Source organism: Mesorhizobium sp., from assembly GCF_965229135.1.
Taxonomy (GTDB): Bacteria; Pseudomonadota; Alphaproteobacteria; order Rhizobiales; family Rhizobiaceae; genus Mesorhizobium.
The window spans coordinates 1,518,874-1,631,938 of the sequence record NZ_OZ245860.1 but is presented as its reverse complement, the minus strand read 5'-3'; the positions used below and the strand labels follow the sequence as shown (position 1 = coordinate 1,631,938).

The window sequence follows — 113,065 nt, the reverse complement described above, 5'->3', positions numbered from 1 at the left end:
CCGCAGTAACTCGCCAGCGCACCTCGCATTGTCGGCTGGTGCGCCTTCAATGCCACCCTGATGCCGCATGCCAACCATAGAGCCAATCGAGATCCGCGCTGAGCTTTTCAGGCGAGCGCATGTTCAGGAACAGGTTGCGAGCGATCGCCACTGGGCCCGCCGCATGCCAGGCGAGGCGGTTGAGCGCGCCGCGACGGGCGACCTTGGCGACACGCGGCCGCCGCGAGTTTTCCCAGACACGGAGGCCCGTTGCAGGATCTGTGGGGAAGGTAGCGACGCACTCGGCGAGCATCGCGGCATCCTCTATCGCCATGGCCGCGCCCTGCGCCGCGAACGGCGTCATGGCATGTGCGGCGTCACCGATCAGCGCGATGCCGTGCGGCGTCGTCCAAGGCTGTTGCGGGTCGACAGTGTGGATGGGCCAGGCGGTCCACACGCCGGCATCCTCCACAAGCTGGATCAGCCCAGGCGCCGTGCCGCGCATGGCTTTGGCCAGGATCGCCGGGTCGGCGGCACCAGACCAGCCTTCAGCGATGCGCTCGCCCTTGGTGAAGGCCACCAGATTGAACGCAGTGCCCTTGCTGACGGGATAGGCGACCATGTGGAAGCCGCGGTGCAGGAAGGTTGTCACGCAATTGGCGGTGCCGACAGCAGCGTATGCTCTGCCAGCGACGCTGTCCGCGCCGACTGTGGCACGCCATGCCAACTCGCCCGAGAACCGGCTTTTGCCGGAAGCCCTCTTCGAAACCCGTTCCCTAATCGATGACCAGACGCCATCGGCGCCGACCAACAGGAGGCCTCCGGCGTGGAGGGTTTGGGATGTCTCGATCGTCGCTTCAATTCCGTCACTAGTCCTTGCGACCCCGGTGACGCGCGCGCCTGTGATGATCTCAATGCCCGCCGCCTCTGCGGCGCATGCCATCAGGGCATCCTGCAGATCGGCGCGGTGGGCGACGAGATAAGGCGCCTGCCAGCGCGCTTCGGCTGCCTGTCCAAGCGGCACGCGCGCCAGCTCGCGCAGTGTCGCGGCATCCTTGAGCACGACGGCTTCTGGCTGAACGGCTCTCGGCAGCAACCTTTCGAGCACACCGAACTGGCAAAGGATCCGCGTTGCATTGGGCGAAAGCTGGATGCCGGCGCCTGCCGCTTCCAGGCGCTGCGCCTGTTCGAAAACCTGCACGGAATAGCCGCGCTTGGCGAAGGCGATGGCCGCTGTCAGCCCCGCGATGCCTGCCCCGGCGATGACGATCTGCCGGGACTTCGAATCGTCCATTGGATCAGCCGTGCCGAATCAGGCAGCCTGATCGATATAAAGGCACCCTGCGGGGGACGTCTCCGTTGCCTTCAGCTTTGGTGAGTAGCGATAGAGCGTCGAGCAATAGGGGCAGACTTTTTCGTTGTCGTCGCCCATGTCGAGAAACACATGCGGATGGTCGAATGGCGGGTTGGCGCCCGTGCACATGAATTCCTTGACGCCGATGTCGATCGCCGGATGGCCCGCATCGTTCTGGAAATGGGGAATGGAACCGCCTGCCATCATCGTCTCCTTGGCCTTCGATCGCTTGCATCTGGATCATAACCCATCTCTTTGCAAGATCGATGAAATGAAACTGTCGCAAAACCCTGTCAGAGGATAAGTTAAGCCGGTTAACCGGTGGACGCGCGGGAAGAGCAGGAATCATGAACGAACTGAAGCCGGTGCAGAGCGAGTTCATCAATGCGGAGGTGGCGAGCCCTGAAGGCAATCCGGACCGTTTCGTCAACCGCGAGTTTTCCTGGCTGCAGTTCAACCGGCGCGTTCTCGAAGAATCGCTGAACACTCATCATCCGCTGCTGGAGCGCGTCCGCTTCCTGTCGATCTCGGCCGCCAATCTCGACGAGTTCTTCATGGTGCGCGTCGCCGGGCTTGCCGGGCAGGTGCGCGAGGGCATCGCGCTGAAGAGCCCGGATGGCCGTACGCCGGAGCAGCAGCTCGAACAGCTCCTGCGCGAGGTCGAACGCCTGCAGGAAGACCAGCAAAAGAGCCTGTCGGCGCTCATCGTGCTGCTCAACAAGGAAGGCATAGAGAGCATCACCCGCGACGCGCTGACCAAGGATGAGAAGGTCTGGCTGGAGGACCATTTCCAGGAGCAGGTGTTCCCGGTGCTCACCCCGTTGTCGATCGACCCGGCGCACCCGTTCCCGTTCATCCCCAATCTCGGCTTCTCGATGGCGTTGCAACTGCGCCACCGCAAGAATGGCGAGGAGATGAGCGCGCTGCTGCGCCTGCCGGTGGCGCTGAAGCGTTTCATCCGCCTGCCGGACCGCAAGCACCACGTCCGCTTCATTCCGCTGGAGGAGGCTGTCGGCCTCTATATCGGCAAGCTGTTTCCCGGTTATGAGGTCAAGGGCTCGGGCACGTTCCGCATCATCCGCGACAGTGATATCGAGGTCGAGGAGGAGTCCGAGGATCTCGTGCGGTTGTTCGAGACGGCGCTCAAGCGGCGCCGCCGCGGTTCGGTCATCCGCATCGAATTCGACAAGCTGATGCCGTCGGAACTGCGCGACTTCGTCGCCGGCGAGCTTGGCGTCTCGTCAAGCCGCATCAGCGTGCTCACCGGACCTTTGGCGCTCAGCCAGATTTCGGAAATCGTCGCCGTTCCCCGCGACGACCTCAAGTTCACGCCTTACAATCCGCGCTTTCCCGAACGCATCCGCGAGCATGGCGGCGACTGTTTTGCCGCCATCCGCGAGAAGGATATCGTCGTCCATCATCCCTATGAGTCGTTCGACGTGGTGGTGCAGTTCCTGCGCCAGGCGATGGCCGATCCTGAAGTGGTGGCGATCAAGCAGACGCTTTACCGCACATCCAACGACAGCCCGATCGTGCGCGCGCTGGTCGACGCTGCCGAGGCGGGCAAGTCGGTGACGGCACTGGTCGAGCTCAAGGCGCGCTTCGACGAAGAAGCCAACATCCGCTGGGCGCGCGATCTCGAGCGCGCTGGCGTTCAGGTCGTGTTCGGTTTCCTCGAGCTCAAGACCCACGCCAAGATGTCGCTGGTGGTGCGGCGCGAGGACGGCAAGCTGCGCAACTATGTGCATCTGGGCACCGGCAACTACCATCCGGTTACAGCCCGCATCTACACCGACCTGTCCTTCTTCACCACCGATCCGACGATCGCTCGCGACGTCGCCCAGCTGTTCAATTTCATCACCGGCTATGCCGAGCCGACCGACGAAATGCGGATCGCGATCTCGCCATTCACGCTGAGAAGCCGCATCCTCAAGCATATAGCCGACGAGGTGACCCACGCGCATGAAGGCCGGCCGGCGCGCATCTGGATGAAGATGAACGCGCTCGTTGATCCCATCATCATCGACGCGCTCTATGACGCCAGCCGTGTAGGCGTCGAGATCGATCTGGTCGTGCGCGGCATCTGCTGCCTGCGGCCGCAGGTGCCTGGCCTTTCGGAAAACATAAGGGTGAAATCGATCGTCGGGCGTTTCCTCGAACACAGCCGCATCTATTGCTTCGGCAATGGCCATGGCCTGCCGTCCGACGATGCGATCGTCTACATCTCATCGGCCGACCTGATGCCGCGTAACCTAGACCGCCGTGTCGAGACGATGGTGCCGATCACCAACCCAACTGTGCATGAGCAGATACTGGGTCAGATCATGCTGGGCAACATCATGGACAATCAGCAAAGTTTCGACGTATTGGCGGATGGAACCTCCCGGCGCGTCGTGCTGGAGGAGGGCGAAGAACCGTTCAACGCACAGGAATATTTCATGACCAATCCGAGCCTGTCGGGACGGGGTGACGCGCTGAAGTCGCATGCGCCAAAGCGCATCGCGCAGTTCAAGCGCCGCAAGAAGAACGCGGCAGCGTCCACCTGATGATGTCAGCATCCCAGGGGCGGCTTCAGGACCGCCGGCCGCTGTCGATCATCGACATCGGTTCAAACTCGATCCGCCTTGTCGTGTATGAAGGGCTGGCGCGCTCGCCCACCATGCTTTTCAACGAAAAGATGCTGGCCGGCCTCGGTCGCGGCATCGTTTCGACCGGAAAGCTCGACCCGGAGGCGGTGACGCGCTCGATGGAGGAGTTTCGTCGCTTCCGCGCGCTTTCCGACCAGGCTGGTGCCGAACATATGTATGTGCTGGCAACCGCTGCCGCTCGTGAGGCGGTCAACGGCCCCGATTTCATTCATCGTGCGGAGGACGTGCTTAAGACCGAGATCCGCGTCTTGAGCGGGCGCCAGGAAGCACATTATTCCGCGCTTGGCGTCATTTCCGGCTTCCATCCAGCCAACGGCATCGCCGGCGACCTTGGCGGCGGCAGCCTCGAACTGGTCGATGTCGCCGGCGAGGAGATCGGCGACGGCATCACGCTGCCGCTCGGGGGGCTACGCCTGCAGGATATGGCGAAGAACTCGCTGGCTCAGGCTGCCAAGATCGCACGCGATGAGTTGGCGAGGGCAAAACTGTTGAAAGGCGGGCAGGGCCGGCCATTCTATGCGGTTGGCGGCACCTGGCGAAATCTCGCCCGGTTGCACATGGAGATGACCAACTATCCGCTCGGTGTCATGCACCACTACGAGATCGGCATCGAAAGCGCGGGGAATTTCCTCAAGCAAGTGGCGAAGGGCGAGATCGAAAAGGTCAAGGGCATTGAAGGCGTGTCCAAGAACCGCCGTTCGTTGCTGCCCTATGGCGCCGTCGTGCTGCAGGAGATCATGGCGGCGATGCAGCCGTCCAAGATCATCGTCTCGGCTTTGGGCGTTCGCGAGGGGTTTCTCTATTCGCTTCTCGACGAGGCCGAGCAGAAGGCAGACCCGTTGATCTCGGCCTCGGAAGAACTCGCCCGGCTGCGCTCGCGCTCGGTTACCCATGCGCATGAACTCGTCGAATGGACGGGCAGGACTTTCGCCGCCTTCGGCATTGACGAGACCGAAGACGAGGCCCGTTATCGGCAGGCGGCGGCGTTGCTGGCCGATATTGGTTGGCGCGCGCACCCCGAATATCGCGGCAGGCAGTCGCTCAACATCATCGCGCATGCGTCTTTCTATGGCGTCGACCATCCCGGCCGCGCCTTCCTGGCGCTGACCAATGCTTATCGCCACGATGGCATCTTCAACGAGGCCATTGCCCCGGAAATCAAGGCGCTGGCGACACCGCGCTATCTCGAACGTGCGCGGCTCCTGGCGGCAATGATGCGCGTCGTCTACCTGCTGACGGCATCCATGCCAGGCATCATGCCCCGGCTGAAATGGGAAAACCGTGGCAATGGCGTGCTGGCACTGGTGCTGCCGGCGTCGCTGGCCGATCTCTATGGCGAGCGGCCCGCTGGCCGGCTGGCGCAACTCGCAAGGATCACCGGCCGCAGGCTGGTGCTGGCTGTTGAGGGCGGGCCGAGCCTTTCGGTGAAATAACCCGGTGCGGCCAGGAGCTTGGCGGGTCAGGCCGAACCACGCCCGTCCGCCGACCATGAGCCGGCGCCGGCCATGGACAGCGCCAGAAAGCCTCCGGCAATGGCAATGTCCTTCATCAGCATCTGCTGGTGCAGGAAGGCCAGCATCGCGTCGCCACCGCCCTGGCCGTAATGGCCGATAAAGCCGGCGGCTATGCAAAAAGCGGCAAGCAGCAGCGCCGCGATCCGTGTCTGAAGCCCGACGAGAATAAGCAAGCCGGCGATCATCTCGAACAGGCCGGTGCCCCAGGCCGCGAGAGCCGGTAGTGGCAAGCCGAGGCCGGCGAAGTAGCCGGTGGTGGCGGCGATGTTGCCGAGCGCCTGCCAGCCGGACGGAACGAACAGCACGGCAAACAGAAGTCGCGAAACCAGAAGCAATGCGTTGCGGGCCATGGCCATTTTCCCCTGCCGGCACGTTATGAGGCTCGAGCCGCCAGATATCTTACTGTCGCGAGGCAGCGGCCAACGGACAGCTATCCCAAATAACGAAAAAGCGGCGCGGAAAATTCCGCGCCGCTTTGATTCAGCGAGTTGGATGTATGGCTCAGCCGCGCTTGGCGTCGATCGAGTAGGCGCCAGCACCCGAAGAAGCCAGCAGCAGGAAACCGCCCGCGATACCGAGGTTCTTGAGGAACTGGATCATCTGCATCTGATCGGCCCAACCGGTATGCGCAACCAGCCCGGTGGCGACGGTGAAGACCGCGAGTACCCAGGCTGCGGCCCTGGTCTGGAAACCGGTGAGGACAGCGAGGCCACCGAGCAATTCGATCAGGCCAACGACAACCGCTGTTACGGTCGGAAGAGGCAGGCCGAGGCCGCCGAAGTAGGCAGCGGTGCCAGAAATGGCGGTGAGCTTGCCGAAGCCGGAAAGCAGGAAAATGACGGAAAGCAGGATGCGACCCAGCAGGATTGTAAGTGAGCTGTTGGATGCGGTGCCGGTGGAGGCGATAGAAGTGTTCATGGACATGGTGGCGCTCCGAAAGGGTTTGATCACCAACCAGATAAACGATGTCGACTGTTCACCAAAGCCGCCGATACGGCGACACATTGTTCACAGCCTGTCTAGTTCCGCGATCGCCGAGCCAGCGCCAAATTCTTGTCGCATCCCATGATCAGGCAAGGAAATTCTACCCCGAAGAAATGACATGGGGCGCTCGAATGCAGGCAGCGGCCGCCTCTGGTGTTTTTGCGAACATATATCTGGCCTGAACATCGCCGCCGGTTTTCTCGAGATTGCGTTAGCCGGGATGCGTCATGTCCTCCGGCCGTACCAGGCGGTCATAATCGGCTTCGCTGACCAGTCCGGTGGCCAGCGCTTCCTCGCGAAGAGTGGTACCGTTCTTGTGCGCTGTCTTGGCGATCTTGGCTGCATTATCGTAACCGATGGTTGGCGCCAGCGCGGTCACCAGCATCAGCGAGCGGTCGAGCGCTGCCTTGATGTTGTCTTCCCGCGCCTCGATGCCGACGACGCAATTGTCTGTGAAGGAGACAGAAGCGTCGGCGAGCAACTGCACCGATTGCAGGAAATTGTAGGCCATCAGCGGGTTGTAGACATTGAGCTCGAAATGGCCTTGGCTGCCGGCAAAGGTGACGGCGGCGTTGTTGCCGAACACTTGTACGCAGACCTGCGTCATCGCCTCGCACTGTGTGGGGTTGACCTTGCCGGGCATGATCGAGGAGCCCGGTTCGTTTTCGGGCAGCGACAGTTCGCCGAGGCCCGAGCGAGGGCCCGAACCGAGGAAGCGGATGTCGTTTGCGATCTTGAAGAGCGCCGCCGCCGCCGCGTTGATCGCGCCATGCGAGAACACCATGGAATCATGCGCCGCGAGCGCCTCGAACTTGTTCGGCGCGGTGACGAAGGCGATGCCGGTGATATCAGCGATGCGATCCGCGACTCTTTCGGCAAAGCCGACCGGCGCGTTAAGCCCCGTACCGACGGCGGTGCCGCCTTGCGCCAGTTCCTGCAGGCCGGGCAGCGTCATCTCGATGCGCTTGATCGACGAGGCGACCTGCGCCGCATAGCCCGAAAATTCCTGGCCCAGCGTAAGCGGCGTGGCATCCTGCGTGTGGGTGCGGCCGATCTTGATGATGTGGTTGAACTCTCTGCTCTTGGCGGCGAGCGCCTTGTGCAGGTGTTTCAGCGCCGGCAGGAGGTCATGCACGATGCGCTCGGCACAAGCGATGTGCATGGCCGTCGGATAGGTGTCGTTCGACGACTGGCTCATATTGACGTGGTCGTTGGGATGCACCGGCTTCTTCGAGCCCATGACACCGCCCAGCATTTCGATCGCGCGGTTCGAGATTACCTCATTGGCGTTCATGTTGGATTGCGTACCCGAGCCGGTCTGCCAGACGACAAGCGGAAAATGATCGTTGAGCTTGCCGTCTATGACCTCTTGCGCGGCCGCGATGATCGCCTTGCCGATCGCCGGGTCGAGCCGCTTGAGCTCCATATTGGCTTCCGCCGCGGCGCGCTTGACGATGCCCAGCGCGCGCACGATAGAGGCCGGCTGCTTTTCCCAGCCGATCTTGAAATTGCCGAGGGAGCGCTGCGCCTGCGCGCCCCAGTAGCGGTCGGCGGCAACCTCGATGGGGCCGAACGTATCGGTTTCGGTTCTGGTCTTTTCAGCGCTCACGAGGGTTCTCCTGTCGACGTCGGCAAGGGCGTATCGCGTTGCACAAATGGCTTCAAGCGGAGAATACATATGGGAGCGATGCAAATCGGTTGAAGGGCACGCCTCTTCTCTGCCGGCGGTATAGCCACCATCGATTGCGAAGATACCGCCGCTGGTCCAGGCGGCTTCATCGCTGGCGAGATAGACAGCAATGCCGCCCAACTCGCTGGTGCGACAGATACGACCGAGCGCATGGCTGCGCTCGACATAGGCGGCCAGCTCTTGTTGTGCGGTCTCGGGCAGGTTTTCGATCGACCTGCGCCGCGTGGCGGCGTCGATGGTTCCAGGCGCAATGGCATTGACGCGGATGCCGCGCGGATCGAGCTCGAGCGCCAGCGACTTGGTCAAGAATTCAGAGCACCCTTCGACAGCGAATAGAGGCTCGCACCCTGTGGAAACGCTTGCGAAGGCTTGCTGAGGGAGTGCCGAAAAGATAGCAAGCAACAGCGGTCTCTAGACTTTTGAAAGGCCGCCTGCACGTTTCCGACATTGATCTATGAAGAGACTTTTTTTAATGGCGCGCTTAAAAACAAGAATACCGAATCTCCCCATACCAGTCGATATTGTAGAAGTGGATCGCCGCTTCCTGCCTGGCCTCAATCGAAATGAAATGTACTGTCGGTTCCATGGCGGCAAAGTCGAGGCGAGGTTCCGCGCGGCATGGCTTGAAAGACACATACAAACTCTTACTCTGATTGCTGAGGCGCTGGCACTACTCGGCGTTCGCAGCATCCAGCCCTTTTATGTTAATTTGGCCGACACGCCCTCCGCGAGGAGATACAGGCATTTCCGGACCAGATTCGGGACGTCCGCCGCGGACGGTTATGCCGAAATTGCTGCTCCTGATTTTGTGTTCAATGGCTGGCCGGAAGCGCAGTTCGACGACTACGACCAGAAAGCGCGGGCGATGTCGGCGGCGTCGGAGAAGACGCCGCTCGACAATCGGGCTTTTTGGGCCGGCCGCTGCATGAACGAAGCGCGCAAGGCGGCGGTGCGGATTGCGTCAATGCACCCAGATCTTCTGGAGGCTTATGACACCGAGCCGAATTATGACGGCGCGGCGATGCGGTATTCCGGCACGTTCAGGACAATGGAAGAGCAGGTAGCGACCTATAGATACCTGATAGACGTGGAGGGGGCAGGCTATAGCGGTCGATTAAAGTTGCAGCTCCATAGCAAACGGGTCGTTCTGTTGCAGGAGCGGCCATGGCGGGAGTGGTTTTTTGCCGACATTGAGCCGTTCCGTCACTACGTCCCGGTGGCACGGGATCTGTCTGATCTGGTCGAGCGTATCGAATGGCTGCACGACAATCCCAAGAGGGAAGCTGAGATAGCTGAGGAGGCCCAACGGTTTGCACAAACGCACCTTACGCGTTCGGCGGCCGTGGCGACATGGGCTCGGCTGCTCGAAAACCACGCGGCTTCCGGCGGCAACCTGAAGCCCGGCCTCGAGAGGAAAAGGCGCGCGACATAGGCTTTGGCGTCGTGGGCGTGGCTCCTTCCGCTTCTGGGCTCAAGGACGAGCTCGGCGGACCCGCCCAGCTAAAGGCTGGCTGACGCGCAGCGCCCGCCACTAGCGGCCGGAGGCGATCTCGATAAGGAACGTATCAGTTCAGCTTGTGATCTTTGTGGCGTTCAGGATGGTTCTCCTTGTCGAGTGAGGCGACATCCTATCGCGTTGCACAAGCCGCTCTCTAGCGGAGAATGCAGCCGGAGTTGCGATATTGCCGTAGCGTTCTCACATGGCTCTTCCGTTGACTCAACGGCCGCGTCGGCCGAATCCGGTCGGGCCTGTCGAGCGCTTCATGCGCGCGGCCGGAGGTGCCGGGTTCATCCTGTCTGCTTGTTTCGTGGGATTAAACCGATGCGTGCATGGTCAAGGGCGATCTGTTGCCGGATGTCACCTCAAGAGGGATCGCTTTGTCGGCGACAGGCGCAAGGTCTCCGTCGGTTTTGCCAGATATGGCTTGGTCTCCTGGCCAAATGCCTGCCATGCGGGCGAGGCAGCGAGCGTGGCTTCGTGGCTGGCGTAGACCTCGGCGCTGTCAAAATCAGCAACCGCGATGAACACGTTTTCATTGGCCCGCACTGGCAAGCGGGGAAAACTGTTTTTGGCATGTTCAGTCACGAAGGCTGCGAGCAAGCGCCCGCCGGGCGCCGTCAACAAAGGAACGGCGGTGATTTCGAAGTGCCTGGCGAATCTGGCTTCGGTGCCGGATCGCAAGTGATGAATCCAAATGCCAAAGTTGGCGGTCGTTCGATTGCCTTCCCTTGATTTTTCCAGATGTGGTGCGTTGTCCCGTTGCAGTCCGGAAAGGTCGAATGCAGCCCCCGGCCAGGCCGGCTTGAGCAGAAGCACATCGTCGGAATCGATCATCGTCGCATTGGCGGCATCGCGATGCGCGGCCCAAACCGGCCCGTCATAAAAGCCGGTCAGGGCATTTTTTCGCGCCTCCATGCTATCAAAGCCGCGCAGCCAGACGAACATGTCCGGACGGTCAAGGTCGCGGAACTGGCCGATAATGGTCATGCCGGCCTTTTCCTGAGCTTCGATCAGCTTGCTGTCGAACAGGTCGATCAGCACTTCGCGCTTGCCGGGCTTTAACGTGTATTGCCTGAGTTCGACGACCGGCGAGGTGGAGAGGTCGAGTTTCGTGTTCAGCGGCATGTTCATCTCCCAGTTTCAAAACAGGTTGATCCTCCTGTTTAAAACAAACCGGTTGTCCTGTTTTGTCAATCTGCTATCGTGCTAACATGTCAGCAGAGGTTACCGCTCCGCCGGAAAGGCGACCACGAAAACGAATCAACGACCCGCGGGGGATGCGCAAACGCGTGCTCGATGTCGCTGAGGAGTCGTTCCAGGCACGTGGCTACCACGCCTCCAGCCTGGGCGATTTGATGATGGCCGCTGGCATAACCGGCGGCGCATTGCATCATCATTTTCCGACCAAGAAAGCGCTGGCGATGGCGGTGATCGAGGAGCGTGTGGCCGCCGCGGTTGAACAGACCTGGATCGCGCCTTTGCTGGCGGCGGCTTCGGCGCGCGAAGGCGTGCGGAGTGTTTTCGAGGCTGTGGCGGCGGAGCTGGAGCGGCAGGGCTTCGTGCGCGGCTGCCCACTCAACAATCTCGCGCACGAACTGGCGCTTGCCGATCCGGATTTCCGTATTGCGCTGTCCGGCATCTTCTCGACATGGCGCCAGGCGCTTGCCGACAAGATCGCCTCCGACCAGCAGGCGGGCGTGGAGCAAGGCACCGATCCCCAGCGCTTTGCGGCACTCGCTGTGGCCGCCTATTCCGGCGCCATGTCCATGGCCAAGACGGCGCAGGATGCCAGCATTTTGCGGGACTGCCTTGCAGCGTTGAAGCCAGTGTGAACGGTCAGGCTACTCGGTCAGCGCTTTGATGGTCTCGTAGCCAACGACGCTCTCGGCCTTGGTGCCCTGGTCGTAGCGCTTGGCCAGGACCGCCTGGAGGTCGGGCGCGTAGAGCGCGGTGTATTCATCCAGTGTTTCGCCGGCCTCGTTGGTGATCGTCTGCTTGACGTTGAGAACATTGTACTTGCAGTCACCCAGTCGGAACGTTTCCTTGCCCTGGACAGCAATCGCAACCGTCTCGGTACCTTTGGGCTGCTTGTTCGACGCCAGGCGGACAAAAAGCGTCTTGCTTTTTGCTCCTGTCTGCAGAGGAAACAACTTTCGCATGTCCGATAGCGGGATCATCGCCATCTGGCCCGTCTTGCTATCTCTGAACACCTCGATGAGGCCGCCAAAAAGGAACTGCGTCTGCGGCGACTGGGATTCGTATTTGTTGGCGACAGAAATCATTCCACCTGCCGCCGGTCGGAATTCGCTGTGGATGCCAGGCCGCTCCAGAACGAAACCCTCCTTGGCGGATTTGGCGTCGACACACTGAGCGGCGTGCGCGTCGCCAGCCGACAGCACAATCGCCAATACTCCATGTAAAGCTGCAGTCTTCATGGCTCTTCCCACTGGCGCACAAAATGATTGTTCGGGCCTCTAGACATGGCAGAGCTGCGACATGTTGTCGATGCCCGGGGAGCGCGCCCTTCTGATGCTGTGCGCGCGGTCTGGGAACTGGACGGCCGGGTGCCTCTCGTGCTGAATCCGCGGTGATGAATCACCTGTCGCCAAGATTGTTGTCCAGACGTGGTTTCCTGCGGCAGGCAGCAGGGCTTGCGGCCACGAGTCTTGCCGCGCGACCCGCCTTTGCACAGGCCGGCGCGAGGATTCCCAATGTCGACGCCACCTTCCTGTTCGTCTGCGATGTCCATGCCTGCCGCATGGCGAATGGACTGAGCCCGAATTGCTTGCAGGAAGGCAAGACCGACGCCGCTTTGCTCCGCAACATTGCCGCGCTGAACAACATTGGTGAGAAGCAATGGCCGGCCGAGATCAATGGTGCGGCGACGGGCCTGCGCTCGGCCGGCAGCCGCATCGGCACACCGCGCGGTGTCATCGTCGGCGGCGACATGACCGACGACGGCGGCGGTCAGATCACGCAGCCGAGCGAGGGCACGCAGCTTCTCCAGTTTAGCCAGCGCTATCAGGAGGGCGTTGGCCCCGACCGCGTGCATATGCCTGTCTATGTCGGGCTCGGCAATCATGACCTCGACCAGAATGGCCCGCCACCGCACGTCGACTGGTACCGGCGTGAAATGCGAGACTATGTCGAGGTCAATCACCGGGCGGGCGTGTTTTTCAAGCCGCCGGTGCCCGCCACAAGCTACGATGTCGACACCGACTGCTATTCGTGGGATTGGGGCGGCCTTCATCTCGTCCAGACACATCGCTTCGCGGGCGATACCGGACACGGCGCCACAAGCGCTCTGCCCTGGCTCAAGCAGGATCTGGCGACCTATGCCGCGGATGGGCGACCGGTCGTGCTCTTTCAGCATTACGGATGGGACACTTTTTCGACTGAGAGGTGGGATCCCGCCAAAAGCACCTTTGATGATGATGGCGCGGGTGTGCCGCACTGGTGGGGGGAGGCCGACAGGCAGGCGCTGCTGGCGACGCTGAAGGGCTACAACGTGATTGGCATCTTTCATGGCCATCAGCATGAAACGCCGATGGTTTACAGTCGTGATGGACTTGACCTTTTCAAGCCCAAAGCCGCGTATCTGGGGGGCTTCGCGCTGGTGCGGGTTTCAGGAGATGACCTCGAACTTGTGTTGGGCGAGGCGAGCGGCGAGCATGGCGAAGTGAACTTCACAAACGCCTTCCGCAAGAGCTGGCGCACGTGAAAAAGGCGGCATACCTATGCCGCCTTCATATGACCGGCCAGCCGATGTAGCAGGTTCAGAACGCCTTCCTGACCTTGTCTTTCACGTCGCCATAGGCCTTTTGCACCTTGCCTGCGACCTTGTCGGCCATGCCTTCAACCTGTGTTCGCCTGTTGCCGGTGGCCTTGCCTGCCGCCTGTTTGACAGATCCCTTGATCTGCTTGGCCATGCCTGCAACCTGATCCTTGTTCACCACGTCCGCATCTCCTGAAGTTTTTATCCGCGACAACAAACGCAGAGTTCGCGACTTAGGTTCCGCGGGCCAGCCGGTTGCGGGCATAAGGGGCATGGCTTTCGGCCTTTTCGTGTGCCCGCCGCATCGCAGGCTGGACAGGACCATCGGCTTGCCACCATCGAGGCACTGACCGCCGAGGATGTTGCTGCCGCAATCCTCTATGCCGTCAGTCAGCCGGCCCGCGTCAATGTCAACGAGATCGTCATCAGGCCGACGGATCAGGAGCGTTGAACTGGATCTGCGGACGCAGCAAGATTGTTCCCCGCCCAATTGCATTGCCCGGCCGAAAGACAACAACCGACCACACCCACAGGTGGAACGAAACGTTAAAGGCCAGTGTGCTTTTCTATCCCCGTGTCAGGGGTGGCAGAGTGTCATGCGGTCTTGCAAGGAGAAGTCACCGGTTCAAGGCGTTCGGCTTTCCGAACTGGTCAGCGCTCTCAGCTACGCACTCGACATCAGTGAAGGTCATCCAACCGGACATTGCGTCCGGTCCTGCTGGATCGGCTTTCACATCGGCCGTGAGGCGGGGCTCTCATCCGATGAGCTTTCGCACCTCTACTATACGCTTCTCTTGAAGGATGTCGGCTGCAGCAGCAACGCGGCACGCATTTGCCGCCTATATCTAGCCGACGATATCGCACTCAAGCACGATTTCCACCTCGTCAATGACAGCCTGCCGCAGATCCTGCGCTTCGTGCTGTCGCGAACCGGCATGAAGGCGAAGCTGGCCGAGCGCTTCAGGGCGCTGCTCAACATTGCCATGAATGGAGGCACGATCGTCAACGAGCTTTTCCAGACGCGTTGCCAGACCGGCGCGGAAATCGTCCGGCAGATGCGATTTCCGGAACAGGTGGCGCAGGGCGTCATGGATCTGGACGAGCATTGGAATGGTAGCGGTCACCCGGCCGGATTGAAGGGGGAGGCGATTTCCCTTCAGGCACGGATTGCACTGGTCGCCCAGATCGCGGACGTCTTTTACGCCAGCGCCGGTCCGGATGGCGCGCTCGCCGAGCTGCGCGCACGTTCAGGCACATGGTTCGAGCCTCGCCTGGTTGCCGCCTGCGAGCGAGCGGCAACCGCGCCAAATTTCTGGGCCATGCTCGACTCGCCCGAACTCTCGCTGGCGGTGATCGATCTCGCGCCCTCTGAAGAGCATTTGCCGATCGATGATGACTATCTGGACGACGTCGCCGCCGCCTTCGCCAAGGTGGTCGATGCCAAGTCGCCCTTCACCAACGGCCACAGTGAGCGCGTGGCGTTGTTCACCGACATGATCGCCGAGGAGATCGGGCTCGACGAGCAGCACCGCCGTCGCCTGAAGCGTGCAGCGCTGCTGCACGACATCGGCAAGCTCGGTGTTTCCAACCAGATTCTGGACAAGCCCGGCCGTTTGGATGAAGCAGAGTGGGTGGCGGTGCGCCATCATCCCACGCTTGGCGAGATCATCTTGTCTCGCATTGGTGCATTTCGGGAACTCTCCCGAATCGCGGGCTCGCATCATGAAAGGCTGGACGGGAAGGGCTATCCGCGCGGATTGAAAGGTGATGCGATCGACCTCGACACGCGTATCGTCACCACTGCTGACATTTTTGACGCGCTGACGGCGGAGCGGCCCTATCGCGCTGCGATGCCGGTGTCCGAGGCCTTTGAGATCATGGCCGGCGAAGTTGGCTCGGCACTCGATCAATCCTGCTACGAGGCGCTGCGGCGAGCGATTCTCCATCTGGAGAAAATGGCGGCCTAGGTGCAGCACGGGCGACATATCGTGCGCTATGGAACAAGAATTGACATCGAGCCAAAAGGGGTCTACAAATAAATCGTCGATATTTGTTTGACTGACTTTTGTTATCCGCGCATCCAAGCGCGCCTTTGACGAACTTCCCCCATCCAAAATCGAGACAAACGTTGTTGCGTATTCGCGCGACGGCGAACGAATATTTGCCATGGAAAGGGTTCGTTTATGAGCACCGGCACAGTTAAATGGTTCAACGCCACCAAGGGTTTTGGTTTTATTCAGCCTGACGACGGCTCGGCCGACGTTTTTGTCCACATTTCGGCTGTAGAGCGCGCCGGAATGCGCGACATCGTCGAGGGTCAGAAGCTCGGCTACGAGATGGTCCGCGACAACAAGTCCGGCAAGATGTCCGCCGATCAGTTGAAGGCGGCCTGAAAACGGAATTCAGCCTTCCGGTGACCACGGATGTACTGGCACTGGTAACGGCGAATTTCGGGCCGCGCTCCTAGAGACGCGCGGCACTTCGACAGAAGGTCAGGCAATGCCTGGCCTTTTCCATTTTTGCACTCCGACCGCCGAAAGAGCGCTGCGCGTCTGCGCGGACATGCTAAGGACGTTCCAGAAATCTGAAAATTGGCCTGAATCTGAATCGGCCAGCAATTGGGATCGGGACGCGGTATTGCTTTGTGCATGGTCCTGGCCAAAAAGACAGGCCTTGCCATTTTTCGGCGTCAGGCTCCGAACGGGAGAAAGATTTTGACCGCACCTTCGAAGGTATCCGGCGATCGGGCCGAGTCCCTCTTCAGCAAGACCCAGACCCAGTCGATGTCCCTTGGCCGCATCATTTCCGAACGGGATGCCGTCAGTGAGGCTCGGGAGGCGAAGACGGCCAGGCTGCGCGAATTGCGTCTTGAAAAAGAAGCGGAAGAGGTGGCTGCCGCCGCCGCGCTTGCGTCGTTGCCGAAACGGGCGGGCAAACGCTGATGGCCACCAAACGCGTCCCTCAGAAGCCGGTCGCCACCGACTCAACCATTGCCGATGTCGTCGAAACTCTCGACAAGCCGGTCGAATATGTCCGGCGTGTTCTCGAAAAGCTCGAGCGCTGCAAAAGGGCCCATGGCGATGCCCAGGTGCGTCTTGGCGTGCGCGGCCGGGCCGAGTGCCCGAACTATCTGATAGAATATGTCCGCGAGGACCCCAAGACCCACGAGCGCGCTGTCTATCAGGATGCCGCCTATAGCGGCAGCACGCATCGTGAACTGGCGCCCAAGCACATCGAGGATGCCAGGAACTGGTCGCCTGAGGAAATGAACATCACCGCGGTGTCGGCGCTGATCGGGCGCCTTCGCAATCCGCGCGCACCATCATCGCGTTTCGCTGACGAGGATTGACATGGCCATAAAGTTTTCCACCAAGGAGCAACCGGGAGCAACGGTCGCCGCGAAGCCCGCAAAGGCGGCAGGCGACGTTAAGAAGCCGTCCGCCACGCCGAAGCAGGCGGATGGCGCTGGCGACGGCGCGACCGACCTGTTCCTGTCGTCTGAGGCTCCGAAGGGCAAGACAAGGAAAAAGAAATAACCTCCTTGCCGCTTAGCGACCCCACCGCGCCATCGTCGCGGGCCACGGCCGTGTTCGACTGCCAGGCCTGCGGTGCGTGCTGCTCATACTCATCGGAATGGCCTCGCTTTTCCACCGAGGATGACGCTCAGCTTGACCTGATTCCGACAAAATATGTGGCGGCCAATGAATCCGGAATGCGCTGCGACGGCGTGCGCTGTTCGGCATTGACCGGGGAGGTCGGCAAATCAACGGCTTGCGGCATCTACGAAGTCCGCCCCGACGTTTGCCGCGCCTGCATGCCCGGCGACGACGATTGCCTGATGGCACGTCATGCTCACCGGCTGCCAACCCTGTGAACCGCTTTCCTTGACGGTTTGTGCCGCTTGTGCGCGCCTCCTTGGCTAGGTACGTTCTTGCGCGGGTCAGGCCAGTGCTTTGGAGGAGCGTCGTGAGCTTTGAGTTTCTGTTGACATCGCTGATCGTCGTGGCTTCGCCCGGCACCGGCGTTCTCTATACCCTGAGCGCAGGCCTTTCGCGCGGCGCCCGCGCCAGCATCATCGCCGCCTTCGGCTGCACGCTTGGCATCATCCCGCATATGGCGGCAGCCATCACCGGTCTCGCGGCACTGCTGCACACCAGCGCGGTGGCCTTCGAAACGTTGAAGTATCTGGGTGTTGCCTATCTGCTTTACATGGCTTGGAACACGCTGAAGGAAAAGGGCGGCCTGAGCGTCGACCAGGATGTTGCGCCGCGCTCGGCCCGCAAGATGATCACCTCCGGCATCCTGATCAACATCCTCAACCCGAAGCTGTCGATCTTCTTCTTCGCCTTCCTGCCTCAGTTCGTCAGCACGACGCAGCCTGACGCGATTTCAAAGATGCTGGAACTCAGCAGCGTCTTCATGCTTTTAACATTCGTCGTTTTTGTCGGCTACGGCATCTTCGCGGCATCGATCCGCAGCCATGTCGTGTCGAGGCCAATGGTAATGACCTGGATGCGCCGTACCTTCGCCGGCGCGTTCGTCATGCTTGGGGCCAAGCTGGCGCTGACGGAACGGTGAGTTCTTAGGGATTGTTCTTCCAGATATCCTATCGCCTGGACATCAGTACATTCTGTACGCACATCAAACTGAAGCCGGGAACTCAATCGTCGTCAGAGTATATAGACTGGCCTACATAATATGTAGACCGATTGTCATATTATGAGCAAAGCCTATAGTTGCCTCTCCTGACAGAGGTTGACATGGCGAACGATACCCGCACCCGCATGATCGAGACGACGGCGCAGTTGCTGAGGAAGCGCGGCTATCATGGCACCTCGCTCAACGACATCTTGAGTGCCAGCGGCGCGCCGAGAGGGTCGCTCTATTTTCACTTTCCGGGTGGAAAGGATCAACTCGTCGTCGAGGTCACGCGCGACAGCGTTGAAAAGGTGACGCAAGGACTGGACGAGGCGCTTGCAGCCGAGGCCGACCCGGCGGTCGCCGTACATCATATCTATCAGGCCATTGGACGCATGCTGGAGGAGAACGAGTTCACGCTTGGTTGTCCGATCGCTCCTCTGGTGCTCGACGCGCCGGCCGATGTGCCGGAACTGGCCGAGCTCTGCCGATCTGCGTTTCAGCAATGGATCGGCCTCCTGGAGGAATCTTTTGTCAGGGCAGGGGTGCCCGACCGCCGCGCGCACGCGTTGGCGGTGCTCGTCGAATCATCGCTGGAAGGGCTGATGGTGATCGCCCGGGCCACTCGCGACCGTGCGCCGATCCTTGCTGTTGCGGACGAAGTCGCTGCATTGATTGAAAGCGCTGTTCTGGGCACGGGCCGGCTGACGCGAGGCGTTACGACAGATGCGCAGCTTGCCTAGAGTAGGCCCCAAGCCTCGCCCCAATATCCCAGGCAGGTCTACGCGCCCTGGTTCGGAAAGCAGGCCTGTGCGCTCAGGTTGGGGCCATTGGCCAGCGCCGTGATGAAGCCGGGCAGCGCGGTCGAGAATGTGTAGGAAATCTTGACGGTCGAGAAGCCGGAAAGGCCCGAGCAACTGGTGTTGTTGTTGACGGTGATGTTGGTGCCGGCAAGAACGATGCCGTCGGTCGCGGCGATGCCGCTGATGTAGGTGACGGTGCTTGCGGCGTTGTAGACGCCGTTCTGTGTGCATCCGGGCTGCAGAACGCCGACGCAACGGGCACCTGCCGTGGCTGTCTGTTCCAACACGTGCTGCGCCCAGTACATCCGCCCGAACTCGATGGTTCCCATCAACACAATCAAGAGCGGCACTGAAAGCAACGCGAACTCTACAGCGCTGGCGCCCGAGCTGTTGAGCAAGAATGACGTCAGGCGTTTCATTGTGGCTGTACGACGGACTGGACAGTGATGTTGCCACCCTGGACGACACCGAGACCGCCGAAGAGTGGAGAATAGGGTTTGCTTGCGGTGATGGTCACGAACTTTCCGGCTATGCCGCCGCTGCTGCAGACACTGCCGCATGTCATTGGTGAGCCCCAGGCGATGTTGCCCGACGCAACGGTTGGGCAATAGCACTGGTCGGCGTTGGATGCGGTTCCGGTCTGGGTCGTGACGGAGGTGCTGGCGTTCAGGGCCGTCGATGCGCCATTGTTGACGACGACCTGAACGTTGCCGCCGTTGCCCCCAAGCCCGCTCGCGGTCACGGCAACGATGTTGTTTGCCAGCGCACTGCCGCCGGCGGAATTGACGTTGGCGCCGTTGAGCAAGGCATAGTTGGAGCCGGCGGAGACCGCCGTGCTCAGTTCGAATTTTGCTTTCAGCGAGCCGCCGATATCGACCGTTCCCGCAAGAATGAGAAGCAAGATCGGGCTGATCAGCGCGAATTCGACAGCCGAGACGCCGGTTATCTCGCGCGACAGGAAGCGGGCGAAGCAGGATCGCATTAAAGTGCTGGGCAGGCGAGGGCGGAAAGCGGATATCGTCTTCACTGGACCAGGCTCACTTTGCTGCTGGTGGTGGCGCCCGAGGCCGCGATGCACTCCGAGGTGGCGGCGGTCCCGCCTGACAGTGTAATGCTTGAGCCAATGATCTGAAGGCATTTGGTCGTATCATTTGTAGAGCCTATGCTGGCTCCGCCGCTCAAGGTGATTGGACCGTAGGGGAAATAGAACGCACCGGAAATCTGTGCGTTGGACCCGCCCTGGGTGAGGGTTGCGCCGCCCGTGTTGGATGTCGAGGTGGGGCCGATAACGGCCAGTTTTGCCGTCGCACCCGTTTGTGGCGCTGTCAGCACGATGTTGCTGTAACCCGAGGCGATGCAGAAGACGTAGCCATTGCAGGTTCCCGATGTTGCCTTGGTTTTTCCCGACAGCACCAGTGTGACGTTCGTGCCGCTGACGCTGATCGAACTGCCACCACAGTTGGCGCTGCCGCCACCATTGGCGCCCAGCGTGAAATAGCCGTCGACCGTGTAGACGCCGGCGCCCATCAGGACCGCGCCGGAAGCCATGAAGTTTCCGGAAATGTCGTGTTGAGCCGCGGCGCTGATGACGAAGCAACTGCCGCCACCGCCGGCATTCACATTGCCGACGACCTGAAACACACTGTTGGCGCCGGTGGCGTCGGCCATGACGATCGTGCCGCCGCCACCAAGCGTGATCGCATCGCCATTGCTGCCGGGGCCGATCTTGTAGCTGTTGGAGGTACCCGAACCGAAGGTGAGCGTCGAGCCGCCGGTGTTGTTGAAGCCACCCGGCAGTTCGAAGGTGCTTGGTCCGGCAAAGCTCAAACTGCTGGTGTTGCAGATGCTGACGCGTGCCGCCCCGTTGCATGCGTTGGGGCTCATGCCGATCTTGAAGGTCCCCGCGCCGAAAGTGGTGGTGCTGCCACCGCCGGTCGTAAGACCTTTGGCAAAATTGTAGATGCCTGGTCCGAAGTTTGTGGTGCCGCTTGTCGTGACGTTGCTGGCGAAATTGTATGTTGTTGTCGCGGCCCCAGTTGTTGCGAAATTCAGATTGATGCCGCCCTGGATCGTGAGCGCCCCGATGTTGACGGTGGGCGTGCTGCCGCAATTTAGGGTCCAGGTGCTGCCGCTGAATGTGGCGCTACAGCCAAGCGCGGTTGCCTGATTTATCGTGGAACCTTGACTGTAGCCGAAGTCAATATTTGTGCCGGTTGTATTGGTCGGTGGCGTTGTCGCTGAAAGCGCTGACACGGTCGCGATACGGGCAACGGCCGTGGTGATGGCTGTATTGCCAGCCAAGGGGTCGGCTGTCGCTTTCTTGGCGATCACCGCCGCGGTGCCGTTCGGACCGGTGATGCCGCCGCAAGGCTGGCTGGGTGCCGTCGTGGAATTGTAGTTGACGCCGATCGCCGAGACATAAGTACCGCAAGGAACCGTAACCGTGCTGTTGGACGAGACGGTACATTTGGGCGCGGTGATGGTGGTGCCGCCGCTCAAGGTGACGCCGCTCTGGGTACCGTCGAGCGCGAGCACGCAGCCAGGTGTCTGCGGCTGGGCTCCGACCTCGACGACCGAGTTCGACGTGATCTGCAATTGCTGGCGGCTCTGCAGCACGCGCGCCAAAAGCAGGTTCTGCTGAGTGCTGATCGAGACCGTTACAGCGTTGACGCCGGCGGTTTTCGGAGAGGCAATGAGAGCCGCCGTGACGCTTGCCGCCGGAACGCCGTTTAGGGTGGCGACGTTCACCGCGGCCGCCGTCATCTGGTCCGTCGACTTTGTCGTGTTGTAGGCGAGCGCGCCCGCATAGGCCGACAGATCGGCGACCCGCTGGTTCTGCGCCTGCTGGACCAAGGCGCTGCCATATTCGGTCACCAGCGCGGCTATCCCGATCAGCACCGGCATTGCCAATGCGGATATAATCAGGACGTTGCCGTTGCGGCTACCCGCAAACCTGCCGACAATCCGGATGATGTCTGCCTTGATGGACAAAACGATGCACTCCGACGCAACCTTGGCGTGAATATCTCCTTTAGTAATCGTGCATTTGTTAAAAATCGGCTTCGCGACATATTTCGGATCTCGAGGCGAGAGTCCGGTGCCTAACGCCGATTTTGTTTGGTAAAAACCTGAACAGCTGGCCGTCAGCTGATCCTTGACTGCATAAATAGCCTGCGTTGTTCAGCATAACTATAGTCGACTGCCTGCTGGACTTGACGCAGGCAAAAACCGAATTCCGCGATTTATGCTTAATGATATCTTGAAGCTGGGATTTCGCGCTGTGATGGCGGTGGGTTCCACGATGACAAAAAGGGCGGCATCGCTGCCGCCCTTTTCGTAAGCATAGCCAGTTTGGCTGGATTAGAAGTCCATGCCGCCCATGCCGCCCATGCCGCCGCCGCCCATGCCGCCAGGCATGCCGCCGCCAGCCGACTCCTTCTTCGGAGCCTCCGCGATCATGGCTTCGGTGGTGACGAGCAGGCCGGCGACCGATGCCGCATCCTGGAGAGCCGTGCGAACGACCTTGACCGGGTCGACGATGCCCATGGCGATCATGTCGCCATATTCGCCGGTCTGTGCGTTGTAGCCAAAGGTCGCGCCCTTGTTCTCAAGGATCTTGCCTGCGACGATCGAAGCTTCAGCGCCGGCGTTCGATGCGATCTGGCGGGCCGGAGCCTGCAGGGCGCGACGAACGATGTTGATGCCGGCGGCCTGGTCGGCATTGGCGCCGGTAGCCTTGATGTTGGCCGAAGCGCGAAGCAGGGCAACGCCACCGCCAGCAACGATGCCTTCTTCCACGGCCGCGCGGGTCGCGTTGAGGGCGTCATCGACGCGGTCCTTCTTTTCCTTGACTTCGACTTCCGTCGCACCGCCGACGCGGATCACCGCAACGCCGCCGGCGAGCTTCGCCAGACGTTCCTGCAGCTTCTCCTTGTCGTAGTCCGACGTGGTCTCTTCGATCTGCTGCTTGATCTGGGCGACGCGGCCCTGGATCTCGGCCTTCTTGCCGGCGCCGTCGACTATGGTGGTGTTCTCCTTGGAGATCGACACCTTCTTGGCGCGGCCGAGCATGTTCAAGCCAACGTTCTCGAGCTTGATGCCGAGGTCTTCCGAAATGACCTGACCACCGGTGAGGATGGCGATGTCTTCCAGCATGGCCTTACGGCGATCACCGAAGCCCGGCGCCTTGACGGCGGCGATCTTCAGGCCACCACGCAGCTTGTTGACGACCAGCGTGGCCAGAGCCTCGCCTTCGACGTCTTCCGAGATGATGAGCAGAGGCTTGGAGGTCTGCACGACGGCTTCGAGAACCGGCAGCATGGCCTGGAGGTTGGAGAGCTTCTTCTCGTGGAGGAGGATGTAGACGTCCTCGAGTTCGGCGACCATCTTGTCGGCGTTGGTGACGAAATAGGGCGACAGGTAGCCGCGGTCGAACTGCATTCCTTCGACGACTTCCAGCTCGGTCTCGGCGGTCTTGGCTTCCTCAACCGTGATGACGCCTTCGTTGCCGACCTTCTGCATCGCTTCCGCGATCATCTTGCCGACCGACTCGTCGCCATTGGCCGAGATCGTGCCGACCTGGGCAACTTCTTCCGAGGTCTTGATCTTCTTGGCAGCCTTGCCGAGAGCGGCGACGACTTCGGTCACGGCCAGGTCGATGCCGCGCTTCAGGTCCATCGGGTTCATGCCGGCGGCAACCGCCTTGTGGCCTTCCTGGACGATCGACTGTGCCAGAACGGTAGCGGTCGTGGTGCCGTCGCCGGCAATGTCGTTGGTCTTCGAAGCAACTTCGCGGACCATCTGCGCGCCCATGTTCTCGAACTTGTCTTCAAGTTCGATTTCCTTGGCGACGGTGACGCCGTCCTTGGTGATACGCGGTGCGCCGAACGACTTGTCGATGACGACGTTGCGGCCCTTGGGGCCGAGCGTGACCTTCACCGCGTCGGCGAGAATGTTGACACCGCGCAGCATGCGCTCGCGGGCGTCACGGGAGAATTTTACGTCTTTAGCAGCCATTTTCAGCTCCTGGCAGGGGCTTGGGATCAAGCCCGAAATTCAGTTGACGGTGAGGCCGATTATCAGCCGATGATGCCCATGATGTCGGATTCCTTCATGATCAGAAGGTCTTCGCCATTGAGCTTGACTTCGGTGCCCGACCACTTGCCGAACAGGATCCGGTCGCCAGCCTTGACGTCCAGCGGGACAAGCTTGCCAGCTTCGTCACGAGCGCCGGAGCCGACAGCGATGATCTCGCCTTCCTGCGGCTTTTCCTTGGCCGTATCGGGGATGATGATCCCGCCGGCGGTCTTGGACTCGGATTCGACCCGGCGAACGACCACGCGGTCATGAAGCGGGCGGAACTTCGACTTTGCCATTTTTTCTTCCTCGATGAGAACGGTGAGAACAGTTCCTCCGTCCGGCGGCGCCGGACATATTGGTTAGCACTCACCAATGGCGAGTGCTAACGTGGCCGTGAAATAGGCGCGCGGCTTGCCAGAGTCAAGGCGCGCCGGCACCTTGAGAGCAAAGAATAGTTTTCTCCAAATAGGCTTTGCGAGATATCGATCTTCCGGCGGCCTCGGCGAACCGAGGTAATTGTTGGCCGCAGTTCGACATGCTACGACAAGCCGTCGAAAAGAAGCTTGGAGCGGCAAAAGGTAAGCCCGCTCCCTTCCGTCAGGAAGCTCCGTTCCCTCATATCGGTGAACCCGCGGCAAGCTGAAGGCGTGCCTTACGCCCAGCTTGGCGTGCGGAGTTTTCGCCTCGGGCGTCCCTTCGTGTGCCAGGCGCTCACCGAAGGAGAACGTCCATGCCAATCATTCGCGCCAATGCCGGCGTCATCACCCAGATCAATGTCTTCACCGTGCCGGAAGGCGGCCAGCAGGTGCTGATCGACCTCTTGCGAGAGGCGGCTGTAAGCTGCCGCACTGTGCCCGGTTGGATGTCGGCCAGCCTGCACCGAAGCCTCGATGGCGGTCGTGTCGTCAACTACGCCCAGGCGCGAGACGAGGCGGCAATGCGCCGCGTCTTCGAGCATCTTCAGAAAGACGGTTTTCTGGAGCGCAACAAGGCATTGGGGCAGGCACATCCAGGGCTCTATGAGGTCGCCGTCACCGTGGAATGAGTGGCGGCAATGCATTGTGTTTCGGCCATTGCAGCCGAAACACAATCCGACGAAGCCTTACCCTTTGACCGGTATCCAGATTTCCAGCCCACCGTCGCCGCTGCGTGGATCGAATTCCGGGCCATAGCGCTCGAATTCGGGTGCGTCCGCGATCTCGTGCCCCGAGGTCGGTAGCCATCTGTTCCAGATCGTATTGACCGTTCGGCGAATGGTCGAAATGTGGTCGCGATGGGCAAAGACAGCATATCTCTGGGCCGGCACCCGCACGCGCGAAAGCTCCTTGGGCAGGTCGCAAAAGTCGGAGACCTCGACGCCGGCGATGTAGTCGAAATTGCCGGCGTCATCGCCGTTGATGCGGACGCCGTAAGCGATGTCGCCGGTCTCGCCCGGAATGTTGCCGATATAAGGGCCGAAGCGCTGCCATTGCATGGGAATGGCCGCGCTGGTCCCGCAATTGTAGCGCTCGCCAAGACCGGCGATCAGAAAGGGACGGCTGGTCTCGAAGCGCGGCGGTTCGAGAGTGGCGAGGAAGGACTGGTCCATCAGGATCGGCTCCACGAGATCGAGGTTCTTGAGGTTGCCCTGTGCACGAACCAATTCCGGCGTGGTGTCGAACTGGCCACGGAAGGCGCGGGTGAACGCCTCATGCGAGTTGTAGCCGGCATCGAGCGCGATCGAGAGGATGTCGGGAGCCCCGGCAGCGAGTTTGCGCGCGGCCTCCGTCAGCCGGCGTGCGCGCATGTAGCCCATGACCGAGCGGCCCGCGGCAGCACCGAAAGCGCGCGTTACGTAAAAGCGCGATACGCCGCTTTTCTCGGCAACCTCGTCAAGCGTGATCGCTTCCGACAGGTGGCTTTCAACAAACCACAGTGCTCTTTCAGTTGGGTTCATGCATTCCTCGCAATTCGCGCGGCCATCGTGACGCCCGGCTTCGCCACCAGTTTGATCGAAATTGCGTGGAGCGCAAAATCGAAGCCACTTCGCCGTCCGATTCCCCTGTCACCTTGGGTCCGGCGGTGCATCAACCGCGAAGCCGAAGGTTAAATCCGGGAGGCATCCAAGGGTTGACGCGCAAGTGCGATTACCTGTAATAATATTACGTAACAAAAACTTGCAAGACGGCACAAGCCAGAGGTATGGCGAGTTCACCAAAAAAATTCATTGCGATGGGCTCGGGGTAAAACTACGGTGGCTCAGTGATGGTCCCCGAGCCGAAAGGCCAGGGGTGAAAAGGGAACACGGTAGGATCCGTCTGGATCGAGGCCGTGGCTGCCCCCGCAACTGTAAGCGGCGAGCAAAATCCGAAATGCCACTGGCCGGCAAGGCTGGGAAGGCGGGATGGCGCGACGACCCGTAAGCCAGGAGACCTGCCATCAGCATGAGTGGACCGGACGGGGTGTGCCGGGAGGAAACGTGGCATCGGTCTTGTCGACCGATTGCCGGGGCTTCCTTCCGTCGCCAGTTGAGAAAGTGACGGAAAGTTGGGCGCCTGCCAGGCAATCCACCGCATCATGGTATGCACGCTTTGCCGTGATCCCGCGACCGGGGTCAGGACGGGCGAAGATTTGTGTGCCGACTTGCGTTCCCTGCTTTCGGTGCATGAGGAGAAAACTCTCCGGGACTACGAGGTCGAAGGCATTGCCTGCATGGCGGGTTGTGGTCGTCCGCTGACGGTTGCCTTCCATGCGGACGCAAAAGCCTCCTATCTTTTCGGTTCCATTGACCGGCACGCTGATACGGCCGAGCTGGTCGAGTTTGCAAAACTCTATGCGTCGCTGCCCGATGGTTGGTGCAACTCCGGACAACGCCCGGCCGGGCTGGCCGGCAAGACACTGGCCCGCATCCCTGGCCCACCTCGTGCAGCGGGTGGGGTATGACCTTGGCTCTTCTGGAAGCGATCGATCTGACAGCGACGGCGAACGGTCAGCATCTGGTGGACACGGTGAGCCTGTCTGTGGCGGCTGGCGATCGCCTTGCCGTCATCGGCCCGAACGGCGCCGGCAAGACCACATTGCTGCGAATGCTGTCCGGCACGTTGCGGCCAAGTTCGGGAGAGCTGAAGCTGTCCGGGCGTCGACTGGACAGGATTTCGGCGGCCGAGCGCGCACTTCACATGGCTGTCGTCGGCCAGACCGATCAACCCGATCCGCGGCTTGCCGTGATCGACTATGTCGAGCTTGGGCGGATTCCGCATGCCGGCCTGCGGCGAAGGAGCGAGGAACGCGACATCGTCGTCGAGGCGCTGCGCAGGACCGGATTGCTGCCGCTTCTGGGCCGCACGATCGGCTCGCTGTCCGGAGGCGAACGGCAACGCGCCCAGCTCGCGCGCGCCGTCGCGCAAGAGCCGAAAATCCTGTTCCTGGACGAACCGACCAACCACCTCGATCCGCGCGCCCGCGGTGAACTGCTTGAGCTTGTGGCCGGGATGGGCATGACGGTGATCGCTGTGCTGCACGACCTCTCGCTGGTATCGCCGTTCGCCACCAGGGTCGCTGTCATGCACCAGGCCCGGCTGCACGCGCTTGCGGCGCCGCGCGAGGCCCTGACCCAGCAACTGATCCGCGAGATTTTCGGCGTCGATGTGTTTCGCCTGCGCCACCCAACCGAGGACCGCGAACTGACGGTGTTCGAAGTCCCGAATCGCGCCGCGCCGCAATCCTGAGCCCGACCGATCCCGTTTGAAAAAGGAGCAACATCCGTGAAACGTCTCGTCTTGTCCCTTGCCTTCTCGTTGATGGCATCGGGCGCTTTTGCCTTCCCGGTGACTGTCGACAGTTGCGGCAAGCCGCTGACATTCGACGCCGCGCCGAAACGCGCCGTCATCCACGACCTCAACATGACCGAGATGGCCTTCGCGCTCGGGCTGCAGCCATCGATCGTCGGCCTCACCGGCATTACCGGATGGTACAAGGTCGGCCCCGAATTCAAGGCCGAGCAGGGGTCTATTCCTGAGCTTGCGCCAAAGTACCCGACGATGGAAAATCTCGTCGCGGTCGATCCCGATTTCTTTTTCGCCGGCTGGTACTACGGCATGAAGCCGGGCGGCGAGGTAACGCCCGACACGCTCGCCCAGCACGGCATCAAGACGCTGGTGCTGACCGAAAGCTGCGTCCATCTCGACAAGAACCGCCCCGCCGCGTCGATGGACCTGCTTTATGGCGACATCGAAAAGCTGGGCAAGATCTTTGACAAGGAAGCGAAGGCGCGAGAGCTTGTTTCGGGCTGGCAAAAGCAACTGGCGGATATCACGGCAAAGGTCGGCGACAACAAGGGGACGCGGGTGTTCCTCTATGACTCCGGTGAAGACAAGCCTTTCACCGCTGGCAAGTTCGCAATTCCCAGCGCCATGATCTCGGCTGCCGGCGGCGAAAATGTCATGGCCGACATGGAAACCAGCTGGGGCACGACGGACTGGGAAACGGTGGCTTCGCGCAATCCCCAGTTCCTGATCCTGCTCGATTATCAGGATGGCGGCGGGTACCAGAAACTGCTCGATTTCCTGGAAGCCCACCCCGCCATGAAGGAGACCGATGCAGTGAAGAACAAGCGTTTCGTCGCCCTGCGCTATGCGGAGCTGACCCCCGGACCCGCCAACATCGAGGCGATCGAGAAGATCGCCAAGGCGATGCACCCGGAAGCTTTCTGAAATTGCCACACAAGGCATTCGGATTGGCCATGGCGGCGGGAGCGGCGGTAATCGCCGCTCTCGCTTTGTTGTCGATCGCCTATGGTTCGACGCTGATACCGTTGACGGACGTCATTGCATCACTTGGCCATCCGATGGGGTTGGACGGACACGTCGTCTCAGGCCCGATTGGCAAGATCGTCGTCGATCTGCGATTGCCGCGCACCATCATGGCCATCTGCGTCGGGGCGGGGCTTGGCGTTGTCGGTGCGCTGCTGCAGACGGTAACGCGCAACGATCTCGCCGATCCGTTCCTGTTTGGCCTCTCGTCGGGAGCTGCCGCCGGCGCGGTCTCCGTGATTACTGTCTTCGGCGACAGTTTCGGCATCTGGACCTTGCCGGTCGCGGCGTTCACTGGCGGCATACTGGCCACGTCCGTCGTGCTGTTGCTGGTTGCGCGGGTGAGGGGGCAAGGACCCGAACGGCTGATCCTCGCGGGCCTAGCCGTCTCTTTCATGTTCACGGCCTTGACCAACTATCTCGTCTTCGCCGGCGACCAGCGCGCGGCGCATTCGGTGCTGTTCTGGACGATGGGCGGGCTTGGGTTGGCGCGATGGGACAATATTGCGCTTGCCGTGCTGGGGGCGGGTTCCATCCTGGGCTACGCACTGTGGAACCATCGCAAGCTCGACGCTTTCCTGGCCGGGGAGAATGCGGCCGAAAGCCTGGGTGTTCCGGTGGCGCGGATGCGCAGAACGACCTTCCTGGTAGCCGCGTTCTCGACGGCCATTCTCGTGTCGGTCGCTGGCGTCATCGGATTTGTCGGGCTGATGATCCCGCATCTGTGCCGGCCCCTGGCCGGCCAATTGCACCTTCGCCTGGTCGCTGCCTGCGCCGTGTTTGGCGCCATCCTGTTGCTGGCCAGCGATCTCATGGCGCGTACCTTGCTGCCGCCGCAGGAACTGCCGATCGGTATCATCACCAGCTCGATCGGTGCTTTTTTCGTCGTGACGATGCTTGTTCGCAACCGCCTTTGAAAGACCGGTCAGCGGCTGCGAACGTTCCGCGTCAATACCGCGCCGATGCTTATTTGACGAAGGGCCGCAACACGTCGCGGGCCAGGAGGAAGCCGCGCTTTACCAGATCGTCGCTGCCTTCGAACCGGCGGTCCTCGTGCTCGATGATGACCGGCCCGTCATAGCCCACCCGGTAGAGTGCCGAAAAGAATCCATTCCAGTCGACTTCGCCCAGACCCGGCATGCGCGGTATCTGCCAGCCGATTCCGGCCGAGAGAATGCCGCGCTCATAGAGGCCGTCGCGGTCGATCATCAGGTCCTTGGCGTGCGCATGCACGATATGGGCGCCGAACTCACTGATGAATCGGCCCTGGTCGATCATTTGCCAGATCAGGTGCGAGGGGTCGAAATTCATGCCGATATCCCCGCCCCAGGCCTCAAAGATACGTCGCCAGATGAGCGGCGAGTAGGCGATGTTGTGGCCACCCGGCCATTCGTCATAGCTGAAGATCATCGGGCAGTTCTCGAACGCCAGTTTGACGTTGTTGTCCTTTGCGAAGGCGATGATATCCGGCCAGACCTTCAGCGCGTCCTGCCAATTGTCATCCAGTTTCCTGGACGCGTCGCCGCCACAGAAGGTGTTGACCAGGCCGACGCCCATCTTGCCGGCTGCCGAGATGACTTTCTTCAGATGCTCGATGACGGCTTGCCGATGGGCTGCATCGGGATGTAACGGGTTGGGGTAGTAACCGAGCGCCGAGATCGACAGGTTCCTGGCTTCTAGCGAAGCCGCGATATCGCGTGCTTCCGATGCCGAGATTGCCGCGACATCGATATGGGCGGTGCCGGCGTAACGGCGAGCCGCACCGCTCGATTTCGGCCAGCAGGCGATCTCCAGCGCCTCGAAGCCGGTTGAACTGGCCCAGTCCGCGACCGTGGCCAGGGGCAAGTCCGGAAATGGAGCGGTCAGCAATCCAAGTTTCATGTCTTCCTCCCGAATAATCTATCCTCATCGACCGCCATACACGACCGGGAACCGCCACCGCAACCACGGTTGCGGCTTTGTCGAACGGGGCGTCGGCGATCCCATCTCATTGGGCGAGGCACCCCGTCCAATATTGGGTTCACCTGCCTGGAAGAGTGCGCTGCGATATTCACCGATCGCGACCAGCTTGCAGCGCTGCCATGCATATTTATCGGCGTAGGGCGATATGGGTATCTTGAATAGTAAGCACGCTTATTATATGTCTCGCTCATGGTTTCTGATGGCTTAGATAGATTGGGGTTCCTGATCCACGACGTGCAGCGCCTCATGCGCAAGCGCTTCGAGGCGCGGGCGAGTGGTCTTGGCCTTTCTTCCGCGCAATGGCGGCTTCTGGTCCGCGTTGCCAAGGAAGAGGGGATATCGCAGGCGCGCCTTGCCGAATTGCTCGAAATCGAGCCGATCAGCGTTTCGCGTCTTGTCGATCGCATGGAGGAAGGCGGCTGGATTGAGCGCCGTTCCGATGCCACCGACCGGCGCGTGCGCATGATCTTCCCGACGCCCAAGGCGAGCGAAGCCTATGCCAAGATCAAGAGCATGGCCGGCGAAGTCTATGAGGAGTCGCTTTCCGGCGTATCGCCGGAAGACCGCCGCGTGCTGATCAAGGCGCTTGAGGCGATGGTGGAGAATCTCGCTGACGATGACTCAGCGAGCGACAAGAACAAGAGTGCGGAAGGCGCAGCAGCATGAACGCGGTAGCCAAGATAGACGAGAACGCAACCAAGGTGGAAATGGAAGCCCCGGCCCAGCCGGTTGCCGCCCCGATCGCTGTCGCTCCTCCTGTGCAACCAGCCCCGGGCGAGCCGAAGAAGAAGCGCCATTTCGGCCGTTTGCTGCTTATGGTCGCGCTCCCGTTGGCCCTGGTTGCCGGCGGCGGCTATGTCTGGGTCACCGGTGGCCGTTACCAGGAGACGGAAAACGCCAACCTCCAGCAGGCTAAGGTGGCGATCGCTTCGGATACGGCCGGCCGTATCGTTGAGGTCGGCATCGCGGACAATCAGGTGGTCAGGCAAGGCGACGTGCTCTTTGTTGTCGACCCCGCTCCCTATCATATCGCGCTTGCCCAGGCCGACGCCGCGGTTGCTGTCGCGCGTGTTGGCGTCGAACAGCTTCGTGCCGCCTACAGCCAGTCCATGGCTCAGGAAAAGTCGGCCACCAGCGAAATGGACTATGCACAGTCGCAATTCGACCGGGCGTCGGACCTTGCCCAGAAGGGCATCAACACCAAGTCTTCGCTTGATCAGGCCAAGAACGACCTCGACAAGGCCAAGCAGCAACTGGCTGTAGCCCAGCAAGGCATTCTCAGCGCCAAGGCCGCGCTTGCCGGCAATCCCGACATCGAGACAGACAAGCATCCGACCGTGATGGCCGCTCTCGCCGCGCGTGACAAGGCTGCCTACGACCTGGCACAGACCACGGTCAGGGCGCCCGCCGACGGCGTTATCAGCCGGGCCTCGTCGTTCAAGGTTGGTCAGTATGTCGGCTCGGGCACACCGCTGTTTTCACTGGTCGAGACCGGCGACACCTGGATTGACGCCAATTTCAAGGAAACGCAGCTCACCCACATGAAGCCCGGCCAGAAGGCAGAAATCGTCGTGGACACCTATCCGGGCCGGAAATTCGAAGCGACGGTCAAGGCTATTGGCGCTGGCACCGGAGCGGAATTCTCCCTTCTGCCTGCACAGAACGCCACCGGCAACTGGGTCAAGGTCACCCAGCGCATCCCCGTGCGCCTGGAACTGACCGATCCGGAATCCAAGATGATGCTGCGCACGGGCATGAGCGCGAACGTAACCGTCGACACCGGCGTGGCCCGCGGGTTTCCGAGCATATTCGGTCATGCCGCTGCGAGTGAGGCCGAATAATTGGCCGCCCGAATAATTGGCTTCGCTGCGCGCAAACGCGGATTAAGGCAGGATTGGTCCGATGGAGGGTATGGTAGGGGTCGCTGGAATTGGGCGGTGTTGAGCCTGATCTAGCCCTCAGCCATTGAACGCCAGTCCTTTTGGACCTCGGGTTTCCGGGCGGCGAACGCTCTATCTGTGTGCAGCCACTCTGTCGATGTAACCCCCACATCGATGCTCGCGTCCCACCGCGATGAGTGTCGTTCCACGAGGAAGGCCTCGCCGCCCGGAAACCAAGAATACACGTTTTCGTTACCGGTTGGAAGTTCAGCACCATGAGTACGCAAGAACCCTTCAAGGAAGTGCCGCACCGCGGCTTGATCACCGTTGCGCTCATGCTGGCGACGATCATGCAGGCACTCGACACGACGATCGCCAACGTCGCGTTGCCGACGATGACCGGCGATCTCGGCGCTTCCCCCGACAACATCAACTGGGTGCTCACCTCCTACATCGTTGCCGCCGCCATCATGACGCCGGTGACCGGCTGGCTTGCGGACCGCATCGGCCGCAAGGAATTGTTCCTGACGGCGGTGGTCGGTTTCACCATTTTCTCGATGCTGTGCGGCATCGCCTGGAGTCTGGAGACCATGGTGTTCTTCCGGCTGATGCAGGGCGTGTTCGGCGCGGCGATCGTGCCGCTGTCGCAAACCTTCCTGCTCGACATCAACCCGAAGGAACGCCACGGCCAGGCGATGGCCATCTGGGGCGCCGGCATCATGCTGGGGCCCATTCTTGGCCCGACCCTTGGCGGCTGGCTGACCGAGAATTTCAACTGGCGCTGGGTGTTCTTCATAAACCTGCCTGTCGGCATCATCGCCTTCCTCGGCATGGCCGCGTATCTTCCAAGTGTTGCCCGGCGCATCAGGAGTTTCGATTTCTTCGGCTTCGCCATGCTGTCGCTTGGGGTCGGCGCGCTGCAACTGCTGCTCGATCGCGGCGGCGAGGTCGACTGGTTCTCTTCGGTCGAGATCTGGATAGAGCTCGGTCTTTCCGTGACCGGCTTCTGGGTGTTCATCATTCACATGGTCACCGCGGAGCATCCCTTCATCGACCCAAAGATATTCGTCGACCGCAATTTCGTGACCGGATTGGCGTTCATCTTCGTCATGGGCGTGCTCATATTGGCGAGCATGGCGCTGCTGCCGCCAATGCTGTCGGTCATTTTTGGCTATCCAACCATCACCATAGGCCTCGTCATGGGGCCACGCGGTGTCGGCACGATGGTTTCGATGCTCGTCGTCGGGCGGCTCATGACCAAGATCGATGCCAGGATTCTCGTCGTCATCGGCTTTCTGCTGACCGCGCAATCACTCTATACGATGGCTGGCTTCACGCCTCAGATGGACAGCTGGCTGATCATTAGCTCCGGCGTCATCCAGGGCCTTGGGATGGGAATGGTGTTCGTGCCGCTGTCCACCATTGCCTTCGCGACGCTTGACGCGCGCTTCCGCACCGATGCCACGGCTCTGTTCAGCCTGGTTCGCAATCTCGGCTCGTCGATTGGCGTGTCTGTCGTGACGGTCCTGCTGGTGCGCAACACGCAGGTCAATCACACCGAGTTGTCGGCTTTCATCAACCCGTTCAACCCCAATCTGTGGGCGGCCTCGCCGGCCGCCGCCAGCGGTGATCCGACCGCGCTTTCGCAAGTGGATGGCATGGTCAATATCCAGGCGATGATGATTTCCTACGTCAACGACTTCAAACTGCTGATGATGATGACGCTGCTTGCCGTCCCCTTTGTCTTTCTGCTGCGCAAGCCAGCGCGGGCGCCGGCTGGTGGCGGAGCGCCCGCCGTACACATGGACTAGGCATCGTGAGACCGTTGCCAGGGCGTCGTTTTGGAGAGCTCTACTTCCCGAGCACCAGCGCCCAGTAGCGGACTGCGCTGTCGCGGCCGTCGCGGACATAGGCAAGGCCAAAGCGCGTGAAGCGCGGGTCGAGCATGTTGCGCCGGTGGCCCGGCGAATTCATCCAGATTTCGAACAGCTTCTGCTGGTCGAATCGGCCCTCGGCGATGTTCTCGGCGGCGGCACCCACGATCCCGCTGTCCTTGACGCGCGAGGCGAAGTCCTTGCCCCAGCCGGTCGTATGATTCATGCGGCCGCTGCTGGCCATATACTTGGCCTGTTGCAGGGCCGCCTGTTCGAGCTGTGAATCGGGGACCAGCGGCCCAAGGCCGGCGGCGGTCCGGATGCCGGCAAGCGTGGCGGCGGCGGACGACGAGGCGCCAGCGCCTTCGCCAGATGGAAGCGAAACCGTGCCGCAGGCGGCAAGGCCGGCCAATGCGATAAGGCCGGCGGCCTTGATCAGCGTGCGTCTGTCCATGGGAGAGCGGGTGTCATCAGCGTTTTTTGCAATAACCATGGCTGACCCAGATAGCCGCGATCATGGCTTTTGGCGGGCAGGCGACGAAATTCGCGGGAGAAAATGCTGCGAATGGAGATTCCGCCGGCCGCAACGACTAGATTGGCGACACACCCGGCGTCCGCCGGTTGCCCCGAGAGCTCATGCGAACTGAGGAACAGATGCGAACGGCTGCCCGTAGCTTCCCGATCCTGGCCACGGAACGTTTGGCATTGCGAGCGCCTGTGCAGGAGGATGCCGCCGCGTTCGGCCGCATCCTGTCGAACCCCGCTGTCACGCGCTTTTCGAACTGGCCCACCACACCGAACAAGGCACAGCTGGAGCGGGTCATGAAATGGATGGCAAAAGCTTTCGGCAGCGGCAAGGGATGCGCTTGGATGATTGAGGACCGGGAGTCGAAACGGCTGGCCGGCGCGATCCGCTACAACCACTTCGAGGCAAAATGGAAATGCGGCCAGATCGGTTATGAATTGCATCCCGATTTTTGGGGAAAAGGCCTGATGACCGAGGCCACCGTCGCGGTCGCTGATTGCGGTCACCAGTTCTTCGGACTCAACCGCATCGAGGCATGGACGCTGCCGGGAAATACAGGATCTGACCGAGTTTTGGAAAAATCCGGATTTCGCTATGAAGGAACACTGCGGCAAAAAGCCTGGTTCAAGGGAGATTTCCACGATTTTCGGATGTTCGGGCGCCTCGCCAGCGATCACGCTGCCTGAATCAAGCCGCTTAGGTGCCGGTCGAGAGAACCGGCGAAAACCACTCGACCGTGCCGATCAAAGACAAGGGTTTCCGCGACATGCTTCACCACGTCTCTTTTGGGGTTTCGGATGTCGAGCGCTCCGCGGCATTCTATGACGCCGCGCTTGCGCCACTTGGTTATCGTCGCGTCTGGGAGGATCTCAACCCCGGCTTACCGGATCAGGCCGTGGGCTATGGCGTTGCCGGCGGTGGCGACAAGCTGGCGATCAAGCTTCGTCCGCAAGGCCAGCGTCCGCCGGGGCCCGGCTTTCATCTGGCCTTCGCGGCCCCTGATCGCCAGAGCATTGCTCTCTTCCATGCCGCTGCACTCGCCCATGGTGGCCGTGACAATGGTGCACCGGGTCCTCGGCCAGACTATGGTTCGCATTATTACGCGGCCTTCGTCATAGATCCCGACGGTCATCACATTGAGGCAGTCTTCAATTCGCCGGAATGAATTCGACGGCGGCGTTTGACGCGCTGGCGCGGAAAACAGCGTGATGGCGAGGCATTTGGCGACAACCCCGGCCAAATAGGCTATCATCCCTTGTTACGAGCAGTGGCAGCTATCGGCGGCCATCCTGGCGGTGACCGCCCCGACACACGGGAGGAAGGTTATGGCCGGCTTTCATGTCATGGCGGACGCGCGTGGAATGCACGTTCAGCCCACGGTACGACGCATCACTATCGCGGATTTGAGGGATGCCTTGCGTCTCGGCGCGGAGGATTTCTGGGCCAAGCCCTCACACTATGTGTTCCTCTGCCTGATCTATCCGATTGTGGGCCTGATCCTGACGCAGTGGACCTCCGGCGCGAACGCCATCCAGCTCATCTATCCGCTGATGTCGGGTTTCGCACTGGTCGGCCCGTTCGCCGCGATCGGCCTCTACGAGATCAGCCGCCGGCGTGAGCTCGGCATGAACACTTCGTGGCGCCACGCGCTCAATGTCCGGCACTCGCCGGCACTTCCCTCGATCGCCGTGATCGGCATCATGCTGCTGGCGCTGTTCCTGCTCTGGATGTTCACCGCGCAATCGATCTACACAAGCCTGTTTGGCGATCAGCCGCCGGCCTCGATCGGCGGCTTCATCCGCGAGGTGCTGACGACGAGCCGTGGCTGGACCCTGATCCTGCTCGGCAACGCCGCCGGCTTTGTCTTTGCCGTGATCGTGCTGGCCACGACCGTCGTCGCCTTTCCGTTGATGCTCGATCGCGATGTCGGTGCGGTTTCGGCGATCGAGACCTCCGCTCGGGCCGTGATGGCAAATCCGCTGACGATGGCGCTGTGGGGGCTGCTGGTCGCGGTGCTGCTGGTCATCGGTTCGATCCCGCTTTTCGCGGGACTGGCCGTGGTCATGCCGGTGCTTGGCCATGCGACCTGGCATCTCTATCGCAAGGTCGTAGAGCCGGAACGGGCGCAACAGATCAGGCGCCCCATGTAGGGACGTATCTGAACGCGGGTTAACGCTGGGCGTCGGTCGCCATCTTCAGGGCAAGTGCTGTCAGCACCCCGCCCATCATCCAGCGCTGGATGACCAGCCATAGCGGCCGGCCGGCGAGGAAGGTGGCTATCGAGCCGGCCGTCACGGCAATGATGGAATTGACGGTGAGGCTGATCGATATCTGCGTGGCGCCCAGCACCAGAAGTTGCGATAGAACGTGTCCCTTGCCGAGGCTGATGAACTGCGGAAGCAGTGACAGATAAAGCACCGCCACCTTCGGATTGAGCAGATTGGTCAGCAAGCCCATCGCAAACAGTTTGCGCGGCCCGTCCTTCGGCAGTTCGCGAACCTGGAACGGCGAACGACCACCCGGCTTCACCGCTTGCCAGGCCAGCCACAGCAGATAGAGCACGCCGGCAAAGCGCAGCGCGTCATAGGCGAGGGGAACCGTCATCAGAAGCGCGGTGATGCCGAACGCCGCCGACAGGACGTAGAACACAAAGCCAAGCGCCACGCCGCCGAGCGAGATCAGTCCGGCCTTTGGCCCTTGCGACAGCGATCGCGAGATCAGGTAGATCATGTTCGGACCAGGCGTCAGCACCATGCCGAGGCAGACCAGCGCGAAAGCGATATGGTTGGCGGCGTCGGGCATTGCCTTGATCTCCGGCCACGCCGTGTCGGGCGCGTGGCGATGAAGCACGTTGGCGCTCGCCGACGACCAAGGTGCGATCCTGGAATTGTGATCTCACGAGCGCTCGATATCTGCTCCCGCCGACGCCAGAGCGCAAGGGCATCACCGCGTCGGTCATTGCGCCAGAAGGATCTCCTGTCAGCCGACGACGCGAAGGTTCGACAGTTCGTTGCCGATTTCCTTGAAATCGTTCGATAGCGAGGCGCCGGTCGCGTTCCAGAAAAGTTTGGCCGGTTTGGTTGGGTCCGTGGTGTCCTTGCGGAACCGCGATTCGGAGGCGCACGCCTTGAGCGCGTCGATCGCCTTCTTGTCACCGGCATTGGTCATCGACAGGTCGAGCGCCACTGTCATCACCATGATGTTGGCCGCCTTGGCATTGTTGCAAAGTGTGGTCATCTGTTCGTTGAGCGCGGCCGTGTAATTGCTGCTCGAATAGTTGAACTGGCCGATGGCGCTTGATGTGCCGCCAAACAACCTTGTAGCCGAAGTGCCGTTGTAGCCAAGGCCCGTATAGCCGTAGGCGGCATAGGTGGACTTGTTGCCGGCGGGGTCGCTGCCTGGAACCGAATAGGTATTCTCGCCATCGGTCAGCACGATGACAACCTTGTCATTGCCTCGTTCGGTTTCCGGCCGCCCGTCCGGAAAGGGCTCGCCGCTGGACACGGTCCGCCAGCCCCAGGCCATGCCCTCGGGCACATTGGTGTTGCCGTTGGGCGCCATCAGGTCGATGGCCGCCTTGATGGCAGTCAGGCCTTCGGGCTTGCTTACGTCCGTGAGCCGAGTGATCGGAGTTGTCGTGCAGCTGTAGTTCGGCCCGGCTCCCTTGCCGAGCACCGGAGCATCGATCGGACGCGGCATGAAATATTTGGCCATGTCGCGCTGCCGGGCCTTGCCCGTGGTGCTGGACGGGTCGTCGTTCCACCAACTGTTCGAGGCGCCGTAAGTCTGCGGCGCATTCTCGTCGGGATCCTGTGTCACCTTCCAGTGGTTGCCGGGTTCGTCGGGCGCGAACATCGGTACAAACATCGTCGCCGGATCGCCGTTGCCAATGCCGGTATTGTTGGGGCCACCGGAAGCCGGCGTATCGTTGACATTATGGGGGTAGGGGCGCACCTCGACACAGCCCTGCCAACTGGCGAAGGGGCCATAGGTGTCGACGTAGTCATACTCGTCATGGCTGCGCTTGCAGGTGTGGTTAGAGCGATATTCGTCGCAGACGACCCGTTTGCTGCCGGCGACACGCTCGTGGCTGGTGACAACCTTCATGTCGCGATAGAGCGAAAACCGGGTCAGCATCTGGCCTTCTTCCGCGCCCCAGCCCGTCCCCCGCTTGTACCAGATACCGTTGGATTTCTGGGCATACTTGTTGGCCGCGCTCAGCGTCGACCAGTCGAAATTCTCGTGATGCACCGGCGACAATCCATAGGTGTCGATCCACGCCGCATTGTCGTTTCCGGCGCCGACATTGACTGAGGCCGCGAACGGCACGAGGCTGAACTGGACAGGCTTGTCGATCTGCTTCATCAGGGCCGACTGCAAGGCGAGTGTGTCGACCAGTTGCTTGGCCGCGGTCTTGAGGAGATCGATACGCTTTTGTCCCGAACCCGTGCCAGGCGTGGTCATGGAGGTAGAGTTGTCAAGCACGAGGGAGACTTCCAGCGTATTCTTCAGCCGGACCTCCGACGCCACATCGAAGCTGATCTTCTTGTTCCCATCGGCTTGGGATTGACCGACAAGCTGTGCAAGGACGGGGTAGAAATAGGGTTGATAGTCCAGCCGCGCGCTCATCTTCATCAGGCCACCACCCGTTTTGTTGTTGGGCAGCACGACATTGAGCGTGGTGTTGGCCGGACTGACGTTGTTGAGATTGGCGTTGAAGAAATCAAGGGCGTAGGCCCTCAACTGGTCATCGGTCGCGCCTTCGACCAGCCGCCGCGCCGTGGCGATGTTGGCGGCGTCGAGCGCGTTGAGCACGAGCTGCTTCTGCCGGTTCATCTCCGTGAAATCGACCGCCAGCGCCAGGCCACCCGCCAGGGGGATCATGGCCACAACGGTCATGAGAGCATAGTTGCCACGCTTGTCGCGGCTGAACTGGCGCCAGAATTCCCACATGTCCTGAAGCGGCCCCCGCCGTCATAATCGCAATCCGGTCAAACTCGCAGAAAACGCTGAAGGGCAGGTTGGAAAAACCGCTCGATTGGTCGAGCCGAAGTTCACGGAACGCTAACCTTGTGGCCGGCCGATTCATTCGAGACGAAATGTCTCGCCGGAACGCGAGACATTTCCAACGTGATTTGAGATCAGCCTACGATGCGCAAGTTCGACAGTTCGTCGGCGATTTCCTTGAAATTGTCCGACAGCGTCGCCCCGGTGGCGTTCCAGAACAGCTTGGCCGGCTTGCTCGGATTGGTCGGGTCCTTGCGAAAGCGCGAGTCGGAAGCACAGGCGGTAAGTGCCGCGATGGCCTTTTTATCGGCGGTCTTTGTCGTGCTGAGGTCAAGCGAGACCGTCATCACGATGACATTTGCACTCTTGGCATTCGCGCAAAGCGTCTGCATCTGCTCGTCCAGGGCGGTCGTATAGTTGGCGTCCGTATAGGTGGTCTTGCCGACGGCGTTACTGGTGTTCATGAACAAGCGGGTCACGCTTCCTGACCCTGGATACGTCAGACCGGCGTAGCCGTAGGCGGCATAGGTCGACCGGTTTTTGGCATAACTGCCATCGCTGATGGAACTATAGGTGTTGGCGCCATCGGTCAGCACGATGATCACCTTGTCATTGCCTCTTTCGGTCTCCGGCCGGCCTTCGGTGAACGGCTCGGTGCTCGAGACCGTCCGCCAGCCCCAGGCGAGACCTTCCGGCACATTGGTGTTGCCTGTCGGCGCCATGGCATTGATGGCATCGACGATCGCCTTCTTTCCAGCCGTGGTCGTTACGTCTTGCAGTGCCGTGATGGGGGTGGTCGTGCAACCGGAATTAGGGCCATCTCCATCGGGAGCGGCCGCTGCGTTATAGGGCTTCGTGATGAAGTATTTTCGCATGTCGGATTGACGCTTGGCGACCGTCAGGCTGTCGAGAGAATCGACCCACCAGTTGTTGTTGTAGCCCCAGGAACTGGTGCTGGCGTGCGTGTCGTTGTCGGTCCAGAAATTGCCCGCCTCGTCGGGCGCGAACATTGGAACGAACAGGCTCGCCGGTGCGCCGGTTGTCGGCGTCGTGTCATCGTTGTTGTAAGGATACGGCCGCGCCTCGACACAGCCGGCCCACGCTTCATACTGGCCAGTCGTGTCAACGGACGTCGTGCAATTGCCGCGGCTATCCTTCTTTGTGCATGTCCGAGTTGTCGCCATGATGTCGTTGTAGAGCGTGAAGCGAGTCATCGGCTTGTCTTTGTCCGCACCCCAGCCGGAGCCGCGCTGATAGTATACGCTGCCAACTTTCTGGATGTATTTGTTGGCGTTGGCGGCGGCCGTCATCGTCGACCAGTCGAAATTCTCGTGATGGACCGGCGAGAGTCCGGTGAGATCCATCCAGGCATCGTCCTTGTGGCCTGAGCCGACGTTGACCGATGCCGAAAACGGAACCAAGGCGAACTGCACAGGCTTGTCGACCTGTTTCATCTGTTCTGCCTGCTTCGCAAGCGTATTGACGAGTTCCGTTGCAGCGGTTTTGAGAAGGTCTATTCTGGGTTTGCCGGTACCCGAGCCATTGGTGCTCATCGATCCGGAATTGTCGAGCACAAGCGCCACCTCCAGCGTATTCTTGAGGCGGACTTCCGAGCATGCCGAGAACCTGATGTCGGTGGATTTGGCGGATCCGGAAATCAGCATGGCCGCGGCCGGCAGGAGATACGGATGATATGTTAAGTCTGAGCAAAGCTTCAGTGTGCCGCCGCCGGTATTGTTGTTGGGTAAGGTGACGGTAAGCGTTGTGTTGGCGGGATCGATTTGTGCGAGGTTCGTCTCAAAGAAATTCTTGGCATAGGATTTGACATCGCTCTCGCTTGCCCCGGAAGAAATCTGCCGCGCCGTGGCGATACCGGCCGCGTCAAGCGCGTTCAATGTAACCTGGCGCTGGCGCACCAATTCCCCAAAGTCGACTGCAAGTGCCACAGCGCCCATCAGAGGCACTAGGCAGATGGCGGTCACCAACGCATAGTTTCCGCGCCGGTCCCGGCAGAATTTGCCAATCATGATCTTGAGTGCCCTCGGCAAGACCCACTTGCTGTCGCGACAATGTCATTAATCATTAAATTTCAGGTTGCCGAAATGAGTAGAAGATCCGGATTTATTTTCAGTACCCGTTAATCATGGTGCTGTTTCGTCTCCGCCGGTTAAGACGACAGCCCATCGCCGACGAGCCATGTCTTGCGGCGAAAGCTGATGACAGCGTGGACCGGTTCGGCTAATTCGAACCGGCTGTGGCGGACCGTCGGCCGTGGCTTTCGCAACGATCATTGCTCAAGGAAACAACATGGCGGATTCGCCTGAAATCATCGGCTCGCTCGCGCATGTGTCGAAAGGGTATTCGGCAATCCTTTGCGATGTCTGGGGTGTGGTCCACAATGGTGAAAGCCATTTCCCCGTGGCGGCTTCGGCCCTGGCGGAAGCGCGCGAATCAGGGATCCCTGTTGTCTTGATCACCAATTCACCACGCAGAAGTACCGACGTGGTGGCGCAGATGAATGCGATTGGTGTACCGGCCACGGCTTACGACCGGGTGGTTACCTCCGGTGACGTTACGCGTGACCTGATCGCTGAAGGGCCACGAAAGATCTTTCATATCGGCGCCGATCGCGACCTCACGATCTATGATGGTCTCGACATCGAGCTTGTCGAGGAGTTCGAGGCTTCAGGCGTTGTCTGCACCGGCCTCTTCGATGACGAGGTCGAAAAGCCAGAGGACTATGCCGAGCTTTTGCAAAGGCTGCGCGCCAGGAACCTGCCTTTCATTTGCGCCAACCCCGATATCGTGGTGGAGCGTGGCGAACGAATCATATGGTGCGCCGGGGCACTAGCCCGTGACTATGCCCAGCTCGGTGGGCGCACTCTGATCGCAGGCAAGCCCCACGCCCCGATCTACGAGGTTGCGCTAGCGGAGGTTGCCGACATTCTTGGTCGCCCCGTCGAGCGAAAGGAAGTGCTGGCCATCGGCGATGGCATGATGACCGACGTGAAGGGGGCCGCCGACAACGGGCTCGACGTGCTTTATGTGTCGGGTGGCATCCATGCTCGTGACTACGGCGATCCGCAGCGGCCGGATCCCCTTTTGCTGGCTGCTTTTTTGGAAAGGCACGGCTATCGGCCTGTCGCCGTCATTCCGAGACTGCGATAGGGTCGGCCGATGGCGAAGGTCCTCGAACACATTTCGGCCGTTTCCCCGCTGCCGGCCCATTTGCGCGGCGGCGTCGTGGCGATCGGCAATTTCGACGGCGTCCATCGCGGTCATCAGGCTGTGCTCGAGCGTGCGCTGGCCGAGGCGCGCCGGCTCGGTGTGCCGGCTCTGGTGCTGACCTTCGAGCCGCATCCGCGAAAGGTATTCAGGCCCGACATTCCGCTCTGTGTGCTGACACCGCCGCCGATGAAGGCGCGGCTGCTTGCGCAACTGGGTTTTGCCGCACTCGTGGAGCAGCCTTTTGATCGGGCTTTTGCGTCCCTGTCAGCCGAGGCGTTCGTGACCGATGTGCTGGACACAAATCTTGGCGTCACCCATGCGGTGACTGGCTTCGATTTTCACTTCGGCAAGGATCGCCAGGGCGGTCCCGCCTATCTTATGGCGGCGGGCGAGCGTCATGGTTTTGGCGTCACGCTGGTCGACGCTTTCCGCGACGAGGGGGCAGAAGTGGTGTCGTCGAGCCGCATCCGTGCATTGTTGAGCGAGGGGGACGTTGCCGAGGCTGCCGGGTTGCTCGGCTATCGCTTTACTGTTGAAGGCAAGGTGATTGGCGGACAGCAGCTCGGCCGCACGCTCGGTTTTCCGACCGCCAATATGAGGCTTTCTGCGGAAACGACACTGAAGGAAGGCATCTATGCCGTCCGCTTTCGCCGCGCCGACGGCACGATCCAAGACGGTGTCGCCAGCTTCGGCCGCCGACCGACCGTCGACGACAATGGCGCACCGCTTCTGGAAACCTTCGTCTTCGATTTTTCCGGCGACCTTTACGGCGAGATCTGCCGGGTATCTTTCTTCGGTTTCCTGCGATCCGAGGTGAAGTTCGATGGGCTGGACGCTCTGGTTGCGCAGATGAAGAGCGACGAAGCCGAAGCTCGCGCGCTTCTGGCCGGCGTCAAGCCGCTTTCCGAACTCGACGCCGCCATGGCGTTTTGAGTTATCGCTTCGACAGCAGGTCTATTTCTTCAGGGCAAGGCCGACTGCAATGAAGGTCCAGCCCTGGAAGATCAGATCGATCGCCAGGAACAGCCCGAGCACCCAGACGCTGTTAACCGGCCAGCCGATGGCGATGATCAGGCCGGCAAGCGCGCTGATGATGCCGGCCGCCACGACCCAGCCCCAGCCGCTTTCCGGCCGGTGGCTGTAGCCGACCCAGGCCCTGAGCACGCCGGAAGCGACAAGCGCCACCGCTAGCAGGAACGTCAGTACGGTGGAGGCCAGAAGCGGATTGTCGAAAGCGAAGAAACCGGCGACCGCATAGAGAAGCCCGCTCAACAGCCAGTAGAAGAAGCGACCCCAGGTCTTCACGCCGAAGGCATGCACGATCTCGATGACACCCGCCATCAGCATCAGCCAGCCGACCACGTAAACCGAAGCGACCGTGGCGATGAAAAGATTGCCGAAGGCGATGCCGCCGAAGATCAGCAGCAGTACGCCGAGAGCGACAAACCATCCCCATTTCGCTCTTGTCTGGCCGATCGCGGTTTTCAGAGCATCGCTGTTCAGGGTCATCGCCGCCATCTCCATTGAGTGTCGCGTTGCATGTTTCCGATCCGGACGTTAACCTCGAAGGCCTTGCCCGTCCAGCGAGCGTCTGCGGCGGGCACACGCCAAAAAAGCTCAAGGAATCGGTCGAACTTAAATCAAATTTTACCAAACCGACGCAAAGCCTTGCTATCGTGAAGGGCCTTGTGTGTGTACGGAGTAGCAATGCGTTCTGTCCCGACGATTCCGGTGGTTCTGGCCACCTTCATCCTGGGTACGGCTGGCGTCGCCGAGGCTGGTGACGGCGCCTTCGGTTGGGTGTCGGGCGACTGGTATCTGACACTTGGAGCGACCGGCATGGTCGCGCCGAATTTCGAGGGCGGCAAGCGGTACCTGCTCAGTGCTTCGCCGATCATTTCACTAGGCAAGGCTGGCCCGCAGGCCCGTTTCGTGTCCCGTAACGACAACATCTCGCTGGCGCTGATCGACGAGGGCGGGGTGAGGGCTGGCCTGACCGGAAAATTCCTGTTTTCGCGCAGCAGCGACGATGAGCTGAAGGGCCTCGACCCTGTACGCTGGGGCGGCGAGGTTGGTGGCTTCTTCGAATTCTACCCAACGGATTGGCTGCGCGCCCGCGCCGAATTGCGGCACGGCATTCGCGCCCACAACGGCTTTGTCGCCGATATTGCCGCGGACGCCTTCTACGACGTGACGCCGACTGTCAGGATTTCGGGCGGACCGCGCGTCTCGTTCGCCTCGGCCAACTATTTCGATGCCTATTATGGTGTCGACGCGCGGGAAGCCGTGGATTCCGGCCTTAGCGAATACCATCCGGGTGGTGGGTTGAAATCAACGGGTCTCGGCGGCGCCATAACCTGGAAGGTGACCGACCCGATGACGGCCAGCCTGTTTGGCGAATACTCCCGCCTGATGGGACCGGCCGCCGATTCCAGCCTGGTCAGGGAGCGCGGCGATCGCAACCAGTTCACGATCGGCGTATCGACCAGTTACCGCTTCGACTTCACGATGTAATCGAATCCAGCAAGAGACGCTTTATTCTTGCCTCTTTGTCCGCTAAAAGCCCGGTTATGACGAGCTTTTCGCGTCCCATCGCCATTGCGATACGAATTACCGGCCCGGTGTTTCGGGCAGCCTGAGTGCTGCCGGAACCGCCGGGAATCTTGCGCGCGGCCTCTCGCGCTTTTTCCAGATCATCAACGCATATTGCCCAGAAGTGGCTCCGGTTTTGGGAAACGATATGCGTCAAAGCGAAGACTTCAACGCCTCAGGCCGTCTGGCCGGGCATGCACATGGCAGACCAATGACCGACGAAACGCCCAACAATTCGACAATCGACTATTCCAAGACGCTTTACTTGCCGCAGACGGACTTTCCGATGCGTGCCGGCCTGCCGGAGAAGGAGCCGCTTCTGGTCAAGCGCTGGCAGGACATGGACCTGTACCGCAAGCTGCGCGAGAGCGCTGCCGGCCGCACAAAGTATGTGCTGCACGATGGCCCGCCCTACGCCAACGGCAACATCCATATCGGCCATGCGCTGAACAAGATCCTCAAGGACGTCATCACCCGCTCGTTCCAGATGCGCGGCTACGATTCCAACTACGTCCCGGGCTGGGACTGCCACGGACTGCCGATCGAATGGAAGATCGAGGAGCAGTATCGCGCCAAGGGAAAGAACAAGGACGAGGTGCCGGTCAACGAATTCCGCAGGGAATGCCGGGAGTTCGCCGCGCACTGGATCTCCGTGCAGGGTGGCGAGTTCCAGCGCCTCGGCGTCATCGGCGACTTCAAGAATCCTTACACGACGATGGCGTTCCACGCCGAGTCACGCATCGCCGGCGAGTTGTTGAAATTCGCCATGTCCGGCCAGCTCTATCGCGGTTCCAAGCCGGTGATGTGGAGCGTGGTCGAGCGCACCGCGCTGGCCGAGGCCGAGGTCGAATACCAGGATTATGAGAGCGATACGATCTGGGTGAAATTCCCGGTGGCCAATATAGCCATCGCCAGCGTTCCGGATGGCGAATCCGCCAAACTGGTTCCGGGCCTGAGCGAGAAGTCCCTGGACCTGTTGGAGGCTCATGTCGTCATCTGGACGACGACACCTTGGACAATCCCCGGCAATCGTGCCGTCAGTTATTCGCCGCGCATCGGCTACGGCCTTTACGAGGTTACGGCCGCGGAGAATGCTTTCGGTCCGCAGCCCGGTGAAAAGCTGATCTTCGCCGCGGCTCTGGCCGATGCTTCGGCCGACAAGGCCAAGGTCACGTTGAATCACCTTCGCAACGTCAGCGCCGAAGAGCTTGGAAGCCTTGTGCTTTCGCATCCTTTCAAGGGTTTGGGGGGCGGTTACGAATTCTCGGTGCCGATGCTCGCCGGCGACCACGTCACCGACGACGCAGGCACCGGTTTCGTCCACACCGCGCCCGGGCACGGCCGCGAGGACTTTGACGCCTGGATGGATGCGGCATCGGACTTGCGCGCGCGGGGCATCGATGCAGCGATCCCGTTCACGGTCGATGATGGCGGCTTCTTCACCAAGGACGCGCCGGGCTTTGGCCCGGACCGTGAGGGCGGGGCCGCGCGCGTCCTTGATGACAACGGCAAGAAGGGCAACGCCAACCAGGCGGTCATCGACGAACTGATCAAGCGCAACGCGCTGTTCGCGCGCGGCCGGCTGAAGCACTCCTATCCGCATTCCTGGCGCTCCAAGAAGCCGATCATCTTCCGCAACACGCCGCAATGGTTCGTCTACATGGACAAGGACCTCGGCGACGGCTCCACGCTGCGCAGCCGCGCCCTGAAGGCGATCGACGACACGCGTTTCGTGCCGGCCGCCGGCCAGAACCGTATCCGCGCCATGATCGAGGAGCGTCCGGACTGGGTGCTGTCGCGCCAGCGCGCCTGGGGCGTCCCGATCGCCGTCTTCGCCGACGCCGACGGCAATGTGCTGAAGGACGAAGCAGTCAACCAGCGCATCATGGATGCCTTCGAGCAGGAGGGAGCCGACGCCTGGTTCGCCGCCGGCGCCAAGGAGCGTTTCCTTGGCAATCACGATGCGTCCAAATGGAAGCAGGTGATGGACATTCTCGACGTCTGGTTCGATTCGGGCTCGACGCACGCCTTCACGCTGGAAGATCGTCCAGACCTGAAATGGCCGGCCGACGTCTACCTCGAGGGCTCCGACCAGCATCGCGGCTGGTTCCATTCCTCGCTGCTGGAAAGCTGCGGCACCAGGGGCAGGGCGCCTTACGACACCGTCGTCACCCACGGCTTCACCATGGATGAAGACGGGCGAAAAATGTCGAAGTCGCTCGGCAACACGGTGGTCCCGCAGGACGTCATCAAGCAGTCAGGCGCGGATATCCTGCGGCTCTGGGTGGTGACGACCGACTATTGGGAGGACCAGCGGCTCGGAAAGAATGTGCTGCAAACCAATATCGACGCCTATCGAAAGCTGCGGAATACCATCCGCTGGATGCTGGGCACGCTCGCCCATGACGATGGCGAGGAGATGCCGCTGGAAACACTGCCGGAGCTGGAGCGTTTGATGCTGCACCGCCTGGCCGAACTCGATGAGGTCGTGCGTTCGGGCTATGACGCCTTCGAATTCAAGCGCATTACGCGCACGCTGCTAGATTTCATGGTTGTCGAACTGTCGGCGTTCTATTTCGACATTCGCAAGGACGCGCTCTACTGCGACGGGCCTTCCAGCGTTAAGCGCAAGGCTTCGGTGCAGGTGGTGCGGCATTTGTTCGACTGCCTGGTGAAGTGGTTGGCACCGATGCTGCCTTTCACCACAGAGGAAGCGTGGCTCGACCGGCATCCGGACGCCGTCTCGGTGCATCTTGACCAGTTTCCGCAAATCCCGGCGGACTGGAAGAACGAGGCGCTGGCGGAAAAATGGCGCAAAGTCCGCCAGGTGCGCCGTGTTGTCACCGGCGCGCTTGAGATCGCGCGAGCCCAGAAGGTTATCGGTTCGTCGCTGGAAGCGGTGCCGGTTGTCACGCTCGACGATGCGTCGCTCGAGGCGGCGATCGCGGATGTCGACATGGCCGAGATGGCGATCACCAGCGACCTCGTCATTGCTCATGGCAAGGCTCCGGCCGGCGCCTTTACGCTCGACGACGTCAAGGGGGTTGCCGTGGTGGTCGAGAAAGCCGAGGAACGCGGCCTGGTGAAGTGCGCGCGTTCATGGCGCTACACCGCAGATGTCGGGCAGGACGCGGAATTCCCGGATGTCTCGGCGCGCGATGCCGCGGTTCTGCATGAGTTGAAGGCATTGGGCAGGATTTGACGGTCCAAACAGGTGCACAAATGCCACTGCGGGCGACGTCTGGCCGTCCGCGCGTTGCCCTTAACGAGTGGTTGGGATAGATAGGCGAAACTCCGGACGACAAATTGTCGCCGGATTTCCGTTGGAAGAGCATATGCGATGGGGACCGGACTTTGCCCGGTGGCGATCGAGAGGCTGTCTAGAGTGGGACTTTTTGATATGACCGAGAGATATAATGCGCGCCTTGCGCTGCTGGCGCCGCTTGTCGTATCGGGCCTCGCTCTATCGGGCTGCATGGGTTCGCCCACCTACGGTACCGACAAGACCGCGGGCGCCCAGTTGGCGGGTGATATCACCGGTGCGTTTTCGATCGTGCCAAAGACCAAGCCTCAGATCGACTACAAGCCGCGTCCGACTCTGGTAAAGCCCGCCCCCGGGCAGAAGGAAGCGCTGCCCGCACCGCAGGAAAGCATCCAGACGGCCAGCGCTGCCTGGCCCGAATCGCCTGAACAGCGTCGCGCGCGCTTGCGCGCCGATGCTACCGCGCACCAGGATGATCCTGCCTATCAGTCGCAGATAGTCGATGACGTTCAGACCGATCCCGCAGCGGTGAAGAAAGCCCTGGCGGAATCGGGCTCAAGCCATCCGCCTGCATGGACCCCGGCGGACTCCGACAAGGGGCGCGCCGCCGAAATCCAGCGTCGCCTAGCCGCGAGCAAGCAGGGCGATCCCAATACCCGCAAATATCTGAGCGAGCCGCCGCTTGCCTATCGTGTGGCCGCCGACACAGCGCCGAAGGACCAGCTCGGCGAGGACGAGTTCAAGAAGGAACGCCGTCTCAGGAAAGAGGCGGAAGGCAAGAAAAGCAGCGGCTGGTTCGACTGGCTGCCTTCGCTATAAGCTAGGTTGCCTGTCCCGGTCAGGGATCGCGCCGTTCCCGAAAAAAGTCCTTCAGAAGAAGAGCCGCGTCGGTCTCGCCAATGCCCGGATATATTTCTGGCGCATGGTGACACGTTGGCGATGCGAAGAAGCGCGCGCCATTGACCACCGCACCGCCTTTCTCGTCCGAGGCGCCGAAATAGAGGCGGCGCAGTCTGGCGAAGGAAATGGCGCCTGCGCACATGGCGCACGGTTCCAGCGTCACATAGAGATCATGCCCGGTGAGCCGCTCGCTGGATAGCTTGCGGCAGGCATCCCGGATTACCAGCATCTCGGCATGCGCGGTCGGATCGGTAAGTTCGCGGGTGCGGTTCCCGGCGCTGGCAATAACCGTGTCGCGGCTGGCGATGACCGCGCCGACCGGAACTTCGCCGCGCTGGCCGGCGGCTTCGGCCTCTTTCAGCGCCAGTGCCATGAAATCCGGCCGCTTCAAACAGGTTCCATCCCGATTATCTCCTCGCCACCCGGTGGTGATCCTGTTATCTAGCGCACAATCTGAAAATCGGACTCGGTTTTCGGAACGGATCATGCGCAAAATCAATAGTGCTATCGCGTCCCGCGCGCGTCCGAAAGGATGCGCCACGCTGTAGCAGCGCAAACGGACAAAGGCCACATGGACGACAACGACAAGAAGTTCCGCCCCAAAAAGGGTCCGGGTAACGGCACGAAATCCGTAGGGCCGCGTGGCCGCGACGGCGCGGCGGGCAAGGGCGGCAAGCCGTCTTTTGGCGCCAAGAAACCTTATGCGCCGCGTGGCGACCGTCCACTGGCGGCGGATGGCGAGAGGCCGAAGCGGGACTTCAAGGCCGGCGACAAGCCTTTCAGCAAGGGACCGCGCCCCGAGGGCAAGCCTTACGAAAAGCGCGAAGGTCCGCGCAAGCCGTACGCGCCGCGTGGAGATCGCCCGATGGCGGCCGACGGTGATAGGCCCGCGAGGGCTTACAAGCCGCGTACGACGTCGGAAAGCGGCGCTCCACGCGCCGAAAGACCGTTCAGCAAGGGACCGCGCCCCGAAGGCAAGCCTTATGAGAAACGCGAAGGCCCTCGCAAGCCGTATGCTGCGCGTGGCGACCGTCCTGTGGTCGCCGACGGTGAGCGTCCAGCACGCGTCTACAGGCCGCGCGCAACCGCCGAGGGCGACGCGCCACGCGCCGAAAGGCCATTCAGCAGGCCACGGCCGGAAGGCAAGCCGTTTGTGAAGCGCGATGGAGCCGGCAAGCCCTATGCTCCGCGCGGCGACCGGCCGGCCTCGGCCGACGGCGGCGAAAAACGCTTCGACCGTCCCAAGCGCGACTTCAGTGATGCCCCCAGGCGCGATTTCGCCGATCGTCCCAAGCGCGACTTCGGTGGCGACAGGCCCAAGCGCGATTTCAACGATCGTTCGCAGGGAGCAGGCGGCGCTGGTTTCAAGCCACGCTTGCGCCCGGCCGAAGCAACCGAGGAGGCAGGCGAACGCATTGCCAAGCGGTTGGCCCGTGCCGGCCTGGCTTCTCGCCGCGATGCCGAAGAGCTGATCGCGGCAGGCCGCGTAAAGGTGAACGGCAAGGCACTAGCCTCGCCGGCTTTCAATGTCATGCCCGGCGACGTTATCCATCTCGACGGCATGGAGATTCCTCCGATCGAGCGGACGCGGCTTTTCCTGTTCCACAAGCCGGCGGGTGTGGTCACCACCAACCGCGATCCCGAGGGCCGCAAGACCGTTTTCGATGTGTTGCCGACGGACCTGCCACGGTTGATGACGATCGGGCGGCTCGACATCAACACCGAGGGCCTTCTGCTGCTCACCAATGACGGCGGACTGGCGCGTGTGCTCGAACTGCCGGCTACCGGCTGGCTGCGGCGCTACCGCGTGCGGGTCCATGGCAAGGTCGAGGAAAGCGCGCTTGCCGGCTTGCGCGAAGGCATCGCGGTCGACGGCGTCTTCTACGGCGCCATCGAAGCGACGCTTGATCGCGAGCAGGGCACCAATGCCTGGCTGACGCTTGGCCTGCGCGAGGGCAAGAACCGCGAAGTGAGGAACATTCTCGGTGCGCTTGGTCTCGATGTCACGCGCCTGATCCGCATTTCATATGGACCGTTCCAGCTCGAGGATCTGCGCGAAGGCCATGTGCTGGAGATCAAGGGCCGCGTGCTGCGCGACCAGCTCGGTGAGCGGCTGGTTGAGGAATCCGGCGCCAATTTCGACGCCGAGATCACCAAGCCGTTTTCCAACAAGCCGGTGCGGCGCGAGGCTGTGCGCGAAGAAGAGCCCGAGCGGCCGAAATTCACCCGTGATGGCGAGCGTCGTCCGATCGGCGAGGGCGGTCTGATCAAGAACCGCAAGCGCCGCGAGAACAGCCGCGACGAAGCGCTGGGCAAGCTGTCGACAAGTCCCGACAGAAGCGCGGGGCCGGAGAAGAGCTTTGGCGAGCGTAGCCCAAGGCCCGAGCGCGGCGGTTTCGGCGACAAACCGCGTGGCGGCTTTGGCGACAAGCCTCGCGGCGGCTTTGGCGGCAAGCCGGGTGGCAAGAAATCAGAACGCGAGCAGAAGCCGATAGACCCGCCGGGTCAGCGGAAAGCCAATGTCTGGATGGCGCCAGGCGCCCGGCCGATCGGCAAGGGCAGGGCGGAGGCCGATGCGGCCAAGGCTGCCGAGGCGAAGGCGCGCAAGGCATCTTTCAAACCCACCTATGGCAAGCCTGCCGGCGCAAAGCCATTCGGCAAGCCGCGCGGCGAGCGTCCAGGCGATGATCGGCCACGCGGCGGACCCAAGGGTCCGAGAACGAGATGAGGCCCAAGGCGATATGAGGCTCGCAAAAAGATGAGGATTGTCGGCGGCGAGTTTCGAGGGCGCCCGCTGGCAACGCCTCGCACCAACGCCATACGCCCAACGACGGACCGCGCCCGCGAGGCCGTGTTCAATGTGCTGGCTCACCGGTTCGCGGAGAAGCTTCAGGACCGGCGCGTGCTCGACCTGTTTGCCGGCACGGGCGCGCTTGGCCTGGAGGCCTTGTCACGTGGCGCGGCGTACGGCGTCTTCATCGAGGAGTCGGCGGAGGGCCGCGGGCTCATCCGCGACAATGTCGAGGCTTTCGGGCTAACTGGGCGCACCAAGATATTCCGCCGCGACGCCACCGCGCTGGGCGAGGCGGGCACGCTTGCCCCCTTCGATCTCGTCTTCGCCGATCCGCCCTATGGCAAGGGCCTCGGTGAACGCGCCTTGCAGTCGGCGAAGAGCGGCGGCTGGTTGCGCCCTGGCGCTCTCTGCGTCGTCGAGGAGGCGGCAGCCGTGGCCTTTGAGGCCGGCCCCGGCTTCTCCGTCATCGATGAGCGCAACTACGGCGAGACCATCATCCGCTTCATCGAGGCCAACTGAGGTCGGCCTCTTTACGGCCTCCTTTGCGGGCGAATGAGTCACGATCACTTTGCTTGTCGTCAGGACCTTGCCTATCGTCCGTCCATCAAACCGGAGCCATTGATGACATTTCAGACTGAATGGCTACGGGCGGCACTGCTGGCGACGTCGTTGGCTTTCGCTGCGACCAGCCCGGTGCTGGCCGAGACGGCGCCAAGTGAATGGAAGGTGACGGATTTCCTGCTCGACAACGGCATGGAAGTCGTGGTCATCCCCGACCATCGCGCACCGATCGTCACCCATATGGTCTGGTACAAGATCGGCAGTGCCGACGAGCCGCCGGGAAAATCCGGCATAGCGCATTTCTTCGAGCATCTGATGTTCAAGGCTACGACCAATCATGCGGCCGGCGAGTTCGATCGCGCCGTGTCCGATATTGGCGGCTCCAACAACGCCTTCACTTCCTACGACTACACGGCATTCCACGAGACGGTCGCGCCGCAGGCGCTGGAGCAGATGATGAGCTTCGAGGCTGATCGGATGCGCAATCTCATCCTGACCGACGATGTCATCAAGACGGAGCGCGACGTGATCCTTGAGGAGCGCCGCATGCGCATCGACAACAATCCCCAGGCGGTCCTTGATGAAGAGGTTAATGCAACGCTCTGGCAGAACCAGCCCTACCGCATTCCGGTCATCGGCTGGATGCAGGAGATGGAGCAGTTGAACCGCATTGACGCCACCGCCTTCTACGACAAGTATTACAGGCCCAACAATGCCGTACTGATCGTGGCCGGCGACGTCGAACCGGATACGGTCAGGGCGCTGGCCGAGAAGACCTTCGGCAAGGTGGCGCGCGGTCCCGATCTGCCGCCGCGGGTTCGCCCGGTCGAGCCGGAGCAGAACACCAAGCGCACGGTAACGCTCTCCGACGGCCGCGTCAGTGTGCCGAGCTTCTCCACGCAATGGGTGGTTCCGTCCTACCACTCGGGCAAGGAAGGCGAGGCGGAAGCACTTGATCTTCTGGCGGAAATCCTGGGCGGCGGCACGCGCAGCCGGCTTTATCAGCAGCTTGTGGTCAAGCAGGGCATTGCCTCCAGCGCGGGCGCCTACTTCCAGGGCACCATGCTCGACGATACCAATTTCACCGTCTACGGCGCGCCGCGCGGCGATGCCAGATTGGCCGATGTCGAGGGGGCGGTCGATGCCGAGGTGGTGCGCATCGCCAAGGATGGCGTGACGGACGAGGAACTGGAAAAAGCCAAGGATCGATATGTGCGCTCGATGATCTTTGCCCGCGACAAGCAGGATTCCATGGCCAATATCTACGGCTCGACGCTGGCCACCGGTGGCAATGTGCAAGATGTCCAGCAATGGCCGGATCGCATCCGCAAGGTCACTGCCGACGAGGTCAAGGCCGTTGCCGCTCGCTATCTCGTCCTCGACCGATCGACGACCGGCTATCTCTTGCCGCAAACCCAGGCTGGGAACTGATTGATGACGCGGCTCGGCACCATTCGTTTCCGTCTGCACATCGTGGTCCTGTTCCTGTCGGTGTTGTTTCTGATCCTGCCAGCGGTCACCGCGCGCGCCAACGTGGCCATCCAGGATGTCAAGTCATCGAAGGGCGTCGACGCCTGGCTTGTTGAAGACTATTCCGTGCCGATCATTGCCATCCGCTTCGTCTTCGACGGCGGCTCGACGCAGGATCCGCCGGGCAAGGAGGGGCTGGCCAATCTGATGACCGGCCTGTTCGACGAGGGTGCGGGCAATCTCGACAGCGAGGCTTTCCAGATCCGCCTCGACGACGTCGGCGCGGAAATGAGCTTCGACGAGCGGCGTGACGGAACCTATGGGTCAATGCGCATGCTGGCCGAGCGCAGGGACGAGGCGTTCGACCTCTTGCGGCTGGCGATCACGCAACCGCGTTTCGACCAGGAGCCGATCGATCGTGTCCGCGCCCAGGTGCTGTCCGGCATCATCGCCGGCGAGAACGACCCCGATACGATTGCCCAGACCAAATGGGCCGAGGCGCTCTATGGCACCCATCCCTACGCACGGTCCGATCAGGGTACCAGGCAGAGCATTGCCACGATCACGCCAAACGATCTGCGCGCCTTTCACAAGGCGAATTTTGCCCGCAGCGGGCTGCATGTCGCCGTGGTGGGCGCCATCGACGCCGAAACGCTGAAGCTGAAACTCGATCTCCTGTTCGGCGATCTGCCGGACAAGCAGCAGCTTCGGCCGGTTGCCGATGTCGACCCGAAACTGGCCGCGCGTGTCGAGGTCAACTACGCCTTGCCGCAGACCTCGTTGCAACTGGCCTATCCGGGAGTGAAGCGGGATGCTCCGGATTTCTTCGCGGCTGCCTTGATGAACGAGATCCTCGGCGGCGGCACGTTCACGTCGCGCCTGTTCAACGAAGTTCGTGAAAAACGCGGTCTGGCCTACAGCGTCAACTCGTCGCTCATCAACCAGGACCATTCCACCGCGCTGATCATCTCGACCGGCACCCGTTCGGACAGGGCAGCACAGACACTTGGCATCGTCCGTGAAGTTGTGAAGCGCATGGCCGAGGAAGGCCCGACCGAGGCGGAACTGGCAGCGACCAAGAAATACATGATCGGCGCCTACGCCATCAACAATCTGGACTCCTCCAGCTCGATCGCCGCGACCCTTGTTCAGCTGCAAGTCGACAAGCTCGGCATCGATTACATGCAGCGGCGGACGGCCTACATCAACGGCGTGACGCTCGATCAGGTCAAGGCTGCTGCCAGGAAGCTGTTGTCCACCGAACCGACCATCATGGTCGTCGGGCCGAAGCTCGGCGAGGTTGCCAATGGAGGCTAGTTTCGGCATCGCCTTTGGCGGCGGCGGCGCGCGCGGACTGGCGCATATCCACGTCATCGAGGCCTTGGACGAACTGGGCATAAAACCGGTGGCGATAGCCGGCTCGTCGATCGGCGCCATCATGGGCGCAGGCATGGCGTCCGGCATGACCGGCAAGGAGATCCACGATTATGCACGTTCGATCCTCGGCCGGCGCACCGAAGTGGCCAGCCGCATGTGGAGGGCTCGGCCGGAAACTTTCGCGGAGGCGATGCAGGGCGGGTTGAGGGTCAGCCAATTCAATGTCGAGCGCATTCTCAAGGCCTTCCTGCCCGAGGCGGTTCCCGAAACATTCGCCGAGTTGAAAATCCCGCTGAAGGTGACGGCGACTGATTATTTCGGCCACAAGCTCGCCGTGTTCAACGACGGCGACCTGCATTCAGCCCTTGCCGCTTCAGCCGCGATACCTGCGGTGTTTCGCCCGGTGTTGCGCGATGGAAGGCTGCTGATCGACGGCGGCATCTACAACCCCGTGCCCTTCGATCTGATCGAAAACGATGCTGACGTCATCATTGCTGTCGACGTGGTCGGGGCACCTGAGGAGGTGGAGGGCAAGCAGCCGACTTCCGTCGACCTGATGTTTGGCGCAACGCAACTGCTCATGCAGTCGATCATTGCCAACAAGCTGAAGCAGTGTCAGCCGGATATATTGATCCGCCCGGCGGTGTCGAAATACCGTGTGCTGGACTTCATGAAGGTCGACGCCTTGATGAACGAGACGGCGGATATCAAGGACGAACTGAAGCGGCAGATTGAAAAAGTCGTGGAGGCAAGGGCCACCAGGAACAAACGTGGAAAGCGTAGCGCCGTGTCGGACTGACGGGCGTACGCAAGCTCACCGCGTTGGCTGCCGGGCTGCCGGCGGCGACGGTCGCAGGACTTGTCGCGCTGTCGCGGCACTGCCCTGCGGCTCGGTGTCGATCGATTACCGCTCGGCTTCGATGAACGCTTCGAGCTTTTCGGCACTCAACCCGGCCTGTGAGGCGATGCGTCGCGACAGATCGGCGGCTGCCGTGCGCGGACGTCCGATCGGACGGTCGAGCCAGTAGGAAACCGGATTGAGCGCGGTGCGGTCGTCGACGGCGACGATCCGGCCGGATTTCAGTTGATGCCCGGTCAGCGGCGGTCGCGCCAGCGCGATGCCGAGCCCATAGGCGGCGGCGTCGAGCACCAGATTGTAATCCTCGAAGCGACGATCCTGCGGGCGAGGGCGGTAATCCATGCCTTGCGCCGCAAACCAGGCGCGCCATCCCGAGGCATCGGAATCATTGATCAGTGGAAATTTGAGCAGGCGGGCCGGATCGCCGCGTCCGATCTCGCGGGCAAGCTCCGGCGATGCGATCGGAAACACCTGTTCTTCGAACAGTTGCACCGAGACACGCCCCGGAATGCTGCCACGCCCGCAGCGGATCGAGAGATCTATGCCTTCGTCGGCAAGGTCGGCCTGGCGGATGTCGACCTCGAGTACGATGCGCAGCCTGGTCGGATCGTTCTCCAGCGCCGCCATTCGCGGCATGAGCCACAGCCCGCTGATCGAGGGTATGGAGGTCAGCCGCACCACGGCCGTGCCGCGCGGCTCGACCCAGCGGTCGGAATGGCTGGAGATCAGCGCGAACGCCTCGGCCGTGCGCAGATGCAGCCTATTGCCTTCGATTGTCAGCGTTACGCCGCGCGCGCCGCGATCAAACACCTTTAGACCCAGCCAGGCCTCCAGTTTGGCGATCTGCCGGCTGACGGCGCCATGGGTGATGTTGAGCCTGTCGGCCGCCGCCGAAAAGCTGCCGGTTCGCGCCGCCGCATCAAAGGCGCGGAGCGTTTCGAGCGGCACCATCGTATCTGAGCTGTGATCCATGGTCACAGGTGATCCTCGATTTGGTCGTTTGTCAATCGGCAGGAAAAGGCGTTCTGTCCGCTTCAGGTCGAAGCACACGAGGATAGTGAGATGAGCGCAATGACCAGCACGTCGAATCCGACACAGCGCATGGATACGACGGCAGTTGTCGCCGTGGCGCTGACGGTGGTTGGCTGGGCATCCGCCTTTCCGGCGATCCGTGCTGGGCTCGCCGCCTTCGGGCCCCTTCAACTGGGCGCATTGCGCTTTGCCATCGCCGCGGTGCCCGCTGCCCTCTTTCTTGCGGTCAAACGTCCGGCGTTGCCCAGGCTCGACGAACTGTGGCGCCTGGCCTTTGGCGGCGCCATTTTCGTCGCGCTCTACACTGCAATGCTCAATTTCGGCGAATTGACCGTCTCGGCCGGCGCCGCCGGCTTCATCATAAACGTCAGCCCGATCTTCACCGCGATCATGGCGATGGCTCTGCTCGGCGAACGCTTTTCCGGCATGGCGTGGGCCGGAACCATCATTTCTTTCGCCGGCATCGGCCTCATAGCCATGGCCGACGGGCATGGCTTGCATTTCAACGCAGGCGCTTTGCTGGTGCTTGGGTCCGCGCTGTGTTCAGCCGTCAACACCATCGTCCAGAAGCCTCTGTTTGCCCGCCATCATCCGCTGACCATCTCGGCCTCGAACATGGTGCTTGGAGCACTCTGCCTGTCGCCCTTCCTGCCGAGCGCGCTGTCACAGGCCGCCATCGCCAACACCGCGGGCCTCGGCGCCGTCATCTATCTCGGCATCGTGCCCAGCCTCATCGCGTACGCCGCCTGGGCAACCGCCCTGTCGCGCTTGCCGGCGTCGCGTGCCTCGAACTTCCTCTACCTGGTTTCACCCATGTCTGCCCTGATCGGCTTCTTCTGGCTGGGTGAAGTGCCGACGCTGCTGGGCATCGTCGGGGGCGCGTTGGCGCTGGGCGGAGTGATTGTGGTCAATTTGAAGAGGTAGTTCAAAAGCTTGGACGGGGTTCCTGACTCACAACAGCCGGCGCGCGGCTGCTCATTTCGCGCTTTGCGAAACTAGCGCCTGCCAAACAGCCTCTCGATATCCGCAAGCTTGAGCTCGATATAGGTCGGGCGGCCGTGATTGCAGGTGCCGGATCCGGGCGTCGCTTCCATCTGGCGCAGCAGCGCGTTCATCTCCTCGGCCTTGAGCAGACGGCCGGAGCGCACCGAGCCGTGGCAGGCCATGGTCGCGGCGATCTTGTCCAGACGCTCCTTCAGCGTCTCGACCGTGTCGTTGTCGGCGATTTCGTCGGCAAGGTCGCGCACCAGTTGCTGGACGTTGGTCTCGCCGAGCATGGACGGCGTTTCTCGCACCGCCACCGCGCCAGGCCCGAAGCGCTCGATTCCGAGCCCGAAGCGGGCGAGCGTCTCCGAATGCATGGCCAGACGCTCGGCATCCTCTTCCGGCAGGTCGATGATCTCCGGCAGAAGCAGCATCTGCGACGGCACGGCGCGCGAATGCAACGCGTTCTTCAGCGCTTCGTAGACCAGCCGCTCATGCGCCGCGTGCTGGTCGACGATAATCAGGGAGTCCCTGGTCTGCGCGACAATGTAGTTTTCATGCACCTGGGCGCGGGCCGCACCCAGCGCCATGCCGAGCAATGTCTCCGCTGTTTCGGCTTGGCCAGCGCGTGCGTCGGCACTGTGAAGGGAGCCCGGGTCGAACGCGGCTTGCTCATTCTCGCCGAACCCATGGTTTCTGGACGCGGGATCGTCAAAGCGACCGCCTTCAAATCCCATATCGAGGGGACGCTGCGATGAACGGGACGGATCAAAACCGGCCGAACCGGATGCCCTGTAGGCCGCCTCGTAGCTGCGATGGCCGTTTGCCGGACCGCCGTGACCATAGGATGCGGCGCCCGGCCGGAACGCTGCCATCATTCCGGCCGCCCCGGTGGTCGCCGCGCGGATACCGGCATCGGCAAGTGCCTGGCGGATGGCGCCGACGATCAGCCCTCGCACAAGGCCGGGGTCACGGAAGCGCACATCGGCCTTGGCCGGGTGCACGTTGACGTCGACGATGGCCGGATCGAGCGTCAGGAACAGCACGGTAACCGCATGCCGGTCACGCGGCAGCACGTCGGCGAAGGCGCCGCGAATGGCTCCAGCAATCAGCTTGTCGCGCACCGGCCGGCCGTTGACATAGGCATATTGCTGCAAGGCATTGGCGCGGGTGAAGGACGGGATCGAGACATGGCCGGTCAGGCGAACGCCTTCGCGCTCGGCATCGATGGCGATGGAATTGGCGGGAAAGTCGGCCCCCATCACCTGCGCGACGCGGCGCAGGCTGCCTTCCGGGCTATCGTCCGTCGCCGAAAGCTCCAGCGTCGAGCGGTCGGTGCCGGCGAGCGTGAAGCGCACCGAGGGGAAGGCAATGGCGATGCGCTTGACCACATCGCTGATGGCAGAGCTTTCGGCGCGCTCGCCCTTCATGAATTTGAGTCGGGCCGGAGTGGCGAAGAACAGGTCGCGCACCTCCACCGTCGTGCCGAGATTGGCCGCCGCCGGCCTGACCGCGGAGACGCGGCCGCCCTCGATGCCGATCTCGGCGGCGCTGTCGCCGCTCGTCGTGCGCGAGCGGATCGACAGCCGCGACACCGAGCCGATCGACGGCAGGGCTTCACCACGGAAGCCGAGTGAACGGATGTCGTGGATGTTCTCGGAGAGCTTCGATGTGCAATGACGCGCGATGGCCAGCGCCAGTTCCTGCTCGGGGATGCCCGATCCGTCGTCAGTGACGCGGATCAGGTTCAGCCCGCCGCCGGCGGTGACGATCTCGACGCGCGAAGCACCGGCATCAAGTGCGTTCTCTACCAGTTCCTTGACCACGCTGGCCGGACGCTCGATGACTTCGCCAGCGGCGATCTGGTTGATCATCGTTTCGGAAAGCTGGCGAATAGGCATCTTGCCACTATAGGCGGATTCGCCGTCGCTGCGCATAGGCCAATTGTGTCGGGCCCTCTGCCGTCATGGAAATCAGAACGGTTTCACCACCTGCCGCAAATCGACCCCGTCCGGCAGTCGGACGTGCCGGGTCAGTTTCGGAATGTCCTTCCACCCCTTCTTTCCCAGGATTTCAACGTTCTGGGTGAGCAACTGCGTATTGCAATGTGTACAGCCGAGAAGATCCGATGCGATCATGACCGTATCCACCGCGGGTTTGCGGACTTTGGGACTGCCTTTCATCAAGTCCGCGAAAGCCTTGCTGCCGACGGGGTGCTTGAAAAGAGTGTCGTAATATTCCGCGAACTGCCCATGGTCTGCAAACATCTGGGCTGTCCTGCTTATTTTCCGGAGGTACCGGCTGCATTTCCAGCAGCCGGGCGAATTCTGCAGCATGAAGAAGACGAAAAACCCTCCGAGCATAAATCCGATAAAATCTATCACCGCCAGCCAGTAGCCGAAATCGCCGACTTCGCCTGTGTCGATATGGCCGCCATGTCCGGTCCTGATATGCATCGATCGGAGATATCCATCGAGATAGTCCCAAAACCCTATGGCATCGGAAGCCATCGTGCCGTCGTCGAGAACCAGCGAGCGATATTCACCATAGTAGATGACAAATTGCGCCGTAGCGGCTGCAACCACGATTTGAACAAACAGGAACCATGTGGGTCTAGTATGAAAATACAGGCCGCCGAAATAGTAGCCGGATGTTGCAGCCACTCCCGTCAGCAACGCCCCAGCGGGAATGATCACCCATAAGCCGAATAAAAAAATGTTGAAGCCTGTCAGATGGTTGACGGCTATTACGGCTAGCACGACCAAGGAAAAAGAAATCAGGCCAGATATACCAACGCCGAGATGGCCACCGAACTTAGCGATCATAGTTACCCCCGTCCCAGAATCACTCAATAAACCAGGGCGACTACCTCCGGTAGATTGAATTTTCGGGATGCAACCATTTTTCTTTCACGCCTGCGCCGCCAACCAGTCCCGCACTTTGCGGGCGTTGTCGCCGAGCTCCCGGTTCTTCGGCCATACGACATAGAAGGCCTTGCCGGTTCTCAGCACATGATCCGTGACCGGCACCAGCAGGCCCGTTGCCAGCAGCCGTTCGGCGAGATGCCGCCAGCCGAGTGCTATGCCTTGACCTTCCATGACACCCTGGATGACAAGGCCATAGTCGTTGATACGCAGGCCGCGCGCTGTATCGTCTAGGCTGCCGCCGGCGGATTGGAACCATTCGTCCCAGCTCGCCGCCTCGCGGTAGGGTTCTTCCAGATGTATGAGACGGTGGGTGGACAATTCCTTGACTGTCCTGGGCATGCCGAACTTCGCCAGATAGCTCGCCCCCGCGACCGGGAAGATTTCCTCGTCGGCGAGCGGCAACGAATGATAGTCCGCCCAGTCGCGCGGCTCGCCGCCGCGTACGGCGAGCGGAATGCCTTCGGCGATGATGTCGAGGTCGCGATCGGCCGTCTGGATCCGCAGGTCGATGCCCGGCAGTTCGTCTCGGAACTGCTGCAGGCGTGGCATCATCCAGAAGGAGCCGAAAGCGGTTGACGCGGCCAGCGTTACATGGCCGCCGGTCGCTTGCAGGCGCAGATCCTCGGCCGACTTGCGGATATGCGAAAGGCCAAGCGAGACGTCGGCGTGGAAGCGCTCGCCGGCCTCGGTCAGTGTCACCTGGCGATGGCGGCGCTGGAAGAGCGTGGCGCCGAGTTGTTCCTCCAGCCCGCGCACCGCGTAGGAGACGGCCGCCTGGGTCATGCCGAGCTCGCGCCCGGCGGCGGTGAAACTCGACAACCGCCCGGCGGCTTCGAAGACGATGAGGCTGCCAGCCGAAGGCAGCAGGTGGCGCAGGCTTCGCATAAGCTCAGCTTATACAAAAGATCAGGATTTTCCAGCGTCACAGCCAGGTTTCATCTCTCTAACTTGGCTGGGATGGACGCTAGGAGGCCTCATGAACGCACCCGCCGCTGAATTGACCGAACCCACTCATCGCCGGGGCGGTGGTCGTCTTGGACGGAAAGCGCTTCGCGCCGTGCCAATCGCGTCGTTCCCGACTTTGGTGCGCAAGATTCCGGTCTACCAGATGGTTCCGGACGAGGCTGTAGAACTGATCCACGAGGAGTCGCTCTCGATTCTCGAAGAGGTCGGTTGCGAGTTCCGCGACGACGAGGCGATCGCCATGTGGAAGGCGGCCGGAGCAGACGTCTCCGAGACACGCGTCCGCATCGACCGTGCTCTCCTCATGGAGCTTGTCTCTAAGGTCCCATCCGAATTCACGCTCAACGCGCGCAACCCTGAGCGTTCGGTCCGCGTCGGCGGCAACAATTCGATCTTCGTGCCGATGTATGGCGCACCCTACGTGCGCGACCTCGACAACAACAGGCGCTACGGCACGCTGGCCGACCTCAACAACTTCCACAAGCTCGCCTACATGGCGCCGGCGCTGCATTCCTCGAGCTCGATCATCTGCGAGCCGATGGAAATCGCCGTGCCGAAGCGTCACCTCCACATCATCCATTCGGCGCTGAAGCACTCCGACAAGCCATTCATGGGCATCGTGACCTCCAAGGACCGGGCCGAGGACACCATGGCGATGGCAGGCATAGTGTTCGGCGAGGATTTTGTCCGAGACAACCCGGTCCTGGTATCGATCACCAATTGCAATTCGCCTCTTGTGTGGGACGCCACCATGCTGGACGCCATGAAGGTCTATGCGCGTCACAACCAGCCGCTGATCCTAGCTCCTTTCGCACTCTGCGGCGCCTCGACTTCGGCCTCCGCCGTCGGCGCGGTGGCGCAGGTGAACGCGGAGGCGTTGGCCGGCGTGGCATTCACCCAGCTCATTCGTCCCGGCTCGCCGCAGATCTATGGACAGTTCATGGTCACGGTCGACATGAAGACCGGCGCTCCGATGGGCGGTACGCCGGAAGCTGCCCAGATGATGTATCTGATGGGCGCACTGGCGCGAAAGTATCGGCTGCCATGGCGCACCTCCGGCTTCCACGTCGGTTCGAAGCTGAACGACGCCCAAGCGGGTTATGAATCGAACATGCTGATGCACGCCGCCATACTGTCCGGCGCCAATTACATCTGGCATTCCGCCGGATGGCTGGAGGCCGGCCTGACCTGCGGCTACTCGAAATTCGCAACCGACTGCGAACAGCTTGTAGGCTGGTACAAATATGCCGGCGGGCTGCCGTTCGACGATTTCAAGGAAGCGATGGCGGCGATCCGTGAGGTCGGGCCGCAGGGCCATTTCCTGGGCACCCAGCACACGCTCGAGCATTTCGAGTCCGCTTTCTTCATGCCCAGCATCATGGACTTCAACTCGTTCGAACAGTGGAAGGCCGAGGGGGCGAAGGACCACGACACACGCGGCCGCGAGAAAGCGCGCAACATGCTGGCCGATTACGAAGAGCCGAAGCTTGATGAGGGCATTGCCGAGGGTCTCAGGGATCTCATCGCACGGCGTGAGGAGAAGCTGCCGGACACAGTCAGTTGATGCAAAGGGCGAAGACCCAATGGGAACCACAATGGAGCAAGAAATGACGCTTTTCAGAAGCAATGGAGATCGCGTGCCGGAGGCCATCGAGGCGATGGCGAAAGAAGTGCGCGCGGGCCAGATGGATCGACGCGAGTTCCTGGCGCTGGCAAGCGCCTTTGGCGCGTCGACAGCCCTTGCCTACGGCATGATCGGCCTTGCCGCGCCGAGCAAGGCCCTGGCCGACGAGCCGAAGAAGGGCGGAACGCTGCATGTCGCGATGTCGGTCAAGGCGCAGAAGGATCCTCGCACTTACGACTGGACCGAGATGGCGAACGTCACCCGCAGCTGGCTGGAGCCGCTCGTCCGCTATACCCGACAGTTCACATTCGAGCCCGTCCTGCTCGAAAGCTGGGACGTGAATGACGATGCCACCGAGTATACGCTGCATCTTCGCAAGGGCATTGCCTGGAACAATGGCGATACATTCAACGCCGACGACGTGGTCGCCAATCTGAACCGCTGGTGCGAGAAGGGTGCCGCCGGCAATTCCATGGCCGCACGCGTTGGCGCGTTGATCGACGCAAAGACCGGCAAGGCCAAGGACGGTGCGATCACCAAGGTCGACGACCACACGGTCAAGCTGAAGCTTTCCGAGCCCGACATCGCAATCATCCCGGGCTTCACCGACTACCCGGCGCTCGTCGTTCACCGCAATTTCGATGCCGATGGCGCGGATCCGATCAAGAAGCCGATCGGGACCGGGGCTTTCGAACTGGTGTCTTACTCGGTCGGTCAGAAAGCGGTGGTCAAGCGCCGCGAGAACGGGAAGTGGTGGGGTGGCGAAGCACCGCTCGATAGCGTCGAATTCATCGACTACGGCACAGACTTCAACGCGTCGGTAAGTGCCTTCGACTCTGGAGAGATCGACCTCAATTTCGAGACGCCATCCGATTTCATCGACATACTCGACAAGATGGGACTGGTGAAATCAGAAGTCGCGACGGCGACCACACTGGTCGCGAGAACGAACACAACCCACAAGCCCTATGACGACAAGCGCGTGCGCAACGCATTGCAGATGGCGGTCGACAACAATGCGGTGCTGCAGCTCGGCTACAACGGTCGCGGCACGGTAGGCGAAAACCACCATGTCAGCCCGATCCATCCGGAATACTATCCGCTGCCCAAGAAGACGCGGGACGCGGCCGGCGCCAAGAAGCTGATGGCGGACGCCGGACAGGCCGACTTCGAGCATGAACTGATCACAGTCGAGGACGAGTGGCAGAAGAACACGGGCGATGCGATCGCCGGCCAGTTGCGCGATGCTGGCATCAAGGTCAAGCGGACAGTGCTGCCGGGTTCGACCTTCTGGAACGACTGGACGAAATATCCCTATTCGATGACGATCTGGTACATGCGCCCGCTTGGCGTTCAGGTGCTGGCGCTGGGTTATCGCACCGGCGAAGCCTGGAATGAATCGGCCTACTCCAATCCTGAATTTGACGCCAAGCTCCAGCAGGCGCTCTCGCTTGTCGATGTCGCCAAGCGCAAGGAGGTCATGAAGGATGTCGAGCAGATCCTGCAGGATTCAGGCGTCATCATCCAGCCGTTCTGGCAGAAGCTCTACTGCCACATGAACAAGAAGGTAAAGAATTACGGGATTCACCAGACCTACGAAATGGATCTCCAGAACGTCTGGCTGGACAGCTGAAACAAGGAGCGGCAGGCCTTCATGAGCCGTAAAAAAGCCGATATGCAAGATGCGTGGTACTGATTGACACAATCGTCCAGCATCTGGGGAAATGCATGAAACTGCCGCTTCTTGCTGCCATTCTTTCGATCGCCGCGCCTGTCGCGGCCCTTGCCGGACCTGCCTCCGACGCGGTGAAGTTCTTCTATGTGCCGGAGGTCAAGTTCGAGGCTGACGCTCAATACCGGGATCGTTTCACCGAGCCGGTCACCAAATTGTTCGATCTGAATGACCAGGCGACGAAGAAGAACCCTGACCAGGTCGCCTGCATCGATTTCGATCCAGGTCTCGATGCACAGGATTTCGACCAGAAGACCCTGTCGAGGACCCTGAAACTTTCGGAAAAAATTGACGGTGACAACGCCGAGGTGACGGCGAATTTCAAGCTCTTTGCCGAAGGTGACGATGCCGGGCGGGAGATGCATTGGACCCTGAAAAAGATCGATGGCAAGTGGAAGATCGCCGACATCGCCTCTAAGACAAGCGACTGGACACTCAGCAAGCTTGAGTGCGTCGCGGGGCAGGACCCGGAGTGATGCCATGGCCGGTCGCTGTCGGGTTTGGATGACCGTTTGCCTTGTGATGGCGGGTTTGAGCGGCGGTACCTCGGCGGAGGGGCTGCTTGGCGCGCCAGCGGCAAATGCGCCCGCGCCAAGTCCATCCGCGCCATCGGCCCCGGCGGAAAGCACGCCTGCGGCACCCATCCTGCCAGGTTCGCCGACGGCCGTGGTGAAGCCGTTCTACGAGCACCTTGGGCTCGAGATCGATCCGGCCCAGCGCAGTCATTTCGTCGACCCGGCGAAAACAGTGCTCGACAAGAGCGATGCGCTGCGGAAGTCGGGGCAGGGCGAGTGCCTCGATCCCAACATGGCGTTGGACAATGTGGATTATGACAAGGACGCTATCGACAAGAGTTTCAAGACGCTCGAATCCGTCAATGGCGATGAAGCCAAGGTCATCGTCGCCTTCGTGGTGGCCGGCAACCCACATCGCCTGGAATGGAAACTCAAGAAGGTCGGTGGCGACTGGAAGATATCCGACCTGTTGTCGGTGACCGGCGAATGGGCGCTCAGCCAGTACCAATGTGAATGAGTGCGCGACTAGCCACGACCGCGATAGGGCGCGACACCGGTATCGGGCAGCCAGGCGCCTTCGGGAGGTACGCCGGTTTGCCAGAACACGTCGATCGGAATGCCGCCGCGCGGATACCAATAGCCGCCAATGCGCAACCACAAGGGCTTGGTCGCCGCCACAATGCGCCGGCCGATCATCACGGTGCACTCTTCGTGGAAGGCGCCGTGGTTGCGAAACGAGGTCATGAACAGCTTGAGCGACTTGGATTCCACCAGAGCCGTGTCCGGCGCGTAGTCGATGACGATATGGGCGAAGTCCGGCTGGCCGGTGACTGGGCACAGCGAGGTGAACTCCGGGCAGGTAAAGCGCACGATGGCCGGCGGCCCGTCACCGCGCGCGAAGGGTACGATTTCCAGGACCGCTGCTTCTGGGCTCTGTGGCGCCTCGACGCGTGTGCCGAGTTGGGTAAGGTCTTTGGTGATGGTCATGGGCGCTGGCCTCATTGGGGTTGCCGCTCATTAGCACAATTTAAAACAGCAGGAAGATGATGACCAGCAACGATCCGCTCCTACAGCCCTATCAGCTCAAGCATCTGACGCTGAAGAACCGGGTCATGTCGACCAGCCATGAGCCGGCCTATTCCGAGGAAGGCATGCCAAAGCAGCGCTATCGGCTCTATCACGCCGAGAAGGCCAAGGGCGGCATGGCACTGACCATGACCGCTGGCTCCGCGATCGTTTCGCGCGACAGCCCTGCCGCCTTCGGCAATCTGCATGTCTATGACGATCGCATTGTGCCGTGGCTCGCCGAGCTCGCGGATGCCTGCCACGAGCATGACTGCAAGGTCATGATCCAGATCACCCATCTCGGCCGCCGCACCGGATGGAACAAGGCCGACTGGCTGCCGGTGCTGTCGGCCTCGCCGGTGCGCGAGCCGGCGCATCGCGCCTTTCCAAAGACCATTGAGGACTGGGATATCGAGCGCATCGTCGCCGACTATGCCTCGGCCGCCCAGCGCTGCCAGGCGGCCGGTCTGGACGGCATCGAGTTCGAGTCCTATGGGCATCTGATGGACGGCTTCTGGTCGCCGGCCACCAACCACCGCGACGATGAGTTCGGCGGGTCGCTCGACAACCGCTTGCGGTTCACCAACATGGTCCTGGATGCCGTGCGGGCCGCGGTTGGCGAGAAATTCGTCGTCGGCATTCGCATGGTCGCCGACGAGGACTTCGAAAAGGGCCTGTCAAAGGAAGAAGGCGTCGAGATCGCCAAGCGGCTGGCGGATTCCGGCAAGGTCGATTTCCTCAACATCATCCGCGGCTCCATCGAGAGCGATGCGGCGCTCACCAATGTCATCCCGGTGACCGGCATGCGCTCGTCGCCGCATCTCGATTTCGCCGGCGAGGTGAGGGCGGCGACGAAGTTCCCGACGTTCCATGCGGCGCGCATCTCCGATGTGGCCACCGCGCGCCACGCCATCGCCACCGGCAAACTCGACATGGTCGGCATGACCCGCGCCCATATCGCTGATCCGCACATCATCAGGAAAGTGATGGAAGGCCGCGAGCACGAGATTCGCCCATGTGTCGGCGCCACCTATTGCCTCGACCGCATCTACGAAGGTGGTGAGGCGCTTTGCGTCCACAACGCAGCCACCGGACGCGAGGCTGATATTCCGCACATTATCCCGAAGACAGAGGGGCCAAAGCGCAAGGTGGTCGTCATTGGCGCTGGCGCGGGTGGCTTGGAGGCCGCGCGCGTCGCGGCGGAGCGTGGGCATCATGTGACAGTGCTGGAAGCCTCAGGCCAGGCAGGCGGTCAGGTGAGGCTGGCGACGCAGAACCCGCGCCGCAAGGAATTGATCGGGATCATCGACTGGCGGCTGGCCGAGCTCGAACGGTTGGGTGTCGAGATCCGCTATGCTACCTGGGCCGAGAAGGACGATGTCCTGGCGCTGTCGCCCGACGTCGTGGTGGTCGCCACTGGCGGACTGCCGCAAAATCCGCCGCTGGCGTCGGGTGACAACCTCGTCACCTCAAGCTGGGACATCATGGCCGGCAGCGTCAAGCCGGCCGAGAATGTGCTGCTCTACGACGACAATGGTGGCCATCAGGGCATGGGGGCGGCCGAGTTGATCGCCAACAGCGGATCCCGGCTGGAGCTTGTCTCGCCCGAGCGATTCTTTGCTCCGGAAATGGGCGGCATGAACCACGTGCCATACATGCGCGCATTCCACCAAAAGGGCGTCACCGTCACGATCAACACAAGGCTGCGTTCGGTGCGGCGTGAAGGCAATCAACTGGTGGCGGAACTCGCTTCGGACTTCGCCGATGGCTGGCGCGATGAGCGGCGGGTCGATCAGGTCGTGGTCGAGCACGGCACGGCGCCGCTCGACGACCTCTATCTGACGCTCAAGCCGCTGTCGAAGAATGGCGGCGCGGTCGACTACGAACGGCTGGTCAGCGGCGGGGACATCTTTCCGAAACGCAATGCGGACGCTGGCTTCGTGCTGTTGCGCATCGGCGACGCGGTTGCCTCGCGCAACATCCACGCCGCCATCTATGACGGCATCAGGTTTGGCCTGAGGATATGATTGGATGAAAGCAGCCGCTCAGGCCGGTATGTTGAATGGCGTGATGACCTGGATATTGGAGGCTCCCGGAGACGTCGACTTGGGCAACGCGCCCTGCGCCCGCATGATGTGGATGCATGCTATCCGCGTGTCGTGCCTGAGGTCGTGATGCAGGACGGCCGAGATGCGCCGGCGTTGCAGCAATTCGAGCTTTTCCCAGCTCGAAAAGCAGGGTCGAAAGAAGCTAACCTGAGACGAGTCAGTTTACTGAAGTCGTTGTGATGGTGGCGCGCAGCCAGACAGCCTACGAAGGGCCACCTGGGTACAGTGCTTGATCCGCGCGCCACGCACCTGCGGTGTGCTGAAGCAAACGCCCGGCGGTTCAGAACATCCGGGCGACCGCCATGCAAAACACGGTCACGACGAGCAAGCCGGCGGCAATGCGTTCGCCGACGGCCATCCTTGCGCGCACCAGCGCTTCAGTCGCGGCGTCGGCACCGGCAAACCGCCGGCTGGCCGACCCTACCAATGAACCGATCACGCCGGCGGCGGCCAATGCGGCGACAATGCCAGTGGCCGGAGAGGCGATGTTCATCAAATTGCGCACGGCCGCACTCGTCTTCGACAAGCGGCTGCGAAAGGGATTGGCCGATGAAAGGCTGATCGAGTTCGCCGAGGTTCTGGCGGCACTGCGAGCCAACGTCGCAAGTCAGTGCGTACAAGCCACCACAACCGCCTCAGCCATCGTAGCCCGGAAGCGCGCCGAACGTATAGTTCCTCTGTCTCAGCGCATCGATCAGATTGGTCAAATTCGTCTTGCCGTCGAACGCATCCCGGAACATCTCATCATGCATCAGCAGGATCAGCTTTCCAGGCTTTACGAAATGTCCGTAGCTGAACAGGTGATCGATCTCGGCCACCAGATGATCGACGCTCTGAACCGGCTTGCCGCTGTCTTCGTGCACCCACTCATGGTCCCATCCATAGAGGTAGAAGCCGGACGCGGCGACGAATTCGTAGTCGGGGTCCTCGCGTCCGGCCTGCGCCTGCCCGAGTGAATTGTCGTTCTTGGAGATCGAGGGCAACCGAAACACGTCGCGCCCCGGTAGACGCGCGTGCACGAACGGCTTCAAGCCCAGAACGACATTCGCCCTCAGCATATCGGCGACCACGCCTTCGGTATCGCCGTAGAAATGCCGATAGTGATTATAGGCGTGGCTGTAGCTGTGGTTGCCGATCGTCACCAGGGGGAGCTTCTTGGCTCGCTGGACGAGCGCCCTGTTGGATGCGCTCGCCTGCGCATGCATGCCGACCATGAACAGCGCCGCTGGAACCTGCTCCGCCTCCAGAACGTCCAGGATGTTGCTGGTCCCATCAAGCGGCCCGTCATCGAAGGTCAGATAGATGACGCGTTGCGCGGCATGCGCGGGGAGCGTCAGAAGCAGCAATATTGTCAGCGCAAATCGAAGCTGTGCCGCCATGCACGATATCCCGTGTCCGATCATGGCACGCCGCCACTTCCGTGCGCGCTTGTCAAGATCGCCGCCTGGCAGCTCAGGCCAGGCTGCCCTGCAGTACGGTCAACCTGGCTTTCTTCGGGCTCCGCGCGACCAGCCATTCACGCGCCTTTTCCTGCGGCATCGGGAAGGCGATGGAATAGCCCTGGACCTGATCGCAGCCGATCGCCATCAGCGAATCGAGCTCGGCCTCGGTCTCGGCGCCTTCAGCGACGATCGAGATGCCTAGTCCGCGCGCAAGTTCGGTAATGGCGCGCACGATCTTCGAGTTGTCACCGTTTTCATGGATGTTCTGGACAAAGCGGCGGTCGATCTTCAGCCGGTCGATCTCGTTTGGATTGACATGGCTGAGCGATGCATAGCCGGTGCCGAAATCGTCGAGTTCGAGGTGGACGCCAGCCGCGCGTATGTGGCGCAGCTTTGCGGCGATGCCGGTCTTCTCGTCGTCCAGAATGACGGATTCCACGATTTCCAGTGAAAGTTTCTGCGGCGGCAGGCCGGCCTTCTCCAGCGTATCGAACAGGAATCTGTCGAAATCGGGCTCACGCAACTCGGTGCCGGAGACGTTGACGGCCAGCCGGCCGAAGCCAATTCCGGAGCGATTCCACTCCGCGGCTTCGTTGATCGCCTTGGCGATGACGATGCGGCCGATTTCGGGCATGAACCCACATTTCTCGGCGACTGGAATGAATTCGCTGGGCGGGATCATTCCGCGCTCGGCATGGTTCCACCGGATCAGTGCTTCAATGCCGCTGATCGCGCCGTTGGTCAGCGAAACCTGTGGCTGGAAATAGACCTGGAATGCCTTGTCCGCGATGGCGACCCTGATGTCGTGCTCAAGCTGCTTTCGATAGTCGAGCTCACGCCGCAATTCCTCGGAGAAGAACGAGAAGTTGCCGCCGCCCATCTTCTTGGCGGAGTAGAGCGCCAGATCGGCGTGAACCAGCAGATCTCCAGCATTGTCGGCATCGACCGGATAGACCGCGATGCCGGCACTGGCGCCCGGGAGGATCGTCGTGCCTTGGAAGATGATCGGCTCGTTGATGTGGCCCAGGATACGCCTGGCGACCATGTTGATGTCTTCCGTGCCGCCGGCACCATTGAGGATCATCACGAACTCGTCGCCGCCAAGCCGGACGCACAAATCAGAGGCCCTGCAGGAATCGCGCATGCGCTGCGCCGTGACGACCAGCACATAGTCGCCGGCTGCGTGGCCGAGCGTGTCGTTGATCTGCTTGAACCGGTCGAGGTCGAGCTGGACCACGGCGAGCCGCTCGCGCCTCCGATGCGCGCCCTTGATCAGCGTGTCGAAATGATCGGTCAGGAAGCTGCGATTGTGCAGGCCTGTAAGGCCATCATGAACGGCGATGAAGGCCATGGAATTGCGTGCGTCGACCAGTTCATGCGTCTTGCGCAGGATGGCGTTGGACATCGGCCTGAAGATGAAGAGTGCCACCAAGACGATGACACCTATGGTCGCATAAAACAGCGTGCGATGAAGGTCGAGCAGCCGGTCGGACCGTGCGCCGGCATAGGCGCTGATGCGCTGGCCAAGCGCGGCGTAGCCCGACAGTGTGGCGTTGGCGATGGACGCGTTGAGGTTCACGCGCTCGCCACCGCCCTTGTAGTCGCCGCCAGGCATGGCGAGCTGAGATTCAAATGCGGATACAAAGCGCTCACCATTGGCGATGAGCGCGACCGAGAAGTAGTCGAGATGAAATGGCTTGGAGAAGAGCACGCTCTCAATCGATTTCGGATCGAGCCTCGCCGGCGATGCCGGATCGGCGGCGGTGCGCTGTAGCAGAAGGTCATAGTTCGTTTCGAACTCAGCCGTAGCTTGCTTGAGCGCCGCAACCAGCGCTGGTTGCTGGTCTCGCGACGCGGCGCCGGTTGCACCGGCAAGGAACACGATGCGTTGCGACAGCGCCTTTTGCGTGCCGACAATATCGAGCAAGGTGTCGTCGTGCTGCTTGGCGGCCATCATCTGCTGGAGCAGGATGAACGAAGCCATCACCATGGCGGCAATGATCATCAGTGCCAGCCAGTACCCAGCCTTGATAAGCAATATGAGTCTGCTCGAAACGGCTTGCACCGGCTGCTGCGACATTTCTGGGGCGGCCCTTCGCCAACGGATTCCTGTGCAGGGACCATTGGCGTGGAAGTGTTAACAGGTTTGGAAATCAAGGGGACAGTCACAGCGACCGTGTCGTAAAGCTCACGAAATGGTTATCGCGCTGTTTCATGGCACGCTTGCATTTGAACTTCCCTCGATCGTTGCCGCTTGCCTGCGTCGGTATTCGGTTTCGCGTTGCAATGGCCACCGAAGCGGTCGCATTTGCGATGGATTTTTCGTGCGCGCGGGACGACAGTCGATCCAGACATTGAACAAGGCGTGATCATGACCACCGCATTCCTTTCCCACATCGACAATGAGCTTGCCGGACTGAAGGCGGCCGGGCTCTACAAATCCGAGCGCGTCATCACCTCCACGCAGTCAGCGCGCATCGAAGTCGGCGGCGAGAAGGTGCTGAACTTCTGCGCCAACAACTATCTCGGTCTTGCTGACAGCGCCGAGCTGCGCGATGCGGCGAAAAAGGCGCTAGACCGCTATGGTTACGGCATGGCGTCGGTTCGCTTCATCTGCGGTACGCAGGAGGAGCACAAGCAGCTCGAGGCGACGATTTCTTCCTTCCTCGGCCTGGAGGACACAATCCTCTACGGCTCCTGTTTCGACGCCAATGGCGGCCTGTTCGAGACGGTGCTCGGAGAAGAGGACGCGATCATTTCCGACGCGCTCAACCACGCCTCCATCATCGACGGCGTTCGGCTGTCGAAGGCCAAGCGGTTCCGTTACGCCAACAACGACATGGCCGACCTCGAAGCGAGGTTGAAAGAGGCCAGGGATTGCCGGTTCAGGCTGATCGCCACCGATGGCGTATTTTCCATGGACGGCATTATCGCCAACCTGAAGGGCGTCTGCGATCTTGCCGACAAATACGATGCGATGGTGATGGTTGATGACAGCCATGCCGTTGGTTTCGTTGGCAGACACGGCCGCGGCTCAGCCGAGCATTGTGGCGTCGAGGGCAGGGTGGACATCATCACCGGCACGCTCGGCAAGGCACTCGGCGGCGCATCCGGCGGCTATACATCGGGCAAGCGGCAAGTGGTAGACTGGCTGCGCCAGCGTTCGCGGCCCTATCTCTTTTCCAACACACTGATGCCGGCGATTGCCGGTGCCTCAATCACGGTGTTCGACCTGATCCGCAATGGCGATGCCTTGCGCGAGCGCCTATATGCCAACGCGGCGCGGTTCAGGTCGCGGATGGGCAAGCTCGGCTTTACGCTGGCCGGCGCCGACCATCCGATCATTCCGGTGATGCTGGGCGACGCGACACTGGCGCAGGAGATGGCGGCACGAATGCTCAAGCGCGGCATCTATGTCATCGGTTTTTCGTTCCCTGTGGTGCCCAAGGGTCAGGCGCGCATTCGCACGCAGATGTCGGCCGCCCACTCCAGCGCCGACATCGATCGCGCGGTGGAGGCATTCGGCGAGGTCGGCAGGGAATTGGGCGTGATTTCCTGAACAGCGAAAAGCGATTCCGGATCAAGAGATTCAAGGGACAACAGAATGTCGAACATGATGAAGGCGCTGGTGAAGGCCAAGGCCGAACCGGGCATCTGGATGGAAGAAGTGCCTGTGCCGGAAATCGGCCCGAATGACGTCCTGATCAAGATCAGGAAGACGGCGATCTGCGGCACCGATGTCCACATCTACAATTGGGACCAGTGGGCGCAGAAGACGGTGCCGGTGCCGATGGTGACAGGCCATGAATTCGTCGGCACCGTCGCCGATTTCGGCGCGGCTGTAACGGAGTACAAGGTCGGCCAGCGCGTGTCGGGCGAAGGCCATATCGTCTGCGGCCATTGCCGCAACTGTCGTGCCGGTAGGGGGCATCTGTGCCGCAATACGCTCGGCGTCGGCGTCAACCGTCCTGGCGCTTTCGGTGAATATCTGGCCATTCCGCAGCACAATGTCGTGCCGATCCCCGACGATGTGCCGGACGAGATCGCCGCGATCTTCGATCCGCTTGGCAATGCCGTTCACACCGCTCTCTCCTTCGATCTCGTCGGCGAGGACGTGCTGGTCACCGGCGCAGGGCCGATCGGCATCATGGGCGCGCTTGTCGCGCAATGCGTCGGCGCCAGAAAAGTTGTCATCACCGACATCAACCCGGTGCGGCTTGCCCTGGCGAAGAAGCTCGGCGTCCAGCATGTCGTCGACGCCTCGAAGGAAAAACTGCGCGACGTGATGCCGGTGCTCGGCATGACCGAAGGTTTTGACGTCGGCCTCGAAATGTCCGGTGCCGCACCTGCGTTCCGCGACATGATCGACACCATGAACAATGGCGGCAAGATCGCCATTCTCGGCATCGCCCCGACCGGCTTCGAGATCGACTGGAACAAGGTCATCTTCAAGATGCTGCACTTGAAGGGCATCTACGGTCGCGAAATGTTCGAGACCTGGTACAAGATGATCGCGCTGGTGCAGGGTCCGCTGGATGTATCCGGCCTCATCACCCATCGCATCGGCATCGATGATTTCCAGGCCGGCTTCGATGCCATGCGCAGCGGCAGTTCCGGCAAGGTGGTGATGGACTGGTAGGCCGTCGCGCCGGAACCTAGGGTCGCCTGGCTTTAAGCCATCGGACCTGTCGCCAGGCGCGTCGCAGCGCAGTCCCGGCGGCGCCGATCGCGATGATGGCAAGCGCGAGCGTCAAGACTTGGTTGTGGCCATTCCAGAGGAATTCCACTGAAGACACCAGGGCCGCTATGGTCGCAATCGCCATACGATGTGGTTTGGCCATCGGGCCGGAGAAGTCGCTCGGCGCTTCGTTGGCCCGCCCCAGTTCTCGCACATAGGCGGTGAGGACCGAAAAACAGGCCGCTGCCCAGCCAAGGCCAGGCATGGCGATGCCGTAGCCTATTCCAGCCATGATGGCGATGTCGGCGATCCTGTCAGGAAATTCGTTCCAGAACGGCCCATCGGCCGACGCCTTGCCGCCTTCGACCGCGACCATGCCATCGAACAGATTGCATAGCAGGCGCAGCTGGCAAAACAGCGCGGCGCCCAGAAACAGTGGAAAACGGGCCGTGCCGTCGCTCTGCCCGCCAAGCCAGAAGGCACCGCCAGCCAGCGCGCCGGCAAGGATGCTCGCCTGCGAAATCTGGTTGGGGGTGACCGAGAGCTTGGCCAGACGTCTGGCCGTCGCTTGTGCCCAGCGCGTGTCACGGCTTGCAAGCGGTCTGCGATCGCCCGTGTTCACCACTGCCTCATCGCGTTTCGGAACGTCGATTGGTCGCGGGTCGCCGCGAATGGCAACGGGGCTGTAAGAGCGCGCAAAGGGACCGTCACGCCGGCGACCAGAAGTAACGCGTGAGGTGGAAGAAGATCGGAGCGGAGAAAACCACGGAATCCAGCCGATCGATCAGGCCGCCATGGCCGTCGATCAGATGACCCCAATCCTTCACGCCGCGGTCGCGCTTGATCGCGGACATCACAAGGCCGCCGAAAAAACCCATCAGCGTGATCAGGAAGGCCATCGCACCCGCCTGAAGCGGAGAGAAGGGCGTGATCCACCACAGGCCAGCGCCGATGAGACTGGCGCTCGCAATGCCGCCGAGGAAACCTTCAACCGTCTTGGACGGCGAAAGCCTCGGGGCGATCTTCGTACGCCCGATCATCTTCCCCCAGATATATTGCAGCACATCGCTCAACTGAACGACGATGACAAGGAAGGCTATCAGAAGCACATTTCGCCCCTCGTAGCCGGGAATATGCAGTGTCAGAAGAGCCGGCACGTGCGAGGCGCAGAAGACGCAGATCATCAGCGCCCATTGCACCTCGGCGATTCGGACGAGGAAGTGCTGCGTGTCACCCCGGACAGCCGAGATGATAGGCATCAACAGGAAGGCGTAGACCGGGATGAAAACAGAAAAAATTTCGTAGTCCTCGATCCAAAGCAGGACATACTGCAGCGGCAGCACGACGAAAAACGCCGTGGCCAGGGCCCAGTGGTCCGCACGCCGCGTATTGGTCAGCGTCACGAATTCGCGAAGCGCGGCAAAGGAGCAGAAGCCGAAGAGAAGCAGGACGCCGATGCGCCCGGCGATGAAGGCTAGAGCGATGAGGATCGCCATCACCCACCAGGCATTGATACGGGCGTTGAGGTTCTCGATGGCCGGATTCGAGCCGTCTGGCGACAAGCGTCGTTCCAGGATCTGGCCCACGAAATAGGCCACGAGCAGTATGCCGAAGACGCCGAGCACGAGAACCATCATGTCGAATTGGGTCGGGCTCATTCCTCTACCCTTTCGACCGCTGGCTTTTTCGGCGCCAGCGCGAGTAATGCCGCACGTGCCCGCTCGAGGAAAACAAACTTGCCCTCGCCATCAGCCAGGTGAATTGGCTCGCCGAACGTCACCGTGCAGATCAGTGGGATAGGCACGAATTCCCCCTTCGGCATCACCCGGTTGAGGTTGGCGATCCATACCGGCACCAACTCGAAGTCCGGATGCGACGCCGCCAAATGGAACAGGCCGGATTTGAATGGCTGCAAGGATGCGTCGGACAGATTGCGCGTGCCTTCCGGGAAGAGGATGAGCGAAGAGCCTTCCTTCATCGCCTTCCCCATGCTCTCGACAGGATCCATCGTGCGTCCTTCGCGGTTGCGATCGATCAGGACCGCATTGAAAACGTCGCGCCCGATGAAGCCTCGAACCTTGGATTTCAGCCAGTAGTCGGCGCCGGCTACGGGACGGACCCGCCGGCGCAGGCGCGGCGGCAGGACAGCCCAGATAAGGATGAAATCTCCGTGGCTGGAGTGGTTGGCAAAGAAGACCGAGCGACGGCGAGGCAGCTTGCCTTCATGCCAAAACGGCCGAACGGCGGTGATGGCTCGGGCAAACAGCAAAACGATGATAGCCACCGGCCTCGCGATCAGCGACTTCATCCATCCCTCAATTCGTTCATGGACCATCCGATGGCTGACATACAGCGCTGAAAATCCGCTATCGGGCAAGCAAGGATCTAAAATGATTGCGAGACCGTGCCTGCGTCAACGCGCTAGCGCTTCTGAATGAGCGTCTCATATTTTCTTCGGCGACGGCCGTTGTCCCGACCCAACGCGGTTTCCAGTGACACGACGCCTTTGACGATGGAGGCCTGCTCGCTGGCGCTCAACCTGGCCAGCAACGCCCGCTCGAACGTCTTGGCCAATGGCACCATTTCGCGATAGGCGGCAAGACCGGCCTTGGTCAACGTAAGATGCTCGACGCGGCGGTCGTTTTCGTCGAGCGTTCGGGTGAGCCAACGGCGCCGTTCAAGCTCTGCAACGGCACGAGATACTTTGGTCTTGTGCATTGCCGATTGCTCGCCAAGTTCCTTCGCGGTCATCGTGCCGTATTGCCCCAATCCGGAGAGCGTGCGCCATTCCGGCCGGGTTAGTCCGTGACGCTCCCTGTAGATCGTCGAGAATTCCCGGCTGACGGCGTCGGCAAGACGATAGAGCCGATAGGGGAGGAAGGCTTCCAGTTCGAGGATTTCCGGATCCATGGAACAGCCTTTTCTGGGTTGCGCGACAAGCCATGCGGCAATTTTCGTCGCGATTGATAGTTACATTCTCAATGGTTACAAATGAAACCAGTTTGGTCAATCCGGCTGGCGCCTGCCGTCTTCTGGATGCGCAAGGGAGGAAGCGATGGCCTTTTCCTACATGCCGGGTTTCGGCAACGACTTCGAAACCGAAACCTTGCCCGGCTCGCTGCCGCAAGGGCGGAACTCGCCGCAGCGACCGGCCTACGGTCTCTATGCCGAGCAGCTTTCGGGCTCCCCCTTCACCGCGCCGCGCGGCACCAATGAGCGCTCGTGGCTCTATCGCATCAGGCCGAGCGTAAAGCACACCGGACGCTTCAAGCCGGCTAACTATCCGCTGTGGAAGAGCGCCCCAAATGTTGGCGATCATGAACTCGCGCTCGGCCAGTATCGCTGGAACCCGGTGCCGATGCCGAAGGAGCCCACCGATTTCGTCGCCGGTATGCGATCGATCACCACCGCTGGCGATGTGCTGGGGCAGACCGGCATGGCGGCTCATGTCTATGTCGCCAATCGCTCGATGGTCGATGATCATTTCTTCAACGCCGATGGCGAGTTGCTCGTCGTGCCGCAGGTCGGTGCGCTGCGCTTCATCACCGAGATGGGCGTCATAGAGCTCAGGCCCGGCGAGATCGCCGTCCTGCCACGCGGCCTCGTCTTCAAGGTCGAGTTGGTCGACAAGGAAGTGCGCGGCTATGTCTGCGAGAACTATGGCGCCAAGCTGACACTCCCGGATCGCGGCCCGATCGGCGCCAATTGTCTCGCCAATCCGCGCGATTTCAAGACGCCCTGTGCGTGGTTCGAGGAGAAGGAAACGCCGTGCCGGCTGACGGTGAAATGGTGCGGCAATTTCCATGTCACCGAGATCGGCCATTCGCCGCTCGATGTCGTTGCCTGGCACGGCAACTACGCCCCTTACAAATATGATCTGGCGACCTTCTCGCCGGTCGGAGCGCTGCTGTTCGACCATCCCGATCCGTCGATCTTCACCGTGCTGACCGCCCCAAGCGGCGAGGAAGGCACCGCCAACATCGATTTCGTCATCTTTCCGCCGCGCTGGCTGGTGGCCGAGGATACGTTCCGGCCACCTTGGTACCATCGCAACATCATGAGCGAGTTCATGGGCCTGATCCATGGACAGTACGATGCCAAGGAGGAAGGTTTCGTGCCCGGCGGTATGAGCCTGCACAATCTGATGCTGGCCCACGGGCCGGACGCGCCTGGCTTCGAAAAGGCCTCGCGCGCCGATCTGAAACCGGTCAAGCTCGACAACACCATGGCCTTCATGTTCGAGACCCGCTTTCCGCAGATGCTGACCCGCTACGGCGCCGAACTGGAAACCCGGCAGGACAATTACATCGACTGTTGGGCCGAGCTGAAGAAGCGCTTCAACGGCACGCCCGAGGGCGACTGGTCTTGAGCGCCGAGCCAATGCCGGACCGGCTGGTGCTTTTGGGCTCGAAAGGCGGCCCGGCACTGCGGCCGGGCGGACCATGGCCGAGTTCGTCACTGCTGCAATTAGCAGGCCGGGCCATTGTCGTCGACTGCGGGCTTGGCGTGACGCGCGGTCTTGTCGATGCCGGCATCAGCCTGAAGGCCCTCGACCTCATCTTCATCACTCACCTGCATTCCGACCATGTGCTGGAACTCGGACCGCTGATCCACACCGCCTGGACGGCGGGCCTGGCGACGCCGGTCGGCGTGTTCGGGCCGCCAGGTACCGGCCACTACTGGCGGCGCTTTTGCCAGGCAATGGCATTCGACATCGAGATACGCATGGTCGACGAGGGCCGGCCCGATATTCGAGAGCTGGTTTCGATCAATGAATTCGGCGAGGGCCAGGTGGTCGAGCAACGCGGCCTGGAGGTGATGGCGCTACGCGTCGACCATCCGCCGGTGACCGACTGCTTTGCCCTGCGCTTCGAGCATGGCGGCAAGAGCGTGGTGTTCTCCGCCGATACGGCCTTCTTTCCACCACTCGCCGACTTTGCCGATGGTGCGGACATTCTGGTCCACGAGGCCATGCTGGAAGAAGGCATCGAACGTTTGGTTGCCAGGACCGGCAATGGCGCGCGGCTGCAAGAACATCTGCTCGCCAGCCACAGCTTTGCCGAGGAGGCCGGGCGCATTGCCAGCGATGCCGGCGTTGGCAGGTTGGTGCTCAATCACCTCATTCCGGCCGATGATCCTGCGGTCGGTGAGGCCGACTGGACCGCCGCCGTCAGGAAAACATGGGCCGGCGACTTGACGATCGCCCGTGACGGCCTTGTTGTGGAACTAGCATGATCCCGGAAAGTGGGAACCGGCTTTCGGAAAAGATCATGCGCAAGGCAAAAACCTAAGCGGTGCAAAAGCCGCAGGAGGAGAGGAAACCGCATGAAGCTTGCCACATTGAAGGACGGGACGCGCGACGGGAAACTCGTTGTCGTCTCGCGCGACCTGACGCAGTACACCGATGCCTCGTTCCTGGCGCGCACGCTACAGGCGGCACTCGACGACTGGCGCAGGGTCTCGCCGCATTTGGCGACAATAGCGGAATCGCTGGAGAACAATGCGATGCCATCGGTCCGCTTTCACGAGCATGATGCGCACTCGCCGCTGCCGCGCGCCTATCAATGGGCTGACGGATCGGCCTATGTGAACCATGTCGAACTGGTGCGGAAAGCGCGCGGCGTCGAGATGCCGGCGAGTTTCTGGACCGATCCACTGATCTACCAGGGCGGCTCGGACTCCTTCATTGCGCCGCGCGATCCCATCCGCATGGCTGACGAAGCTTTCGGCATCGACATGGAAGCCGAAGTCACCGTGATCGTCGATGACGTGCCGATGGGCGCCAGCCTCGACGACGCGCGCGACGCCATCCGGCTGATCATGCTGGTCAACGATGTCACCCTGCGCGCGCTCACCGGGCCGGAACTCGCCAAGGGCTTTGGCTTCTTCCAGTCAAAACCATCCTCGGCTTTTTCACCTGTCGCGGTAACGCCTGATGAACTCGGTGATGCCTGGGACGGCGGCAAGGTCAGCCTGCCGCTGCTTGCCGATCTCAACGGCAAACCGTTCGGCCGCGCCAATGCCGGCGTCGACATGACCTTCGATTTTCCGACGCTGATCGCTCACGCGGCGAAGACGAGGCCGCTGGTCGCCGGCACCATCATCGGTTCAGGGACAGTATCCAACAAGCTGGACGGCGGTCCGGGGAAGCCGGTGTCGGCAGGCGGCGCCGGTTATTCCTGCATCGCCGAACTGCGCATGATCGAGGCTATCGAGACAGGGGAGCCCAAGACGCCTTTCCTGCGCTTCGGCGACACGGTGCGCATCGAGATGAAGGACAGGGCCGGACATTCAATCTTCGGCGCCATCGAGCAGGCGGTCGAGAAGTACGTCAGATAGGGATAGCAAGCGGGGCTTGAGTGTGAACCTTCTCGATCATCTCCGCCGCATGGCCGGCAACAATCTCTGGTCGAACGACCGGCTCTACCGCGCTGTTCTGTCCCTGCAGCCTGGTGAATTCGAGGCAGAGCGAACCAGCTTCTTCCCGTCGATCAAGGCGACGCTCAACCACATACTGGCGGTGGATCTTCTCTATCTCGATTTTCTCGAGGAGGGCGGCATCGGGGCCGCCGCCCACGATAATTTCGTGCCCTTCGACGAACCCGATGCGCTGTTTGCCGCTCAGGTTGCGGCCGACCGGCGGTTGATCGCCTTCTGTGAAGGTCTCTCTCAAGGGGATCTCGAGCGCCGCGTCATCACCGACCGGCGCGAGGACGGCATGATCCCCGAACGCATCGGCGATATCCTCGGCCATGTCTTCCTGCACGACATCCACCACCGCGGCCAGGTGCATGCCATGCTGTCCGGCACATCGGTCAAGCCGCCGCAACTCGACGAGTTCCTGCTCGATTGTGATGTGAGGCTGAGGAAGGGAGAGGTCGAGCGGCTGGGTTTGTAGGGCCTGTTGTTTTTTCCAGTCACACCAGAGCCACGTTGTAACGAGCGAAATGCGGGTCGGATGTAAGGACTGTCAGGTTCTCCACCTGCGCCTGTGCAATCAGCAGCCTGTCGAACGGATCACCATGGTGGCGCGGTAGACGACCGACGGCGTTCGCATGCTGTAAAGTGATGGCAAGCGGCTGAAATTGCATCCTTGGAAGCAGCGTTGGCAGATCATCTGGCGCGTTGAGTTTTCCAATCGAACGTTTGATGGCAATTTCCCAGACGCTTGCCGCGCTCGCGAACACCACCGCTTCCGAAGCCAGGATAGCGCGGTGGTGCTCGTCGAGACGTGGATCGTCCGAAATCGACCAGAGGATGATATGTGTATCGGCGAGAAACGGGCCGCCCGTCATTTCACGTACTCGTCCCACTCGGGACCGAGTTCGTCAAAATCGTCCGCAATCCAGATCTTGCCCTTCAGTGCGCCGATACGCGGCAGGGGTTCTACCACCGCCGGCGGTACGATGCGCGCGGCCACCTTGCCGTGGCGTGTCAATATTATCTCCTCGCCGGCTTCCGCGCGGCTGACGAGTTCCGACAATTTGGACTTGGCCTCGGCGATGGAAACATTCATGATTTGATCCTTTATGACCAAAATTTAGGTCATAATTGATCTCGTCGCAAGAGGGCTGGTTCGGTCGGCGTTACTCCGCCGCCTGAATCTTGATCACGCCGCGCTTGATCTGGTCCTGCTCGATCGATTCGAACAGGGCGCGGAAATTGCCTTCGCCAAACCCTTCGTCGCCCTTGCGCTGGATGAACTCGAAGAAGATCGGCCCGATCACGGTTTTCGAGAAAATCTGCAACAGAATCTTGGTCATGCCGCCGTCGATCACGCCTTCGCCGTCGATGAGGATGCCATGCTTCTTCATCCGCTCGATCGGCTCGTCATGGCCGTTCACGCGGTCATAGGACATGTCGTAATAGGTCTCGGGCGGGCCGGGCATGAATTTCAGCCCGTTGTCGGCCAGTCGGTCGGTGGCGGCATAAATCTCGTCGGTGCCGACGGCGATGTGCTGGATGCCTTCGCCATTGTACTTCTTCAGATATTCGGCGATCTGGCTGGTCTCGTCCTTGGATTCGTTCAAGGGAACGCGGATCTTGCCGCAGGGCGAGGTGATGGCACGGCTGACCAGTCCGGTGATCTTGCCGTCGATGTCGAAGAAATGGATCTGCTTGAAGCCGAACAGATTGCGGTAGAAATCCCACCATTTGTCCATCTGGCCGCGATAGACATTGTGGGTGAGGTGGTCGAGAAAATAGAAGCCGACGCCTTGCGGCCGTGGGTCGCGCGCGCCCAGCCATTCGAACTCGGCGTCGTAGGCCGAGCCCTTCTTGCCGTATGTCTCGATAAAATAGAGCAGCGAGCCGCCAATACCGACGATGGCCGGCACGTCGAGCGCCTTGTCGGTGCCTTCATAGGGTGTAGCGCCCTTGGCAACGGCATGGTCGAACGCATGCTTGGCATCGACCACCCGCCACGCCATCGAGGCCGCGCACGGTCCATGCTTGCCGACGAATTTCATCGCATGTGAGCCGGGCTCGGCATTGACGACATAGTTGATGTCGCCCTGGCGCCAGACGGTGATGTTCTTCGTGCGGTGCTTCGCCACCGCGACATAGCCCATCCGGGTGAACAATTGGGCCAGTTTCTCCGGTTCCGTGTGCGCGAACTCGACGAACTCGAAACCATCGGTGCCCGCGGGGTTGTCCTTGCTGATCCTTGCGGGCGGGGCGTCGTGCGGGAAGGGACCCATGGCTTTCCTCCAAAACGTGAGGTGGCCGCATCGGACCACACATGGCGCAATCATAGCGCGGACCGGCTGCATGGTGCTTGCATTCAAACGCTTGAAATGATCAGACTATGCGTGAAGCGTGCGTAATGAAGGAGAAATTCATGGATGATACGCGCATTGATCAGTTTGACCGCAAGATAATGTCGCTTCTGCAAGGCGATGCGCGGCTGACCAACAACGATCTTTCAGAGCGCGTGAACCTGTCGGCGTCGCAGTGCTCGCGCCGCCGCCAGCGGCTGGAGGAGGACGGTTATATCAAGGGTTATCGGGCGGTGCTCGACCGCGACAAACTTGGCTTCTCGCTGGTCAACGTCATCTCGGTGACCTTGGCCACCCACAACCGCGACAACGCACGGCGTTTTGGGGAGTTGGTGGCGCGGCTGCCGGAAGTGCAGGAAGCGCACGCGCTGACCGGCGAGATGGACTACATATTGAAGGTGGTGACGCCCGATCTCAAATCATTGTCGGAATTCGTCAACGGCGTGCTTCTGCCGCACGAATCCGTGCAGCATGTGAAGACGGCGATCGTGCTGGAGACGCTGAAGGAAACCGGCGCGCTGCCGATTTAACCCTTTTGCTGCTGTATCGCCACGAACAAATTGGTGCAGCGCGCGCCGGAGCGGCAATACGCGAACACAGGGCCGTCGAGTTCGTCGAGCGCCTCGGCCTGATCCTCGACATTCTCCGCCGTCATCTGGCCGCTGATGACGGGGATGTAGCGGAAGGTGAGCCCGGCGGCGGTGACTGCCGCCTTGATGGTGTCGGCCGATGGCTGGCCGGGTTGCTCGTCATCAGGTCTGTTGCAGATAACGCTCTTGAACCCGGCGGCCTTGATGGCGGCGACGTCTTCTGGCTGGATCTGGCCCGAGACCGAATAGTCCTCGCTGATCTCACGATATTCCATGGTGCGTCCTCGCAAAGTTGAATGCCTTGTGGCTTGCCTGGAGTCTTGCCACTCCCTGACGCGCCCGGCAACTAATTCCTATGCCGCGGCCGGCTGGGCAAGCCACGCCCTGGCGGAACGCGCCACGACGATGCCGGCGATGACCGCCGCGACAAAGACCGGTGTTGCTGAATAGCCGAGACCAAGTGCGGGAATGGCGCCGCCTGGGCAGAAGCCGGCAATGCCCCAACCGATACCGAACACGGCCGCACCGCCCACCAATTGGCTGTCGATGGTTCGTTTGGTGGGCAGCGCGAAGTCGGATTCGAATACCGGCGCCTTGCGCCGGCTGAACACCAGGCGGTAGCCGATGAAGGCGACGGCAAGCCCGCCGCCCATCACGAAGACCAGGCTCGGGTCCCAGGTGCCTGCGATATCGAAGAAATTCAGTACTTTTGCCGGATTGATCATGCCGGAAACGGCGATGCCCAGGCCGAAGATACCACCGATCAGGAATGCCGAGACGAGCTTGTTCATGGCGTCAGCCTCCGATCACGTGACGAATGATGAAGACGGTGGCGAAGGCTGCCGCCATGAAGGTTGCGACGGCGACGATCGAACGCGGCGACAGGCGGGCAATGCCGCAAATGCCGTGCCCGCTCGGGCAGCCACCACCGAAATGCACGCCGATACCAACGAGAAAACCGCCCACGACCAGTGCGAGCGTCGGGACCGGCACGCTGAAGACGATTCGACCGCCAGCGGCGAGATACAGAAGCGGCGCCAGGACGGCGCCGGCAAGAAAGGCGGCTCGCCATCGCCATTCCGGCGAAAGGGGCGGAATGACTCCGGTCAATATGCCGGTCATGCCGGCGATGCGGCCATGCAACGCCATCAGCAGAACCGCCGACAAGCCGATAAGGGCGCCACCAAGCAGCGACTGGAAGGGCGTGAAGTCTGTCATGGCGATGCCGGCTTTCGAACAGCGGTCGATCCGCATCCCTGCGCGGTTCAAACCATAGCGCACATAGACATTTCCGGCGAAGAATCCAACTCATGCCGCCTTGAGCGGAAGCGGCAAAGGCGGAGTCCGGCTCCGCCTTTTCATTGGCGCTGGTCTCAGCTGCCGAGGATGGCGCCTTTGATCTGGGTGATGTTGTTGTGCATCATGTCGATATAGGTCGATGCCGGGCCGTCGGGCTGCGACAGCGCATCCGAATAGAGAGTACCGCCTACCTTGATCCCGGTTTCGCTCGCGATCTGCTCGATCAGGCGCGGGTTGGTGATGTTCTCGACGAAGATCGCCGCAGCCTTGTCCTGTTTTACCTGGGTGACGAGTTTGGCAACGTCGGCGGCTGATGGCTCGGAGTCCGTCGACACGCCTTGCGGGGCGAGGAAGGTGAGGCCGTATGCATGCTCGAAATAGCCGAACGCGTCATGCGAGGTGATGACCACGCGCTTGGCTTCCGGGATCAAGGCGATCGCCGCCTTCACTTCGCCTTCGACCGCGTCGAGTTTCTTGCTGTAGGCCGCCGCATTGGTCTGGTAGCTGATGCAGCCATCGGAATCGGCGGCGCAGAAGGCGTCGGCAATGTTCTTCACATAGATCTTGGCGTTGGCGATCGACTGGAAGGCATGCGGATCGATGACTGTCTTGCCGCCACTCGTGTCGGCGCCCTCGGCTGCATCGGCATCGGCGAATTCCGGTTTGAAATTGATCGGGGTAACCCCGCTGGTCAGCGTTACGATCGACGCCTTGGTGGCGCTGGCGTCGACGAGGCGCTGCAGGAAGCCTTCGAAATGCAGCCCGTTGACCAGCACCACATCCGCCCCGGCCATCGCCACGGCGTCCGCCGGGCTTGGTTCATAGACATGGGCGTCGCCATCGGGCCCGACAATGGTTGTCACCTTGATCCGGTCGCCGCCGACGTTCCTGGCAAAATCCGCGATGACGGTGAAGCTGGCAACCACCTTCAGGGGACCTGCGAACGCCGACGAAGCGCTGATGGCGGTTAATGTTATAACGCTCATCGCCAGGGCTGCGCGGATCGATTTCAGCATGGAAAAGTCTCCTTGTAGAGGGCCGTTGGGGGTCAGGCTGTTCTGTGACGGTGATGAATGATGCGCGCGCGCAGGATGCCGCGCGTACCAAACAGGATCGAGGCGAAGTAGACGACGCCGGCGGACAGGATGATCGCCGGGCCGGAGGGCAGGGATGCGTGATAGGACAGGAGCAGTCCGGCAATGCAGGACGCAAAGCCGATCACAACGGCCAGCACGCACATCGGCTCGACGCGCGTGGTCCAGAAGCGTGCGGCGGCGGCAGGCAGCATCATCAGCCCGACTGAAAGTAGCGTGCCGAGCGCCTGGAAGCCGCCGACAAGGTTAAGCACGACGAGGCCGAGGAAGATGAAATGCACCGGGCTGCCAAGCCGGCTGACCGAGCGCAGGAACAGAGGATCGAGGCATTCGGCGACCAGCGCCCGCCAGAAGATGCCAAGGCTGACCAGGGTGACGATGACGATGCCGCCGATCAACACCAGCGCCTCATTGTTGAGCGCCAGCACCGTGCCGAACAGGACATGCATGAGATCGACGCTGGAGCCGCGGATCGACACCATGAGCACGCCGATAGCGAGTGAAATCAGATAGAAGGCCGCCATCGAGGCGTCCTCGCGCTGGATGGTGAAACGCGAGACCGCACCCGCGCCCAGCGCCACGATGACGCCGGCTATCAGGCCGCCAATGGTCATCGGCAGGATTTCCAATCCGTAGAACAGGAAGCCGGCGGCGGCGCCCGGCAGGATGGCGTGCGCCATGGCATCGCCCGACAGGCTCATGCGCCTCAACATCAGGAAGACGCCGATCGGGCAAGCGCCGAGTGACAGCATCAGGGAGCCGAAAAGCGCCCGCTGCATGAAACCGAAATCGGCGAAGGGCGCGATGAAAAGGCCGTACACGCTGTCCATCACGCCGCTCTCGGACCGGAGCTGTGATTATGGTCATGCCCGTGATCGTGGGCGTGGTCGTGGCTGTGATCGTGGTCTACGGGCTCGCACCAGGGTGCGTTTTCTTCCCAGGCCTCATGAAAACGGCGGGCGCGCAGCAGGTTTTCCGGCCGCAGTGTTTCGCGCGTTTCGCCCCAGGCGACAGGCTGGCGTGCGAGCAGCAGCGTTTCGGGAAAATTCTCGCGCACCAGTTCCAGATCATGGACGACGACCATGATGGTGCGCTCCTCGCCATGCCAGCGCTTGATCAGCGCGATCAGGTCGCCGACCGTCTTGGAATCGACCGCATTGAAGGGCTCGTCGAGCAGGATGAGATCCGCGTCCTGCAAGAGCACGCGGGCAAAGAGCGTGCGCTGCAACTGGCCGCCCGACAGCGTGTCGATCGGGCGTTTTTCAAACCCGCCGAGGCCGACGGCCATAAGCGCCTTGCCGACAGAATCGCGATCCTCGGCGGTATGGCGGCCGAGCAGTCCGCGCTTGGGCCACAGACCGAGCGAAACGAGATCGACGACGCGGGCGGGAAAGGAACGATCGAGTTCGGATTGCTGCGGCAGATAGGCGGCGCGCACGCCGGGTGCTCGCGTCACAGCGCCGGCCATGGGCTTGAGCACGCCGACGATTCCCTTCATCAATGTCGACTTTCCCGAGCCGTTGGCGCCGACGACTGCCGTCAGCGAGCCTTTGCGAATGGTGCCGTCGAGATGATGGATCGCGGGGTGGCTGTTGTAGCCGAGTGTCAGGTCGCGGAAGGTCAGGCAGGTGTTGGTCATTCTGCGATCCGTGAGGGGTAGGGCGGCTACTGGCAGTGTTCGGCTGGATATGTGATGTTATTACATTAGTCAACAAGCCAATCGGGCGGAATTGCGGCGCGACGCTCAATTCACCGTGCCTTGTTTGTCGTGGCTCAAGGGGTTTCTGGCTGTCGGCCTTGCCCGAAATGAACCGCAACACTAAAGAGGCCCCACCGACACAAGAAGGAAACATTCCATGAGCATTCGTCGCATCGATGTTGGCCCGCGCATGAGCCAGATCGTCATCCACGGCAACACCGTCTATCTCGCCGGCCAGGTCGGAACGCCCGGCGCAAGCGTTGGCGAGCAGACCAGGTCGATCCTGGCGTCCATCGACGAATTGCTGGCCAAGGCCGGCACCGACAAGACCAAGATCCTGCAGGCGATCATCTGGCTGGCCGACATGGGCACCTTCGCCGAGATGAACAAGGAATGGGACAAGTGGGTGCCGCAGGGCAACACGCCGGCCCGCGCCACTGGCGAAGCCAAGCTCGCCGGCCCGGAATACACCGTCGAAATCATCATCACCGCCGCGATCTGAGGCGGTTCCGCTCCGCCAGTGCCCTTCAGCGGGCTACGGCAATATCTTGATTAAACCGCAGCCCCCGAAAGCCGGTCCCGGTTTTCGGGGGCTTTCGTTTGGGATGGCTATCCCCGCGAGGGCGTGAACCGCGCCACCAGAGCGTGATTCCCCGCTGCATAAGTGAAGCGGACGTGAGTGACAGGATACTCGGCGCTCCAGGTCCGTCTCTCGACCACAAGACAGGGCGCGCCGGCCAAGATATCGAGTGCCGACGCAACCCGAGCGTCGGCACCGACCGCGCGAATGCGGTGCTCGGCGGCGCTCCACGGTACGCAGCCGATCAGCCAGGGGCCGGGTGAGGTGTTGAGAAACTCCTCTTCGGTGGCTTCGGGGACGGCAGCCAGATTGATCAGTCGCTGTTCATGGGCGAACGGCTGCTTGCCGGCGAAATGCCGGCATTCCAGCGCCAGCACAGGCCCCGCGGCCTTCAGTTCCAGCAATTCGCGATCCTCGGCGGTGCTGCGCCGCTTTTGCCGCGTCAGGCGTTCATAGCGATAGGGCAGGCCAAGCGCCTCGACCTCGATCCTGATGTCGTGAATTTCGAGGATCGCCGCTTGCGATTGCGGCCGCCGCACGAAACTTCCGGAGCGGCGGCGGCGCTCGATCAAACCGGCCTTGGCCAGTTGCGAGAGTGCCTTGTTCACGGTCATGCGCGAGCAATTGTATTGTTCGGTCAGTTCATGCTCGAACGGGATGCGGTGGCCCGGCGCCCAGGCGCCGGACAGGATCTTCTCGCTGATATCGGACAGGATGCGCTGGTGCAGCGAGCCGCCGCCTTCCGCATCGACTGTGCCAATCCCACTCATGCCGAGAGCGCCACCATCACGCCCCGAAAACGTTCGGCAATGGCGTCTCTCTTCAGATGTCTGCCACCGCTGACCTGTTTTCCGCCATGTACCCAGACACAGTCGACCTTGCTGCCATTGGCGAAGACCCAGGCGTCGATGATCGCATCGCCACGCTTGCCGGCAAGCGAGGGATGGTCAGCCTGGAGCGAGACGACATTGGCGGGAGCGCCAACGGCGATCCGCGAGGCGCCTGCCCCGAGCGCGACACTGCCGCCGTCGATCGCTGCGTCGAACAGTGCGCGCCCGGTCGAACCGCCGGCCACTGCCAGAACGTTGCGGGCGCGGTGGGCCAAGCGCTGCGAATATTCCAACTGGCGCAACTCATCGGGCAGGCCGATCAGAACGTTGGAATCCGACCCGACACCAAAGCGGCCGCCATGTTGCATGAACAGGGACGCGGCGAATGTGCCGTCGCCAAGGTTGGCTTCGGTGATCGGGCAAAGGCCGGCAATGGCGCCGCTCTTCGCCATGTCAACGGTTTCGGCTTCGGTCATATGCGTGGCATGGATCAGGCACCAGCGCTGGTCGACGCTGGCATGGCCAAGCAGGAATTCAACCGGCCGCGCGCCCGACCAGGCAAGGCAGTCCTCGACCTCCTTCACTTGTTCGGCCACGTGGATGTGGATCGGTCCATCGGGCGCCACGGCCACGACCTCAACCAGTTCTTCCGGCGTCGCGGCGCGCAAACTGTGCGGGGCGACACCAACGATGGCTTGATTCAACGTGCGAACGGATTCGCGGCTTTTCTCAACGAGGCGCGAGAACCGATTCACATCGTTGATGAATCGCCGCTGGCCGTCATTCGGCGCAGCGCCGCCGAATGACGAATGCGCGTAAAAGACCGGCAGCAGCGTCAGGCCGATGCCGGTATCGCCGGCCGCTGCCGCAATGCGCTCGGCCATCTCCGCGATGTTGCCATAGGGTTTTCCATCGCGGTCATGGTGGAGGTAATGGAATTCGCCGACGCGCGAGAAGCCGGCCTCCAGCATTTCGACATAGAGCTGGGCCGCGACCGCTTCGACCTGGTCCGGCGTCATCGACAGAGCGAAACGGTACATCACCTCGCGCCAGCTCCAGAAACTGTCGGCGGAGGGGCCGCGCAGCTCGGCAAGGCCGGCCATGCCGCGCTGGAACGCGTGGCTGTGCAGGTTCGGCATACCGGGCAGAAGGATCGCATGACGCTCATCGCCGGGCAGGGCGTCCGTCCCGGTTTCTACCGTCGCGATGCTGCCGCCATCGAACACGATCCGCACATCGTCATGCCAGCCATCGGGCAGGAGGGCCTGCTCCGCAAAAATCGACGTCACGCTGTTCTCCCCGGTTCCCTGTGTCTCATGCGATGATAGCGCTTGCAGTGTGTTTCAATATGTATATACATAATCTCGACCGATTGAAACGGAAAAGATCATGGCTGGAGAGAGCAAAAGTCGGGCAAGCGAGGTTCGCGTCTGGCGCAACGCGCGCCTGGCAACCATGGCGGAAAGTGTGCCTGGGCTGGGCATTGTCGAAAGGGGCGCGATCGCGCTGCGCGATGGTCTCATCGTCTATTCCGGCCCTGATGCCGATGTTCCGTCAGCGCTCAGCCAGGGCGCCGAGACCATCGATTGCGAGGGGCGCTGGATCACGCCTGGCCTGATCGATTGCCACACCCATCTTGTCCATGCCGGTAACCGCGCCAACGAATTCGAGATGCGGCTGGCCGGCGCCACTTATGAGGAGGTGGCACGTGCCGGCGGTGGCATCGTCTCGTCGGTCAAGGCGCTGCGCTCTGCCAGTGAGGATGAACTGGTCGCCCAGTCGCTGCCGCGCCTCGATGCCCTGATGGCCGAAGGCGTCACCACCGTTGAAGTCAAGTCGGGCTACGGGCTCGATCTAGAAAACGAGAAGAAGTCTCTGCGCGCCGCGCGCCGGCTGGGCGAGCAACGTCCGGTCACGGTCCGCACGACCTTCCTTGGCGCCCATGCGCTGCCGCCGGAAGCGAAGGGCGACAAGGACTCTTTTATCGATCTGGTCGCCAATACGATTCTGCCGGCGATCGTGGCCGGAAAGCTGGCCGATGCCGTCGACGGGTTTTGCGAAGGCATCGCCTTTTCGCCCGAGCAGATGGCTGTTGTTTTCGACGCCGCGAAGGCGGCGGGCTTGCCCGTCAAGCTTCACGCCGACCAGCTATCCAACCTGCATGGCGCTGAACTTGCCGCCCGCTTTGGCGCCCTTTCGGCCGATCATCTCGAATATACCGATGAGGCGGGTGCCGTGGCGATGGCCAGCGCAGGGACCGTGGCGACGATCCTGCCCGGTGCTTACTATTTCATTCGCGAAACGAAAAAGCCGCCGATCGACCTGTTCCGCCGGCACGGCGTCAGGATGGCAGTCGCAACCGACAACAATCCCGGAACCTCGCCGCTGACCTCGCTGCTTTTGACCATGAACATGGCGGCGACGCTGTTTGGCCTGACAGTCGACGAATGCCTTGCCGGCGTCACGAGGGAGGCTGCTCGGGCGCTGGGCCTGCAGGGGCAAACCGGCACGCTGGAGACCGGCAAATCGGCTGATCTGGCGATCTGGAACATCGAGCGCCCGGCCGAACTCGTTTACCGCATGGGCTTCAACCCGCTGCATGCCCGCATCTGGAGAGGACAATGACCGAACTGACGCTGAAGCCCGGAAACGCCACCCTGGCCGACTGGCGCGCAATCTACCGTGGCGCCGTGCCCAAGCTTGATGATGCCTGCCGGCCAAGGATCAAGGCGAGTGCCGAGGCTGTCGCGAGGATCGTTGCCAAGGGCGAGCCGGTCTACGGCATCAACACCGGCTTCGGCAAACTGGCCAGCGTCCGCATCCCCGCCGAGGATCTCGAGACCCTCCAGCGCAACATCGTGCTTTCGCATGCCGCGGGCGTCGGCGAGCCGATGCCGGTTGCCATCGCCCGTCTGATGATGGCGCTGAAACTCGCCAGCCTGGCGCAGGGCGCCTCTGGCGTCCGCCCGCACACGATCGAATTGCTCGAGGCGATGCTGGCCAATGACGTCATCCCGGTCGTCCCGGCACAGGGCTCCGTCGGCGCCTCCGGCGACCTTGCCCCGCTTTCGCACATGACGGCGGTTATGATCGGTGTCGGCGAATGCTTTACCCCGCATGGCCGGGTGCCGGCCAAGGTCGCCTTTGTCTCGCACGGGCTGGAGCCGGTCACACTTGGCGCCAAGGAAGGCCTTGCACTGCTCAACGGAACGCAGTTCTCGACCGCCTACGCACTTGCCGGCTTGTTCGAGGCTGAAGTGCTATACCAGTCCGCGCTGGTCGCCGGAGCGCTATCGACCGACGCTGCAAAGGGTTCCGACGCGCCTTTCGATCCGCGTATCCATCTCCTGAGAAAGCATCCCGGCCAGATCGAAACCGCGGACGCACTGCGCAATTTGATGGCGGGCAGCGCCATTCGCGAATCGCATCGCGTCGGCGACGAGCGCGTGCAGGATCCCTATTGCCTGCGCTGCCAGCCACAGGTGATGGGCGCGGCACTCACGGTCCTGCGCCAGGCGGCGGATACGCTCGGCACCGAAGCCAATGGCGTAACCGACAATCCCTTGATCTTCGCCGAGGATGATACGGCACTGTCCGGCGGCAATTTCCATGCCGAGCCGGTAGCCTTCGCCGCCGACATGATCGCGCTCGCCGTCTGCGAAATCGGGTCTCTGTCGGAACGTCGCATCGCCATGCTGGTCGACCCCGCGCTGTCGGGCATGCCTGCTTTCCTGACGCCTAAGCCGGGGTTGAATTCCGGCTTCATGATCCCGCAAGTGACGGCGGCGGCGCTTGTGTCAGAGAACAAGCAGAAGGCCTATCCGGCCAGCGTCGATTCCATCCCGACATCCGCCAACCAGGAAGACCACGTCTCGATGGCGGCGCATGGTGCGCGCCGCCTGATCGGCATGATCGAGAATGCGACCGCCGTGATCGGCATCGAACTGCTGGCGGCCGCGCAAGGTTGCGATTTCCATCTGCCACTGGCTTCGAGTGGGGCGCTTGAAGCGGTGCGCAAGCTGGTCCGGGCAGAGGTGCCGCACCTCGACAATGACCGCCATTTCCATCCCGACATGGAAAAAGCCATCGCCATGGTGCGCAGCGGCGCTGCCGTGAAGGCGGCCTCCGCCGTGACGCTGCCATCGATTTCGGGGGCTGCGTGATGACCGGCACGCCCTGGCTTACGGTGAGCCGCGGTACGGCACCCTTGCTGGTGTCGATCCCGCACACCGGGATCGATCTCGCGGGTCTTGAAAACCGGCTGGTTTCGCCGTGGCTAGGCCGCCGCGACTGCGACTGGTGGATCGACCGGCTCTATGATTTCGTTGGCGACCTTGGCGCGACCGTTGTGCACACCGCGATCTCGCGCACCGTCATCGACGTCAACCGGGATCCATCCGGCGCCTCGCTTTATCCGGGGCAGGCGACGACAGGCCTCTGCCCGACCGAGACCTTCGATGGCGATCCGCTCTACCGCGAAGGCGAAGAACCGGGACCGTCTGAGGTCGATGAACGCCGCGAAAAATACTTCATGCCTTATCATGCGGCCCTGCAGGCGGAGATCGACCGGCTGCGCGCCCTGCACCCGGCGATTGTCGTCTACGACTGCCACTCGATCCGCTCGGTTCTGCCGCGTCTGTTCGAAGGCACGCTGCCGGTCTTCAATCTCGGCACCAATGACGGCAAGAGCGCCGATCCCGTCCTGCAGGCAACAGTCGGCCAGATCATGGCCGAAACCGGCGAAACCTTCGTCGTTAACGGCCGCTTCAAGGGCGGCTGGATCACGCGTCATTTCGGGCAGCCGCAAAACGGCATCCATGCGCTGCAAATGGAGTTGTCCAACCGCGGCTACATGCGCGAGCCGGAAGGCAAGGGCGAGCCGGACAACTGGCCGGTCCCCTATGACGCCGAGTTTGCCGCGCCCATCCGCGCCACGCTCGAGAAGATCCTGAAGACCGCAATTGCCTGGGCACAAGGCTGAAGCCCTTTCCTTTCTGGAGATGTCCGCATGAACAACCCTCGTCACAATATCCGTGAAGTCCGCAGTCCGCGCGGCAGCGAAATCAGCGCTCGTTCCTGGCTGACGGAAGCGCCGCTGCGCATGCTGATGAACAATCTCGACCCCGATGTTGCCGAGAACCCCAACGAACTGGTCGTCTATGGCGGCATCGGCCGGGCGGCGCGCACCTGGAACGACTTCGACCGCATCGTTGCATCCTTGAGGACGCTGGCCGATGACGAGACGCTGCTGGTGCAGTCCGGCAAGCCGGTGGGCGTGTTCCGCACCCACACCGATGCGCCGCGCGTGCTCATCGCCAATTCCAATCTGGTGCCGCATTGGGCGAACTGGGAGAAATTCAACGAGCTCGATAAGAAGGGCCTGATGATGTACGGCCAGATGACGGCCGGCTCCTGGATCTACATCGGCACGCAAGGTATCGTGCAGGGCACCTACGAGACGTTCGTCGAAGCCGGCCGCCAGCATTATGGCGGCAATCTCAAGGGCAAGTGGATCCTGACTGGCGGCCTCGGCGGCATGGGCGGCGCGCAGCCGCTCGCGGCGGTCATGGCCGGCGCGTGCTGCCTGGCGATCGAATGCAATCCGGACTCGATCGATTTCCGCCTGCGCACCCGCTATGTTGATGAGAAGGCCGAGACGCTCGACGAGGCGATGGCGATGATCGAGCGCTGGACCAAGGCTGGTGAGGCAAAGTCGGTCGGCCTGCTCGGCAATGCGGCCGAGATCGTCCCGGAGATGTTCAGGCGCGGCATCCGCCCAGACATGGTTACCGACCAGACCTCGGCCCACGATCCCATCAATGGCTATCTGCCAAAGGGTTGGACGATGGCTGAGTGGCGCGAGAAGCGCGTCAGCGACCCCAAGGCGGTCGAGAAGGCGGCCCGCGCGTCGATGCGCGAACATGTCGAGGCCATGGTGGCGTTCTGGAATGCCGGCGTGCCGACACTCGACTATGGCAACAACATCCGTCAGGTCGCCAAGGACGAAGGCTTCGAGAATGCATTTGCCTTCCCGGGCTTCGTGCCGGCCTATATCCGTCCGTTGTTCTGCCGTGGCATCGGCCCCTTCCGCTGGGCAGCGCTCTCGGGCGATCCGGAAGACATTTACAAGACCGACGCCAAGGTGCGCGAACTGACGCCCGGCAACACGCATCTGCACAACTGGCTGGACATGGCGCGCGAACGTATCGCGTTCCAGGGCCTGCCGGCGCGCATCTGCTGGGTCGGGCTAGGCGACCGCCATAGGCTGGGCCTGGCCTTCAACGAGATGGTGGCAAAGGGCGAACTCAAGGCGCCGGTCGTCATCGGTCGCGATCATCTCGATTCCGGTTCGGTCGCGTCGCCGAACCGCGAGACGGAAGCGATGAAGGACGGGTCGGATGCCGTGTCCGATTGGCCGCTGCTCAACGCGCTGCTCAACACCGCGTCCGGCGCCACCTGGGTGTCGCTGCATCATGGCGGTGGTGTCGGTATGGGCTTTTCGCAACATGCGGGAATGGTCATTGTCGCCGACGGTACCCCTGAAGCGGCCAGGCGTCTGGAACGCGTGCTGTGGAACGATCCCGCGACAGGCGTCATGCGCCACGCCGATGCCGGCTATGACATAGCCATCGACTGCGCCAAGGAGCAGCAGCTCAATCTGCCCGGCATTCTCGGGTGATTGGCTAAGGCGATGCACATCCTGCGGGCAGCCGAATACCGGTCGATGCCGTGGAAGAACGGTGGTGGTGTGACGACGGAAATCGTCGTCTCGCCCCCGACCGCAGGCCTCGATGATTTCGACTGGCGCATTTCCATGGCGCGCGTCGAGAATGGCGGACCGTTCTCGCAATTCGCCGGCATCGACCGCACTTTGGCGGTGCTGGAAGGGGAGGGAATTTCCCTCCACATTGCCGGTCGGCCATCCGTCGCGATGACCCGGGCGGCCGCGCCGCTCTTCTTTCCCGCCGATGCGCCGACGACCGCGGCGCTGATTTCCGGTCCAATCACGGACCTCAACGTCATGACAAGACGCAGCCGCACGACCCATGCGGTCGAGCGCCTGGTGATATCGGCTTCGTTGGAAATCCATCCCGAAGCCGATACGACCCTCATCCTGAGCCTCGATGGGGAGATCCAGGTGGCCGGAGCAATGCCCGCCCGCCTGGGCCCTCTCGACGCGCTTTTGGCCGAGCCCAATGACGGCAAGATCCTCATCGAACCGGTGGGGGTGACGACGTTGTTCGTGATCCGCATCGATCGTGTCGTGGGCAACAATTAACGTCTGTCTCCAAACATGATCGTGACGCCGGCGAAATATGGCGTAAGCTCGTCACGGCATCACGAAAAAGCCTGAATCCTCTTCGCGGATCAAATCCGGACGGCAGCGAGGGGCGCTCGTCTGGAGGTTGTCGAAAGATAACGCCCTGTCGTGGTGCGGACACAAACTTTCGGCCAAGTGTTGCGATGCAACCAATTGCATTTGAATCGGTTTTAGGGACATTGCCGTGGCGGTGACGCCGCTGAGTGTCCGCCATACGGAATTTTCAATGAATATTCAGACGAACCCTGCCCAAATCGACAAGACAAGCGCCAGCTTCCCGGCCATCACCGAGGAGCCGATACGCTCCAATTTTCTGCCTGAGGACCGCTTGCGCGCCCTCGGCGAAAGCCTCGCCAGGGGCGATCTCACGGATCTGTTCGGCCTTACGCCTTTCGATTTTCAGGCACGCACCCGCGATAGCGCCAAGAAAATCCTCGAAGTCTACCGGTCGACCAATGCGGCGCAGGCCAAGGGGGAGACCATCACTCCGGCCGCGCAATGGCTGCTGGACAACAATTATCTGGTCGAAGAGACCATTTTCCAGATCAAGCGCGATCTGCCGCGCCGTTTCTACCGTCAGTTGCCGACGCTGAAGCTGCCGGATGGAGCTGCCGTGCCGCGCGCGCTTGCGCTGGCCTGGACCTACGTGGCGCATTCGGACAGTTCTGTCTCGGCCAGTATGTTCAAGGCAATCGTCGAGGGATTTCAGTCGGTCGAACCGCTGAAGATCGGCGAACTCTGGGCACTGCCGTCACTGTTGCGCTTTGTTCTGATTGAAAATCTTCGTCGTCTGGCCGTCAGGGTCAATCGCACCCGGCAGATGCGCCAGATCGCCAATGACGTTGCCGACCGTGTGCTGGCGACGGACGACAGTGCCGACCGCCAGGCGATCCTGTCGAGCTACAGCGCGCATGCGCAGGACACCACCTTCGCCACCCAGTTGCTCTACCGTTTGCGCGATGGATCGCAGAATGCCGGCAAGGCGCTGGAATGGCTGGAAGGGGAACTCGAGAAGACCGGCTCCGACGCCGAGGAAATCATCATCGGCGAGCACCACACGCTCTCCAGCGGCAATGTGACCACCGGCAACATCATCCGCGGCCTTCGCCTCATCAACGACGTCGACTGGACAGTGTGGTTCGAAGGCGTGAGCCGCATCGATACGCTTCTGCGTGAACGCACCGATTTCGCCGCGCTCGATTTCTTCTCGCGCGACCAGTACCGCACCTCGATCGAGGAACTGGCGCGCCGCTCCGACCTATCCGAATTTCGTGTCGCCGAAAAGGCTATCGAACTCGCCGGCCACCTGTCCGCCGGCTCCGAGATCGATCCTGCCAAGGCCCTCACCGATGTCGGCTTCTTCCTCGTCGGCCCGCGCCGGCAAGAGTTGGAAAAGGCAATCGGTTATCGGCAGACCGTCAGCCAGATCGTCAACCGGAGCTTCCGCAAGACCGGGTGGCTGGGCATCGTGCTGCCGGTCTTCGCGCTGACGGTTCTGCTTCTCGTCCTGTCCGGCAACGCCCTTGCCCATCTCGGCCTCTCGGTACCGTCAATCGTCCTGATGCTGGCCCTGTTTGCCGTGCCGGCCAGTGAAGGCGCGCTTGCGTTCTTTAACACCGTGGTGCTGCTGTTCCTGAAGCCGACGCGGCTGGTCGGTTATGACTACAGGCATGGCGTGCCGCCGGAGGCGCGCACGCTAGTGGTGGTGCCGTCGCTCATCGGTTCACGCGACGATGTCGAGGAGAACATCCGCAACATCGAAGTGCATCACCTCGCCAACCTGGCGGGCGAAATTCACTTTGCCTTGCTGTCGGACTGGCCGGACAGCAAGACCGAGATCGACGCCGCGGATATGGAGATCCTCGAATACGCCCGCGCCGAGATCGCCCGGCTGAACGCCCGCTATCCCGTCGAAGCCGGCGCACCCCGCTTTTATCTCTTGCACCGGCACAGGCTCTTCAATGCCGCCCAAGGTGCATGGATGGGCTGGGAGCGCAAGCGCGGCAAGCTGCATGAACTGAACCTGATGCTGCGCGGCGACAGCGACACAACCTTCCTGCCGCTAGACGTTCCACTGCCGGAAAACGTCGTATACGTGATGACGCTCGACGCCGACACGCGCACCACGCGCGATGCTGTCGCCACGCTGGTCGGCAAGCTCGCCCATCCGCTCAACCGGCCGCATTTCGATGCCGTCAAACGGGTGGTCACCGCCGGCTACGCCATCCTGCAGCCACGTATCACCGCGTCGCTGACATCAGGCGACGACGCGTCATTCTTCCAGCGTGTTTTCTCCGCCAATCGTGGTCTGGACCCTTATGTCTTCGCCGTGTCCGATCTCTATCAGGACGTGTTCGGGGACGGCTCCTTCACGGGCAAGGGCCTCTATCACGTTGATGCCTTCGAAGCCGCCTTGCAGGGGCGTATCGAGGAAAACACCATTCTCAGCCACGACCTGCTCGAAGGCGCGCTGGCACGCTCGGCCCTGGTCACCGATGTCGAATTGGTCGAGGATTATCCCACCCGCTACTCCGTGGACGCTTCGCGTCATCATCGCTGGGCACGCGGCGACTGGCAGCTTCTCGGCTTCATCCTCGATCCACGCTCGGGTGTACCTGCGCTGTCGCGCTGGAAGATGGTCGACAATCTGCGCCGATCGCTGACGCCGATCTTCTGGGTGATGGCGGCGATCGCCGGCTGGACCCTGCTGCCCTTCACGCAGGCGGCACAATGGCAGGCGCTGCTGATCCTGAGCTTGTTCATGGCGCCCACCTTCGACATCGTCAACTCGATCCTGCCGAAGAGCGGCGACCAGACGCCGCGTGGCCATTTCTCGGCGCTGGCCCGTGACGTTGCCTTCGGCACCGCCATGGTCGCTCTGAAGATCGTTCTCATGGCGCATCTGGCCTGGATGATGGGCGACGCGATTATCCGCACCTTCTACCGGCTGTTCGTCAGCCGGCAGAACCTGCTGGAATGGCGCACCGCATCGCAGGCGCACAAGAACGGCGACAACGATCTCGGCTCCTACTACGGCATGATGTATGGCGCGGTGATCATCGGCTTTGTCGGCCTCGCCATACCGGTTCTCGCCGATTCCACCGGGGCCTTCGTGGCCTTCTTCTTCGCCCTGTTCTGGATCGGCTCGCCGGCCGTCGCGTCGTGGATCAGCCGTTCGGCCGAAACCGAGGACCGGCTGCGTATTTCCGCCGCCGACAGCCATGCGCTGCGCACGGTGGCGCGGCGAACCTGGCACTACTTCGAAACCTTCGTCACGGCCGAGCATCACTATCTGCCGCCCGACAATTTCCAGGAGAGTCCGGCGCCTGTTGTCGCGCCGCGCACGTCGCCGACCAATGTCGGCGTCTATCTGCTGTCAGTTGTCTCGGCACGCGATTTCGGCTGGATCAGCCTGTCCGATGCCATCACCCGCATCGACGCGACCATGACGACCATCGAGAGCATGCCGCGCAGCCGTGGCCATCTCTTCAACTGGTACGACACCACGACCCTGAAGCCGCTCTATCCCCTCTACATTTCAGCGGTCGACAGCGGCAATCTCGCCGGCCATCTCGTCGCGGTCGCCGCCGCCTGCGCGGAATGGGCGGAAGCGCCCTCTGTCCACCTGCAGGGCGATTTCGAGGGCATTCTCGACACGGTGACGATCCTCTCGGAAAGCCTCGATGATCTGCCGGATGACCGCCGCCAGTTGCGGCCGTTGCGTCAGCGCCTGACGGACCGTCTCGACGGCATGCGGCGCGCGGTCGAGACCATCAAGGCCCAGCCCGAAATGGCGTCTATCCGCACCATCAACCTTGCCGTTTTGGCCGGCGAAATCCGCAAGCTGGCAACCGCCATCGACACCGAGGCCGGGTCGGCGCGGAGCGATGTCATCGCCGATTGGGCGGCAAGGCTCGAGGCGACCTGCGAGGCGCATGTCTCCGACTCGCACAGCGATGACAATGCCGTCGAAGCCTTGCGCGCCAAGCTGTTGAAGCTGCGTGAACGCACGCGCCGCTTTGCCTTCGAGATGGAGTTTGCCTTCCTGATGCGGCCGGAGCGCAAGCTGCTGTCGATCGGCTATCGGGTCGAGGAACATCAGCTCGACGAAAGCTGCTATGACCTGCTCGCTTCCGAGGCGAGGCTGACCAGCCTGTTCGCCATCGCCAAGGGCGACCTGCCGACCGAGCACTGGTTCCGGCTTGGGAGGCCGATCGTCGAGATCGGATTCCAGGGCGCGCTCATGTCCTGGTCGGGCTCGATGTTCGAGTACCTGATGCCGCCGCTGGTGATGAAGGAGCCGCAAGGCAGCATTCTCAACCAGACCAGTAAGCTGATCATCAAGCGGCAGATACAGTACGGCCGCCAGAAGAACGTGCCGTGGGGCATTTCCGAAGCGGCCTACAACGCCCGCGACCGCGAGCTGACCTACCAGTACACCAATTTCGGCGTTCCCGGGCTTGGTCTGAAGCGTGGCCTTGGCCAGAACACCGTGATTGCCCCTTATGCCACGGTGCTTGCGGCACAGTTCAATCCACGCGAGGCGGTCCAGAACCTGGCTCGGTTGCGCGAAATCGGCGCGCTAGGCCGTCATGGCTTCTACGATGCGGTGGACTTCACGCCCCAGCGCGTGCCCGAAGGTACCAACCACGCCGTCGTGCTGAACTACTATGCCCACCATTCGGGCATGTCGATCGCCGCCGTCGCCGATGCGATCTTCGAAGGCCGCTTGCGCGACCGCTTCCACAGCGATCCGGTCATCGAATCCGCCGAATTGCTGCTTCAGGAAAGGGCGCCGCGCGACATTCCGACGGCGACGGTCAGGACCGAGGCCGATGAACGGGCCAAGGATGAGACCGAGGTCGAAAGCCCTGACACGCGCATCGTGCTCAATCCCTTGCAGGCGCTGCGGTCGACCAGCGTCATGTCCAATGGACGCTATTCGGTCATGGTCACGGCAACAGGTTCGGGCTACAGCCGCTGGGGTGAACTTTCCATAACCCGCTGGCAGCCGGATCCGACGGAGGACCGGCTCGGCTCCTACATATTCCTGCGCGACGCCGGCACAGGAGACTGGTGGTCGGCGACAGCTGAACCGAAGCGCGCGCCCGAGGAAAAGGCGCAGACCCTGTTCTCCGACGACAAGGCAAGCTTTGTCAAAACGGTGGGCACTTTGCGCTCCGAGGTGGAATGCATCGTCATTTCCGAAGGCAATGGCGAGGGCCGCCGGGTCACGCTTTATAATGAAGGCAACACCGATCGGCATATTGAAGTGACATCCTTCGCCGAACTGGTGCTCGGCTCGGATGCCTCGGACAATGCGCATCCCGCTTTCTCGAAGATGTTCGTGGAGACCGAGATCGCATCGAACAACGGCGCGATCTTTGCCACACGGCGCAAGCGGGAGACGAGCGAACCGGACATCACGATGGTGCACTTCGTCACCGATCCGTCCGGCCCGTCGCGCGATGCCGAGGCGGAAACCGATCGTCGCGCCTTCATCGGGCGCGGCCGCACCATCGTCGACGCGGCGGCCTTCGATCCCGGGGCAAAGCTTGGCGGTCACTCCGGTTTCACGCTGGACCCGATCGTCTCGCTGCGCCGCCAGGTGCGCGTGCCCGCCAACAAGAAGATTTCGCTGACGTTCTGGACCGCGGTCGGCGCGAACCGCGCCGAATTGGATCAGGCCATCGCGCGGCTTGATCATCAGGAAAGTTTCGCCCGCCAGGCGATGCTCGCCTGGACACGTAGCCAGGTGCAGACCCGTCATCTAGGCTTGAGTCTGACCGACGCCGCCAACGTGCAGAAGCTGGCGCGCTACCTGATCTATCCCGATCCGTTCCTGCGCCTTCCCGCCGAATCCATCGCTTCCGGGCTCGGCAAGCAGTCGAGCCTGTGGCCGACCAGCATTTCCGGCGACTTCCCGATCTTTCTGGTCAGGATCGGCGACGTCGCCGATCTGGAAATCGTCGCTCAGGCGCTGCGCTTCCAGGAATACATGCGTGCCCGCGGCATGATGATCGATTTCGTCGTCGTCAACGAGCAGGCCTCATCCTATGTCCAGGACCTGCAACGCGCGGTCGAGACGTTGTGCGAAAACAGCCGCCTGCGCGGCAAGGAGCTCGGGCCGCGCCAGCATATCTTCGCTGTGCGCCGCGACCTGATGGACGAGACGACCTACAAGACCTTGCTCGCGGTCGCCAGGGTGGTGCTGCATACGCGCAACGGCACCATTTTCGACCAGATCGAGCGGGCCGAGGCCGCGGCGCTGCAGGCGCGTGACGGCCAGCAGCCTGTCGGGCCGGCGAGCACTCGCGAGCCGTCGTCATTGCCTGTGCCGATGGCGCCGGTGATGGCCAGCCATGCTCTGGTGGACAGTCGGGCCGATGGCAGCGGGCTCAGCAACTGGAACGGCTTTGGCGGCTTTGACAGCGACGGGAGGCACTACGTCGTGCGACTGGCCGGCCGGCGCACAACGCCGCAACCATGGATCAATGTCGTTTCCAACGAGTCCTTCGGCTTCCACACATCGGCGGAGGGTGCTGCCTTCACCTGGAGCCGCAACAGCCGCGATTACCAGCTGACGCCGTGGTCGAACGACCCGGTCACCAACCGGCCGGGCGAGGGCGTCTATATCTACGACCAGGCCAGCGGGAAGGCGTTCTCGCCGCTGGCTACCGTCGTGCGCGATCCTACGATGACCTACGAAGCCTGGCATGGGCAGGGTTTTTCGACCTTCCGCTCCAGGCGCGGGCCCCTGTCGATGGATCTCACCCATGTCGTCGATCCGGTGGATCCGGTGAAGGTCTCCCGGCTGCGCATTCAGAATGGCGGCTCGGTGCCGGCGCGGCTGCGCGTCTACGCCTATGCCGAATGGGTGCTTGGCGGTCATCGCTCGCGCACGGCCGCGACGATCGTCTCCTCGAGGGACGCTGCGACCGGAGCTCTGCTGGCGCAGAACCCCTATGGCCTCGATTTCAGCGAGCGCGTGGCCTTCCTCGCCGCGGACACCGACGTGCAGTCGGTCACGGCGGACCGAAGCGAGTTCCTTGGCCGTCACGGCACCAGCGAATTCCCGCATGCCGTCCTCACCGGCAGCAGCCTGTCAGGCCGCATCGAGGCCGGCGACGATCCTTGCGCGGCAATGACGCGTGACATCGAGGTTCCGGCCGGCGGAGATGTGACCCTGCTTTGGCTGCTCGGCGATGCGGGCTCCGTCGAGGAAGCCAGTGCGCTGGTGCAGACCCATCGCTCCAAGGATTTCGATCAGCGGTTGGCCGACAACGAGCGCGAGTGGCGCGGTTTTCTCGACACCATCCAGGTGGAGACGCCCGACAAGACGCTCGATGCCATGGTCAACCACTGGCTGCCCTACCAGAGCCTTGCCTGCCGCATTCGCGCGCGTTCCGCCTTTTATCAGGCGAGCGGCGCCTTCGGCTTCCGTGACCAGCTCCAGGACACGTTGGCCCTGCTTGCCCATGATCCAAACCTTGCGCGCGAACAGATACTCAACGCCGCGCGCAGGCAGTTCCCAGAAGGCGACGTGCAGCACTGGTGGCTGCCGCGCACGGGAGCGGGTGTGCGCACGCTGATCTCCGATGACGTCGTATGGCTCGCCCATGCCACCGCCCGCTACCTGCTGGTGACCGGCGATACAGCGATCCTCAAGGAACAACTGCCCTTCATCGACGGTCAGGCTTTGGCCGAGGGCGAGCATGATGCCTTCTTCACGCCTGAACCCATGAAGAAGACCGCTTCGCTTTATGAGCACTGCGCGCGTGCGCTCGACCTTGCGGTCAAGCGCAGCAGTCCTGCGGGCTTGCCGTTGATCCTGGGTGGCGACTGGAACGACGGCATGAACCGGGTTGGTGACCACGGCAGGGGCGAGAGCGTCTGGCTGGGCTGGTTCCTGTTGAAGACCTTGGGGGACTTTTCCGCCGTGGCCAGGACTGAAGGCGACGCCAAGCACGCTCAGGCATGGACAAAGCATGCCGAGACGCTGAAGCGTGCCCTGGAAACCACAGCCTGGGATGGCGAGTGGTACCGCCGTGGCAGCTTCGACGATGGCACGCCGCTTGGTTCGCGCAGTTCCGAGGAGTGCAAGATCGATTCCATTGCCCAATCCTGGAGCGTGCTTTCGGGGGACGGCGATCCGGCGCGATCCGAGACTGCGATGGACCAGGCTACGAAAATGTTGGTCGATGACGAGCTCCAGATCGTAAAACTGTTCACGCCGCCCTTCTCCAAGACGGACAAGGACCCCGGCTACATCAAGAGCTATCCGCCGGGCGTCCGCGAGAACGGCGGCCAGTACACCCACGCGGCGACATGGTTCGTCATCGCGCTCGCCGAAATGGGGCGCACCGACGATGCCTATCGCTGTTTCTCGATGCTCAATCCGGTCAACCACGCTCGCGATGAGGCGTCGGCCGAGCACTATCGTGTCGAGCCCTATGTGGTCGCCGCCGACATCTACTCCGGTGAAGGCAGGGGCGGCCGTGGTGGTTGGACCTGGTACACAGGCTCCGCGGGTTGGCTTTACCGTGCGGCGGTCGAGAGCATCCTTGGCATAGAAAGGCGAGGCACACGCATCCAGTTCCAGCCGCGTCTGCCCAGCCATTGGGAGGGCTATACCGCAACGCTCAAGATGTTGGGCAGCGAGCTCAAGGTTCGCGTCGTCAGGGACAGCAAGGCCAAAGCTGTCTCGCTTGAAGTAAACGGTTCGAAAACCAAGGGATCATCTTTCGAGCCCAAGGCTGGCGACAATAGCGAAGTTATCGTCAGAATTCCCGCCTAGAGGGCGGCCTAACCTGGCGATGCGCTACCAATAAACCCGAAAATCGTGATCGATTTTCGGGTTTTTTATTTTAAATTCAATGGCTTGGACGCCATGCTCGACCTGACGAGCGCAACGGTTCCTCGCAAAGGTTCCGTGTCTGAATACATCCAGGATATGCTTCCATCCCAGGTAACTGCGGTTTTGGCAGGCATATCGGAAGCCTTTATTGATTAAAATTGTGGCAGCACTATCTGATTGCCATGATTTTGCCGTATGGCTGACATTTCACCTTTTATCTCAGACCGTTAGCTGATCACGGCAGATTTCGGAACGTCGCCATCTTTTGTTCGCGAAATGGGAACGGAAGCTGTAAACGGGCATTGTTTTGCGACGTGTGACCCGATACGAGTCATGAAATGATGCAGTGCACAATAAATAGTTTGGCGGAGTAACTGCGGTGTCCCTTCTGCAAATCTACTGGAGAGCACTCGGTTATCTCGCTGCCGACAAGAAGCGCGTCGCGTTGATCTGCGGCGCGAATGTCGCGCTTGCGGCCGTGGCAATTCTGGAGCCGATCCTGCTGGGCCGGGTGATCGGAGCCATTTCCGAAAAAGGCCAGGTGTTTTCGACGCTCGCCGTCTGGGCAGCTCTCGGTGCCTTCAACGTCATAGCCTACGTCCTGGTGGCGCGCGGAGCCGATCGCTTCGCCCATGCCCGTCGCTCGGAAGTGTTATGCCAGTCCTTCGAGCGCGTCATCACCATGCCGCTTGCCTGGCACCATCAGCGCGGCACTTCCAATTCGCTGCACACGCTGCTGCGAGCTGTAGAGACCCTGTTCAGCCTGTGGCTCGAATTCATGCGCGTGCATCTCGCGACGGCCATCGCGTTGGTTCTTCTGGTGCCGACCGCGATTGCCATGGATATCCGCATGTCGGTCGTGCTGCTTGGCCTCGGCGTGCTTTACGTCGCCATTGGCCGCATCGTCATGCGCCGCACCAAGGCAGGTCAGACTGCTGTCGAACGCCATTACCACACCGTCTTTGCCCACGTGACCGACAGCGTCAGCAACGTCGCCGTGCTGCAGAGCTACAACCGCATCGGCCTCGAGACCGCGGCGTTGAAGCGCTACGTGAAGGATCTGCTCGACGCACAGAACCCGGTACTCGACTGGTGGGCGATCGCCAACGCGCTCAACCGCCTGTCGTCGACCATTTCGATGATGGTTGTACTCTCGATCGGCGCTTATCTTGTCACCCGTGGCCAGCTGCGCGTCGGCGATGTCGTCGCTTTCACTGGCTTTGCCGGAATGCTGATCGCCCGTCTTGACCAGATGTCGGCCTTCACCAGCCAGATCTCCGAGGCTCGCGCCAAGCTCGAGGATTTCTATCGTCTTGAGGATTCGGCAGCGGAAACCGCCGAGCCGGACGGCTTGCGTGAACTCGCCAACGTCACTGGGCATGTCCGGTTCGAGAATGTCGGCTTCGAATTCGCCAATTCAGGGCAGGGCATCGACGACGTGTCTTTCGAGGTGCAGGCTGGCCAGACCGTGGCCATCGTTGGCCCGACTGGCGCCGGCAAGACCACGCTCATCAATCTGTTGCAGCGCGTCTTCACCCCTTCCAACGGCCGCATCCTGATCGATGGAATCGATACGCGCACTGTGACCCGCAAGTCGCTGCGGCATTCGATCGCCACGGTGTTCCAGGACGCTGGGCTGCTCAACCGCTCGATCGAGGACAACATCCGCGTCGGCCGTGCCGACGCAACCTATGATGAGGTTCACGCCGCCGCCAGTGCCGCCGCCGCCCAGGATTTCATCCTGTCGAAAAGTGCTGGCTACGACACGGTTGTCGGTGAGCGCGGCGGGCAGCTTTCGGGTGGCGAGCGCCAGCGCATCGCCATTGCCCGCGCCGTGCTGAAGGATGCGCCGATCCTGGTTCTGGACGAAGCGACCAGCGCGCTCGATGTCGAGACCGAGGACCGCGTAAAGGAGGCGATCGACGAGTTGAGGCGTGATCGCACGACCTTCATCATCGCCCATCGCCTGACTACCGTTCGCGACGCCGATCTGGTTGTGTTCATGGACAAGGGCAAGGTGGTTGAAATGGGTGGCTTCGCCGAGTTGTCGATGCGCAACGGGCGCTTTGCCAGCCTGCTCCGCGCCGGCGGCCTGCTCAACGACGAGGAGGTTCGCCGCCTCAGCCGCTCCGTGCAGGGCGAGGCAGCCTAGGCAGATACGATTTGCTTACCCGTCATTGTGCGGGAGAAGGGTCCAACCCGGCCTGCGACACCGCTGCTCGATTGCCCCAATTGCGTTGCCGGTCTATGTAAAGTCGCATGAGCGACACAACTTCACGCCTGAGTGGCTGGACAGATCTGGCCAACCCGACGCGCTTCGTCGGGCTGGTCGACAGAGTTGTACCGTGGCTGGCGGGCTTCGCCGCGCTTGTCCTTGCTGTCGGTCTCTATATGAGCTTCGCGGCACCTGAGGACTTCCAGCAAGGCATCACGGTGCGCATCATGTACATCCACGTGCCGTTCGCCTGGCTCGCCATGATGTGCTACACGCTGATGGCGGTTTCGGCGCTTGGCACGCTGGTCTGGCGCCATCCCCTGGCAGATGTCGCGCTCAAATCCGCGGCGCCTATTGGTGCTACTTTTACGGCGCTTGCCCTCATCACGGGTTCGATCTGGGGCAAGCCGATGTGGGGCACCTGGTGGGTGTGGGATGCGCGGCTGACTTCGGTCTTCGTGCTGTTCCTGATGTATCTCGGCATCATCGCGCTGACCCGTGCGCTCGATGATGCCGGACGTGCCGCCTGGGCCGCCGCCATCATCACGCTGGTTGGCTTCATCAACATTCCGATCATCAAGTTCTCGGTCGACTGGTGGAACACGCTGCACCAGCCAGCATCGGTATTCCGGCTCGGCGGCCCGACCATCGATCCGAGCCTGCTATGGCCGCTGCTCGTTATGGCGGTCGGCTTCACGTTGCTGTTTTTCGCGCTACACCTGATGGCGATGCGCACCGAAATCCGTCGCCGCCGGGTAATCGCCATGCGTCGCGTGGCAGCGCGTCAGGCTGAGCGGCAACCCGCCTGATATTTTCGAACAGCGCTAAGCTCACGCCATCCGGCCGCGTGCTTCGACCGTTAGTGTTTCCAGCACCCGATCGCCGTCGATCAGATTAACCTCGTTGAATAGGTTGGTGACGACGCAGCAATGGTCGGGCACGACGCGCACGCGATCGCCGATGCGCAGCTTCGCGTCTCCGGAAAGCGTGACGGTGCCGTGTTCTTCGCTGAGCCCAGTGACCCTCGCGCCTGGAGTGCCGAGCAACTCGCCAAAATCCTTGAGCCCCAGCGTGTCGCTGGACAGGGCCTTGCTGCCGGCGTCGAGGATGGCGCGCGCCGGCGTCGGATGGCTGACCACTGTCGACAGCACGGTCAGCGCACAATCGTCGATAGTCCCCACGCCTTTGGTGACCTGAAAGCGATCGAGATAGATGTAGGTGCCCGGGCGATATTCGGTGACTACCGATGTATCGCTGGAGCGCCACATATCCGGTGTGCCGCCGCTGGAGATGCGCTCGCAGGCGAGACCGGAAGCGGCAAGCGCTTGCTTGGCATTCGCCAGCCAGGCCTCGGCCTCCTCCGCGCGGCCGGCCGCCGGATAGGTCATCAGGCCGCCAAAAGCGAGGCCGACAGCCTGGTCGATCCGCCTTGCCAGCGCGACAGCTTCGCTTGCCGACTGGACGCCGCAACGGCCCATGCCGGTATCGCATTCCACCAGGACGGACAGGCGATGACCGCCATCGGTGAAGGTGGCGGCGAGTCCCTCGATCGTGTCCACACTGTCGGCCGTCACCGAGAGGGTCACGCGGCCATGCAGTGCTAGCAAACGTGCAAGCTTCGCCGGGCCGAGAATGTTGTAAGGAAGAAAAATGTCTGTCAGCCCGGCATCGGCCATAACCTCGGCCTCGCCGATCTTCTGGCAGGTGATGCCGACCGCGCCGGCGGCGATCTGTTTCTTCGCCCAGTAGGGTAGCTTGTGGGTCTTGATATGCGGCCTGAGCTTCAATCCCTGGCGGTCGGCATGGGCCTGCGCCCGGGTGATATTGGCTTCAGCGCGCGCGGCGTCGATCAGGATCGACGGCGTATCAAGATCGTGGATGGTCGGCATCATCGGTCCCATGTGGAAAATCCGCAGGGTTTATGATCCTGAATGCGCGTGATGTCACGCGGCCAGTGCCCGGGATTTGTGGTCCATGCGCACGCGGCGCCGGCGGGTCAGGGCGGCAAGATGGATCGACACCGCGGCGACGTTCGGCTATGCGATTTGCCAGACAAATCGTCACGAAGGACCCCGGTCATGAAACGCTCCGCCATCAACGACATCATCCGCGAAGCCGACGCCTTCATTCGCTCGTTCGGCTACATCATGCCGCCCTTCGCATACTGGTCGCCGGAGGAAGCGAAGGCGCGCCAGACCGACTCCGCTGCGGTATTCGCCTCGCGCCTCGGCTGGGACATCACCGATTACGGCCAGGAGAAGTTCAAGGAGCTCGGCCTCTTTCTGTTCACCGTGCGCAACGGCCGCTACGAGGACATGAAGAAGGGCATGGGCATGCTCTACGCCGAGAAGATCATGATCTCGCGCAAGGATCAGCTGTCGCCCATGCACCGCCACAACATCAAGGCGGAGGACATCATCAACCGCGGCGGCGGCAAGCTGGTGCTCGAGCTGTTCATGCATGACCGTGACGGTGGCATCGATCCGAAGGCCGAAGTGTCGGTGCCTGTCGATGGAACCATCCACAGGCTGCCAGCGGGCGGGCTGCTGAAGCTCGATCCCGGCCAGAGCGTCACGCTGCTGCCGGGTGTCTGGCACGCCTTCTGGGCCGAGGGCAAGGACGTGCTGATCGGCGAGGTTTCGACGGTCAATGACGATCTGACCGACAACGTGTTCCGCGAACCGATCGGCCGGTTCTCGAACATCGACGAGGATGTCGCTCCGCTGCACCTGCTGGTGTCCGATTATGAGAAGTGGTTGGGGTAGGCGGTAAGCCTTCTGCTTCTATTTGGCTGGATCGGAAAGTGCGCAAGCCTGCGCACTTCGGCGATCAGCCGAGGGATATTTCGGTGAGCGGCGGCCGTGAAATCTTGGTCCGCAGCTGTCGCGCCGGACATTTCGATGTCTTCGCCGCGCTCCGACCCTTCATCAGTTTGGATGAAATTCGATCCTCCAAGAAAATCTCCACCCTTGATCTGGGATTTACATGGGCCTGGTTGAGCCGCAGCCGCCCGGGCTTCCATTTCCTCAAGCTCAAGATCCGACACTATTTCCTCATTGTAGCGTCGTTCCTGCGGGTTCGCTACCGCGCGAACTTGTCCGCCTTGCGGTTGCCGAGCAGCAGCTTGCGCTCCAGATGCGCCCGCAGGTCGCCATAGTATGCAGTGAGGAAAACTCTTGAATCGGTCGGCTCGATGGTGATGCCGATCTTGTGTCCGATCGTCTCGGCCACCGCTCTTAGCGCGAAATAGTCGTGGCGGCGCAGAACCTCTTCCAGCTTGTGCAGTTCGGCGATCCCATAGGCGTCGAGTTGCGCCTGGCTGAAGCGGAAGGCCTTTGCAACGGGGTCTTGCCTTACCGACAGGTCCTCCAGCAGGCTGCGCTTTGGGGCTTCGACCACCCAGGTTCCGGCCAGCAGGTCGCCGATCCGCAGGCGGTCCCGGTTGAAGAGCGGGAACAGGGCGAATAGCAGCGCCCACGCCAGGCCGAAGACGGTGGTCAACGTGTCGGCGAGCCCGGCGCCGCCGCGTCCTGCCAGGATCGACAGCGGCAGAAACACCTCGATCTCGCGCATCAGGTTGCGGGCGATGATCTGGTCGACCGACAGGCCGGCGCCGCTGCGCGAGGCCACCCGGATGCCCAGGATGCGCTTGCCCGGCGTCGCGGCACGGCGTCCGGCCTCGAAGA

Annotated in this window: 107 protein-coding genes, 1 pseudogene and 1 riboswitch (1 of these 109 cut by a window edge); of the genes and pseudogenes, 58 read left to right on the top strand and 50 right to left on the bottom strand. The window is 61.8% G+C overall.

The window, feature by feature from the left end:
• Positions 1-46: 46 nt before the first annotated feature.
• Both ACO07C_RS08035 and ACO07C_RS08030 read right to left on the bottom strand, forming a co-directional pair.
• Positions 47-1,273: an FAD-dependent monooxygenase gene (locus ACO07C_RS08035; protein WP_421913642.1), complete on the bottom strand. Its 1,227-nt coding sequence runs from the start codon at positions 1,271-1,273 to the stop codon at positions 47-49.
• Positions 1,274-1,291: 18 nt separating this feature from the next.
• Positions 1,292-1,537, bottom strand: coding sequence for a zinc-finger domain-containing protein (locus tag ACO07C_RS08030; RefSeq protein WP_421913641.1), 246 nt, complete (start codon positions 1,535-1,537; stop codon positions 1,292-1,294).
• Between the two features lie 143 nt (positions 1,538-1,680).
• Here ACO07C_RS08030 and ACO07C_RS08025 point away from each other — a divergent pair, with 143 nt between their 5' ends.
• Together ACO07C_RS08025 and ppx are read left to right on the top strand one after the other, a co-directional pair.
• Entirely contained in the window at positions 1,681-3,879 is a 2,199-nt protein-coding gene (locus tag ACO07C_RS08025) for an RNA degradosome polyphosphate kinase (protein ID WP_421913640.1), read from the top strand.
• Entirely contained in the window at positions 3,879-5,414 is a 1,536-nt protein-coding gene (ppx, locus tag ACO07C_RS08020; RefSeq protein WP_421913639.1) for an exopolyphosphatase, read from the top strand. The genes ACO07C_RS08025 and ppx overlap by 1 nt, the downstream gene beginning before the upstream one ends.
• A gap of 26 nt (positions 5,415-5,440) precedes the next feature.
• On the opposite strand, the gene ACO07C_RS08015 is transcribed toward ppx, so the two are convergent.
• The 4 genes and pseudogenes from ACO07C_RS08015 to ACO07C_RS08000 all read right to left on the bottom strand — a co-directional run.
• Positions 5,441-5,845: a DoxX family protein gene (locus ACO07C_RS08015; RefSeq protein WP_421913638.1), complete on the bottom strand. Its 405-nt coding sequence runs from the start codon at positions 5,843-5,845 to the stop codon at positions 5,441-5,443.
• Positions 5,846-5,996: 151 nt separating this feature from the next.
• A complete protein-coding gene (locus tag ACO07C_RS08010; RefSeq protein ID WP_421913637.1) occupies positions 5,997-6,419 on the bottom strand; it encodes a DoxX family protein in 423 nt (140 codons plus the stop codon).
• A 271-nt stretch (positions 6,420-6,690) separates the two neighbouring features.
• Positions 6,691-8,088 carry a class II fumarate hydratase gene (gene fumC / locus ACO07C_RS08005; protein ID WP_421917470.1) on the bottom strand — a complete coding sequence of 466 codons (1,398 nt, stop codon included), beginning with the start codon at positions 8,086-8,088 and terminating at the stop codon, positions 6,691-6,693.
• Positions 8,089-8,217: 129 nt separating this feature from the next.
• Positions 8,218-8,475: pseudogene (locus tag ACO07C_RS08000) on the bottom strand (SDR family oxidoreductase); the annotation flags it as partial.
• Positions 8,476-8,623: 148 nt separating this feature from the next.
• On the opposite strand from ACO07C_RS08000, the gene ACO07C_RS07995 reads away from it, so the two are divergent.
• Positions 8,624-9,601, top strand: coding sequence for a glycosyl transferase family 90 (locus tag ACO07C_RS07995; RefSeq protein WP_421913636.1), 978 nt, complete (start codon positions 8,624-8,626; stop codon positions 9,599-9,601).
• A 426-nt stretch (positions 9,602-10,027) separates the two neighbouring features.
• On the opposite strand, the gene ACO07C_RS07990 is transcribed toward ACO07C_RS07995, so the two are convergent.
• The gene (locus tag ACO07C_RS07990) at positions 10,028-10,801 is read right to left on the bottom strand and encodes an NIPSNAP family protein (RefSeq protein ID WP_421913635.1); all 774 of its coding nucleotides are present in this window, start codon (positions 10,799-10,801) and stop codon (positions 10,028-10,030) included.
• A gap of 146 nt (positions 10,802-10,947) precedes the next feature.
• Here ACO07C_RS07990 and ACO07C_RS07985 point away from each other — a divergent pair, with 146 nt between their 5' ends.
• Complete coding sequence (locus ACO07C_RS07985) at positions 10,948-11,502, top strand: TetR/AcrR family transcriptional regulator (protein WP_421913634.1); 555 nt, start codon at positions 10,948-10,950, stop codon at positions 11,500-11,502.
• 9 nt (positions 11,503-11,511) lie between these two features.
• On the opposite strand, the gene ACO07C_RS07980 is transcribed toward ACO07C_RS07985, so the two are convergent.
• Positions 11,512-12,105, bottom strand: coding sequence for a hypothetical protein (locus ACO07C_RS07980; RefSeq protein ID WP_421913633.1), 594 nt, complete (start codon positions 12,103-12,105; stop codon positions 11,512-11,514).
• Positions 12,106-12,260: 155 nt separating this feature from the next.
• On the opposite strand from ACO07C_RS07980, the gene ACO07C_RS07975 reads away from it, so the two are divergent.
• Entirely contained in the window at positions 12,261-13,391 is a 1,131-nt protein-coding gene (locus ACO07C_RS07975) for a metallophosphoesterase (RefSeq protein ID WP_421913632.1), read from the top strand.
• Between the two features lie 55 nt (positions 13,392-13,446).
• On the opposite strand, the gene ACO07C_RS07970 is transcribed toward ACO07C_RS07975, so the two are convergent.
• Positions 13,447-13,626 carry a CsbD family protein gene (locus ACO07C_RS07970; protein WP_421917469.1) on the bottom strand — a complete coding sequence of 60 codons (180 nt, stop codon included), beginning with the start codon at positions 13,624-13,626 and terminating at the stop codon, positions 13,447-13,449.
• Positions 13,627-13,737: 111 nt separating this feature from the next.
• Between ACO07C_RS07970 and ACO07C_RS07965 the strand changes: the two genes are divergently transcribed.
• The 9 genes from ACO07C_RS07965 (at position 13,738) to ACO07C_RS07925 (ending at position 18,826) form a co-directional block, all read left to right on the top strand.
• Positions 13,738-13,896, top strand: coding sequence for a hypothetical protein (locus ACO07C_RS07965; protein ID WP_421913631.1), 159 nt, complete (start codon positions 13,738-13,740; stop codon positions 13,894-13,896).
• A gap of 145 nt (positions 13,897-14,041) precedes the next feature.
• Entirely contained in the window at positions 14,042-15,412 is a 1,371-nt protein-coding gene (locus ACO07C_RS07960; RefSeq protein WP_421917468.1) for an HD-GYP domain-containing protein, read from the top strand.
• A gap of 216 nt (positions 15,413-15,628) precedes the next feature.
• Positions 15,629-15,838, top strand: a complete 210-nt coding sequence (locus ACO07C_RS07955) for a cold-shock protein (protein ID WP_010915421.1) — start codon at positions 15,629-15,631, stop codon at positions 15,836-15,838.
• Between the two features lie 321 nt (positions 15,839-16,159).
• Positions 16,160-16,387, top strand: coding sequence for a hypothetical protein (locus ACO07C_RS07950; protein WP_421917467.1), 228 nt, complete (start codon positions 16,160-16,162; stop codon positions 16,385-16,387).
• Positions 16,387-16,794: a hypothetical protein gene (locus tag ACO07C_RS07945; RefSeq protein ID WP_421913630.1), complete on the top strand. Its 408-nt coding sequence runs from the start codon at positions 16,387-16,389 to the stop codon at positions 16,792-16,794. The genes ACO07C_RS07950 and ACO07C_RS07945 overlap by 1 nt, the downstream gene beginning before the upstream one ends.
• Position 16,795: 1 nt before the next feature.
• The gene (locus ACO07C_RS07940) at positions 16,796-16,981 is read left to right on the top strand and encodes a hypothetical protein (RefSeq protein ID WP_421913629.1); all 186 of its coding nucleotides are present in this window, start codon (positions 16,796-16,798) and stop codon (positions 16,979-16,981) included.
• 50 nt (positions 16,982-17,031) lie between these two features.
• A complete protein-coding gene (locus ACO07C_RS07935) occupies positions 17,032-17,319 on the top strand; it encodes a YkgJ family cysteine cluster protein (protein ID WP_421917466.1) in 288 nt (95 codons plus the stop codon).
• Positions 17,320-17,411: 92 nt separating this feature from the next.
• On the top strand, positions 17,412-18,023 hold the full coding sequence (locus ACO07C_RS07930) for a LysE family translocator (RefSeq protein ID WP_421913628.1): 612 nt from the start codon (positions 17,412-17,414) through the stop codon (positions 18,021-18,023).
• 182 nt (positions 18,024-18,205) lie between these two features.
• The gene (locus ACO07C_RS07925) at positions 18,206-18,826 is read left to right on the top strand and encodes a TetR/AcrR family transcriptional regulator (protein WP_421913627.1); all 621 of its coding nucleotides are present in this window, start codon (positions 18,206-18,208) and stop codon (positions 18,824-18,826) included.
• A gap of 38 nt (positions 18,827-18,864) precedes the next feature.
• On the opposite strand, the gene ACO07C_RS07920 is transcribed toward ACO07C_RS07925, so the two are convergent.
• From ACO07C_RS07920 to groES, 5 genes are all read right to left on the bottom strand, one after another.
• Positions 18,865-19,305 carry a TadE/TadG family type IV pilus assembly protein gene (locus ACO07C_RS07920; protein WP_421913626.1) on the bottom strand — a complete coding sequence of 147 codons (441 nt, stop codon included), beginning with the start codon at positions 19,303-19,305 and terminating at the stop codon, positions 18,865-18,867.
• Positions 19,302-19,868, bottom strand: a complete 567-nt coding sequence (locus ACO07C_RS07915) for a TadE/TadG family type IV pilus assembly protein (RefSeq protein ID WP_421913625.1) — start codon at positions 19,866-19,868, stop codon at positions 19,302-19,304. The genes ACO07C_RS07920 and ACO07C_RS07915 overlap by 4 nt, the downstream gene beginning before the upstream one ends.
• A gap of 41 nt (positions 19,869-19,909) precedes the next feature.
• Complete coding sequence (locus ACO07C_RS07910; protein ID WP_421913624.1) at positions 19,910-21,877, bottom strand: pilus assembly protein TadG-related protein; 1,968 nt, start codon at positions 21,875-21,877, stop codon at positions 19,910-19,912.
• A 369-nt stretch (positions 21,878-22,246) separates the two neighbouring features.
• Positions 22,247-23,902, bottom strand: coding sequence for a chaperonin GroEL (gene groL, locus ACO07C_RS07905; protein ID WP_091577362.1), 1,656 nt, complete (start codon positions 23,900-23,902; stop codon positions 22,247-22,249).
• A gap of 62 nt (positions 23,903-23,964) precedes the next feature.
• Entirely contained in the window at positions 23,965-24,261 is a 297-nt protein-coding gene (gene groES, locus ACO07C_RS07900) for a co-chaperone GroES (protein ID WP_006203049.1), read from the bottom strand.
• Positions 24,262-24,695: 434 nt separating this feature from the next.
• Between groES and ACO07C_RS07895 the strand changes: the two genes are divergently transcribed.
• Positions 24,696-25,010 (top strand): antibiotic biosynthesis monooxygenase family protein, encoded by a 315-nt coding sequence (locus ACO07C_RS07895; protein WP_421913623.1) that lies wholly within the window; start codon positions 24,696-24,698, stop codon positions 25,008-25,010.
• Between the two features lie 57 nt (positions 25,011-25,067).
• Here the strand turns inward: ACO07C_RS07895 and ACO07C_RS07890 are convergent, their stop codons facing one another.
• Positions 25,068-25,901, bottom strand: coding sequence for a GyrI-like domain-containing protein (locus ACO07C_RS07890; RefSeq protein WP_421913622.1), 834 nt, complete (start codon positions 25,899-25,901; stop codon positions 25,068-25,070).
• Between the two features lie 292 nt (positions 25,902-26,193).
• Positions 26,194-26,399: riboswitch (cobalamin riboswitch) on the top strand.
• A gap of 122 nt (positions 26,400-26,521) precedes the next feature.
• Here ACO07C_RS07890 and ACO07C_RS07885 point away from each other — a divergent pair.
• The 4 genes from ACO07C_RS07885 to ACO07C_RS07870 are packed head-to-tail and all read left to right on the top strand — an operon-like array spanning position 26,522 to position 29,672.
• Positions 26,522-26,887 carry a DUF1636 family protein gene (locus ACO07C_RS07885; protein ID WP_421917465.1) on the top strand — a complete coding sequence of 122 codons (366 nt, stop codon included), beginning with the start codon at positions 26,522-26,524 and terminating at the stop codon, positions 26,885-26,887.
• Positions 26,884-27,672, top strand: coding sequence for an ABC transporter ATP-binding protein (locus ACO07C_RS07880; protein WP_421913621.1), 789 nt, complete (start codon positions 26,884-26,886; stop codon positions 27,670-27,672). The genes ACO07C_RS07885 and ACO07C_RS07880 overlap by 4 nt, the downstream gene beginning before the upstream one ends.
• Before the next feature lie 36 nt (positions 27,673-27,708).
• Positions 27,709-28,656, top strand: coding sequence for an ABC transporter substrate-binding protein (locus ACO07C_RS07875; RefSeq protein WP_421913620.1), 948 nt, complete (start codon positions 27,709-27,711; stop codon positions 28,654-28,656).
• 29 nt (positions 28,657-28,685) lie between these two features.
• Entirely contained in the window at positions 28,686-29,672 is a 987-nt protein-coding gene (locus ACO07C_RS07870; RefSeq protein ID WP_421913619.1) for a FecCD family ABC transporter permease, read from the top strand.
• Positions 29,673-29,721: 49 nt separating this feature from the next.
• Here ACO07C_RS07870 and ACO07C_RS07865 read toward each other — a convergent pair whose 3' ends face one another.
• Positions 29,722-30,636 (bottom strand): sugar phosphate isomerase/epimerase family protein, encoded by a 915-nt coding sequence (locus ACO07C_RS07865; protein WP_421913618.1) that lies wholly within the window; start codon positions 30,634-30,636, stop codon positions 29,722-29,724.
• Between the two features lie 270 nt (positions 30,637-30,906).
• Between ACO07C_RS07865 and ACO07C_RS07860 the strand changes: the two genes are divergently transcribed.
• The 3 genes from ACO07C_RS07860 (at position 30,907) to ACO07C_RS07850 (ending at position 34,408) form a co-directional block, all read left to right on the top strand.
• A complete protein-coding gene (locus tag ACO07C_RS07860) occupies positions 30,907-31,383 on the top strand; it encodes a MarR family winged helix-turn-helix transcriptional regulator (protein ID WP_421913617.1) in 477 nt (158 codons plus the stop codon).
• Positions 31,380-32,558, top strand: coding sequence for an HlyD family secretion protein (locus ACO07C_RS07855; RefSeq protein ID WP_421913616.1), 1,179 nt, complete (start codon positions 31,380-31,382; stop codon positions 32,556-32,558). Before ACO07C_RS07860 ends, ACO07C_RS07855 begins: the two co-directional genes overlap by 4 nt.
• A gap of 314 nt (positions 32,559-32,872) precedes the next feature.
• Positions 32,873-34,408, top strand: coding sequence for a DHA2 family efflux MFS transporter permease subunit (locus ACO07C_RS07850; RefSeq protein WP_421913615.1), 1,536 nt, complete (start codon positions 32,873-32,875; stop codon positions 34,406-34,408).
• A gap of 40 nt (positions 34,409-34,448) precedes the next feature.
• Here the strand turns inward: ACO07C_RS07850 and ACO07C_RS07845 are convergent, their stop codons facing one another.
• On the bottom strand, positions 34,449-34,964 hold the full coding sequence (locus ACO07C_RS07845; RefSeq protein WP_421913614.1) for a CAP domain-containing protein: 516 nt from the start codon (positions 34,962-34,964) through the stop codon (positions 34,449-34,451).
• Positions 34,965-35,107: 143 nt separating this feature from the next.
• On the opposite strand from ACO07C_RS07845, the gene ACO07C_RS07840 reads away from it, so the two are divergent.
• The 3 genes from ACO07C_RS07840 (at position 35,108) to ACO07C_RS07830 (ending at position 37,147) form a co-directional block, all read left to right on the top strand.
• A complete protein-coding gene (locus ACO07C_RS07840) occupies positions 35,108-35,683 on the top strand; it encodes a GNAT family N-acetyltransferase (RefSeq protein WP_421913613.1) in 576 nt (191 codons plus the stop codon).
• 80 nt (positions 35,684-35,763) lie between these two features.
• Complete coding sequence (locus tag ACO07C_RS07835; protein WP_421917464.1) at positions 35,764-36,162, top strand: VOC family protein; 399 nt, start codon at positions 35,764-35,766, stop codon at positions 36,160-36,162.
• 160 nt (positions 36,163-36,322) lie between these two features.
• On the top strand, positions 36,323-37,147 hold the full coding sequence (locus ACO07C_RS07830) for a DUF2189 domain-containing protein (protein WP_421913612.1): 825 nt from the start codon (positions 36,323-36,325) through the stop codon (positions 37,145-37,147).
• A 19-nt stretch (positions 37,148-37,166) separates the two neighbouring features.
• Here ACO07C_RS07830 and ACO07C_RS07825 read toward each other — a convergent pair whose 3' ends face one another.
• The 3 genes from ACO07C_RS07825 to ACO07C_RS07815 form a co-directional block, all read right to left on the bottom strand.
• A complete protein-coding gene (locus ACO07C_RS07825) occupies positions 37,167-37,799 on the bottom strand; it encodes a LysE family translocator (RefSeq protein WP_421917463.1) in 633 nt (210 codons plus the stop codon).
• A gap of 177 nt (positions 37,800-37,976) precedes the next feature.
• Positions 37,977-39,950 carry a hypothetical protein gene (locus ACO07C_RS07820; RefSeq protein WP_421913611.1) on the bottom strand — a complete coding sequence of 658 codons (1,974 nt, stop codon included), beginning with the start codon at positions 39,948-39,950 and terminating at the stop codon, positions 37,977-37,979.
• A 188-nt stretch (positions 39,951-40,138) separates the two neighbouring features.
• Positions 40,139-42,031: a pilus assembly protein TadG-related protein gene (locus tag ACO07C_RS07815; protein ID WP_421913610.1), complete on the bottom strand. Its 1,893-nt coding sequence runs from the start codon at positions 42,029-42,031 to the stop codon at positions 40,139-40,141.
• Between the two features lie 280 nt (positions 42,032-42,311).
• Between ACO07C_RS07815 and ACO07C_RS07810 the strand changes: the two genes are divergently transcribed.
• Entirely contained in the window at positions 42,312-43,172 is an 861-nt protein-coding gene (locus ACO07C_RS07810) for a TIGR01459 family HAD-type hydrolase (RefSeq protein WP_421917462.1), read from the top strand.
• Positions 43,173-43,181: 9 nt separating this feature from the next.
• Positions 43,182-44,165 carry a bifunctional riboflavin kinase/FAD synthetase gene (locus ACO07C_RS07805; protein ID WP_421913609.1) on the top strand — a complete coding sequence of 328 codons (984 nt, stop codon included), beginning with the start codon at positions 43,182-43,184 and terminating at the stop codon, positions 44,163-44,165.
• A gap of 21 nt (positions 44,166-44,186) precedes the next feature.
• Here the strand turns inward: ACO07C_RS07805 and ACO07C_RS07800 are convergent, their stop codons facing one another.
• Positions 44,187-44,741, bottom strand: coding sequence for an HdeD family acid-resistance protein (locus ACO07C_RS07800; RefSeq protein WP_421913608.1), 555 nt, complete (start codon positions 44,739-44,741; stop codon positions 44,187-44,189).
• Positions 44,742-44,939: 198 nt separating this feature from the next.
• Between ACO07C_RS07800 and ACO07C_RS07795 the strand changes: the two genes are divergently transcribed.
• Positions 44,940-45,746 carry a MipA/OmpV family protein gene (locus ACO07C_RS07795; RefSeq protein WP_421913607.1) on the top strand — a complete coding sequence of 269 codons (807 nt, stop codon included), beginning with the start codon at positions 44,940-44,942 and terminating at the stop codon, positions 45,744-45,746.
• On the opposite strand, the gene ACO07C_RS07790 is transcribed toward ACO07C_RS07795, so the two are convergent.
• Positions 45,736-45,981: a hypothetical protein gene (locus ACO07C_RS07790; protein ID WP_421913606.1), complete on the bottom strand. Its 246-nt coding sequence runs from the start codon at positions 45,979-45,981 to the stop codon at positions 45,736-45,738. The genes ACO07C_RS07795 and ACO07C_RS07790 overlap by 11 nt on opposite strands.
• 54 nt (positions 45,982-46,035) lie before the next feature.
• Between ACO07C_RS07790 and ileS the strand changes: the two genes are divergently transcribed.
• Together ileS and ACO07C_RS07780 are read left to right on the top strand one after the other, a co-directional pair.
• Complete coding sequence (ileS, locus tag ACO07C_RS07785; protein WP_421913605.1) at positions 46,036-49,026, top strand: isoleucine--tRNA ligase; 2,991 nt, start codon at positions 46,036-46,038, stop codon at positions 49,024-49,026.
• Between the two features lie 198 nt (positions 49,027-49,224).
• On the top strand, positions 49,225-49,905 hold the full coding sequence (locus ACO07C_RS07780) for a hypothetical protein (RefSeq protein WP_421913604.1): 681 nt from the start codon (positions 49,225-49,227) through the stop codon (positions 49,903-49,905).
• 19 nt (positions 49,906-49,924) lie between these two features.
• Here the strand turns inward: ACO07C_RS07780 and ACO07C_RS07775 are convergent, their stop codons facing one another.
• The gene (locus ACO07C_RS07775) at positions 49,925-50,377 is read right to left on the bottom strand and encodes a nucleoside deaminase (RefSeq protein ID WP_421917461.1); all 453 of its coding nucleotides are present in this window, start codon (positions 50,375-50,377) and stop codon (positions 49,925-49,927) included.
• A gap of 180 nt (positions 50,378-50,557) precedes the next feature.
• Between ACO07C_RS07775 and ACO07C_RS07770 the strand changes: the two genes are divergently transcribed.
• From ACO07C_RS07770 to ACO07C_RS07750, 5 genes are all read left to right on the top strand, one after another.
• A complete protein-coding gene (locus ACO07C_RS07770) occupies positions 50,558-52,714 on the top strand; it encodes a pseudouridine synthase (protein ID WP_421913603.1) in 2,157 nt (718 codons plus the stop codon).
• Between the two features lie 30 nt (positions 52,715-52,744).
• Positions 52,745-53,299 carry a 16S rRNA (guanine(966)-N(2))-methyltransferase RsmD gene (gene rsmD / locus ACO07C_RS07765; protein WP_421913602.1) on the top strand — a complete coding sequence of 185 codons (555 nt, stop codon included), beginning with the start codon at positions 52,745-52,747 and terminating at the stop codon, positions 53,297-53,299.
• A gap of 102 nt (positions 53,300-53,401) precedes the next feature.
• On the top strand, positions 53,402-54,772 hold the full coding sequence (locus tag ACO07C_RS07760) for a M16 family metallopeptidase (protein ID WP_421913601.1): 1,371 nt from the start codon (positions 53,402-53,404) through the stop codon (positions 54,770-54,772).
• A gap of 3 nt (positions 54,773-54,775) precedes the next feature.
• Positions 54,776-56,128 (top strand): M16 family metallopeptidase, encoded by a 1,353-nt coding sequence (locus ACO07C_RS07755; protein WP_421913600.1) that lies wholly within the window; start codon positions 54,776-54,778, stop codon positions 56,126-56,128.
• A complete protein-coding gene (locus ACO07C_RS07750) occupies positions 56,118-56,987 on the top strand; it encodes a patatin-like phospholipase family protein (RefSeq protein ID WP_421913599.1) in 870 nt (289 codons plus the stop codon). Before ACO07C_RS07755 ends, ACO07C_RS07750 begins: the two co-directional genes overlap by 11 nt.
• Positions 56,988-57,092: 105 nt before the next feature.
• Here ACO07C_RS07750 and ACO07C_RS07745 read toward each other — a convergent pair whose 3' ends face one another.
• Positions 57,093-58,019, bottom strand: coding sequence for a LysR substrate-binding domain-containing protein (locus ACO07C_RS07745; protein ID WP_421913598.1), 927 nt, complete (start codon positions 58,017-58,019; stop codon positions 57,093-57,095).
• Positions 58,020-58,109: 90 nt separating this feature from the next.
• Here ACO07C_RS07745 and ACO07C_RS07740 point away from each other — a divergent pair, with 90 nt between their 5' ends.
• Positions 58,110-59,003 (top strand): DMT family transporter, encoded by an 894-nt coding sequence (locus tag ACO07C_RS07740; RefSeq protein ID WP_421913596.1) that lies wholly within the window; start codon positions 58,110-58,112, stop codon positions 59,001-59,003.
• Between the two features lie 71 nt (positions 59,004-59,074).
• Here the strand turns inward: ACO07C_RS07740 and mutL are convergent, their stop codons facing one another.
• The 3 genes from mutL to ACO07C_RS07725 form a co-directional block, all read right to left on the bottom strand.
• Positions 59,075-60,964 (bottom strand): DNA mismatch repair endonuclease MutL, encoded by a 1,890-nt coding sequence (mutL, locus tag ACO07C_RS07735; protein WP_421917460.1) that lies wholly within the window; start codon positions 60,962-60,964, stop codon positions 59,075-59,077.
• 72 nt (positions 60,965-61,036) lie between these two features.
• Complete coding sequence (locus ACO07C_RS07730) at positions 61,037-61,888, bottom strand: hypothetical protein (RefSeq protein ID WP_421913595.1); 852 nt, start codon at positions 61,886-61,888, stop codon at positions 61,037-61,039.
• An 84-nt stretch (positions 61,889-61,972) separates the two neighbouring features.
• Positions 61,973-62,875, bottom strand: a complete 903-nt coding sequence (locus tag ACO07C_RS07725; RefSeq protein WP_421913594.1) for a LysR substrate-binding domain-containing protein — start codon at positions 62,873-62,875, stop codon at positions 61,973-61,975.
• A gap of 91 nt (positions 62,876-62,966) precedes the next feature.
• On the opposite strand from ACO07C_RS07725, the gene ACO07C_RS07720 reads away from it, so the two are divergent.
• From ACO07C_RS07720 to ACO07C_RS07705, 4 genes are all read left to right on the top strand, one after another.
• The gene (locus tag ACO07C_RS07720; protein ID WP_421913593.1) at positions 62,967-64,517 is read left to right on the top strand and encodes a trimethylamine methyltransferase family protein; all 1,551 of its coding nucleotides are present in this window, start codon (positions 62,967-62,969) and stop codon (positions 64,515-64,517) included.
• 43 nt (positions 64,518-64,560) lie between these two features.
• Positions 64,561-66,210, top strand: coding sequence for an ABC transporter substrate-binding protein (locus tag ACO07C_RS07715; protein ID WP_421913592.1), 1,650 nt, complete (start codon positions 64,561-64,563; stop codon positions 66,208-66,210).
• A gap of 95 nt (positions 66,211-66,305) precedes the next feature.
• Positions 66,306-66,785 (top strand): DUF3828 domain-containing protein, encoded by a 480-nt coding sequence (locus ACO07C_RS07710; protein WP_421913591.1) that lies wholly within the window; start codon positions 66,306-66,308, stop codon positions 66,783-66,785.
• Between the two features lie 28 nt (positions 66,786-66,813).
• The gene (locus ACO07C_RS07705) at positions 66,814-67,341 is read left to right on the top strand and encodes a hypothetical protein (protein ID WP_421913590.1); all 528 of its coding nucleotides are present in this window, start codon (positions 66,814-66,816) and stop codon (positions 67,339-67,341) included.
• Positions 67,342-67,349: 8 nt separating this feature from the next.
• Here ACO07C_RS07705 and queF read toward each other — a convergent pair whose 3' ends face one another.
• Positions 67,350-67,811 carry a preQ(1) synthase gene (gene queF, locus ACO07C_RS07700; protein ID WP_421913589.1) on the bottom strand — a complete coding sequence of 154 codons (462 nt, stop codon included), beginning with the start codon at positions 67,809-67,811 and terminating at the stop codon, positions 67,350-67,352.
• 59 nt (positions 67,812-67,870) lie between these two features.
• Here queF and ACO07C_RS07695 point away from each other — a divergent pair, with 59 nt between their 5' ends.
• Positions 67,871-69,916 (top strand): FAD-dependent oxidoreductase, encoded by a 2,046-nt coding sequence (locus tag ACO07C_RS07695; protein ID WP_421913588.1) that lies wholly within the window; start codon positions 67,871-67,873, stop codon positions 69,914-69,916.
• 18 nt (positions 69,917-69,934) lie between these two features.
• Here the strand turns inward: ACO07C_RS07695 and ACO07C_RS07690 are convergent, their stop codons facing one another.
• The 4 genes from ACO07C_RS07690 to ACO07C_RS07675 all read right to left on the bottom strand — a co-directional run bounded on the left by ACO07C_RS07690 (position 69,935) and on the right by ACO07C_RS07675 (position 73,519).
• Complete coding sequence (locus ACO07C_RS07690; protein WP_421913587.1) at positions 69,935-70,099, bottom strand: hypothetical protein; 165 nt, start codon at positions 70,097-70,099, stop codon at positions 69,935-69,937.
• A 178-nt stretch (positions 70,100-70,277) separates the two neighbouring features.
• The gene (locus tag ACO07C_RS07685; protein WP_421913586.1) at positions 70,278-70,502 is read right to left on the bottom strand and encodes a hypothetical protein; all 225 of its coding nucleotides are present in this window, start codon (positions 70,500-70,502) and stop codon (positions 70,278-70,280) included.
• 130 nt (positions 70,503-70,632) lie between these two features.
• Positions 70,633-71,376, bottom strand: coding sequence for a polysaccharide deacetylase family protein (locus tag ACO07C_RS07680; protein WP_421913585.1), 744 nt, complete (start codon positions 71,374-71,376; stop codon positions 70,633-70,635).
• A gap of 73 nt (positions 71,377-71,449) precedes the next feature.
• Positions 71,450-73,519: a putative bifunctional diguanylate cyclase/phosphodiesterase gene (locus tag ACO07C_RS07675; RefSeq protein ID WP_421913584.1), complete on the bottom strand. Its 2,070-nt coding sequence runs from the start codon at positions 73,517-73,519 to the stop codon at positions 71,450-71,452.
• 291 nt (positions 73,520-73,810) lie between these two features.
• Between ACO07C_RS07675 and ACO07C_RS07670 the strand changes: the two genes are divergently transcribed.
• The gene (locus ACO07C_RS07670; protein WP_421913583.1) at positions 73,811-74,998 is read left to right on the top strand and encodes a glycine C-acetyltransferase; all 1,188 of its coding nucleotides are present in this window, start codon (positions 73,811-73,813) and stop codon (positions 74,996-74,998) included.
• A 45-nt stretch (positions 74,999-75,043) separates the two neighbouring features.
• Positions 75,044-76,078, top strand: coding sequence for an L-threonine 3-dehydrogenase (tdh, locus tag ACO07C_RS07665; protein ID WP_421913582.1), 1,035 nt, complete (start codon positions 75,044-75,046; stop codon positions 76,076-76,078).
• Positions 76,079-76,094: 16 nt separating this feature from the next.
• Here tdh and ACO07C_RS07660 read toward each other — a convergent pair whose 3' ends face one another.
• From ACO07C_RS07660 to ACO07C_RS07645, 4 genes are all read right to left on the bottom strand, one after another.
• Positions 76,095-76,742, bottom strand: coding sequence for a CDP-alcohol phosphatidyltransferase family protein (locus ACO07C_RS07660; RefSeq protein WP_421913581.1), 648 nt, complete (start codon positions 76,740-76,742; stop codon positions 76,095-76,097).
• Between the two features lie 82 nt (positions 76,743-76,824).
• Complete coding sequence (locus ACO07C_RS07655; protein ID WP_421913580.1) at positions 76,825-77,775, bottom strand: phosphatidate cytidylyltransferase; 951 nt, start codon at positions 77,773-77,775, stop codon at positions 76,825-76,827.
• Complete coding sequence (locus ACO07C_RS07650; protein WP_421913579.1) at positions 77,772-78,425, bottom strand: lysophospholipid acyltransferase family protein; 654 nt, start codon at positions 78,423-78,425, stop codon at positions 77,772-77,774. Before ACO07C_RS07650 ends, ACO07C_RS07655 begins: the two co-directional genes overlap by 4 nt.
• Before the next feature lie 113 nt (positions 78,426-78,538).
• The gene (locus ACO07C_RS07645; protein WP_421913578.1) at positions 78,539-79,027 is read right to left on the bottom strand and encodes a MarR family winged helix-turn-helix transcriptional regulator; all 489 of its coding nucleotides are present in this window, start codon (positions 79,025-79,027) and stop codon (positions 78,539-78,541) included.
• A gap of 145 nt (positions 79,028-79,172) precedes the next feature.
• Here ACO07C_RS07645 and hmgA point away from each other — a divergent pair, with 145 nt between their 5' ends.
• From hmgA to ACO07C_RS07625, 4 genes are all read left to right on the top strand, one after another.
• The gene (gene hmgA / locus ACO07C_RS07640) at positions 79,173-80,486 is read left to right on the top strand and encodes a homogentisate 1,2-dioxygenase (RefSeq protein WP_421913577.1); all 1,314 of its coding nucleotides are present in this window, start codon (positions 79,173-79,175) and stop codon (positions 80,484-80,486) included.
• Positions 80,487-80,497: 11 nt separating this feature from the next.
• A complete protein-coding gene (locus ACO07C_RS07635) occupies positions 80,498-81,352 on the top strand; it encodes an MBL fold metallo-hydrolase (protein ID WP_421917459.1) in 855 nt (284 codons plus the stop codon).
• A gap of 90 nt (positions 81,353-81,442) precedes the next feature.
• Positions 81,443-82,456, top strand: a complete 1,014-nt coding sequence (locus ACO07C_RS07630; RefSeq protein ID WP_421913576.1) for a fumarylacetoacetate hydrolase family protein — start codon at positions 81,443-81,445, stop codon at positions 82,454-82,456.
• A 22-nt stretch (positions 82,457-82,478) separates the two neighbouring features.
• A complete protein-coding gene (locus tag ACO07C_RS07625) occupies positions 82,479-83,015 on the top strand; it encodes a DinB family protein (protein ID WP_421917458.1) in 537 nt (178 codons plus the stop codon).
• Between the two features lie 19 nt (positions 83,016-83,034).
• On the opposite strand, the gene ACO07C_RS07620 is transcribed toward ACO07C_RS07625, so the two are convergent.
• The 3 genes from ACO07C_RS07620 to hppD all read right to left on the bottom strand — a co-directional run bounded on the left by ACO07C_RS07620 (position 83,035) and on the right by hppD (position 84,816).
• The gene (locus ACO07C_RS07620) at positions 83,035-83,412 is read right to left on the bottom strand and encodes a type II toxin-antitoxin system VapC family toxin (protein WP_421913575.1); all 378 of its coding nucleotides are present in this window, start codon (positions 83,410-83,412) and stop codon (positions 83,035-83,037) included.
• The gene (locus ACO07C_RS07615) at positions 83,409-83,633 is read right to left on the bottom strand and encodes a type II toxin-antitoxin system Phd/YefM family antitoxin (RefSeq protein ID WP_421913574.1); all 225 of its coding nucleotides are present in this window, start codon (positions 83,631-83,633) and stop codon (positions 83,409-83,411) included. Before ACO07C_RS07615 ends, ACO07C_RS07620 begins: the two co-directional genes overlap by 4 nt.
• Before the next feature lie 70 nt (positions 83,634-83,703).
• The gene (hppD, locus tag ACO07C_RS07610) at positions 83,704-84,816 is read right to left on the bottom strand and encodes a 4-hydroxyphenylpyruvate dioxygenase (protein WP_421913573.1); all 1,113 of its coding nucleotides are present in this window, start codon (positions 84,814-84,816) and stop codon (positions 83,704-83,706) included.
• Positions 84,817-84,956: 140 nt separating this feature from the next.
• On the opposite strand from hppD, the gene ACO07C_RS07605 reads away from it, so the two are divergent.
• Positions 84,957-85,424: an Lrp/AsnC family transcriptional regulator gene (locus ACO07C_RS07605; protein WP_421913572.1), complete on the top strand. Its 468-nt coding sequence runs from the start codon at positions 84,957-84,959 to the stop codon at positions 85,422-85,424.
• On the opposite strand, the gene ACO07C_RS07600 is transcribed toward ACO07C_RS07605, so the two are convergent.
• From ACO07C_RS07600 to aztA, 6 genes are all read right to left on the bottom strand, one after another.
• On the bottom strand, positions 85,421-85,759 hold the full coding sequence (locus tag ACO07C_RS07600) for a TIGR01244 family sulfur transferase (RefSeq protein WP_421913571.1): 339 nt from the start codon (positions 85,757-85,759) through the stop codon (positions 85,421-85,423). The genes ACO07C_RS07605 and ACO07C_RS07600 overlap by 4 nt on opposite strands.
• A gap of 78 nt (positions 85,760-85,837) precedes the next feature.
• A complete protein-coding gene (locus ACO07C_RS07595; RefSeq protein WP_421913570.1) occupies positions 85,838-86,275 on the bottom strand; it encodes a DUF6691 family protein in 438 nt (145 codons plus the stop codon).
• Positions 86,276-86,279: 4 nt separating this feature from the next.
• Positions 86,280-86,702, bottom strand: coding sequence for a YeeE/YedE family protein (locus ACO07C_RS07590; protein ID WP_421917457.1), 423 nt, complete (start codon positions 86,700-86,702; stop codon positions 86,280-86,282).
• Positions 86,703-86,857: 155 nt separating this feature from the next.
• The gene (gene aztC / locus ACO07C_RS07585) at positions 86,858-87,799 is read right to left on the bottom strand and encodes a zinc ABC transporter substrate-binding protein AztC (RefSeq protein WP_421913569.1); all 942 of its coding nucleotides are present in this window, start codon (positions 87,797-87,799) and stop codon (positions 86,858-86,860) included.
• 32 nt (positions 87,800-87,831) lie between these two features.
• Positions 87,832-88,707 (bottom strand): zinc ABC transporter permease AztB, encoded by an 876-nt coding sequence (gene aztB, locus ACO07C_RS07580; protein ID WP_421917456.1) that lies wholly within the window; start codon positions 88,705-88,707, stop codon positions 87,832-87,834.
• Positions 88,707-89,516: a zinc ABC transporter ATP-binding protein AztA gene (aztA, locus tag ACO07C_RS07575; RefSeq protein WP_421913568.1), complete on the bottom strand. Its 810-nt coding sequence runs from the start codon at positions 89,514-89,516 to the stop codon at positions 88,707-88,709. Before aztA ends, aztB begins: the two co-directional genes overlap by 1 nt.
• Positions 89,517-89,733: 217 nt before the next feature.
• On the opposite strand from aztA, the gene ACO07C_RS07570 reads away from it, so the two are divergent.
• Entirely contained in the window at positions 89,734-90,078 is a 345-nt protein-coding gene (locus ACO07C_RS07570; protein WP_421913567.1) for a RidA family protein, read from the top strand.
• Between the two features lie 107 nt (positions 90,079-90,185).
• On the opposite strand, the gene hutC is transcribed toward ACO07C_RS07570, so the two are convergent.
• Together hutC and ACO07C_RS07560 are read right to left on the bottom strand one after the other, a co-directional pair.
• Positions 90,186-90,926, bottom strand: a complete 741-nt coding sequence (gene hutC, locus ACO07C_RS07565; RefSeq protein WP_421913566.1) for a histidine utilization repressor — start codon at positions 90,924-90,926, stop codon at positions 90,186-90,188.
• On the bottom strand, positions 90,923-92,275 hold the full coding sequence (locus tag ACO07C_RS07560; RefSeq protein WP_421913565.1) for a formimidoylglutamate deiminase: 1,353 nt from the start codon (positions 92,273-92,275) through the stop codon (positions 90,923-90,925). The genes hutC and ACO07C_RS07560 overlap by 4 nt, the downstream gene beginning before the upstream one ends.
• Positions 92,276-92,375: 100 nt before the next feature.
• Here ACO07C_RS07560 and hutI point away from each other — a divergent pair, with 100 nt between their 5' ends.
• The 8 genes from hutI (at position 92,376) to ACO07C_RS07520 (ending at position 110,188) form a co-directional block, all read left to right on the top strand.
• Entirely contained in the window at positions 92,376-93,611 is a 1,236-nt protein-coding gene (gene hutI, locus ACO07C_RS07555; protein WP_421913563.1) for an imidazolonepropionase, read from the top strand.
• On the top strand, positions 93,608-95,149 hold the full coding sequence (gene hutH, locus ACO07C_RS07550; protein ID WP_421913562.1) for a histidine ammonia-lyase: 1,542 nt from the start codon (positions 93,608-93,610) through the stop codon (positions 95,147-95,149). Before hutI ends, hutH begins: the two co-directional genes overlap by 4 nt.
• A complete protein-coding gene (gene hutG / locus ACO07C_RS07545; RefSeq protein ID WP_421913561.1) occupies positions 95,149-95,967 on the top strand; it encodes an N-formylglutamate deformylase in 819 nt (272 codons plus the stop codon). The genes hutH and hutG overlap by 1 nt, the downstream gene beginning before the upstream one ends.
• A gap of 27 nt (positions 95,968-95,994) precedes the next feature.
• Positions 95,995-97,665, top strand: coding sequence for a urocanate hydratase (gene hutU / locus ACO07C_RS07540; protein WP_421913560.1), 1,671 nt, complete (start codon positions 95,995-95,997; stop codon positions 97,663-97,665).
• 12 nt (positions 97,666-97,677) lie between these two features.
• Complete coding sequence (locus ACO07C_RS07535; protein ID WP_421913559.1) at positions 97,678-98,265, top strand: HutD family protein; 588 nt, start codon at positions 97,678-97,680, stop codon at positions 98,263-98,265.
• Between the two features lie 268 nt (positions 98,266-98,533).
• Complete coding sequence (locus ACO07C_RS07530) at positions 98,534-107,104, top strand: GH36-type glycosyl hydrolase domain-containing protein (RefSeq protein WP_421913558.1); 8,571 nt, start codon at positions 98,534-98,536, stop codon at positions 107,102-107,104.
• Positions 107,105-107,543: 439 nt separating this feature from the next.
• The gene (locus ACO07C_RS07525) at positions 107,544-109,316 is read left to right on the top strand and encodes a glucan ABC transporter ATP-binding protein/ permease (RefSeq protein WP_421913557.1); all 1,773 of its coding nucleotides are present in this window, start codon (positions 107,544-107,546) and stop codon (positions 109,314-109,316) included.
• Positions 109,317-109,423: 107 nt separating this feature from the next.
• Entirely contained in the window at positions 109,424-110,188 is a 765-nt protein-coding gene (locus ACO07C_RS07520; protein WP_421913556.1) for a heme ABC transporter permease, read from the top strand.
• Positions 110,189-110,209: 21 nt separating this feature from the next.
• Here ACO07C_RS07520 and ACO07C_RS07515 read toward each other — a convergent pair whose 3' ends face one another.
• The gene (locus ACO07C_RS07515; RefSeq protein ID WP_421917455.1) at positions 110,210-111,268 is read right to left on the bottom strand and encodes a D-TA family PLP-dependent enzyme; all 1,059 of its coding nucleotides are present in this window, start codon (positions 111,266-111,268) and stop codon (positions 110,210-110,212) included.
• Between the two features lie 189 nt (positions 111,269-111,457).
• On the opposite strand from ACO07C_RS07515, the gene ACO07C_RS07510 reads away from it, so the two are divergent.
• Positions 111,458-112,144 (top strand): D-lyxose/D-mannose family sugar isomerase, encoded by a 687-nt coding sequence (locus ACO07C_RS07510; protein ID WP_421913555.1) that lies wholly within the window; start codon positions 111,458-111,460, stop codon positions 112,142-112,144.
• On the opposite strand, the gene ACO07C_RS07505 is transcribed toward ACO07C_RS07510, so the two are convergent.
• Both ACO07C_RS07505 and ACO07C_RS07500 read right to left on the bottom strand, forming a co-directional pair.
• Positions 112,123-112,425 (bottom strand): hypothetical protein, encoded by a 303-nt coding sequence (locus ACO07C_RS07505; RefSeq protein WP_421913554.1) that lies wholly within the window; start codon positions 112,423-112,425, stop codon positions 112,123-112,125. The two genes, ACO07C_RS07510 and ACO07C_RS07505, sit on opposite strands and share 22 nt — an antisense overlap.
• Positions 112,426-112,460: 35 nt before the next feature.
• Positions 112,461-113,065, bottom strand: the 3' portion of a protein-coding gene (locus ACO07C_RS07500) for an RDD family protein (RefSeq protein ID WP_421913552.1). It continues 277 nt past the right edge of the window; the window shows 605 of its 882 coding nt (coding positions 278-882); its start codon lies off the right edge, out of view; the stop codon is at positions 112,461-112,463.

Bases quoted from the DNA above. Each gene is read 5' to 3' on its own strand.
- aztA (WP_421913568.1), bottom strand. From the start codon at position 89,516: ATGACCAACACCTGCCTGACCTTCCGCGACCTGACACTCGGCTACAAC.
- ACO07C_RS07725 (WP_421913594.1), bottom strand. From the start codon at position 62,875: ATGCGAAGCCTGCGCCACCTGCTGCCTTCGGCTGGCAGCCTCATCGTC.
- ACO07C_RS07920 (WP_421913626.1), bottom strand. From the start codon at position 19,305: ATGAAACGCCTGACGTCATTCTTGCTCAACAGCTCGGGCGCCAGCGCT.
- ACO07C_RS07650 (WP_421913579.1), bottom strand. From the start codon at position 78,425: ATGAAGTCGCTGATCGCGAGGCCGGTGGCTATCATCGTTTTGCTGTTT.
- hmgA (WP_421913577.1), top strand. From the start codon at position 79,173: ATGGCCTTTTCCTACATGCCGGGTTTCGGCAACGACTTCGAAACCGAA.
- mutL (WP_421917460.1), bottom strand. From the start codon at position 60,964: ATGCCTATTCGCCAGCTTTCCGAAACGATGATCAACCAGATCGCCGCT.
- queF (WP_421913589.1), bottom strand. From the start codon at position 67,811: ATGACCATCACCAAAGACCTTACCCAACTCGGCACACGCGTCGAGGCG.
- aztB (WP_421917456.1), bottom strand. From the start codon at position 88,707: ATGGACAGCGTGTACGGCCTTTTCATCGCGCCCTTCGCCGATTTCGGT.
- ACO07C_RS07815 (WP_421913610.1), bottom strand. From the start codon at position 42,031: ATGATTGGCAAATTCTGCCGGGACCGGCGCGGAAACTATGCGTTGGTG.
- ACO07C_RS07835 (WP_421917464.1), top strand. From the start codon at position 35,764: ATGCTTCACCACGTCTCTTTTGGGGTTTCGGATGTCGAGCGCTCCGCG.
- ACO07C_RS07945 (WP_421913630.1), top strand. From the start codon at position 16,387: ATGGCCACCAAACGCGTCCCTCAGAAGCCGGTCGCCACCGACTCAACC.
- ACO07C_RS08035 (WP_421913642.1), bottom strand. From the start codon at position 1,273: ATGGACGATTCGAAGTCCCGGCAGATCGTCATCGCCGGGGCAGGCATC.
- ACO07C_RS07740 (WP_421913596.1), top strand. From the start codon at position 58,110: ATGAGCGCAATGACCAGCACGTCGAATCCGACACAGCGCATGGATACG.
- ACO07C_RS07960 (WP_421917468.1), top strand. From the start codon at position 14,042: ATGCGGTCTTGCAAGGAGAAGTCACCGGTTCAAGGCGTTCGGCTTTCC.
- ACO07C_RS07715 (WP_421913592.1), top strand. From the start codon at position 64,561: ATGACGCTTTTCAGAAGCAATGGAGATCGCGTGCCGGAGGCCATCGAG.
- ACO07C_RS07705 (WP_421913590.1), top strand. From the start codon at position 66,814: ATGACCGTTTGCCTTGTGATGGCGGGTTTGAGCGGCGGTACCTCGGCG.
- ACO07C_RS07535 (WP_421913559.1), top strand. From the start codon at position 97,678: ATGCACATCCTGCGGGCAGCCGAATACCGGTCGATGCCGTGGAAGAAC.
- hutU (WP_421913560.1), top strand. From the start codon at position 95,995: ATGAACAACCCTCGTCACAATATCCGTGAAGTCCGCAGTCCGCGCGGC.
- hppD (WP_421913573.1), bottom strand. From the start codon at position 84,816: ATGGGTCCCTTCCCGCACGACGCCCCGCCCGCAAGGATCAGCAAGGAC.
- ACO07C_RS07630 (WP_421913576.1), top strand. From the start codon at position 81,443: ATGAAGCTTGCCACATTGAAGGACGGGACGCGCGACGGGAAACTCGTT.
- hutH (WP_421913562.1), top strand. From the start codon at position 93,608: ATGACCGAACTGACGCTGAAGCCCGGAAACGCCACCCTGGCCGACTGG.
- ACO07C_RS07635 (WP_421917459.1), top strand. From the start codon at position 80,498: ATGCCGGACCGGCTGGTGCTTTTGGGCTCGAAAGGCGGCCCGGCACTG.
- ACO07C_RS07795 (WP_421913607.1), top strand. From the start codon at position 44,940: ATGCGTTCTGTCCCGACGATTCCGGTGGTTCTGGCCACCTTCATCCTG.
- ACO07C_RS07590 (WP_421917457.1), bottom strand. From the start codon at position 86,702: ATGACAGACTTCACGCCCTTCCAGTCGCTGCTTGGTGGCGCCCTTATC.
- ACO07C_RS07830 (WP_421913612.1), top strand. From the start codon at position 36,323: ATGGCCGGCTTTCATGTCATGGCGGACGCGCGTGGAATGCACGTTCAG.
- ACO07C_RS07595 (WP_421913570.1), bottom strand. From the start codon at position 86,275: ATGAACAAGCTCGTCTCGGCATTCCTGATCGGTGGTATCTTCGGCCTG.
- ACO07C_RS07515 (WP_421917455.1), bottom strand. From the start codon at position 111,268: ATGCCGACCATCCACGATCTTGATACGCCGTCGATCCTGATCGACGCC.
- ACO07C_RS07600 (WP_421913571.1), bottom strand. From the start codon at position 85,759: ATGGAATATCGTGAGATCAGCGAGGACTATTCGGTCTCGGGCCAGATC.
- ACO07C_RS08010 (WP_421913637.1), bottom strand. From the start codon at position 6,419: ATGTCCATGAACACTTCTATCGCCTCCACCGGCACCGCATCCAACAGC.
- groES (WP_006203049.1), bottom strand. From the start codon at position 24,261: ATGGCAAAGTCGAAGTTCCGCCCGCTTCATGACCGCGTGGTCGTTCGC.
- ACO07C_RS07955 (WP_010915421.1), top strand. From the start codon at position 15,629: ATGAGCACCGGCACAGTTAAATGGTTCAACGCCACCAAGGGTTTTGGT.
- ACO07C_RS07605 (WP_421913572.1), top strand. From the start codon at position 84,957: ATGGATGATACGCGCATTGATCAGTTTGACCGCAAGATAATGTCGCTT.
- tdh (WP_421913582.1), top strand. From the start codon at position 75,044: ATGTCGAACATGATGAAGGCGCTGGTGAAGGCCAAGGCCGAACCGGGC.
- ACO07C_RS07890 (WP_421913622.1), bottom strand. From the start codon at position 25,901: ATGAACCCAACTGAAAGAGCACTGTGGTTTGTTGAAAGCCACCTGTCG.
- ACO07C_RS07530 (WP_421913558.1), top strand. From the start codon at position 98,534: ATGAATATTCAGACGAACCCTGCCCAAATCGACAAGACAAGCGCCAGC.
- ACO07C_RS07695 (WP_421913588.1), top strand. From the start codon at position 67,871: ATGACCAGCAACGATCCGCTCCTACAGCCCTATCAGCTCAAGCATCTG.
- ACO07C_RS07880 (WP_421913621.1), top strand. From the start codon at position 26,884: ATGACCTTGGCTCTTCTGGAAGCGATCGATCTGACAGCGACGGCGAAC.
- ACO07C_RS07860 (WP_421913617.1), top strand. From the start codon at position 30,907: ATGGTTTCTGATGGCTTAGATAGATTGGGGTTCCTGATCCACGACGTG.
- ACO07C_RS07940 (WP_421913629.1), top strand. From the start codon at position 16,796: ATGGCCATAAAGTTTTCCACCAAGGAGCAACCGGGAGCAACGGTCGCC.
- ACO07C_RS07925 (WP_421913627.1), top strand. From the start codon at position 18,206: ATGGCGAACGATACCCGCACCCGCATGATCGAGACGACGGCGCAGTTG.
- ACO07C_RS07825 (WP_421917463.1), bottom strand. From the start codon at position 37,799: ATGCCCGACGCCGCCAACCATATCGCTTTCGCGCTGGTCTGCCTCGGC.
- ACO07C_RS07730 (WP_421913595.1), bottom strand. From the start codon at position 61,888: ATGATCGCTAAGTTCGGTGGCCATCTCGGCGTTGGTATATCTGGCCTG.
- ACO07C_RS07990 (WP_421913635.1), bottom strand. From the start codon at position 10,801: ATGAACATGCCGCTGAACACGAAACTCGACCTCTCCACCTCGCCGGTC.
- ACO07C_RS07670 (WP_421913583.1), top strand. From the start codon at position 73,811: ATGACCACCGCATTCCTTTCCCACATCGACAATGAGCTTGCCGGACTG.
- ACO07C_RS07620 (WP_421913575.1), bottom strand. From the start codon at position 83,412: ATGACGGGCGGCCCGTTTCTCGCCGATACACATATCATCCTCTGGTCG.
- ACO07C_RS07995 (WP_421913636.1), top strand. From the start codon at position 8,624: ATGAAGAGACTTTTTTTAATGGCGCGCTTAAAAACAAGAATACCGAAT.
- ACO07C_RS07780 (WP_421913604.1), top strand. From the start codon at position 49,225: ATGACCGAGAGATATAATGCGCGCCTTGCGCTGCTGGCGCCGCTTGTC.
- ACO07C_RS08025 (WP_421913640.1), top strand. From the start codon at position 1,681: ATGAACGAACTGAAGCCGGTGCAGAGCGAGTTCATCAATGCGGAGGTG.
- ACO07C_RS07805 (WP_421913609.1), top strand. From the start codon at position 43,182: ATGGCGAAGGTCCTCGAACACATTTCGGCCGTTTCCCCGCTGCCGGCC.
- ACO07C_RS07750 (WP_421913599.1), top strand. From the start codon at position 56,118: ATGGAGGCTAGTTTCGGCATCGCCTTTGGCGGCGGCGGCGCGCGCGGA.
- ACO07C_RS07680 (WP_421913585.1), bottom strand. From the start codon at position 71,376: ATGGCGGCACAGCTTCGATTTGCGCTGACAATATTGCTGCTTCTGACG.
- ACO07C_RS07510 (WP_421913555.1), top strand. From the start codon at position 111,458: ATGAAACGCTCCGCCATCAACGACATCATCCGCGAAGCCGACGCCTTC.
- ACO07C_RS07885 (WP_421917465.1), top strand. From the start codon at position 26,522: ATGGTATGCACGCTTTGCCGTGATCCCGCGACCGGGGTCAGGACGGGC.
- ACO07C_RS07745 (WP_421913598.1), bottom strand. From the start codon at position 58,019: ATGGATCACAGCTCAGATACGATGGTGCCGCTCGAAACGCTCCGCGCC.
- rsmD (WP_421913602.1), top strand. From the start codon at position 52,745: ATGAGGATTGTCGGCGGCGAGTTTCGAGGGCGCCCGCTGGCAACGCCT.
- ACO07C_RS07895 (WP_421913623.1), top strand. From the start codon at position 24,696: ATGCCAATCATTCGCGCCAATGCCGGCGTCATCACCCAGATCAATGTC.
- ACO07C_RS07855 (WP_421913616.1), top strand. From the start codon at position 31,380: ATGAACGCGGTAGCCAAGATAGACGAGAACGCAACCAAGGTGGAAATG.
- ACO07C_RS07980 (WP_421913633.1), bottom strand. From the start codon at position 12,105: ATGAAGACTGCAGCTTTACATGGAGTATTGGCGATTGTGCTGTCGGCT.
- ACO07C_RS07870 (WP_421913619.1), top strand. From the start codon at position 28,686: ATGGCGGCGGGAGCGGCGGTAATCGCCGCTCTCGCTTTGTTGTCGATC.
- ACO07C_RS07570 (WP_421913567.1), top strand. From the start codon at position 89,734: ATGAGCATTCGTCGCATCGATGTTGGCCCGCGCATGAGCCAGATCGTC.
- ACO07C_RS07675 (WP_421913584.1), bottom strand. From the start codon at position 73,519: ATGTCGCAGCAGCCGGTGCAAGCCGTTTCGAGCAGACTCATATTGCTT.
- ACO07C_RS07760 (WP_421913601.1), top strand. From the start codon at position 53,402: ATGACATTTCAGACTGAATGGCTACGGGCGGCACTGCTGGCGACGTCG.
- groL (WP_091577362.1), bottom strand. From the start codon at position 23,902: ATGGCTGCTAAAGACGTAAAATTCTCCCGTGACGCCCGCGAGCGCATG.
- ACO07C_RS08015 (WP_421913638.1), bottom strand. From the start codon at position 5,845: ATGGCCCGCAACGCATTGCTTCTGGTTTCGCGACTTCTGTTTGCCGTG.
- ileS (WP_421913605.1), top strand. From the start codon at position 46,036: ATGACCGACGAAACGCCCAACAATTCGACAATCGACTATTCCAAGACG.
- ACO07C_RS07865 (WP_421913618.1), bottom strand. From the start codon at position 30,636: ATGAAACTTGGATTGCTGACCGCTCCATTTCCGGACTTGCCCCTGGCC.
- ACO07C_RS07810 (WP_421917462.1), top strand. From the start codon at position 42,312: ATGGCGGATTCGCCTGAAATCATCGGCTCGCTCGCGCATGTGTCGAAA.
- ACO07C_RS07720 (WP_421913593.1), top strand. From the start codon at position 62,967: ATGAACGCACCCGCCGCTGAATTGACCGAACCCACTCATCGCCGGGGC.
- ACO07C_RS08030 (WP_421913641.1), bottom strand. From the start codon at position 1,537: ATGGCAGGCGGTTCCATTCCCCATTTCCAGAACGATGCGGGCCATCCG.
- ACO07C_RS07645 (WP_421913578.1), bottom strand. From the start codon at position 79,027: ATGGATCCGGAAATCCTCGAACTGGAAGCCTTCCTCCCCTATCGGCTC.
- ACO07C_RS07710 (WP_421913591.1), top strand. From the start codon at position 66,306: ATGAAACTGCCGCTTCTTGCTGCCATTCTTTCGATCGCCGCGCCTGTC.
- hutG (WP_421913561.1), top strand. From the start codon at position 95,149: ATGACCGGCACGCCCTGGCTTACGGTGAGCCGCGGTACGGCACCCTTG.
- ppx (WP_421913639.1), top strand. From the start codon at position 3,879: ATGATGTCAGCATCCCAGGGGCGGCTTCAGGACCGCCGGCCGCTGTCG.
- ACO07C_RS07850 (WP_421913615.1), top strand. From the start codon at position 32,873: ATGAGTACGCAAGAACCCTTCAAGGAAGTGCCGCACCGCGGCTTGATC.
- ACO07C_RS07915 (WP_421913625.1), bottom strand. From the start codon at position 19,868: ATGCGATCCTGCTTCGCCCGCTTCCTGTCGCGCGAGATAACCGGCGTC.
- hutC (WP_421913566.1), bottom strand. From the start codon at position 90,926: ATGAGTGGGATTGGCACAGTCGATGCGGAAGGCGGCGGCTCGCTGCAC.
- ACO07C_RS07840 (WP_421913613.1), top strand. From the start codon at position 35,108: ATGCGAACTGAGGAACAGATGCGAACGGCTGCCCGTAGCTTCCCGATC.
- ACO07C_RS07975 (WP_421913632.1), top strand. From the start codon at position 12,261: ATGAATCACCTGTCGCCAAGATTGTTGTCCAGACGTGGTTTCCTGCGG.
- ACO07C_RS07615 (WP_421913574.1), bottom strand. From the start codon at position 83,633: ATGAATGTTTCCATCGCCGAGGCCAAGTCCAAATTGTCGGAACTCGTC.
- ACO07C_RS07800 (WP_421913608.1), bottom strand. From the start codon at position 44,741: ATGACCCTGAACAGCGATGCTCTGAAAACCGCGATCGGCCAGACAAGA.
- hutI (WP_421913563.1), top strand. From the start codon at position 92,376: ATGGCTGGAGAGAGCAAAAGTCGGGCAAGCGAGGTTCGCGTCTGGCGC.
- ACO07C_RS07845 (WP_421913614.1), bottom strand. From the start codon at position 34,964: ATGGTTATTGCAAAAAACGCTGATGACACCCGCTCTCCCATGGACAGA.
- ACO07C_RS07520 (WP_421913556.1), top strand. From the start codon at position 109,424: ATGAGCGACACAACTTCACGCCTGAGTGGCTGGACAGATCTGGCCAAC.
- ACO07C_RS07985 (WP_421913634.1), top strand. From the start codon at position 10,948: ATGCGCAAACGCGTGCTCGATGTCGCTGAGGAGTCGTTCCAGGCACGT.
- ACO07C_RS07820 (WP_421913611.1), bottom strand. From the start codon at position 39,950: ATGTGGGAATTCTGGCGCCAGTTCAGCCGCGACAAGCGTGGCAACTAT.
- ACO07C_RS07755 (WP_421913600.1), top strand. From the start codon at position 54,776: ATGACGCGGCTCGGCACCATTCGTTTCCGTCTGCACATCGTGGTCCTG.
- ACO07C_RS07655 (WP_421913580.1), bottom strand. From the start codon at position 77,775: ATGAGCCCGACCCAATTCGACATGATGGTTCTCGTGCTCGGCGTCTTC.
- aztC (WP_421913569.1), bottom strand. From the start codon at position 87,799: ATGCTGAAATCGATCCGCGCAGCCCTGGCGATGAGCGTTATAACATTA.
- ACO07C_RS07770 (WP_421913603.1), top strand. From the start codon at position 50,558: ATGGACGACAACGACAAGAAGTTCCGCCCCAAAAAGGGTCCGGGTAAC.